The organism is Microthrixaceae bacterium (assembly GCA_023957975.1).
GTDB lineage: Bacteria > Actinomycetota > Acidimicrobiia > Acidimicrobiales > Microtrichaceae > JAMLGM01.
This window is the reverse complement of sequence record JAMLGM010000006.1, coordinates 115,344-223,179: the sequence shown is the minus strand read 5'-3', so window position 1 is coordinate 223,179 and position 107,836 is coordinate 115,344. Positions and strand designations below refer to the sequence as shown.

General features: G+C 66.7%; 98 protein-coding genes and 1 pseudogene (1 of these 99 running past the window's edge). 57 read left to right on the top strand and 42 right to left on the bottom strand.

All coding sequences use genetic code 11. From position 1 onward, the window contains the following. The 4 genes from M9952_10790 to M9952_10775 form a co-directional block, all read left to right on the top strand. Positions 1–282: hypothetical protein (locus M9952_10790; protein ID MCO5313403.1), on the top strand; the 282-nt coding region annotated here is incomplete at its 5' end. 304 nt (positions 283–586) lie between these two features. Next, positions 587–1,012, top strand: coding sequence for a VOC family protein (locus M9952_10785; GenBank protein MCO5313402.1), 426 nt, complete (start codon positions 587–589; stop codon positions 1,010–1,012). 434 nt (positions 1,013–1,446) lie between these two features. After that, entirely contained in the window at positions 1,447–2,232 is a 786-nt protein-coding gene (locus M9952_10780) for a hypothetical protein (protein MCO5313401.1), read from the top strand. 60 nt (positions 2,233–2,292) lie between these two features. Next, the gene (locus M9952_10775; protein ID MCO5313400.1) at positions 2,293–3,066 is read left to right on the top strand and encodes a M15 family metallopeptidase; all 774 of its coding nucleotides are present in this window, start codon (positions 2,293–2,295) and stop codon (positions 3,064–3,066) included. 52 nt (positions 3,067–3,118) lie between these two features. Here the strand turns inward: M9952_10775 and M9952_10770 are convergent, their stop codons facing one another. The 4 genes from M9952_10770 to M9952_10755 form a co-directional block, all read right to left on the bottom strand. Beyond that, entirely contained in the window at positions 3,119–3,595 is a 477-nt protein-coding gene (locus M9952_10770) for an SRPBCC domain-containing protein (protein MCO5313399.1), read from the bottom strand. Between the two features lie 240 nt (positions 3,596–3,835). Beyond that, on the bottom strand, positions 3,836–4,588 hold the full coding sequence (locus M9952_10765; protein ID MCO5313398.1) for a hypothetical protein: 753 nt from the start codon (positions 4,586–4,588) through the stop codon (positions 3,836–3,838). Between the two features lie 217 nt (positions 4,589–4,805). Next, positions 4,806–6,224 carry a neocarzinostatin apoprotein domain-containing protein gene (locus M9952_10760; protein MCO5313397.1) on the bottom strand — a complete coding sequence of 473 codons (1,419 nt, stop codon included), beginning with the start codon at positions 6,222–6,224 and terminating at the stop codon, positions 4,806–4,808. Between the two features lie 122 nt (positions 6,225–6,346). Then, a complete protein-coding gene (locus M9952_10755; GenBank protein ID MCO5313396.1) occupies positions 6,347–8,572 on the bottom strand; it encodes an alkaline phosphatase family protein in 2,226 nt (741 codons plus the stop codon). A gap of 245 nt (positions 8,573–8,817) precedes the next feature. Here M9952_10755 and M9952_10750 point away from each other — a divergent pair, with 245 nt between their 5' ends. Together M9952_10750 and nhaA are read left to right on the top strand one after the other, a co-directional pair. After that, complete coding sequence (locus M9952_10750; GenBank protein ID MCO5313395.1) at positions 8,818–9,204, top strand: zinc-binding dehydrogenase; 387 nt, start codon at positions 8,818–8,820, stop codon at positions 9,202–9,204. 216 nt (positions 9,205–9,420) lie between these two features. Further along, positions 9,421–10,776, top strand: coding sequence for a Na+/H+ antiporter NhaA (gene nhaA, locus M9952_10745; protein ID MCO5313394.1), 1,356 nt, complete (start codon positions 9,421–9,423; stop codon positions 10,774–10,776). 159 nt (positions 10,777–10,935) lie between these two features. Here nhaA and M9952_10740 read toward each other — a convergent pair whose 3' ends face one another. Then, positions 10,936–12,546: a hypothetical protein gene (locus M9952_10740; GenBank protein MCO5313393.1), complete on the bottom strand. Its 1,611-nt coding sequence runs from the start codon at positions 12,544–12,546 to the stop codon at positions 10,936–10,938. After that, positions 12,543–13,436 carry an ABC transporter ATP-binding protein gene (locus M9952_10735; GenBank protein ID MCO5313392.1) on the bottom strand — a complete coding sequence of 298 codons (894 nt, stop codon included), beginning with the start codon at positions 13,434–13,436 and terminating at the stop codon, positions 12,543–12,545. Before M9952_10735 ends, M9952_10740 begins: the two co-directional genes overlap by 4 nt. Positions 13,437–13,636: 200 nt before the next feature. Between M9952_10735 and M9952_10730 the strand changes: the two genes are divergently transcribed. The 3 genes from M9952_10730 to M9952_10720 are packed head-to-tail and all read left to right on the top strand — an operon-like array spanning position 13,637 to position 15,414. Next, positions 13,637–14,767, top strand: coding sequence for a sensor histidine kinase (locus M9952_10730; protein ID MCO5313391.1), 1,131 nt, complete (start codon positions 13,637–13,639; stop codon positions 14,765–14,767). Then, positions 14,764–15,240: a response regulator transcription factor gene (locus M9952_10725; GenBank protein MCO5313390.1), complete on the top strand. Its 477-nt coding sequence runs from the start codon at positions 14,764–14,766 to the stop codon at positions 15,238–15,240. Before M9952_10730 ends, M9952_10725 begins: the two co-directional genes overlap by 4 nt. Before the next feature lie 6 nt (positions 15,241–15,246). Further along, entirely contained in the window at positions 15,247–15,414 is a 168-nt protein-coding gene (locus tag M9952_10720) for a helix-turn-helix transcriptional regulator (GenBank protein MCO5313389.1), read from the top strand. 105 nt (positions 15,415–15,519) lie between these two features. Here M9952_10720 and M9952_10715 read toward each other — a convergent pair whose 3' ends face one another. Continuing rightward, entirely contained in the window at positions 15,520–15,756 is a 237-nt protein-coding gene (locus tag M9952_10715; protein ID MCO5313388.1) for an enoyl-CoA hydratase/isomerase family protein, read from the bottom strand. 90 nt (positions 15,757–15,846) lie between these two features. Here M9952_10715 and M9952_10710 point away from each other — a divergent pair, with 90 nt between their 5' ends. Next, entirely contained in the window at positions 15,847–16,377 is a 531-nt protein-coding gene (locus tag M9952_10710) for a hypothetical protein (protein ID MCO5313387.1), read from the top strand. Between the two features lie 86 nt (positions 16,378–16,463). Here the strand turns inward: M9952_10710 and M9952_10705 are convergent, their stop codons facing one another. Beyond that, a complete protein-coding gene (locus tag M9952_10705) occupies positions 16,464–17,429 on the bottom strand; it encodes a hypothetical protein (protein ID MCO5313386.1) in 966 nt (321 codons plus the stop codon). Between the two features lie 147 nt (positions 17,430–17,576). Between M9952_10705 and M9952_10700 the strand changes: the two genes are divergently transcribed. Next, positions 17,577–17,921, top strand: a complete 345-nt coding sequence (locus M9952_10700; protein MCO5313385.1) for a DUF1971 domain-containing protein — start codon at positions 17,577–17,579, stop codon at positions 17,919–17,921. A 210-nt stretch (positions 17,922–18,131) separates the two neighbouring features. Next, positions 18,132–18,599, top strand: coding sequence for a hypothetical protein (locus M9952_10695; GenBank protein MCO5313384.1), 468 nt, complete (start codon positions 18,132–18,134; stop codon positions 18,597–18,599). A gap of 28 nt (positions 18,600–18,627) precedes the next feature. On the opposite strand, the gene M9952_10690 is transcribed toward M9952_10695, so the two are convergent. Beyond that, on the bottom strand, positions 18,628–18,786 hold the full coding sequence (locus tag M9952_10690) for a hypothetical protein (protein ID MCO5313383.1): 159 nt from the start codon (positions 18,784–18,786) through the stop codon (positions 18,628–18,630). A gap of 143 nt (positions 18,787–18,929) precedes the next feature. On the opposite strand from M9952_10690, the gene M9952_10685 reads away from it, so the two are divergent. After that, positions 18,930–19,325 (top strand): family 20 glycosylhydrolase, encoded by a 396-nt coding sequence (locus M9952_10685; GenBank protein MCO5313382.1) that lies wholly within the window; start codon positions 18,930–18,932, stop codon positions 19,323–19,325. Between the two features lie 31 nt (positions 19,326–19,356). Here M9952_10685 and M9952_10680 read toward each other — a convergent pair whose 3' ends face one another. The 5 genes from M9952_10680 to M9952_10660 all read right to left on the bottom strand — a co-directional run bounded on the left by M9952_10680 (position 19,357) and on the right by M9952_10660 (position 24,803). Further along, entirely contained in the window at positions 19,357–19,881 is a 525-nt protein-coding gene (locus tag M9952_10680; GenBank protein ID MCO5313381.1) for a pyridoxamine 5'-phosphate oxidase family protein, read from the bottom strand. A gap of 86 nt (positions 19,882–19,967) precedes the next feature. Beyond that, a complete protein-coding gene (locus M9952_10675) occupies positions 19,968–21,329 on the bottom strand; it encodes a chloride channel protein (GenBank protein ID MCO5313380.1) in 1,362 nt (453 codons plus the stop codon). A 3-nt stretch (positions 21,330–21,332) separates the two neighbouring features. Further along, positions 21,333–22,811: a wax ester/triacylglycerol synthase family O-acyltransferase gene (locus M9952_10670; GenBank protein MCO5313379.1), complete on the bottom strand. Its 1,479-nt coding sequence runs from the start codon at positions 22,809–22,811 to the stop codon at positions 21,333–21,335. A 79-nt stretch (positions 22,812–22,890) separates the two neighbouring features. Continuing rightward, positions 22,891–23,283, bottom strand: coding sequence for a DUF779 domain-containing protein (locus tag M9952_10665; GenBank protein MCO5313378.1), 393 nt, complete (start codon positions 23,281–23,283; stop codon positions 22,891–22,893). 2 nt (positions 23,284–23,285) lie between these two features. Further along, positions 23,286–24,803 (bottom strand): aldehyde dehydrogenase family protein, encoded by a 1,518-nt coding sequence (locus tag M9952_10660; GenBank protein ID MCO5313377.1) that lies wholly within the window; start codon positions 24,801–24,803, stop codon positions 23,286–23,288. 129 nt (positions 24,804–24,932) lie between these two features. Between M9952_10660 and M9952_10655 the strand changes: the two genes are divergently transcribed. The 10 genes from M9952_10655 to M9952_10610 all read left to right on the top strand — a co-directional run bounded on the left by M9952_10655 (position 24,933) and on the right by M9952_10610 (position 36,373). Beyond that, positions 24,933–26,120, top strand: a complete 1,188-nt coding sequence (locus M9952_10655; GenBank protein ID MCO5313376.1) for a hypothetical protein — start codon at positions 24,933–24,935, stop codon at positions 26,118–26,120. Between the two features lie 105 nt (positions 26,121–26,225). Then, a complete protein-coding gene (locus M9952_10650) occupies positions 26,226–28,628 on the top strand; it encodes a LuxR C-terminal-related transcriptional regulator (GenBank protein ID MCO5313375.1) in 2,403 nt (800 codons plus the stop codon). Between the two features lie 161 nt (positions 28,629–28,789). Then, complete coding sequence (locus tag M9952_10645; protein MCO5313374.1) at positions 28,790–29,248, top strand: DUF6325 family protein; 459 nt, start codon at positions 28,790–28,792, stop codon at positions 29,246–29,248. Further along, positions 29,248–29,529, top strand: a complete 282-nt coding sequence (locus M9952_10640; protein ID MCO5313373.1) for an SHOCT domain-containing protein — start codon at positions 29,248–29,250, stop codon at positions 29,527–29,529. The genes M9952_10645 and M9952_10640 overlap by 1 nt, the downstream gene beginning before the upstream one ends. A gap of 50 nt (positions 29,530–29,579) precedes the next feature. Continuing rightward, positions 29,580–29,978 (top strand): phage holin family protein, encoded by a 399-nt coding sequence (locus tag M9952_10635; GenBank protein ID MCO5313372.1) that lies wholly within the window; start codon positions 29,580–29,582, stop codon positions 29,976–29,978. 238 nt (positions 29,979–30,216) lie between these two features. After that, positions 30,217–30,906 (top strand): succinate dehydrogenase cytochrome b subunit, encoded by a 690-nt coding sequence (locus tag M9952_10630; protein ID MCO5313371.1) that lies wholly within the window; start codon positions 30,217–30,219, stop codon positions 30,904–30,906. Position 30,907: 1 nt separating this feature from the next. After that, positions 30,908–32,860 carry a fumarate reductase/succinate dehydrogenase flavoprotein subunit gene (locus M9952_10625; protein MCO5313370.1) on the top strand — a complete coding sequence of 651 codons (1,953 nt, stop codon included), beginning with the start codon at positions 30,908–30,910 and terminating at the stop codon, positions 32,858–32,860. Continuing rightward, positions 32,857–33,606, top strand: coding sequence for a succinate dehydrogenase/fumarate reductase iron-sulfur subunit (locus M9952_10620; GenBank protein ID MCO5313369.1), 750 nt, complete (start codon positions 32,857–32,859; stop codon positions 33,604–33,606). The genes M9952_10625 and M9952_10620 overlap by 4 nt, the downstream gene beginning before the upstream one ends. A 103-nt stretch (positions 33,607–33,709) precedes the next feature. Then, positions 33,710–34,690, top strand: a complete 981-nt coding sequence (locus M9952_10615; protein ID MCO5313368.1) for an SDR family oxidoreductase — start codon at positions 33,710–33,712, stop codon at positions 34,688–34,690. Between the two features lie 87 nt (positions 34,691–34,777). Continuing rightward, positions 34,778–36,373, top strand: a complete 1,596-nt coding sequence (locus M9952_10610; GenBank protein ID MCO5313367.1) for a wax ester/triacylglycerol synthase family O-acyltransferase — start codon at positions 34,778–34,780, stop codon at positions 36,371–36,373. 30 nt (positions 36,374–36,403) lie between these two features. Here M9952_10610 and M9952_10605 read toward each other — a convergent pair whose 3' ends face one another. Further along, positions 36,404–37,627 carry a hypothetical protein gene (locus tag M9952_10605; protein ID MCO5313366.1) on the bottom strand — a complete coding sequence of 408 codons (1,224 nt, stop codon included), beginning with the start codon at positions 37,625–37,627 and terminating at the stop codon, positions 36,404–36,406. 222 nt (positions 37,628–37,849) lie between these two features. On the opposite strand from M9952_10605, the gene M9952_10600 reads away from it, so the two are divergent. Together M9952_10600 and M9952_10595 are read left to right on the top strand one after the other, a co-directional pair. Further along, a complete protein-coding gene (locus tag M9952_10600; GenBank protein ID MCO5313365.1) occupies positions 37,850–39,289 on the top strand; it encodes an ADP-ribosylglycohydrolase family protein in 1,440 nt (479 codons plus the stop codon). Between the two features lie 64 nt (positions 39,290–39,353). Further along, the gene (locus tag M9952_10595) at positions 39,354–40,463 is read left to right on the top strand and encodes a uroporphyrinogen-III synthase (protein ID MCO5313364.1); all 1,110 of its coding nucleotides are present in this window, start codon (positions 39,354–39,356) and stop codon (positions 40,461–40,463) included. A 4-nt stretch (positions 40,464–40,467) separates the two neighbouring features. Here M9952_10595 and M9952_10590 read toward each other — a convergent pair whose 3' ends face one another. Both M9952_10590 and M9952_10585 read right to left on the bottom strand, forming a co-directional pair. Then, positions 40,468–41,340: a formate/nitrite transporter family protein gene (locus M9952_10590; GenBank protein ID MCO5313363.1), complete on the bottom strand. Its 873-nt coding sequence runs from the start codon at positions 41,338–41,340 to the stop codon at positions 40,468–40,470. Positions 41,341–41,444: 104 nt separating this feature from the next. Continuing rightward, entirely contained in the window at positions 41,445–43,112 is a 1,668-nt protein-coding gene (locus M9952_10585; protein MCO5313362.1) for a nitrite/sulfite reductase, read from the bottom strand. A 153-nt stretch (positions 43,113–43,265) separates the two neighbouring features. Here M9952_10585 and M9952_10580 point away from each other — a divergent pair, with 153 nt between their 5' ends. After that, on the top strand, positions 43,266–44,543 hold the full coding sequence (locus tag M9952_10580; protein MCO5313361.1) for a chloride channel protein: 1,278 nt from the start codon (positions 43,266–43,268) through the stop codon (positions 44,541–44,543). Further along, on the top strand, positions 44,540–44,977 hold the full coding sequence (locus M9952_10575) for a MarR family transcriptional regulator (protein ID MCO5313360.1): 438 nt from the start codon (positions 44,540–44,542) through the stop codon (positions 44,975–44,977). The genes M9952_10580 and M9952_10575 overlap by 4 nt, the downstream gene beginning before the upstream one ends. Before the next feature lie 64 nt (positions 44,978–45,041). Here the strand turns inward: M9952_10575 and M9952_10570 are convergent, their stop codons facing one another. Both M9952_10570 and M9952_10565 read right to left on the bottom strand, forming a co-directional pair. Then, positions 45,042–48,209 carry a TraM recognition domain-containing protein gene (locus M9952_10570; GenBank protein ID MCO5313359.1) on the bottom strand — a complete coding sequence of 1,056 codons (3,168 nt, stop codon included), beginning with the start codon at positions 48,207–48,209 and terminating at the stop codon, positions 45,042–45,044. Positions 48,210–48,410: 201 nt separating this feature from the next. Beyond that, positions 48,411–50,045 carry a hypothetical protein gene (locus M9952_10565; protein ID MCO5313358.1) on the bottom strand — a complete coding sequence of 545 codons (1,635 nt, stop codon included), beginning with the start codon at positions 50,043–50,045 and terminating at the stop codon, positions 48,411–48,413. Positions 50,046–50,187: 142 nt separating this feature from the next. Between M9952_10565 and M9952_10560 the strand changes: the two genes are divergently transcribed. Further along, the gene (locus M9952_10560; protein ID MCO5313357.1) at positions 50,188–50,679 is read left to right on the top strand and encodes a CopD family protein; all 492 of its coding nucleotides are present in this window, start codon (positions 50,188–50,190) and stop codon (positions 50,677–50,679) included. A 16-nt stretch (positions 50,680–50,695) separates the two neighbouring features. On the opposite strand, the gene M9952_10555 is transcribed toward M9952_10560, so the two are convergent. Next, positions 50,696–51,637, bottom strand: a complete 942-nt coding sequence (locus M9952_10555; GenBank protein MCO5313356.1) for a CotH kinase family protein — start codon at positions 51,635–51,637, stop codon at positions 50,696–50,698. A gap of 2 nt (positions 51,638–51,639) precedes the next feature. Next, entirely contained in the window at positions 51,640–52,230 is a 591-nt protein-coding gene (locus M9952_10550; protein MCO5313355.1) for a hypothetical protein, read from the bottom strand. A gap of 257 nt (positions 52,231–52,487) precedes the next feature. Between M9952_10550 and M9952_10545 the strand changes: the two genes are divergently transcribed. Next, entirely contained in the window at positions 52,488–52,655 is a 168-nt protein-coding gene (locus M9952_10545; protein ID MCO5313354.1) for a hypothetical protein, read from the top strand. 66 nt (positions 52,656–52,721) lie between these two features. Continuing rightward, positions 52,722–53,462, top strand: a complete 741-nt coding sequence (locus tag M9952_10540) for a hypothetical protein (GenBank protein ID MCO5313353.1) — start codon at positions 52,722–52,724, stop codon at positions 53,460–53,462. A gap of 71 nt (positions 53,463–53,533) precedes the next feature. Here the strand turns inward: M9952_10540 and M9952_10535 are convergent, their stop codons facing one another. The 4 genes from M9952_10535 to M9952_10520 form a co-directional block, all read right to left on the bottom strand. Next, on the bottom strand, positions 53,534–54,748 hold the full coding sequence (locus M9952_10535; GenBank protein ID MCO5313352.1) for a sulfotransferase: 1,215 nt from the start codon (positions 54,746–54,748) through the stop codon (positions 53,534–53,536). A gap of 2 nt (positions 54,749–54,750) precedes the next feature. Further along, positions 54,751–56,430 carry a DUF1214 domain-containing protein gene (locus M9952_10530; GenBank protein MCO5313351.1) on the bottom strand — a complete coding sequence of 560 codons (1,680 nt, stop codon included), beginning with the start codon at positions 56,428–56,430 and terminating at the stop codon, positions 54,751–54,753. 56 nt (positions 56,431–56,486) lie between these two features. Beyond that, positions 56,487–57,932 (bottom strand): AarF/UbiB family protein, encoded by a 1,446-nt coding sequence (locus M9952_10525; protein ID MCO5313350.1) that lies wholly within the window; start codon positions 57,930–57,932, stop codon positions 56,487–56,489. Positions 57,933–58,052: 120 nt separating this feature from the next. Then, positions 58,053–58,349, bottom strand: coding sequence for a hypothetical protein (locus M9952_10520; GenBank protein MCO5313349.1), 297 nt, complete (start codon positions 58,347–58,349; stop codon positions 58,053–58,055). On the opposite strand from M9952_10520, the gene M9952_10515 reads away from it, so the two are divergent. Further along, positions 58,236–58,514: a hypothetical protein gene (locus M9952_10515; GenBank protein ID MCO5313348.1), complete on the top strand. Its 279-nt coding sequence runs from the start codon at positions 58,236–58,238 to the stop codon at positions 58,512–58,514. The genes M9952_10520 and M9952_10515 overlap by 114 nt on opposite strands. Positions 58,515–58,556: 42 nt before the next feature. Then, positions 58,557–58,937 (top strand): SDR family oxidoreductase, encoded by a 381-nt coding sequence (locus M9952_10510; protein MCO5313347.1) that lies wholly within the window; start codon positions 58,557–58,559, stop codon positions 58,935–58,937. An 84-nt stretch (positions 58,938–59,021) separates the two neighbouring features. Here M9952_10510 and M9952_10505 read toward each other — a convergent pair whose 3' ends face one another. Continuing rightward, the gene (locus tag M9952_10505) at positions 59,022–59,783 is read right to left on the bottom strand and encodes an EcsC family protein (protein MCO5313346.1); all 762 of its coding nucleotides are present in this window, start codon (positions 59,781–59,783) and stop codon (positions 59,022–59,024) included. A 503-nt stretch (positions 59,784–60,286) separates the two neighbouring features. On the opposite strand from M9952_10505, the gene M9952_10500 reads away from it, so the two are divergent. The 6 genes from M9952_10500 to M9952_10475 all read left to right on the top strand — a co-directional run bounded on the left by M9952_10500 (position 60,287) and on the right by M9952_10475 (position 67,455). After that, complete coding sequence (locus tag M9952_10500) at positions 60,287–60,529, top strand: hypothetical protein (GenBank protein MCO5313345.1); 243 nt, start codon at positions 60,287–60,289, stop codon at positions 60,527–60,529. After that, entirely contained in the window at positions 60,526–60,975 is a 450-nt protein-coding gene (locus M9952_10495; protein MCO5313344.1) for a type II toxin-antitoxin system VapC family toxin, read from the top strand. The genes M9952_10500 and M9952_10495 overlap by 4 nt, the downstream gene beginning before the upstream one ends. 143 nt (positions 60,976–61,118) lie before the next feature. Then, positions 61,119–62,150 carry a patatin-like phospholipase family protein gene (locus tag M9952_10490; protein MCO5313343.1) on the top strand — a complete coding sequence of 344 codons (1,032 nt, stop codon included), beginning with the start codon at positions 61,119–61,121 and terminating at the stop codon, positions 62,148–62,150. Positions 62,151–62,156: 6 nt separating this feature from the next. Continuing rightward, the gene (locus M9952_10485) at positions 62,157–62,861 is read left to right on the top strand and encodes a type 1 glutamine amidotransferase (protein MCO5313342.1); all 705 of its coding nucleotides are present in this window, start codon (positions 62,157–62,159) and stop codon (positions 62,859–62,861) included. Between the two features lie 59 nt (positions 62,862–62,920). After that, entirely contained in the window at positions 62,921–65,827 is a 2,907-nt protein-coding gene (locus M9952_10480; GenBank protein MCO5313341.1) for an alpha/beta fold hydrolase, read from the top strand. Between the two features lie 29 nt (positions 65,828–65,856). Beyond that, positions 65,857–67,455 (top strand): GMC family oxidoreductase N-terminal domain-containing protein, encoded by a 1,599-nt coding sequence (locus M9952_10475; GenBank protein ID MCO5313340.1) that lies wholly within the window; start codon positions 65,857–65,859, stop codon positions 67,453–67,455. Between the two features lie 5 nt (positions 67,456–67,460). On the opposite strand, the gene M9952_10470 is transcribed toward M9952_10475, so the two are convergent. The 4 genes from M9952_10470 to M9952_10455 form a co-directional block, all read right to left on the bottom strand. Next, positions 67,461–68,066 carry a TetR/AcrR family transcriptional regulator gene (locus tag M9952_10470; GenBank protein ID MCO5313339.1) on the bottom strand — a complete coding sequence of 202 codons (606 nt, stop codon included), beginning with the start codon at positions 68,064–68,066 and terminating at the stop codon, positions 67,461–67,463. Positions 68,067–68,076: 10 nt separating this feature from the next. Continuing rightward, a complete protein-coding gene (locus tag M9952_10465) occupies positions 68,077–68,814 on the bottom strand; it encodes an ABC transporter ATP-binding protein (protein ID MCO5313338.1) in 738 nt (245 codons plus the stop codon). Continuing rightward, entirely contained in the window at positions 68,811–69,902 is a 1,092-nt protein-coding gene (locus tag M9952_10460; GenBank protein MCO5313337.1) for an FtsX-like permease family protein, read from the bottom strand. Before M9952_10460 ends, M9952_10465 begins: the two co-directional genes overlap by 4 nt. 69 nt (positions 69,903–69,971) lie before the next feature. Continuing rightward, positions 69,972–71,441, bottom strand: a complete 1,470-nt coding sequence (locus M9952_10455) for an FAD-dependent oxidoreductase (protein ID MCO5313336.1) — start codon at positions 71,439–71,441, stop codon at positions 69,972–69,974. A gap of 95 nt (positions 71,442–71,536) precedes the next feature. Here M9952_10455 and M9952_10450 point away from each other — a divergent pair, with 95 nt between their 5' ends. Genes M9952_10450 through M9952_10440 form a run of 3 tightly spaced genes read left to right on the top strand, consistent with a single transcriptional unit; the run spans position 71,537 to position 74,782 of the window. Further along, the gene (locus M9952_10450) at positions 71,537–72,751 is read left to right on the top strand and encodes a cytochrome P450 (GenBank protein ID MCO5313335.1); all 1,215 of its coding nucleotides are present in this window, start codon (positions 71,537–71,539) and stop codon (positions 72,749–72,751) included. After that, positions 72,748–73,797, top strand: coding sequence for a glutathione S-transferase C-terminal domain-containing protein (locus tag M9952_10445; protein ID MCO5313334.1), 1,050 nt, complete (start codon positions 72,748–72,750; stop codon positions 73,795–73,797). The genes M9952_10450 and M9952_10445 overlap by 4 nt, the downstream gene beginning before the upstream one ends. 46 nt (positions 73,798–73,843) lie before the next feature. Further along, complete coding sequence (locus tag M9952_10440; GenBank protein MCO5313333.1) at positions 73,844–74,782, top strand: zinc-binding dehydrogenase; 939 nt, start codon at positions 73,844–73,846, stop codon at positions 74,780–74,782. Between the two features lie 26 nt (positions 74,783–74,808). On the opposite strand, the gene M9952_10435 is transcribed toward M9952_10440, so the two are convergent. From M9952_10435 to M9952_10425, 3 genes are read right to left on the bottom strand one after another with little or no spacing between them, the layout of a single operon-like run. Then, positions 74,809–77,490 (bottom strand): glycoside hydrolase family 31 protein, encoded by a 2,682-nt coding sequence (locus tag M9952_10435; GenBank protein ID MCO5313332.1) that lies wholly within the window; start codon positions 77,488–77,490, stop codon positions 74,809–74,811. Positions 77,491–77,496: 6 nt separating this feature from the next. Continuing rightward, positions 77,497–78,717 carry a cytochrome P450 gene (locus tag M9952_10430; protein ID MCO5313331.1) on the bottom strand — a complete coding sequence of 407 codons (1,221 nt, stop codon included), beginning with the start codon at positions 78,715–78,717 and terminating at the stop codon, positions 77,497–77,499. A gap of 2 nt (positions 78,718–78,719) precedes the next feature. Beyond that, positions 78,720–79,469 carry an SDR family oxidoreductase gene (locus M9952_10425; protein ID MCO5313330.1) on the bottom strand — a complete coding sequence of 250 codons (750 nt, stop codon included), beginning with the start codon at positions 79,467–79,469 and terminating at the stop codon, positions 78,720–78,722. A gap of 53 nt (positions 79,470–79,522) precedes the next feature. Here M9952_10425 and M9952_10420 point away from each other — a divergent pair, with 53 nt between their 5' ends. Further along, positions 79,523–80,140 (top strand): TetR family transcriptional regulator, encoded by a 618-nt coding sequence (locus M9952_10420; GenBank protein MCO5313329.1) that lies wholly within the window; start codon positions 79,523–79,525, stop codon positions 80,138–80,140. Between the two features lie 38 nt (positions 80,141–80,178). Here M9952_10420 and M9952_10415 read toward each other — a convergent pair whose 3' ends face one another. Both M9952_10415 and M9952_10410 read right to left on the bottom strand, forming a co-directional pair. Then, positions 80,179–81,564, bottom strand: a complete 1,386-nt coding sequence (locus M9952_10415) for a sulfatase-like hydrolase/transferase (protein MCO5313328.1) — start codon at positions 81,562–81,564, stop codon at positions 80,179–80,181. A 14-nt stretch (positions 81,565–81,578) separates the two neighbouring features. Continuing rightward, complete coding sequence (locus M9952_10410) at positions 81,579–83,564, bottom strand: hypothetical protein (protein MCO5313327.1); 1,986 nt, start codon at positions 83,562–83,564, stop codon at positions 81,579–81,581. 264 nt (positions 83,565–83,828) lie between these two features. Here M9952_10410 and M9952_10405 point away from each other — a divergent pair. Continuing rightward, a pseudogene (locus M9952_10405) lies at positions 83,829–84,122 on the top strand (PKD domain-containing protein). A 1,803-nt stretch (positions 84,123–85,925) separates the two neighbouring features. Continuing rightward, entirely contained in the window at positions 85,926–87,521 is a 1,596-nt protein-coding gene (locus M9952_10400) for an FAD-binding oxidoreductase (protein ID MCO5313326.1), read from the top strand. A 13-nt stretch (positions 87,522–87,534) separates the two neighbouring features. Here the strand turns inward: M9952_10400 and M9952_10395 are convergent, their stop codons facing one another. Then, positions 87,535–89,130, bottom strand: a complete 1,596-nt coding sequence (locus tag M9952_10395) for a hypothetical protein (GenBank protein MCO5313325.1) — start codon at positions 89,128–89,130, stop codon at positions 87,535–87,537. Positions 89,131–89,321: 191 nt separating this feature from the next. Here M9952_10395 and M9952_10390 point away from each other — a divergent pair, with 191 nt between their 5' ends. Beyond that, complete coding sequence (locus M9952_10390) at positions 89,322–91,013, top strand: HNH endonuclease (protein ID MCO5313324.1); 1,692 nt, start codon at positions 89,322–89,324, stop codon at positions 91,011–91,013. Between the two features lie 21 nt (positions 91,014–91,034). On the opposite strand, the gene M9952_10385 is transcribed toward M9952_10390, so the two are convergent. Together M9952_10385 and M9952_10380 are read right to left on the bottom strand one after the other, a co-directional pair. Further along, the gene (locus M9952_10385) at positions 91,035–92,465 is read right to left on the bottom strand and encodes an NAD(P)/FAD-dependent oxidoreductase (GenBank protein ID MCO5313323.1); all 1,431 of its coding nucleotides are present in this window, start codon (positions 92,463–92,465) and stop codon (positions 91,035–91,037) included. A gap of 10 nt (positions 92,466–92,475) precedes the next feature. Beyond that, positions 92,476–94,167: a DUF3556 domain-containing protein gene (locus M9952_10380; protein ID MCO5313322.1), complete on the bottom strand. Its 1,692-nt coding sequence runs from the start codon at positions 94,165–94,167 to the stop codon at positions 92,476–92,478. Between the two features lie 80 nt (positions 94,168–94,247). On the opposite strand from M9952_10380, the gene M9952_10375 reads away from it, so the two are divergent. The 3 genes from M9952_10375 (at position 94,248) to M9952_10365 (ending at position 97,309) form a co-directional block, all read left to right on the top strand. Next, complete coding sequence (locus tag M9952_10375; GenBank protein ID MCO5313321.1) at positions 94,248–94,919, top strand: hypothetical protein; 672 nt, start codon at positions 94,248–94,250, stop codon at positions 94,917–94,919. 47 nt (positions 94,920–94,966) lie between these two features. Continuing rightward, the gene (locus M9952_10370; GenBank protein MCO5313320.1) at positions 94,967–95,653 is read left to right on the top strand and encodes a YcnI family protein; all 687 of its coding nucleotides are present in this window, start codon (positions 94,967–94,969) and stop codon (positions 95,651–95,653) included. Between the two features lie 96 nt (positions 95,654–95,749). Further along, positions 95,750–97,309, top strand: coding sequence for a copper resistance protein CopC/CopD (locus M9952_10365; protein ID MCO5313319.1), 1,560 nt, complete (start codon positions 95,750–95,752; stop codon positions 97,307–97,309). On the opposite strand, the gene M9952_10360 is transcribed toward M9952_10365, so the two are convergent. After that, complete coding sequence (locus tag M9952_10360; GenBank protein MCO5313318.1) at positions 97,293–98,090, bottom strand: MBL fold metallo-hydrolase; 798 nt, start codon at positions 98,088–98,090, stop codon at positions 97,293–97,295. The two genes, M9952_10365 and M9952_10360, sit on opposite strands and share 17 nt — an antisense overlap. Before the next feature lie 105 nt (positions 98,091–98,195). Between M9952_10360 and M9952_10355 the strand changes: the two genes are divergently transcribed. Continuing rightward, on the top strand, positions 98,196–98,585 hold the full coding sequence (locus M9952_10355) for an SHOCT domain-containing protein (GenBank protein MCO5313317.1): 390 nt from the start codon (positions 98,196–98,198) through the stop codon (positions 98,583–98,585). Positions 98,586–98,587: 2 nt separating this feature from the next. On the opposite strand, the gene M9952_10350 is transcribed toward M9952_10355, so the two are convergent. Next, a complete protein-coding gene (locus M9952_10350) occupies positions 98,588–99,199 on the bottom strand; it encodes a TetR/AcrR family transcriptional regulator (GenBank protein MCO5313316.1) in 612 nt (203 codons plus the stop codon). Positions 99,200–99,274: 75 nt separating this feature from the next. Further along, complete coding sequence (locus M9952_10345) at positions 99,275–99,517, bottom strand: hypothetical protein (protein ID MCO5313315.1); 243 nt, start codon at positions 99,515–99,517, stop codon at positions 99,275–99,277. 1 nt (position 99,518) lies between these two features. Between M9952_10345 and M9952_10340 the strand changes: the two genes are divergently transcribed. The 8 genes from M9952_10340 (at position 99,519) to M9952_10305 (ending at position 106,465) form a co-directional block, all read left to right on the top strand. Then, positions 99,519–100,961, top strand: coding sequence for an alpha/beta hydrolase domain-containing protein (locus M9952_10340; protein MCO5313314.1), 1,443 nt, complete (start codon positions 99,519–99,521; stop codon positions 100,959–100,961). A 117-nt stretch (positions 100,962–101,078) separates the two neighbouring features. Further along, positions 101,079–101,540 carry a hypothetical protein gene (locus M9952_10335; GenBank protein MCO5313313.1) on the top strand — a complete coding sequence of 154 codons (462 nt, stop codon included), beginning with the start codon at positions 101,079–101,081 and terminating at the stop codon, positions 101,538–101,540. A 79-nt stretch (positions 101,541–101,619) separates the two neighbouring features. Continuing rightward, positions 101,620–101,880 (top strand): hypothetical protein, encoded by a 261-nt coding sequence (locus M9952_10330; protein MCO5313312.1) that lies wholly within the window; start codon positions 101,620–101,622, stop codon positions 101,878–101,880. Positions 101,881–102,105: 225 nt separating this feature from the next. Further along, positions 102,106–103,122, top strand: coding sequence for an acyl-CoA dehydrogenase family protein (locus tag M9952_10325; GenBank protein ID MCO5313311.1), 1,017 nt, complete (start codon positions 102,106–102,108; stop codon positions 103,120–103,122). A gap of 195 nt (positions 103,123–103,317) precedes the next feature. After that, positions 103,318–103,647, top strand: a complete 330-nt coding sequence (locus M9952_10320; GenBank protein ID MCO5313310.1) for a phosphotransferase — start codon at positions 103,318–103,320, stop codon at positions 103,645–103,647. Positions 103,648–103,699: 52 nt separating this feature from the next. After that, entirely contained in the window at positions 103,700–103,927 is a 228-nt protein-coding gene (locus M9952_10315) for a hypothetical protein (protein MCO5313309.1), read from the top strand. A gap of 78 nt (positions 103,928–104,005) precedes the next feature. Next, a complete protein-coding gene (locus M9952_10310) occupies positions 104,006–104,884 on the top strand; it encodes a dienelactone hydrolase family protein (protein ID MCO5313308.1) in 879 nt (292 codons plus the stop codon). 210 nt (positions 104,885–105,094) lie between these two features. Next, positions 105,095–106,465 (top strand): fibronectin type III domain-containing protein, encoded by a 1,371-nt coding sequence (locus M9952_10305; GenBank protein ID MCO5313307.1) that lies wholly within the window; start codon positions 105,095–105,097, stop codon positions 106,463–106,465. A gap of 50 nt (positions 106,466–106,515) precedes the next feature. Here the strand turns inward: M9952_10305 and M9952_10300 are convergent, their stop codons facing one another. Continuing rightward, positions 106,516–107,836, bottom strand: the 3' portion of a protein-coding gene (locus M9952_10300; GenBank protein MCO5313306.1) for a right-handed parallel beta-helix repeat-containing protein. 1,100 nt of this gene lie beyond the right edge of the window; 1,321 of the gene's 2,421 nt are visible here — the last part of the coding sequence; the start codon falls outside the window, past its right edge; the stop codon is at positions 106,516–106,518.

Below are 107,836 nucleotides of genomic sequence, written 5' to 3'. Positions count from 1 at the left end.
CTCGACCCCCGCAACGACCGCGAGGCCTTGGCGGTCGCCGCACACCCGATGTGGCCCGAGGGCTACCCCGTCGAGCTCGGCGGCCTGGGCCTCGCCGGCATCGGCGTCCCCGTGCTCGTCGTCAACGGCTCCAACGACCTCCCGTACGCCCGCACCGACGACGCCCTGGCCGCGGCGATCCCTGGTTCCCAGCTCGTCGAGATCCCCGACGCCGACCACCTCAGCGTTATGGCCGACCCTCGCTTCAAGGACGAGGTCCTCCGCTACTTTCAGGCGAGGTAGCGGGTCGACCATGGAGTCTCTCCCCAACGCGTGAGCTGGCGTTGCCGGTGCGGTGGAATGACCCGATGATCCGGGTTGGGCGGATGACCGCAACGAACACGGCTATGCGCTGCGCCAGCGCGATCCGCTCCGGAGGGTCTCATCGCATTGGAGCGAATTGAAACCCGCCCACCGCACGCGCCCCGCGTCTCAGTGCGCTGGGTCCGCTCCGACACCATGTTGTTCCGAGCCGGCATGCACAGCGTCGCGCGGGTCCGCTACACGGTGCGAGCGGGTTGACGACGGATGCGCGAGTATCGGCGGCATGAGCTTCAACCCCTACCTGTTCTTCTCTGGAGACTGCGCAGACGCGTTCGCCTTCTACTCCGAGGTCTTCGGAGTGGAAGCGCGGGTCATGACCAATGCCGATCTCCCCGATGATGCCGAGCCGATGCCTGGCGCCGAGCCGAGTCATGTGATGCACGCCGCGATCGAGCTCGGTGGGTCGTTCCTCATGGGATCGGACGACCCCTCGGGATCCGGCGGACCGAAGGCTGGGTTCTGCGTCTCCTACAGTGCACCGGACGTGGAGTCTGTGCACCGGGTCGTCGACGCGCTCGCCGCTGGTGGCGAGATATCCATGCCGGTGATCGAGACCTTCTGGGCGCCGGCGTTCGGGATGCTCACCGACCGATTCGGCGTGTCCTGGATGATCGACACCTTTCCTGTCGAGGGCGATCAGCCGGCTTGATCCTCAAGACATCTCTGGCGTCGCAGCGAATCGCCAGCGGGTGTGTGGATGTAGCGGTTCGTTGGGGTTTCGGCTCGTAGCGTTCTGTAGGTCGTTGGGAGGGCAGCACCCGACTTCCGCTTTTGACATTGGCTCTCGTGCGGTGTCTCAACGGCTTCGCCTATGCACTGGCCAAGGTCCGGAGTGAGTCGACTCGCCCCACTCGCCCCCTCGTCGACGGCGCCAAACCCTAGGGAACTAAGTTCGCGCCCGCAGCTACGTCGTGACTGCGCGATCGATCGAGAGCCCGTCCAGATGCCCGGTGCCCGCGAACTCCTCCAAACCAACGAACTTCGGTGGGCCGTCGTCTCCTCAGGTTCGCGGCGACTGGCAACGGACCCGTGAGGTCGCTCAACTCGCCGCTGGCCCTGACCGCGGGGTCATCGTCGGCTCTCGTGTACCCGGGCGACGGTGGACGCCTCGGCCAACTCGACTTTGGTGCCGGTCCGATTCTTCGGGACCGCGACTCTGGTCAGGACTGGAAAGGGTGGGGTTGCTATCCACTGGTGCCCTGGTCGAACAGGATCCCGGAGGGTCGGCTCCGCTACCGCGAGATCGACGTCGTCCTCGAGCCGAACCACTCCGATGGCAGCGCGATCCATGGACTCGGGGCAGATCGCCCCTGGGTCGTGATCGGTCAGTCGGATCGAAGCGCGACGTTGTCCGTGGTCTTGCGAACGGCGCCATACGACCTTCATGCTCGCCTGAGCTACGACCTCTGTCCTGACCGACTGCAACTACATCTCTCGGTGACCAACGTCGGACACAGCGTGGTCCCCGTCGGCCTCGGGTTCCACCCGTGGTTCCGTTCCGGCATGGTTCGCCTGCCTGCGACCCAACGACGGCCTGGCGAGCCGCTCCCTACCGGTCCGCCGATCGCTGTCGAGGGGGCCTACGACCTGCGCGGCGGGACCATCCCCGCAGCGATGGATGCGTGCTTCACCGGGCTGACCGACTCGTGGGCCGATGTTCCCGGTGCGCGCCTGCGATGGGACGATTCGGTTTCCCACGTGGTCGTGTACAGCGCAGAGCCAGGTTGGTTGTGCGTCGAACCGGTCACGATGGTCAACAACGGCATTGCGTTGGCCGACAGGGGAGAGGCTGGTCATGGCGTTGTCGCGCTTGAGCCCGGGTGCTCAATGGATCTGCGGGTGGACATCGAACGAGCGACGTCGGCGTAGCGCGGTCGCCGACACGGCGTGCGCGCGGCGATACGATCGCGACTTCGACAAGGAGGAACGATGCGTCGCCGAACCCTCGCTGTTTTGATGGCCTTTCTGACCGCGGCATCGGCGATGCTGAGCGCCTGCGACCTGCCCGAACAGGTGGCCGGGACGCCGTGTCAGACCGAGGGCGACCTGGCCAAAGACGCCACGCACGTACTTGCCTGCACGGCGGACCTTCGGTGGACGACGTTCATAACGCTCGAGCGTGCGGATCTCATCATGACCCGGCTCGCTGCCAACGAGCCGACACCGGCGAGTCCCGCTCCGGTCGAGGCGACCACCGGTTGTTCGATCTCGCGTCGTTATGCGGCCGATGCTGCGTCGCTGCCCATCGAGCAGCGCAAGCACCGGGCCATCATCACGGCGTTGGGGTCGACCCGCCGAGGGTGTGGCTGTTTGATCGCTCGGGAGTGGAGCATCGGTATGGAACCGGAGGCCGTCGCTTCCCTCCGAAACGCGATGGACCAGAAAGAGGCCTTGATGGTCGCGATGAACCCCGCGGCCTCGATCGAATCGCGCACCATCTTCGTGCGTGCTGCGTGGCGTTCAACCGCCGAGCAGACGTGTTTGCGACGCGCGCTGGGACGAACCGCCGAAGAGCCGGGCAAGTCGTTTCACGAGTTCGGCGTCGCGATCGACCTCGAGGACTGGGAGCCCCGGTACGGCGATTTCGACCGCAGGATCCTCCAGGCGAACGGGTGGTGCCGCACCTATCCGGCCGAGGGCTGGCATTACGAGTACCGGCCGCTGCTGGAGCAGTGGGGGCACGGTTCGCGCTGCATCGACTAGCGGTAGGCGCGTTATCGACCCGTCCGCGGTGAGGGAGCGCATCGCTGGGCGTTCAGTCGCCCAGCGTTTCCAGGACCTCGTCGAGTTGAGCGAAGGTTTCGTGAGTTGCGTCGGCCGCGCCCGTCCCGGCGGCGTCGAGCGCTTCCTTCGACGGGAACTGCTCGCTCATCACAAGCAGCGTCTTGTCGTCGTCGACCGGTTCGAACGTCACAGTGGTGACGGAGCCTTCCTCGGCGCCTTCTTCGTTGGTCCACACGATGCGTGACGGTGGTGTGACCTCAAGGTAGCGACCGAAGAAGTCCATGTTTCCTCCGAAATTCAGTCGGTAGGTCCCTCCGGTCCGAACGTCCATCTCGCAGTGGTGCAAGGTCATGGCCATCGACCGCGGCACCCACCAGAGGCGAAAGAGTTCGGGCGTCGACCACGCTTGGAACACCAGGTGCGGTGGGGCGTCGAACACGCGGGTGACGACGACCTCTGTGTCTGATGTGCGCTCGACGGTGGTGCGTCGCTCGGGTGTTGGTTCCACGGGTTCAACCTCGGGTGTTGTTGGCATCGTGCGTGTCCCTTTCTTTCATCTGTTCCAGAACGCGGTCCAGCGCGCTGAACCGTGCATCCCACAGCTCGTGGTACCGATCGATGAATCTCGCCACGTCGTCGCGGCGGCGAGACCCGACTCGGCAATACCTCACGCGGCCACCTTCTCGGTGGTGACGAGCCCGGCGTCTTCGAGGATGCCAACATGCTTGCGCATTCCCGTCAGCCAGCGTCAGCAGACGGATCCCTCGAGCAGGGCGATCTCGACGAAGGCCTCGCTCATCCCGTCGGTTTCGTGGTCGGTGACGAGTCTGGCCTGGCTGCCACGGGTGGAGGGATCCACGAAGACTCGCTCCAGGCCGGCGAGGCCCCAATCGGTGTGCCCGGGGGCCTGTGCCGTCGAGCACAGGATCGCCAGGCGGTGGGTCTGCGCCAGGCGCACAAGATTCTGCAGGATGAACCCGAACTCGCCGAGCAGTTCGGGCCGCTCGACGAGCAGGACCGACGGGTTCGTCGTTGCGGCGACGTGTCGGAGCCCGGCGATCGATGCGACCTCGGCGATGTGGAGTTCGCGCTCAGCGAGTTCGGCGATGGTCGAGGCGATCGCCTGCCAGTTCCTCACGGAGACGTGCCCCGTGTCGATCAGCGTTGCGGCGACCCCCGATGACCCCGCGAGCAGCCAACGAGTTGTGGCGAGGCGATTGAGTCCCGCAAGGACGGTGGCGGCCTGGGTGCGGCGCGCTGTGCTGTACAGCAACGCCTGCGCATGTGCGTCCATGGCGCAGTCGAGCAGCGTGACGGTGCCGACGCGAAGGCCACCGCGACACACTCGGTCAAGTGCCGTGATGCCGGTGCTGATTACCTGTGAGTCGTCGATGATGTCGACGAGCGGGGGATCGGAGTTGGCCTCGACGGCGTCGAGGAGCTCGTCGAGCGCATCGGAAATGGAAATGGCGCGCTCCGGTCGCCACGATGGGTCGGTCATGGGATCTGAGGCCTCGACAGGTTGGGTGACGGGGACCCAGAAGCGGTCGGCCCAGGAGCGGTCGGCCCAGAAGTGGTCGGCCCAAAGGCGAGCGAGTTGACCTGCGCTCCAAGCGCAAAGCGCGACCTGTTCGATTCCGACACGTGGGTTCCCTCCCGTGCAACCTCGCCAAACGCTATTCGACCAAGGCGGTGGCGTATCGGCAACGACGGTGCCCTCAGCCGGCGAAGGTAATCGGGAATCGTCGGAACGCGTCCTCGTCGAGCAGTCCGGAGTCGTTGACGAGGATGGTGCACGGGTTCTGGGCGTCGCAGGTGCCGCCGGCGAACGTGCCGGTGTGGATGGTGAGGTCGACGGTGCCGGCGCCGGTCGGGTTCGCGAGCAGCACGTGGCCCTCGGCGATACCGCAGGAGGCGGTGCCACCGCGGCCGTCGCCGACGCATTGGAGCACGTTGACGGTCTTGCCGGGCATGAAGCCGCTCCAGGTCACCGTGACCGCCTGGCCATCGCGCAGGTCGGTATCGGCCGAAACCGTGGCCTCACGGTTTGTGGCTGCGGTCGGGATCGTCTCCACGGTGACGGCTGCGGCATCGACGGGGGAGAAGTGCATGGTGGCGACGGGCGGCGATTGGTCTGACCCGAGCCGTTCGATGGCCGTGGGGTCGTCGCGCAGGTAGCCGTCGAGGAAGTCGATGGTGGCCTGGGCCGCTATGTCAAACGCTTCGTTCGTAGGTGCGAGCCAGTCCGAATGGTCGGCGGCCTCGAGGGTCAGCAGGGCCTTGGGGGTGCTCGCTTTGTTGAAGGTGTCGACGGTCTGGTTGTAGTCCACGAGTTGGTCGTGCACGCCGTGGACGAACATGGTGGGTGCCATGTCGTCGAAGTCGTAGGCGCCGTCGGCATAGGGCGACGGGGTGCCGGAAAGCACGATCGCCGTGTCGATGCGGCGGTCGCGACAACAGCTGTTGGCCACGACGCCGAGGGTCGTGATGGCCCCGTTGGAATGGCCCGCCGCGCCGATCCGACCCGCGTCGACCAGTCCTGCCAGGGGTGTGTCGGTGCGTTTGGCCGAGGCGAGCACCTCGTCGATCACGAAGCTCACATCGCCAGGTTGGTTCTGAACGTCGGCACCGTCGATCCCGCCGGGCGTGTCGCCACGGGTCAAGGGGAAGCGGGGGAGCGCGACGACATAGCCGGCGCTCGCCCACCGCTCGGCGAGTGGGGTCAGGTACTCCACGTTGCCCCCGAGCCCATGGCCGAGCACGACCAGAGGGAACGGTCCGCCGCGGTCGGCCGGCTCGGCGCCATCGGCGATCCCCCCATCAGAGCCAACGTTGGCTGGGTACAAGATGGTGGTCTCGACGGTGCGGTTGGGCTGCTCGGCGCGACCCGCGGCCCCCGATGTCGGCCGGGTGTCGTCGACGAATACCTCCTCGACCCGGCTGACGCCATAGGGGCGCTCCAAGGCCGACGGCGACGACGACGAGGATGTCGACGGGGCGGTCGTGGGGCTCGATGCGCCGGTGTCGTCGGCGTGCTGGTCTCCTGCGTTACTGCATCCGAGCATCGCTGCGCCGGCGGCAAACACGACAGTGACGGCGACGGCGAGGTGGCGCAGGGTTGGGTGGGGTGAAAGCATCACGAGGCCTGGTCCTTGGTGGGCACGTTGGCGACGATAGCTGCGTCGAGCCGCCTCGTTGGCCCGGCACTGCTCGAACTCAATCTGAACCCCTGAGTCGGCCCGGCAGTCTTGACACGGCATTAGCTCAGGTAGATGAGCCCTTCACCGAGGATGCGATGTTGTACCCCCGCTTCGGTGAGATCGTCCTCCCAGGGGCGCACAACTTCGGGGTCGCACTGTTCCATTCCGTGATCGGCGATGACGAAGAACGCGGTCCTTTCCAACACCCCTGCGCGCTCGACCGCGGTCACGATCTCTCCGACGCGCGCGTCGCTGTCGCGAACTGCAGCGCGTGCGAGTTCGCCGTGCGGGCCGCTCTCGTGGCCCGCAGCGTCGGTGACCGCCAAGCTGCACCAGCTCAACACCGGTAAATCGTTGCCGAGGCTGCGGTCCCAACCAGCGAGCGTGTCGAGCAGGCTGAGATGGTCGACCCGCGACATGAAGCCGTAGAAACCCGATGCCGCTGCCGCAGCGGGGTCGATGTGGGTGGTGTCGACCTCCTCGGGAAGCCCCGCTGCCCGACCGGTACGGAGGTTGTCGAAGGTCGCCAACGCGGAGCGAAGCGGTTCGAGCGCCTCGGAGTTGCGCCCGGTGGCGATCAGCCGCTCGCCAAAGCACAGGCGGGTACGTGCAAGCTCAAGGCTACGGTGCTGGCCCTCGAGACATTCGATCGCGACGAGGAAGTGATGGTCGAAGTTCTCCGGCCCCGCGGTGAGCGCACGGCATCGCTCGATCTGGCCGCCGTGCTGAAGCGACCGTTCGGCCTCGATGGCATCGACGAGGGGCATCACCTCGAGGGCCTCGTCGTTGCGGCCGAGGCGAACCAGTGCCTCGACGAGCTCGTAGGCAATCGGCCAGTGCTCGGCCATCGGGATTGCCACGTCACGAAACGCACGTAGCTGCTCGACCGCCAGGTCCAAGGAGCCGGACTGGAGCTCGTCGAGGATGGAGGCGAACCGTCGCGAGTGCAGCGTGGGGGTCGGCGAGTCGCACAGCGGCGGAGCGTCGATCTCGTCGGTGAGCGTGGCGACGGTTTCGCGGTCGCCGCGCAACGCCGCAACCGTGGCCAGTTGGCTGGTCGCCTGAGCGATCACATAGGGCACGTCGGCCGCCTGGCCGAGCTCAAGGCCGAGCGTGCACCAACGCCGCGTCGCCGGAAGGTCTCCCATCAGCAGGCTGGCCATACCGGCGGCCGTCGCCGTCCATGCTGCGGCGAGGATCCTTCCGTCGCGTACCGATTGTCGGTACATCGCCTTGGCGAACTCGAACGCCTCCTCGTGTCGGCCGGCGACGACGAGGCCCATCGTCACCGGGGTCGCCAAATCGACGGCGGCCCGAGCTTGCACCAACCGGCGACACTCGAACAGTTCGGCGTGACCGTTGGGGCCGAAATGGGCATTGACCGCGATGGCGATCGCCGGCATCAGGCCAAACGGGTGGTCGATGTCGAATCGCCCCTCTGCGAGGACCCAGGCGCGCCTCGCCAGCGACACGGCCGCCGCTTCGAGGACGATCGCCTCGGCTCTGACCTCGATCGGCCCCGTCCGTGCCCGGTTGATGTACACGGTCGGGTCGAGCCCGGCCATCGACGCGCTTCTCGCTGCGAGCAACCAGCGGTGTGGCGCCGAGCCGGTGTCGCCCGAGAGCTCCGCGGCCCGTGCCGCCGCCCGGACGGCCGCCGGGGAGTCCCCGACCGCCAGCGCACCCGCCGCCAATCCTTCCAGTTCGAGCGCGGTGGTCTCGTCGGCGCCACTGCACGCCTCGGCGCGAAGCCAAGTGCGGCGGGTTGGTTCTGTGACGACGAGGGAAAGGCCGCGGTTCGCTCGCCGGATGGAGAGCGGATCCGCGAGCTCGATCACCGCACTGGGCACCAGCGGGTGGGTGAACTCGAGTCGATCCCCACGGCGCGTCAACAGGCGTGCCCGCTCGAGGTCCGCCCAGTTCGGCTCGCCTGAACCGGTGGTTGCACACGCCGCTTCAACCTCACCCTGTCCGGGTTCGTTGCACAGCGCCGCCACCAGCAGAGCGAAGCGCGTTTCGTCCGACAAGGCCTCGATCTGTCCGCGGAACAGCCTGATCGTTGCGCTGCCGGTGGGGAGACGATCCGGCAGCTTCTCCATGCCTCGGCGTTGACCGTCGGTGAGGGTCCGTCCGACCTCGAGCAGCGTCAACGGGTTGCGCCCGCTTCGTCGGGCAACCTCGGCGGCCACGGCCGGAGACCAGTGGTGGAACGACGCGAGCAGTTCGACCGAATCGGTGGCCGTGAGTGGCCCGACCTCGACGATCTCGAACCCGCGGAGATCCACGCCCGCTCCGCCACCGTCGGCGACCCGAGGGCGAGTGCTCCGAGCAACGCTCCCTTCGCCCGGTCGCCAAGTCGCTCGATCTCTTCCCGGTGCGGTCGCAGCAAGCCAAGCAATGACCCGAACGGAAGGTCCTGTTCCCCGACGGTCCCGTCGCTTCGTAGGAGCGTGAACTCGGGGGTCGACGCGATCAGGTGTTCCAACAGCGCCGACTTGCCCGAACCTGCAGGACCTTCGAGTGCGATCACGTGGGCGCGACGGCCAACAGCCTTCTCCACGCCGAGGCGCAGCGACTCGAGTTCGGTGTCTCTGCCCACCAGGTGCATCGGCACCTCCTGTTCGGCTGCAGAGGCCTGCCGGCTCCCGTGATCGGCGCCGCGAGCGGCCCGGTGCCGCCGATCGACGTCAATGTGCTCAACGTCGGTGGATCGCTGTATCTGACTCGGCCGACGGTGATGCACCACATCGGCACCGCCGCTGAGTTGAATCGGCGTGCGGCCGAGGTCTTTGGCTGGATCGCATCGGGCAAGCTACGCGTCGATATCGGAGCCCGCTTCGCTATCGCCGATGTCGCCGACGCGTTCACCGCGTTGGAATCACGCGGCACCACCGGAAAGGTGGTCCTTCGACACTGAACCGCTGGTGGGCGTCCTGGCCTGGCGGGCGACGCAGCGCCGCAAGGCCCCTACGTGCGGGACGCCTCGACCCTGGTCGATCCGTCGTCGTGCCGCTCCGGTCGGGTCGTCCCGTGTTCGATCCGTGCCGGTGTTCAGTCCGTGCCGGTAAGCTGCCACCGGTTGTGTCGGGAAGCCTGGTCGACGTGGGTTCGTCGATTTTTGCAGGAGTTTCCGATGTCCATGCCGAAGATTGCGGGTACTCGCCCGTCGTTTCTCAACAGCGACCGGGTGTTGGCGAAGGCGGTGCGCCCCATCGTGCAGTTCTCCCGCATCGAGGCAGCCGGTGGGATCGTGCTGGTCGCCTCGGCGGCCGTCGCGCTCGTGTGGGCCAACTCGCCGTGGAGCGCTGGGTATGAAGCGTTGTGGTCGACCCCGGTTCGATTCGAGATCGGTACCTATGCGTTTCGCGAGGACCTTGGCCATGTGGTCAACGACCTGTTGATGGCGGTGTTCTTCTTCGTCGTCGGCATGGAGATCAAACGCGAACTCGTCACCGGCGAACTGCGCGACCGACGCGCCGTCGCGCTCCCGGCGATCGCCGCACTCGGTGGAATGGTGGTGCCCGCGACGATCTACCTGGCCGTCAACGCTGGCGGCGATGGAAGCGCCGGCTGGGGAATTCCGATGGCGACCGACATCGCGTTCGCACTCGGTATCGTCGCGTTGTTGGGTCGGCGCGTTCCGGGCACGGTCAAGGTGATGCTGCTCACACTCGCAATCGTCGACGACATCGGTGCAATCGTCGTGATCGCGGTGTTCTACACCGATCGAGTCGAATGGAACTTCGTCCTTGCCGCAGCGGGTTGCGCCGCTTTGCTGGCCGCGATGCACCGAGGTCGGGTCCTGTACATGCCGGTGATCGGCCTTGTCGGGCTGGTGTTGTGGGTGCTGGTCTACGAGTCCGGTATTCACGCCACCATCGCCGGAGTCGTCATGGGGCTGCTGACCCCCGCCCGTCCGGCACAACCCGCGTTGGAGACCGAACGGATCATCGACGTGCTCGAAGGCGACGACGACCTCGACGCCGAAGAGGTGCGGGCTGCCGCGTTCGCGATCCGAGATTCAGTCTCGGCATGTGACCGCTTGATCGAGGCGCTCCACCCGTGGACCAGTTATGTGATCGTGCCGATCTTCGCGTTGGCCAACGCCGGGATCGCCCTGTCCCGCGAATCGATCGGTTCGCCCTCGAGGGTGTTCGTCGGTGTGTTCGTCGCACTGGTTGCCGGCAAACTCATCGGCATTTCGGCGGCGAGTTGGCTCGCGGTGCGGTTCGGCCTCGCCCGGCTCCCCGCCGGAGCCACTTGGGGCCACGTCGTCGGAGTTGGCGCGCTCGGCGGCATCGGGTTCACCGTGTCGTTGTTCATCACCGGACTCGCTTTCGACGATCCGGGACTCGTCGTCGACGCCAAAGTCGGCGTGCTGCTGGCGTCGATCACGGCCGCCGGTGTCGGGGCCGCGATCTTCGCCAGCACGTCGTCAACAACTTCCCAGCCCCTTGTGTCCGAACCCCGCGTCAGGAGGGGGAACTAGTGCCCTGTCTGCGGACGTTTGCACGTTGCGATGGCCAGATGACTTCGCTCGCTGCATTTCGGACTCCTTGAATTGGGGCAAGACCAGTCCTGCGTCGCCGCGCCTTGCGAGCACCGCCCCCGGCTCGCCGCACCATCGCAAACGTTTCTTGCCACGGCACTAGGTCGAGACGATGTCGCGGCGGTTGATCCCGATGACTCCGATGATCCCGAAGGATCCGGCAACACCAGCGAGGACGGCCAACCCGGCGATGGACGGCGTCGATCCGGTCGCCGGGAAGCTTGGGGTGTGCCAGAACGGCGAGATCGCCGACATCCACTCGGGAAGCTTCAACACCTCACCGAGGAAGGTCGGAGCGATCGCGAAGGCAAGGAGCAACCAACCGAGCGCGGAGCGGGTCCACGCCCAGATCGCCAACGCGGTCGCCGGCATCACCAGCACCGCCGGCATCTGGCTCAGCGCAGTGAGGATCGACGCGGCCACGTGCGAGCCGTCGCCGTCGACAGCAGCGTAGGTTGCGCCGAAGCTCAGCCCGATTCCGATGCTGATCAACACGGTGGAGATGGCCGTGGCCGCGAGCGTCGCAGCGACCCATCGGGTCCGGGAGGTCGCGGTGGCGAGAACCACCTCGGCGAAGCCCTGGGACTCCCCAGATCGGAGTCGAAGCGCCGCAGCGGTAGCGAACACCGTGAGCAGGATCGCCAGGATCTGAAACGAGAACGTAGCGAAACCGTCGCTCAGATCCCCGGACCCCGACGAGGCCAGGAGGAATTCGGCGAGGTCGGGGTTGGACTCGAGCGACGCGGTGATATCGGTCGTGATGGCGCCGAACAGCGCGGCAGCCGCCGCGAGCCCAGCCAACCAGCCGACTGCGAGGCCGCGCTGCTCATGTATGGCCAGACCGATTGGCGTTCCGAGCGCGCCACGTGCGTGCGCTGGGCCCGGGCGTGGAGGTCGGAGTCCGGCGCCCAAGTCTCTTCGCGACGACAGCGTCGCCGTCAGAACGAAGCCGACCGTGGCCGCCGCAAGCAGAATGCCGAGCGGCCACCAACGCTCGTTCCCAAACGGTCTGACCTCCTGGGCCACGCGAAACGGTGTCAGCCAACCCCACCAGGAATCGCTCACCGCGGCGATGCCACGGATGATGAACATGGCGCCGATGAAGCTGCCGCCGAGGCCGAGAGCTCCACGGGCACTCGCAGCGATCTGTCCAGCGACCGCTGAACTTGCCGTGAACACGACGCCGGTCAACCCGAGCCCGGCGCCGAAACCGATCGACCCCGCGAGTGGCAGTCCACCGTTGACGAAAACGAGCGAGTTCAGCGCTCCGGTCACGAGCGAGGCGAGCACACTGACGGTGATCGCGGCAGATGGGATCGCCTGTGGCCCGACCGCGGTCGATCGCAACAGATCGGTGCGACCGGCTTCCTCGTCGCCTCGCGTGTGGCGCATCACGGTGAACAGGGCCATCAGCGACACCATGATCACCGAGATCACGGTCGCTTCACTCACTGTGATCCCGCCCAGGGTGTCGAGGGCGGCCTGTCGTCCCGACATCATTCGCGACGCTGGTGACGCGCCCATCGCCGACGAATAGCCGGCGATCGCCTCGGTCGTCGCGTACGACGACTTCACCGCGTTGACCAACACGAAGGTGACCAGCGTGTTGCTCAACACCCACGCCGGCAACCACCAACGGTCGCGCCGCAGTTGAAACGCGATCACACCGCCCACCCCGCCGAGGCTGCCGGTGTCGTTGATGCGGCTCATTGGACGACCTCTGTGTCGTAGTGGGCCAGAAACAGTTCCTCGAGAGTCGGTGGATGCGCGTTCAACGAGCTGACCCCAGCCTCGTACAGCGCTGCCAACGCGGCGCCGAGATGTTCGGAATCCACGCTGAAGGTGACTCGATCTCCGTTGACCTCCGGCGTGTGGATCCCGCAGAGCGCCCCCAGGTTCAGCGGCGAGTGAACCGTCGCGGACACGGTGGTCCGGCCCATGTGCTGAAGTTCGTCCAACGTCGCGGTTCGTACCATCCGACCGTCGCGGATGATGCCGATCCGGTCGCACAGCGTCTCGACCTCCGCGAGGATGTGGCTCGATAACAACACGGTTGCGCCACGACGGTTCGCTTCGATCACGCACTCCTGAAAGACGACTTCCATGAGCGGGTCGAGCCCCGAGGTCGGTTCGTCGAGCAGGTACAGGTCGGCATCCGCTGCGAATGCAGCGACCAGCGCGACCTTCTGACGATTGCCTTTTGAGTAGGTGCGCGCGCGTTTGGTCGGATCGAGTTGGAAGCGTTCGATCAGGGCGGAACGTGTGGCTGGGTTGTGACCGCCGCGCAACCGGCCGATCACGTCGATGATCTCGCCGCCGGTGAGCCCCGGCCACAGGGCGACATCGCCGGGCACGAAGGCGATTCTTCGGTGAAGGTCGGCGGCGTCGGCCCATGGATCGCCGCCGAGGAGTCGCGCCGTGCCGCTGTCGCTTCGCAAGAGGCCGAGCAGGACCCGCATCGCGGTTGACTTCCCGGCGCCGTTCGGACCGAGAAAGCCGTACACCTCGCCGGCCGGCACGACCAGGTCGAGTTGGTCGAGTGCTCGGACACCGCCGAAACACTTGGTGACCGAGGTCAATTCCAGTGCGTGGTCAGTCATGTGACTCCGTTCTGTCGGGTTCGTCGAAGCCGGGCAGTGCCGTGGGCGACCGCAGCCCGTCCTGGACACCGTCGCGTGGGAATCGGTTCGGCGAATCGGTCGGGAGGTCGAATTCCTCTCCGCCGTTCGGCCGCAAGTGGCTCGTACTTTCGGCTGATGCGAGGTTGCCGGTCGACCCCTACGCTGAGGTCGTGGTCGCCATGCCGTCTTCATTCCTGCACGAGTCGCGACCCGCCGATGCGCCACCCGTCGATCGGCTCGACCGGATCCTGGCGTACGGATTCGCGGTCGTGGTCCTCGTTGAGGGCGTGGTTCGACCGGATGTGGCTTGGCGGGTGTTCGTCACGGTGGCGGCGCTGGCACTGAGTCCGGCATTGCTGTTGCGGAGGCGATCGCCGCTCGTCTCGGTGGCGATCGGATTCGGCGTTGCCGGCGTGCTTTCGATACTCCAGTTGGCGACGCGATCCGATGAGCTCGGCCTCTACTCCATGATGGTGGTCCCGGTGCTGCTGTACTCCCTGGTGCGGTGGGGGTCGGGTCGTGAGGTCGTCGTCGGAACGGCGTTCGTGACCGTTGTGGTCGCGACTGGGATGTATGCCTCAGCCACCGGGTGGGCCGACGTCTTCGGTGGCATCGTCTTTCTGTTGTTGTTCGTCTGCCTCGGCGCGGTGTTTCGTTTCCGCTCCGCCTTATGGCAACGCCAGGAACTCGAGATTCGTAGCGAGGAGCGAGTGGCCCTGGCCCGTGAGCTGCATGACATCGTTGCGCACCACGTGTCGGCCATCGCCGTTCAGGCACAGGCCGGTGGAGCGGTCGCCGCGACGCAGCCGGACAAGGCTCACCAGGTGTTCTCGGCGATCGAGTCGGAGGCCTCCTCTGCCCTGGCCGAAATGAGGACGATGGTGCGGGTGCTGCGCGAGGGTGAAGGCGCCGACTTCTCCCCACAGCCGGGAGTCGCTGACCTGGCGGCGCTGGCGCGGCCCGACGCGACGCCGGCCATCGCGGTCTCGCTGGCTAGCTCGGTAGCGCAGCTCCCACCCCCTGTGGACGCAGCGATCTACCGGCTCGCTCAGGAGGCACTGACCAACGCCGTGCGGCATGGCACCGATGCGACCGCCGTCGAAATCGTCGTGTTCAGCGACCGCAACACCGTCAGGCTGAGCGTCGCCGACGATGGGCGGGCCGCTCACGGCGCAGCTTCGAGGCCAGGGTTCGGTCTGATCGGCATGGAGGAACGCGCCAAGCTGCTCGGCGGAACGCTTTCGGCGGGACCGGGGCCCGAAGGCGGCTGGTTGGTCGAGGCCGTGTTGCCGTTGGATGCACCGACATGACGATCCGCGTCGTGGTGGCCGATGATCAGGATCTGGTCCGGGCCGGATTGGTGATGATTCTGGGGGCACAACCCGACATCGAGGTCGTGGGCGAGGCAGCGGACGGCCTCAGCGCTGTCGACCTCGCCACCCGGCTGCGTCCCGATGTCCTGCTTGTCGATATCCGGATGCCCGGGCTCGACGGCGTCGAGGTGACACGCCGCCTCGCCGGGCCAGAGGTTGCGGACCCGATGGCGGTCGTCGTGATCACGACCTTCGACCTCGACGAGTACGTCCTCGGTGCGCTGCGCGCTGGCGCCCGAGGGTTCCTGCTGAAAGACGCCGGACCGGACCTACTCGTACAAGCTATCCGTGCGGCGGCCGTCGGCGACGCGCTGATCGCGCCCAACGTGACCCGCAGGTTGCTGGCGACCTTGGCCGATCGTGCGCCGCGGACACCGGTTCAGCCGATCGACCGGCTCACCGAACGCTAGGAGGAAGTGCTCGCACTCGTCGCGAACGGTCGGACCAACGCCGAGATCGCCGCCGAGCTTTTTGTCGGTCTGAGTACGGCCAAAACCCACGTCGCATCGTTGATGACCAAGATCGGCGCCCGCAACCGGGTGGAGATCGCGATGTGGGCCTACGACACCGGACGTGCCCGGTGACCGGGATTGAACCTCGTTCCCCGGGTGACAGCTCCCGGTTCTGTAGGTAATCGCGGTTGCTGGGGCAACCGCGATTACCTACAGAACGAGAAAAGGCGGCTCGGGCTATCGCGAGCGGGCCTCCGCTGCGTCGAAGGGCCGACAGGTCATGACCAACTCCTTCGCCGCGGCGGGACCGGAGAACGCTTCGAGGTCGGCGCCAGCGCTGAAATGGTCGCCTGCGCCGCTGATCACCACGGCTCGAACCTCCGAGACGCTGTCGAACCAACGGGCGACGGCCGCCAGCTCCCGGAGCAACGCGGTGGACAATTCGTTGCGTTTAGCCGGTCGGTTCAACAGCACGTAGCCGATGCGGTCCTCGACCCGGCGGCCTGCACGGTTGCCGACTGGAACGCGGCGACCTCACTCGATCTGTTGTCGTTTCACGACACGATGAATCACACCGCCAGGCCGGACGGCGCGATCTGCCTGGAGCGAGCGGCCGCCGACCGCCTGCCGAGCGTCGTCGCGTTGTCGAACCGCGGTGGGTCCGACGGATCGGTGCGCGAACTCGACGACGACGGCCTTCGATCCGACGACGCGGTGCCGTCGATGCGCCCGAGGCGTCTGTGGGCGATCGCCGATGCGTACCGAACGGTCTTCGATGCCTGGGGCGACGACGAGGTCGCGTTCAACCGTCCCTACCTGGGGGGTTATGAGACGACGACCGCCGGGCCGCTGTTTCGTGCGTTCGAGCCGCGGTGCGTCGTTCGCCGTCCCGGCCATGAACCACGACGTCTACGGCTCGGCGCGTTCCAGAACGAGTTCCGTCGCGAGTTCCTGCTCGGCGAACACGCCACGGCGCAGCTGATGCAACCCGGAACAGATTGGGTGGAGCCGCCCGAAGAGCGGGTCCAGTGGCTCGCCGAACGCTTACGCGACGCACATCAGCTCGTACGAACGGGTCGCATGGCGCGACGCTGACAGGGCTGCGTTCTCGTCCAAGCCACGGTTGGACACGAGCCGTGATTGGGTTCGTGCCGTGATGGGGTTCGTGCCGTGGTGGAGTGCTACCCGAGCGCTATCCAGGTATGGGTGTCGTCGAATGAAAACATCGGTTCGACCCGCAACATCAGGTCCGTCTCCTCGGCGCCGACGGCGAAGACCACGTTGCCGGTGGCGGTGGCCCCGACCATCAGTTCGGCGAGCTCATCGAGCGCCGGATCAGGCGCGACCGCGAACGTGTCCGAGCTGCTCCGTTCGACCCCGTCGGAACCGAACACGGCATAGTCGAGTTCGAGCCAAGGCGACTTGGGCTCGGAGTTCTCGCTGCTGGTGAGCGTGGCGGACAGGTTCACAATGATGTAGCGCTTGCCCGGCTCCGGCGGTTCATTGAACGTGTTGGCCTGTTCGACCAGGGCAGTCGCCCCGGGGCTGACGTCGGCCGAGTTCACCTTGATCCGCCAACCGTTGCCGAGGTCGACCTCCGACCCGATAGGCAACGCATCCTCTTGGGAACCCGCACCGCCGCCCGACGACCCCGGTTCGACAACGCTGCCGTCGGGGGTGATCACGGTGGCGTCGTTCTTGGACAGTTCTTCGTCGATGGCCGATGTCGTTGCCGAGATGAGGGCGAGACAACCTCCCACACCCAACAACACGACGAGTGCGAAGATGCCGAGGACCCACGGGAGCTTCGACTTCTTCTTGACGGTGACGTTGCCAGCGCCCCCGTACTGAGGTGCCTGCGGGTAGGCCGGGGGTTGGCCCGACCAAGGGGCTTGAGCGCCTGCCGGTCCGGCGGTCGGCGGTCCGGCGGTGGGCTGTCCGGTGCCCGGAGCCGGCGGCTGCTGCCCCCACGGGGCTTGGGGAGCGGCCGGCGGCGCCTCGAACGCGGCGCGCGTCGAAGGGTCGGGGGGCGACGAGAGGCCAATCGGAGGCGTTGCCGGTGCGGGGGGCGGCGTGGAGGGCTGAGGCGGGTACCACTTCAGGTCCGATGCCTGCCACCAGTCGGGGCCTTGCGGAAAGTCGCTCATCTCGCCATCCTGAGAGTCTTCGTGCGGCGGGGGGGAATCCGCCATGACGTCATCTTATCGGTGAGTTCGAGTTTCGATCGTGGCGTTTCGCTCCAGTAGATGAAGGCTTACGATCGGGTATTGACATCGCGTCGTGAGGAGCCTGCGATGAATCGTCCATCCATGCCCGAGGGCCTCGAGCACGTCCGAACCACGAACACCTTCGACAACGACACCGTGCCTGCCGGATTGCTACGGGCGCACCACGTGGCCGATGGGGTTTGGGGTCGGCTGGTGGTCCATACCGGCACGGTCATGTTCGTCTTCGACGACGATCCCGACCATCCCATCCTGACCGGCCCTGGCCAGGCGGTCGCGATTCCTCCCGCACGACAGCACCACCTCGAGCTCGACGAGCCAGCAACCTTCGCTGTGGAGTTCTATCGGTTGGCGAGTACGCCGACACCCGTGGAAGGCGCCGAGAGCACAGCGCTGAGCGGGGAACCGGGATGACGTCGACGACGCGGTCGGGGTGGCGAGCAGTTCGTCGGCGTCGGTGAGCGGCGGCATCTGAGCGCGTGCCGAGCGCCGAGCGCGCAGCGGTGGCAGGATCGCCACATGTTGCCAATCATTCCTGCCCCGGTACGTGCCGACGAAGGCATCGGCTCCTTCACGCTCCGCTCGGGGTAACGCATCGGCTGGACCGACGATCGCCTTGTGTCGGTGGCCGGAACCTTCGTCGAGGATCTCGCGGCTCGCGGCGGAATCCGCCTCGTCGAAGGTGGGGCGGATTCCCCGATCCTGCTGGAGCTGACCTCCGGCTTCGACGGATCCGACTCGCTGAATCCGACCCATGGAGTGAGCCCGATCGGCGCTACCGCGGACTCGGAGCGCTACCGACTCTGTGTGACGGCGGAAGGCGTGCACGTGCAGGGAACGACGCCGGAAGCAATCTGGCGTGGGCTCACCAGTCTTCGCCAACTGGTTGACGTCGGCGCGGGCGAATCGTCGGTCGACCTGCCGGCGGTCGAGATCGTCGACGGTCCTCGCTACGCGTGGCGAGGTCTCTCGCTCGACGTGGTACGGACCTGCTTCACCGTCGACGAGGTGAAGCTGGTGATCGACCGGGCGGGTTCTACACCCAGGCTGAGTTCCGGGATCTCGTCGAGTACGCCGCCCGCCGCTTTGTGACGATCGTGCCCGAGATCGATCTCCCGGGTCACTGCGCAGCGGTCTTGGCCGCATACCCAGAACTCGGCAGCGCGACCTCCGACTCTGAGGCCATGGCGGGGCCGATGCAGATCGTGTCGATGGACCCCGACCACGCGGCGACGCCGGGCTTCGTCGCCGACGTACTGGCCGAGGTGACCGCGCTCACTCCAGGTGACTACATCCATCTCGGGGCCGACGAAGCGTTCGGAATGGAACACGATAAGTACGTGCGATTCGTTAACGCCGCGCGCGACATCGCTGGTGCGAGCGGCAAGAAGACACTCGGCTGGCAGGAGTCGGCGCGTGCTCATGTCGCCGTTGATGCACGTGTATCTCGACCAGCCCATGGTCGAGCCCGGGCCTCAGGATCAGGAAGAACGTCGCCAGCGCGTCGGGCTTCGGCTCTATCCGGGCAACACGGTGCGCTCATCGCTGGACTGGGATCCGCTGACCCTCCGCGACGATGTGACCTCGGAGGAGCAGGTGGCAGGGGTCGAGGCCGCGATCTGGTGTGAGACGGTGATGTCGTTCGCCGACCTGCAGTTCGCACTTCAACCGCGACTCGCGGGACTCGCCGAACGTGGTTGGGTGCAGCGCGCCCCGGTCGATTGGGATGACTACTCCGCGCGGCTTGCTTGGAGGGCTCCAGTTTGGCGGGCAGCTTCATGGGAGTTCTTCCGTGCCGGTTCGGTCGATTGGCGTTGACGACCGCCGATGGCCGAACGCCCTGGCCCGGTCAGAACCGGAACCGCGTGAGACCTCCAGGCTCCTCGTCAAGCGCGGCGGTCGCTGAACGTGGGGTGATTCGATAGACGTGCCACGGCGGTGCGCCCTGGGAAGGCGCGTTGAACGCAGCGGTGATGCCAACACCGGTCGGATCGACTTCAGCGGGCCAGCCGCCAGCCGCCCAACCGTCGGTTGCCCGTCGCAGTTGGGCGGTGTCGGTGACCCGCGAAGCGATGCCTTCGACCACGACGTCCGCGCCGAGGATCGACACGGCAACCGAACAGCGTGGATCGCGCTCGATATTGCGGTGTTTGCGGGTTGTGCGGCCTGTTTGGAACCAGAACGTCTCGTCGAGCCAGAGCGCTCCGACCGCGGTGACATGCGGGCTGCCGTCGTCGTTGATGGTGGTGAGCCAGGTGGTGCGCGCATTGTGCGCCTCGGGTGACGGCGGTGACCCGTCGGCGAGTTTTCCGACGATGGCCTTCCAAGCGACCGGCGGTAGTCCTTCGTCCACACTCAGGTTGATCGTCTCCACGGCGACTCCTCTCGTCGACGCGAGGCTACGGCGAGGGTCATTGCTGAAGCTACGGGAATGTCAACGGCATGCGAAGTCGCCCGGCATCACTTCGACCGGATCGCGATGCGGTCGAGCGCCCACACCACCGCGACGCCAGCTGCCGCAGCCACACCGACGGTTGCGATGCAGGTCAGCGTGGCCGAATACGGTCCACCAACCCCGATCACCATCGCGATCGCGGTGAATCGCAGGCGGTACCCCCCGGCGATCCCCCCGGCGGCACCGGCGGCACCGGCGAGGTCCGAGGACCCTCCGATGAGCGGCACCAGTGCGCGACCGGTGAGGTCGCCCAACGCGAGGAATGGAACGAACACACCGCCGCAGCCGCCGGCGGTGATCGCAGCGACGGTGGCGACCGCCCGCAGGAGCACGACCAACAGCAGTGTCGTGCCGTTCGAGGTTGTCTGGTCGGCCCAAACCACGGCACCTCCACCCGGTCCCACCGCCGCCGTCGGTGCGGCGAGGTTCATGAGGAGAACCGCCGCGACGACGAGTACCGGAGCGCCCGTCAGGAACTTGATCCAGGGGCCGGGATTCCAGCCGCGGACGGCATAGATCGCCACCCCGGTGATCCCGGTCACGGCCCCGGCGGTGGCCCCGACGACGATCGCGGTGGCGAGGGCGTCACCGATGTCGCCGGGTGCAACATGTGGGACCGCCAGGCGGATGAAATCGAGTTTGAACGCGAGGTTGAACAGCCATCCGACCGTGGCTCCGGCGCCGGCCGCGAGCACGCGTTCGAACGTGATCGGGGTCTGTTTGCGGCGACCAAGTTCGAGCATGAACACCAGGCCGACGAGTGGCAGCCCCATCAGTGCGGCAACGCCGGCCGCCCCTCCACCCAGGCCGGCCGGACGCGCGATGCGTCGTGCCCACGGTCGCGAACCGAGGGCCGCACCGGCCGCGACGCCGAGGTGTGCGGCCGGTGCCTCGGTCCCCAGCGGCGCGCCCATACCGACCGACGTGATGATCGCTGCAGCGCGAATCGGTGCCAGGCGCCAAGGGAACCGTTCCTCCTTGCCCGAGGCGGTGACCACATCGGCGGTGAGGTCGGCGCGTGCGAGGTCGAAGGGAAACGACAGCCATGGCCGAAATCGGACCCGACGGGAAGTGGGTTCCGCTTCGAGGTGTTGGGTGGCGGTGCCGTGGGCGATCACCTGCAGGAGTACGACGGTCAGCGCAAGCCCCAACGTCGGGGCGGCGACCAGCACCCAGTTGTCCTGTCGAGACACCACGGCGAGAAGGCTCTTGACCGCATCGGTCAGCCCTGCGGCGACCGCGGCTCCGGCTAGACCCCCGATGGTTCCGCCGGCGAGGGCGATTCCAGACCGGCTCAGGATTGCGGCGGGTCGCCGACGATCAGATGGTTGTGAGCCGGATCGAGCCCGGCCGGATTGGGCGACCACGGTTCAACGAGATGCGTCACCGCGGGCGGCGCGACGGGGTGGAGAGGTCCTTCGAGTCGGCGGGGCCGAGCGGGCAACCTCCGATTCGGCCGCCGCCCTGAGCACTTCGATCCCCTCGATGATGCCCGCAACCAGACCGTCGATGTCCGGCGCGACATCGGGGCATGCGATCACCCCGATATCCAGGTTGCCCATGTTGGACAGCACCGTGATGTTCAACGCGGAACCCTCGATCAGGGGACCGAACGGGTAGGCACCGCGCAACCGAGCCCCGGCAACATAGAGCGGAAGTGGCGGTCCGGGCACGTTCGACACGACGAGATTATGGATCGGGGCAAGGCGATCAGCGAGCCCGGCCGAACTGTACATGCGACTGGCGAAACGGAACATCGCCGGAGGCGTGATCTCGGTGACGTCGCCGATGATGTCGGCGCTCAGCACCTCGTGAACCGCCTTGGCGTTGCTCGTGTCGTCGTTGACGGCCCGGAGTTGTTCGGTGGGGTCATCGAGATGCACCGGAAGCCGCACGAACATGTTCGACACCTGGTTGGCGGCGGCGCTGTCGGAGGCCTTTCCCCGCACCGAGACCGGCACGCTGGCGACAAGAGGTCGGCTCAGATGCTCGCCATGGTCGGCCAGATATGCCCGGAGTGCCTGGGTGCACGCAGCGAGCACCACATCGTTCACGGTGGTCTCGAACGTCGACTTCACGAACTTGAGGTCGTCGAGGGGCGCCGCACCGAAGGAGACGGATCGCCGAACGCTCAACGAGCGGTTGAAGAAGGTTCGTGGAGCGTCGAACGGACGGGCCATGGAATGGCGGTCGTCTCCGCGTGCGGTGACCTCGCGCACGACGTTTCCGATGGAACTCAGCGATCGTCCGAACGCTCGGACCCCGCGGAGCGGACTCGTCACCCTCGACGCCACCGCGCCGACGAACAGCTGCGCCTGGTTGGGCAGGCGTGTAGGTGCGTCGAGATCGAGTTCCTCCGTGTCGGGTGGCAGCGCTTCGAGATCGACGATCTGGGCCATGATGTCGGTTCCCGAAGCGCCGTCGACGGCGACGTGGTGAATCTTGGTGACGAGCGCGACCGAGCCGTCGGCGAACCCTTCGACCACGACCATTTCCCACAGCGGCTTGGAGTAATCGAGTCGCGCCGTTGCGAACTCGCCGACCCACGCCTGGAGGTCGCTGGTGGTCGCCGTTCCCCCGAGGTCGACCTGTCGCATGTGGTCGGTGGGATTGAAGTCGGGATCGTCGGCCCACACCGGATGGTCGAGCCCGAACGGTGACCTGAGCAGACGTTGGTGAAAGACCGGTATCTGCTGGAGCCGGTTGAGGACGTGGGTTCGGAATCCGTCGAAGGTGAATCCGCCAGGAACCGTCGACGGGTCGAGCACCAAGACGCCCGTGACGTGCATGTGCACGACGCGGTTCTCCATATACAAGAAGGCAGCGTCAGAGGCCGAGAGTCGTTCCACGTCCACAGTGTGCCACCCGTACCCGAACGACACCCGACCGATTCAACCGATTCGGCCGGAGACGTGCCCGGGGGCAGCGTCAGCCGGAATCCGGCGTCGACGCTCCGGTCGATACCGCTGCCAGGTCGGCCTCCTCGGCGTCGGTGAACAGCCGTGACCTGATCAGGAATCGCACCCCTTCGGGCGCCTCGAGCGAGAACCCGCCGCCGCGGCCAGCCACGACGTCGAGGGTGAGGTGGGTGTGTTTCCAGTATTCGAACTGCTCGGCGCTCATGTAGAACGGCGCGCCGCCCACCTCGCCCAACAACACGTCGGAATCGCCGACACGGAACTCGCCGAGGGGGAAACACATCGGGCTGCTGCCGTCGCAGCATCCGCCCGACTGGTGAAACATGAGCGGTCCGTTGATGGCGGTGAGGCGACCGATGAGTTCCAGTGCCTCGCCGGTCGCCTCAACCCTCGCCGTGGACATGGTCAGAAGAACCCGAGCTTGTCGGGGCTGTAGCTGACCAGGAGGTTCTTGGTCTGCTGGTAGTGGTCGAGCATCATCCGGTGGTTCTCCCGGCCGATCCCCGACGACTTGTAGCCACCGAACGCGGCGTGGGCCGGATACAGGTGATAGCAGTTCGTCCAAACGCGGCCCGCTTGAATGCCGCGGCCGAGCCGGTAGGCGGTGTTCATATCGCGGGTCCACACGCCGGCACCGAGGCCATAGAGCGTGTCGTTAGCGATGCTCAACGCCTCGGCCTCATCGCTGAAGGTGGTCACCGCGAGCACCGGACCGAAGATCTCCTCCTGGAAGATGCGCATCCCGTTGTGACCCTTGAAGATGGTGGGTTCGACGTAGTAGCCGCCCTCGTGGCCAGCGACCTCGCGCTGGTGGCCTCCGATGAGGACCTCGGCGCCTTCGGCGCGGCCGATGTCGAGGTAGCTCAGGATCTTTTCGAGCTGATCATTGCTCGCCTGCGCTCCGATCATCGTCGCCGGGTCGAGCGGATCACCAGCGACGATCGCCTTCACCCGCTCGAGTGCCCGCTCCATGAAGGCGTCGTAGATCGACTCCTGAATGAGCGCTCGCGACGGGCAGGTGCACACCTCGCCCTGGTTGAGGGCGAACATCGTGAAGCCCTCGAGGGCCTTGTCGAAGAACGCGTCATCGGCGTTCATCACGTCGGCCATGAAGATGTTGGGCGACTTGCCGCCGAGTTCGAGGGTCACCGGGTTCAGGTTCTCTGACGCGTACTGCATGATGAGCCGTCCGGTCGTCGTTTCGCCGGTGAATGCGACCTTCGCCACCCGCGGGCTCGACGCCAGTGGCTTGCCGGCCTCGACGCCGAAGCCGTTGACGACGTTGAGGACGCCGGGGGGCAACAGATCGCCGATCAACTCGACGAGATGCAGGATCGACATCGGCGTCTGCTCGGCCGGCTTCAGCACCACACAATTTCCGGCTGCGAGCGCCGGCGCCAGCTTCCAGGTGGCCATGAGGATCGGGAAGTTCCACGGGATGATCTGTGCGACCACGCCGAGCGGTTCCTTGAAGTGGTAGGCGACCGTGGTGTCGTCGAGTTGGGAGATGCCGCCCTCCTCGGCGCGCAGCACCCCGGCGAAATAGCGGAAATGGTCGATGGCGAGCGGCAGGTCGGCGGCAAGGGTCTCTCGAACCGGCTTGCCGTTTTCCCAGGTCTCGACGACGGCGAGTTCCTCGAGATGGTCCTCCATCTTCTGGGCGATGGCCAACAACGCTGCGGAACGTTCAGCCGGACTGGTCGCACCCCACGTCGCCCGTGCGCCGTGAGCGGCATCCAGTGCCGCCTCGACGTCGGCAGCGGTGCCCCGAGCTACCTCGCAGAAGACCTTGCCGTCGACCGGCGACGGGTTCTCGAAGTACAAGCCGTTCGCCGGAGGAACCCACGCTCCGCCGATGTAGTGCTCATAACGGCTCTTGAGCTTGATTGGGCTTGCTTCGCCCCCGGGCTGTGGAAACGCCATGTTGAAACCCCCTGTTCAGCGTGATCGCGCCCCCTGCGCGACCGCTTCGCACAGCATGGGCTTGGTAGGTTGGCAAAGGGTTGGTGCCGATGATCGGGGGTGAGGCATCGCCCGCTGTGAGGAGGAGCCATGGCGAGCGCAGAACTGTGGAGCCGGCGTCGGGAGATCGAATCGGCGCGCGCCGCCGGCCGAGCCATCGACCCGGTCATCGACGGGTCGTGGCAACGCTGCAAGCCGATGTTGCCGGCGAGCCGTGCACACGCACCGGTCGACGCGGAGCCGGACGAAGTCGGCGAACGGTGGGAGGCGTCGCCGATTCGCCGCAGCGGTATCGGGGTGGAGGCACAGCTCGCCTCGGCGGCGGAGGCGAGCGATCTCATCGCCGCGATCACCGATGAGGAGGGCCGGATCCTGTGGACCGCCGGGAGCACGCGGATGCGTGATCTTGCCGCAGCCGTGGGATTCGTCCCGGGTGGACGTTGGGACGAGGCATCGGCGGGCACCAACGCGCTCGGCCTGGCGCTGCTCACCGGCCGCCCGGCATCGGTGTTTTCCGCCGAGCACTGGTGTCAGTCTGTCCAGGACTGGGTGTGTTGGTCAGTGCCGGTGCGCGCCCCCGACGGTCGTCGCCTCGGCGTGTTGGACCTGTCGGGGAAGTGGGATCGGGCATCGCCGGTGGCGGCCCTTGCGGTGGCCTCGCTCGCTCGTCTCGTCGAGGAGCACCTGCCGTCAGGTGTTGTGGCGCCGGGCGCCGAGGACGGGTTGACGTTGCGTCTGTTGGGCCAGGCCGGTGCGACCTTTCGCGGGCAGGCCCTGGCGCTTTCTCCCCGGCAGTCGGAGTTGCTCGCGGCGCTCGCGCTCGAAGGCCCGTGCAGCCTCGACCGTCTGAGCGAGCTGGTGTATGGGGATCGCCAGGTACGCGCCGCGACCGTGAAGGCGGAGATCTCGCACCTGCGTCGTCTGCTCGGCGGCGGCATCGCCTCGCGCCCATATCGCCTGACCGTGCCGGTGCGTGTGGACGTGACGGAATTGCGGCAGATGCTGCGCGACGGCGACCTTCGCGGCGCGACCCTGACCTACGCCGGTCAGATGTTGCCCAACAGCGAGTCTCCGTTCGCGGTCGACCACCGTCATGTGGTGGATGTGATGTTGCGGGAGGCTCTGCTCTCGGCCGGCAGCGCGGACGAGTTGTTGCGGTTCGCCGAGGTCCACCGGTACGACGAGGCGGTGCTCGAGCGGGCGATGGCGGTTGCCGCGGCCCACCCCGCGGCGCGCCATGAGGCGGAGGCGAGACTCGACCTTGCCCGGCGCGGCTGACACGTTGCATCAACGTTCCACCGGTCGGCTGAGCGGTGATGCCGCGTGGCGCCGAGGCGTGATCGGCTCGCCGACGTCCGGGGTCGAGCGTGGGATCATGATGAGATGACCGATTGTGCAGCCGATCGTGCGACGGCCTGGACCGGACGAGGTGCGCTGCCTCGACCTGCGGTCGACCGCGCCGTCGACGGATCGGCGCCGTTCGTGGCCCTCGTCGGTCCCGCAGGGTTCGGCAAGACCGTTGCGCTGAACGCGATCGCGCAACGACACGACGGGTTGGCCGTCGTCAGCGCTCGCGTCGGACGAGCAGCACTCGGTGAGGCGCTGCAGGGCGGCATCGACCGAGGTCTGGTCCTGCTCGACGACGCACACCTGTTGGAACCCGAGCGGTCGTGTGACTTGGTCCGCCTCGTCGAACGGGTCGTCGCCCAAGGTGGCCGGCTGGTGCTCGCGTCGCGAACGACGCCGCCACTGCCGCTGCGTCGGTGGCAGGTCGAGGGCACCGCAGAGGTGGTGTCCGCATCCGGGCTGGCATTCGACCACGCGACCCTCTCCGGCCTGTTCGAGGTCGACGTCGTCGAGATCGATCGGATCATGGGAGCGACACACGGTTGGCCCTCCGCTGTCGCCCTGCTCGCCCAACGCATGAACGAGATGCCCTTCGAGGCGGCGCTGCGGGTGATGCATCCACAGCACGTGTCCTACGTGGCCGAGGAGGTGCTCGGCGTGCTCGACGACGACGAACGCGACCTGCTGAGGACGCTCGCCGTCCTCGACCACCTGGACGGAGAGGTGGTGGGCCGAGTACTCGGCGACCGCCGCGGGCTCAAGGTGTTGTGGGATATCGCCGATCGTACGCAGCTGTTCGAGTCGGTGTCGCCCGGACAATTGGGATGGCGCGGCGATGTCCGCGCGGCGCTGATGCACGAGCTGCTCATCGAACGCCCGGAGTCGGTTTGCGGACTTCACCTCACCGCTGCCGAAGCGCTCGGCATGCAACGCCGACACGTAGCGGCCCGGTTGCGGCACCTCATTCAGGCCGAGGCATGGGACCTCGGGTTGGACCTACTGGTCGCCCACTGGCGGGAGATGTTGGACCCCGACCAGTTCGACGTTCTTGCCGACGCGGCCGCGGAGATGCCGCCCGACACCGTCGCGTCGGACCCCGTCCTTCAGCTCGGCACCGGCGCGGTGCTCCTCGTGGCGGGCCATACCGCGACCGCCAAGCTCTACTTCGACGAGGCGACCGCTCATGGCGGCCCCGAAGTCGCGGCCACCGTGGCAGCGTTGCTCGCCCACGGCACCTGGTGGTCGACGCCTCCGAGCCATGCGCTCGACCACCTCGACGAGGTGGCGCGGTTCTTCGACGGCGAGGCGCACCGGGAGTTGCTCAGCATTCCTGGATTCGAGGCCATCACCGCCGGACGCTCGATCCTGCCGGTGTCGCGTGCCCGCGCCCTGGCGTTGGTCGATGACGTCGGGCAGGCCAACGAACAGCTTCGCTTCCTCGACTCCGTGACCGCATCGGATCCCGTCGCGTCGTCGGTGAGCGCGTGGGCCACCAGGGCCTGGGTCGCGGCCCTCGCTGGGGAGTTGGCCGATGCCGCCACGGCGTGCACGATGGCCTTTTCATTGGCTCGCGATGGAGGGTGGTTGGGAAACGCCGGGCTCGCGCCTGCCCATCTCGCGCGGGCACTCATCGTGTCGCGTTCCGGTACGTCTGTCGACACCTGGCACGATCTCGCCAGCGCGGCGGAATTGGCGCTTCGCGTCAAGGCCTGGGGCCTCCTGCGCACGACCCGCGCCGTCGCTGCGATGTGCGGTCACCTCGGACGTCCGCTCCTGGAGTCGGAACCCGAGGTTGTGGTCCCCGTTCCGCTAGCCGACCGGATCATCGCCGCATGGCAGGCGGTCGGTGCTCAGCGCAGCGGCGACCACAGGACTGCCGCCTCGCTCCTGGCCGTCACAGCCCCCAGCGAGATGGCGCTGTGCCAATGGGTCGAGGCCTCCGTCGCCGTGCACGGCGTCGCCCACACCGCGGGGCTCGTTTCCGCCATTGCCCCGCCCCAAACGCCTGCGGCCGGCGTCGATCGACTCCTTGTCGACGCGTCGCTCACCACCGACCCGGTGCTGCGCGCCGAACTGATCCGGGACGCAGCGGAGTTGGGCCGGTCGCACGGGTTGTACGGTTTGTTGCGCAACTATCCGGGAGCGGTTCTCGACCTGATCGAATCGACGAGGGACGAGGGGTATCTCGAACGGGTGCTCACGCACGACACCGCAGGAGTCGCTGTCGTTCCCGACGTGGCACTGTCGGAGCGCGAACTGCAGATCCTGAGATTTCTCGATGGGCCGCTGTCGATCAACGAGGTCGGTGCGCAGGTGTACCTGTCCGGTCACACGGTGAAGTGGTACATCAGCCGCATCTATCGAAAGCTGCACGTTCACAGTCGGAGCGAGGCGGTCGAACGCGCGAGGACCCTCGGGCTTTTCGACACCGCGCGTTAGGACCCCTGCGACGTCCGGAACGGGACGGTCTGGAGGATCCGGAAAACCACCCGGGTGGAATCGAAGACCACCCGCGAGCGTCCACAGGGGGTCGCCGGTCGGTGGTAGTCCATTCCACACCGCTCCCTGAGGAGCGTTTAGGTCGCTTGGAAAGGGTCGCGATGACAGTTGACAGCGCTTTGGATGGAGGCTTGGGACCCCTCGACATCCTCATAATCGGCTTTCCGGACGGCAAACCCGATCCGGTCGGTTTCGATCGGTTGGCTGCCCTTGTCGACGCCGGAACGATTCGGATCCTCGACCTCGAGTTCGTTCTACGTGACGAGGGAGTGGCCTACCTCGCCAAGTCGACCGATCTACCGCCGGTCGACGGCTTCGATGCCGACTTCTGGGCGGGGGCGAGTTCCCACCTGCTCGACCGCGACGATCTCGATCATCTCGCCGCCGACTTGGAAGAGGGAGAACTGGGGCTCGTCGTGCTGATCGAGCAGAGCTGGATGCTCGGATTGATCGATGAATGGGTTGGTAACGGCGCGCATCTCATCGCGGATGACGGCCTTCCGTCCCGGGATCTCGTCGACGCACTCGACGCCGCGGAACGACGCGAAGGGAGCGACTGATGGGGCTGATCAAAACCGCCACGCGGGTTGCGGTCGCCAGCAGCGTTCACGGACGGGTTCAACGCCGCCAGCAGGAGCGATGGGCGGCCCAGCCCCCTCAGCCGCCAGCTGCTCCACCGATGCCCGCCCCTCATGTGGCACCTGCGCCGCCGGCACCTGCACCGCCGGCGGTCGATCTGCAACAGCAGGTCGATTTGTTGCGCCAGCTCGGCGAACTTCGCGACGCGGGCATCATCGACGAGGCCGAGTTTGCTGCGAAGAAAGCCAAGATCCTCGGCTGACAACAGCGGTATCGTTCGGCGAACCGCCCGACGTATGAAAGAGGCCCGCCATGGTCCGACTCCTTGCGACTGCTGTCGTCGCCTTCTTATCCAACGCCGTCGGTCTGATCGTGGCGGCGCTGATTCTTGACGATGTCCGTCTCGGGACGTTGGGATTCGTCATCGCTGCGCTCATCTTCACCGGCGTGTCGGTGCTGACCGAACCGCTCCTGCGTCAGGCCGCGATGAAGCGAGCTCCTGCGTTGCTCGGCAGCACCGCGCTCTTGACGGTGCTCGTCAGCCTCATCGTCACCGCGATCATCAGCGACAGCCTCTCCATCAACGGTCTCGTCACCTGGGTGCTTGCCACCATCGTCGTGTGGCTCATCTCGTTTGTAGGACGGCTCGTGTTCCCCCTGTTGGTGTTCAAGAAGACGCTGTCGGCAGCGAGGTCGTCGCGCTCGGCATGATGCAGCGGTTGGCGCTCACCGCGTCGCTGATCTCGGCCGGCGTCGCGTGAAGCGTCGTTGCCTCATCGGCGGTTGCCACCAGGTCCTCGGTTGAGGTCGGTCGGCTTGCCCGGTCGGGTGCGCTGAGCGCGATCGGGCCCAAAGACCCTGCACCGCAACGCACCCTCGGGTCATCATGGGTTCCATGATGACCCGCCACCCAACGGGGGTCGCCCGTCGGTCGGCGACAAATCCCAGCGTGACGAGTGCCAGCTTGAAGGTCGCGATGGCGGTGTCGGGATCCGTGCTCGTGGCCTTCGTGTTCGTGCACATGGTGGGCAACCTCAAGGTCTTTCTGGGTCGCGACGAACTCAACCACTACGCCGCCTTCCTGCGCGAGTTCGGGGTGCCGCTCATGCCGCACGGGTGGTTCCTCTGGATCGTGCGAGTGCTGCTCACGGTCTGCGTGGTCACCCACATGGCCAGCGCTGCGGTGCTCACCTCGCGGGCGCGCGCCGCCGGCCGCAACCGGACGACTCGTGGCCATCAGGTGAGCTGGTGGCGGTCGTTCACCTCCCGAACGATGGCCGTGAGCGGGGTGGTCATCGCCGCGTTCGTCGGGTTCCATCTTCTCGATCTCACGTTGGGGGTGACCGCGGCCGACGGATTTCGCCACCCCGCCACCGTCGATGGCGCCACCGCCTACTTCGCCTACGAGAACCTCGTCGGAAGCTTCCAACGGCCAGCGGCCGCGGCGCTGTACGTCTTGGCCATGTTGGTGCTGGGAGCGCATCTTTCGCACGGGTCGTGGTCGGTCATCCACGATCTTGGCGTGACCGGTGCCCGGGCTCGGCGAACTGCGTTGATCGTGCTCAGCGTTGTGGCCGCTGCGGTGGTGGTCGGCAACGTCTCGATCCCGCTTGCGGTCCAGGCGGGGTGGGTGAGCTGACATGGGCGAGCCGCTGACGCTGGACGACTTGTGTGATGTCGGCGCCGACATCGACGGCAACGCTCCTACCGGGGCCGATCCTGCTGCGCTGTGGGCCGAACGCAAACTCTCGTACCGTCTCGTCGGCCCGCTCAACCGTCGACGCTTCCGAGTGGTGGTCGTCGGCACCGGCCTCGCGGGCGGCGCCGCGGCAGCCGCGCTTGGCGAGCTCGGCTATCAGGTGGAGTGTCTCACCTATCACGACGCTCCTCGGCGGGCGCACTCGGTCGCGGCGCAGGGTGGCATCAACGCTGCACGTTCACGCAAGGTCGACAACGACTCGGTCGCCCGAATGGTGATCGATACGGTCAAAGGCGGCGACTTTCGTGGACGCGAAGCCGACTGCTACCGGCTCGCCGAGGAATCGTTGCGGGTGATCGACCATCTCGATGCCATCGGGGCCCCGTTCGCCCGCGAGTACGGCGGGGCGCTTCGAACGCGCTCGTTCGGGGGAGTGCAGGTCAGCCGCACCTATTACACGCGCGGCCAGACCGGCCAACAGCTGCAGGTCGCCGTAACCCAGGCGCTGCTGCGCCAGGTCGCGGCCGGGACGGTGAAGCTGTCGACCCGCCACGAGATGCTCGACCTGATCGTGGAGGACGGCCGTGCGCAGGGCGTCGTCGCCCGCGACCTCGTGACGGGTGAACTCAAGGCGATCACGGGACACGCGGTGATTCTGTGCACCGGCGGCTACGGCAACGTGTTCTTCCAGTCGACGCTCGCAAAGAGTTCCAACGCCACCGCGGCATGGCGGGCACACCGGCGCGGCGCCTACTTCGCGTCGCCGAGTTTCGTTCAGTTCCACCCCACGGCGCTGCCCGTGAACGCCCCGTGGCAGGCGAAGACCACGCTGATGAGCGAGTCGCTACGAAACGACGGTCGCGTGTGGGTTCCGCTTCGGGCCGGCGACGACCGGCCGGCCAACGAGATTCCCGAGTCCGAACGTGACTACTACCTCGAACGTAAATACCCGAGCTACGGAAACCTCGCGCCGCGCGATATCTCGTCGCGGTCGGCACGAGAGCAGATCGATGCCGGACATGGCGTCGGCCCGCTGCGCAACAGCGTGTATCTCGACTTTCGCGACTCGCTCGAACGCCTCGGTCGCGACGTCATCGCGGAGCGTTACGGCAATCTGTTTCAGCTCTATCGCGAGGCGACCGGGGAGGACCCGTTTGTCGTACCGATGCGGATCGCACCCGGTGCTCACTTCACGATGGGAGGGTTGTGGTGCGACTACGACCAACGCACCTCGGTGCCGGGGCTGTTCGTCGGAGGAGAAGCAGCGAACAACTACCACGGCGCGAATCGGCTCGGCGCCAACTCGCTGCTGTCCGCCTCGGTGGACGGCTGGTTCACCCTTCCGTACTCGGTTCCGGACTACCTCGCCGGGCTCCTCGGCACCGCGCCGCTGGATCCTGCCGGCCCGAGTGCGAGCGCCGCGATCGCCGAGGTCGAAGCCGGTATCGAGCGGCTCTGCCGTATCGGCGGCACCCGGCCGGCATCGGTGTTTCACCGTCAACTCGGCGAACTTCTCTACCGGCACTGCGGCGTCACCCGAAGCGCGGAGTCGCTCGTCGTCGGCATCGAAGCCATTCGTGCCCTTCGGGCGGAGTTCTGGCGAGACCTCGCGGTCGTCGGCGGTGCGGCGGAGTTCAATCAGGAACTCGAACGCGCCGGCAGAGTCGCCGATTACCTCGAGCTCGCCGAGCTGATGTGCATCGACGCGCTCGATCGCGACGAGTCCTGTGGCGCGCATTTCCGCACCGAACACCAGAGCGCCGATGGTGAAGCCGTTCGAAACGACGAGGACTATGCGTTCGTGTCGGCCTGGGAGTACGCGGATCGGCCGATTCGGCACCGCGAACCCCTTCGGTTCGAACACGTCGGTGTGCAGACGAGGAGTTACGCGTGAGACTGAACCTGCGCGTCTGGCGTCAGCACGACGCACACAGCCCCGGCGAGTTCACCGTCTACGAGGTCGACGATGCGTCGCCCGACATGAGCCTGCTCGAACTTCTCGACCACCTCAACGAACGTCTCGTTACCCAGGGGACGGCCCCGATCGCCTTCGATTCCGACTGCCGTGAGGGTATCTGCGGGGCGTGTGGGATCACGGTGGATGGCCGCGCCCACGGCCCGGTCCCGAACGTGGCGAGTTGCCACCAGCATCTGCGCAGCTTCACCGACGGTGCGACCGTGACCCTCGAACCGTTCCGCACCGGGGCCTTTCCTGTCGTGCGCGACCTCGCCGTCGACCGATCGGCGCTGGACCGGCTCATCGAGGCGGGCGGCTTCGTGAGCGTCGACGCGGGCACCGCAGCCGACGCGGACGGTGCCCCCACGCCTCACCTCATCGCCGAGGAGGCGCTCGACATGGCGGCGTGTATCGGATGCGGGGCGTGCGTTGCCGCATGTCCGAACGGTTCCGCCCATTTGTTCGCGGGCGCCAAGCTCGCCCACCTTGCCCTCGTGTCTCGGGGACGGGCCGAACGTGGCCGACGGGCCCGCCGAATCGTCGACCGGCTCGATTCCGAGTTCGGTCCGTGCTCCACCCACGGCGAATGTGCCGAGGTGTGCCCGGCGTCGATCCCGATGACCGCGGTTGCGACCGTCAACCGCGAGCGCCTTCGGGCGGCATTGCGGCGAGGCGACGACTGACCGGTGTCGTCGGCCGTCGAGTTCGACGGTGGCGGGCACTGCGCGTGGGCCGTATACGTTCGGGTGTTCGGACCAGGTCGGATCGTGACGGAGGTGCAGGGAGATGAAGACACTCGTGATCGGGGCGACCGGATTCATCGGTTCTGCCATCACCCGGCATCTCGTCGACGAAGGTGGCGAGGTCCGTATCGCGGTGCGTCCCAACAGCGACACCCGGGGGTTGGACGACCTCGACGTGGAGCGCGTCGGTGCCGATCTTCGCGACATCGATTCGCTTCGGGCGGCGCTTCGCGGATGCGATCGGCTCTTCCTGACCGCCGCATTGTTCTCGCATTGGGCGCGCGACGTCGACGCCTTCTACGAGGTGAACGTCACCGGCACCCGTCACGCGCTGCAAGCTGCGCTGGAAGCCGATGTGTCGAAGATCGTCTACACGAGCACCAACAACGCCATCGGGGCCTACGGGCCGAACCCGGTCGATGAGGAGGTCGTGTTCAACTACTGGGACACCGGCGACCACTATTCGATCTCGAAGTACCTCGGCGAGGTCGAAGCGACCCGCTTCGCAGCGCGAGGGCTTCCGGTGGTGATCGTCAACCCGACCCTCGTCGTCGGCCCTGGCGACCGGCGGCCGACCTCGTCGGGACAGCTCGTGTTGGAGGTGGCCGGCGGAAAGCTCCCCGTCTACACGCAGGGCTGGGTGAACGTGGTGGACGTCGACGACGTGGCGGCGGGACATCTCCTGGCCGCCGAACGGGGCCGGGTCGGCGAGCGGTACCTGCTTGGAGGCACCAACCTCACCGTCAAGGAGTACTTCGGGTTGATCGCCGAGGCGGCCGGGCGCCGACCCCCTCGGGTGCGGCTTCCCTACCGGACTGCCGTAGCGTTGGCCCACGGGTTCGAAGCGGTGTCGCGGTTCACGAAGCGGCACCCGACGGCCACGGTGTCGGAGGTGAAGATCGGCCGGCTCGGCGAGTGGTACAACAGTGACAAGGCTCAACGGGAGCTCGACTTCACCGCCCGTCCCGCCGCCGAGGCCATTCAACGATCGGTCACCTGGTTCAAAGACGAGGGCTACCTCTGAGCGTCCGCTACCTACGGTCCGACGAGCCCGCGGCTTTGGTGACCAGAGTCAGTAGCGCCGAGCGCCAAGACGCGTTATAGAAGGCGGATGCGCAAGATGAGCGGCCAGGACGCGGCATTCCTGTACGGCGAAACCTCCAACTGGCATTTCCACGTGAACGGCCTGATGATCGTCGACGCGGCGAGCGCTCCTGACGGCTGGACCTTCGAACGGTTCCGGGAGCTGCTGATCTCACGACTGCCCGAGGTGCCCCAGTTGCGCTGGAGGTACGTCAATGTACCGTTCGGTCTCGACCGTCCGAGCTGGGTGGAAGCCCACGACATCGACCCCGACTATCACATCCGCCGCGTGGCGTTGCCGAGCCCCGGAGGAGAGCGCGAACTCAACGCGACGGTCGGGCGAATCATCTCCTACAAGCTCGATCGCACCCGGCCGTTGTGGGAGGCGTGGTGCATCGAGGGGCTCGAAGGCGGGCGCGTCGCGATCCTGCACAAGATGCACCACGCGATCATCGACGGGGTGTCCGGGGCCGGTCTCGCCGACGTGTTGTTGGACCTCGAGCCGACGCCGCGTGTTTCCCCGGTCGAGGTGCACGACGAGATCGAGGCCGAGCGGGTGCCGGGTCCGATGGAGATGCTCGTGCGGGGAGTCGCCAACTCGGTGGTCCGCACTCCGTTTCGGACACTGCGCTTCGCCCAACAGACCGCTTTGCAGTTCGCGTCCGCGGTTCCGGTTCTGCGCGGTGAGAACCCGGTCAGCCTGCCGCTGACCGCACCGCGCTCGGTTTTCAACAGCGACCCGACCCCACGTCGTGAGTTCGCGGCGACCCGAGTTGAGTTCGAGCGTGTGCGGGCGGTGAAGGACGCCTACGGGGTCAAGGTGAACGACGTGGTGCTGGCGTTGGTGTCGGGGGCGATGCGCAGCTACCTCATCGAGCGGGGAGAGCTGCCCGGTTCCTCACTGATCGCATCCTGTCCGGTTTCGCTGAGGGCCGATTCCAAGGATGGCCCTGTCGGCAACCACGTCGGCAACATGTTCGCCAGCCTCGCGACCGACATCGAGGATCCGGCGGAGCGGCTCGGTCGGATCCACCAGTCGACGATGTCGGCCAAGGAGATGCAAAAGGCGCTCGCAGCGCATCAGATCATGGGCCTGACCGAAACCACCCCTCCGGGCCTGATCGCGTTGGCAGCCCGGATGTACACCAGTGTGGGGCTCGCATCGCATACACCTCCCGCCGCGTCGGTCGTCGTCTCGAACGTCCCGGGACCACCGATTCCGCTGTACCTCGCGGGTGGCCGACTCGAGGCGCTCTATCCGATGGGCCCGCTGCTGATGGGGATGAGCCTGAACGTGACGGCGCTGTCGATTATGGGCAGCATCGATTTCGGCTTCATGAGTTGTCCAGATGTCGTACCTCACCTTCGGACGATGGCCGAGGCCGTGCCGGCGGCGTTGGACGAACTCGAAGCGGCGGCACCGCGCAAGCGCAGCACGTCGACGACGAAACAGGCGCCGGCACCGAAGGCCGCGGCCAAAAAGGCGCCAGCCAAGAAGGCGCCAGCCAAAAAGACGCCGGCACCGAAGGTCGCGGCCAAGAAGGTGCCGGCCAAGAAGGTGCCAGCCAAGAAGTCTGCTGCCCCAAAGGCCCCAGCGAAGAAGACCGCGTCGACTCCTGGCTGAAGCGAGGCGGCCCCGATCGGCAGTGGTCGTTCAGGCGGCCGGCACGGGTACGGAGGTGACCGCGGACTCGATGATGGAACCGAGTTCCGGTGAGGTCATGTGTGAGACGTGGCCGCGGTCAAGCCACACGACGTTGTCGGTTCCCCAGTGCTCGGCGAGTGACGCCGCCTGGTTGAGCGGGTCGAGGAGGCGATCGTGGATGCCGGCGAGCACGTAGAGACGCTCGCTTGGAGTCTGCGGGGTGAACGACAACGGCGACACGACCGAGTGGAGCCGCCGCGAGGCCTCGTGCAACGCTGCGAACGCCTCGCTGTAGCGCATCAGATGCGGGGTCTGGCGGCGGAACACCTCGGGAAAATCGACCGCCGGAACGAGGCCGACGACTGCGCCGAGGGGTTCTTCCAGGCCGGCGACAAGAGCGGCGGTGTAGCCCCCGAGCGACAGGCCCGTGAGTGAGACGCTGCTGGGTTCCTGTTCGGCGACCCACGCCAAGGCACAGCGAACGTCGTAGGCCGACTGGGCGAGGCCATGGATGTTGTCCATGACGTCGAGGGTGGGAAATCCCGTTCCGAGCGCGTCGGGCGCGCGACGCGAGGCATGGAGCGGCAACAGCGGCATGAGGACGTTGCAGCCGAGTTCGTAGTGCAGGCGGCGGGCTCGAAACACGATCTGGTCGACGAGCAGACGTCCCTGTTCGGTGCCGTGGACGAGCACCGCCCAATGGCGTGGCTTGTCGTCGGGGTAGCGGAGCATCCACGCCGACGCCCGGTGATTTCGCTCGTACGAACTCCAACGTTGCGCACCCGGCTGGCCGACCACGGGTTCCCAGCCACTGGTCCAGCGAAGCTGCTGCCAACGCATTCCCAGCGATTCCCAGCGTTGCACCGGCGTCACGGTGGCGTCGTTCGGGACCACCGGCGCACGGTGGTAGGACGCAGGGTTCTCTAGCCATCCCTCGTGTTCGAACGAGATCAGCGCGTCGGCAACCTCTGCGGAAATCCGCTCCCACGCGTCGACCGTCGGGGGGTTGCGAGTGAGTTTGAAACCGGCGAGGACCAGCTCATCCGCGAGCACCGCTGCCACTCCACCGAGCGACGGCGACGGTGCCGGCAGGCTCGCGCGGTTGTGCCAGGATTGGCGGCGCAGATAGTGGGAGGGGGCGAAGTAGGCGCCGGTGCGCCACAGTGCAGCAGGCAGGGCGAGAAGCTTCAAGCCGCTCTGCGGATGGGTCTGCTCGACTCGACGGTTCGTCATGTGCAGCTCCTTGGTCGGGCCCGCCGGCAAGCGACGCGACCCCATCGGTTTAACTGAGTCGCAGTCGGCGGTTCAACCTCCGAGCTGCTGGCTGGCTCAAACCTCCCGTCCCGCCGTCGCGAGCTTTCTGCACAAAGTTCGGGCCCGACCGCCCCGGCGCAGTCCGGAGTCCTGGCGGAAATTGCTCGGCACAGGCGGCAGGGGCTCTGGCACGATCGGGCGATGATGACTTCGCGGGAACGATCAACAGGTGCGCTGCTGGGATTGGCGCTCGGCGACGCCGTGGGAACGACGTTGGAGTTTCGTTCTCCCGGGACGTTCGAACCGATCGACGACCTCATCGGAGGTGGACCGTTCGGACTGAAGCCAGGGGAATGGACTGACGACACGACGATGGCGATGTGTCTCGGCGAGTCGATCCTCGATACCGGCGAGCTCGACCTCGCCGATCAATTGCGCCGCTACCTGTTGTGGCGCGATGAGGGTTACTGGTCGGTCAAAGACCGCTGTTTCGATATCGGCAATGCCACCTCCGCAGCGCTCGCCCGCTTCGCTCGCGACGGGTCGGTCGTCGACGCCGTCATCGATGAGGAGGCGGCGGCGAACGGGTCGCTCATGCGGCTGGCCCCGGTGCCGATCCGTTGGCACCAAGACGTCGGACTCGCGGCGGAGAAGTCGGCCGAGTCCAGCCGGACGACCCACCCTGCGCGCCGACCGGTGGATGCGTGTCGGGTCTACGGAGCGATGACCGCCGCGCTCATCGGTGGCGCCGCCCCAGACGAGGTGTTGTCGCCTGAGTTCTGGCAATGGGGCGAACTCGACCCCCAGATCGAGGCGGTCGTTCGCGGGTCGTGGAGGACGAAATCCGATTCGGAGATTCGCGGCACCGGGTTCGTGGTCGACGCACTCGAAGCGGCGTTATGGGCGGTTGGTGGGGCGAACAGCTTCGCCGACGCGGTGCTGCGAGCGGCCAACCTGGGTGACGACGCCGATACGACCGCGGCAATCGCCGGACAGCTTGCCGGCGCTATCTGGGGCGAGGCGGAGATGCCGACGCAGTGGTTGGCGAAGCTGGCCCAACGCGACCGAATTCGTGCCGTGGCCGCTCGACTTCACGATCAGGCCGTCGGCGCCACCGCCGCACAACCATGGCCGTTTGATCAGTTCGTCCACGGCTACTGGATCGAGCCCGGACGGGTTCTGGCGGGCGAATACCCGGGCGACCCCTCTGCCGGAAAGGCCGACGCAAAGGTCAACCTGTTGGTCGACAACGGTGTTCGAACGTTCGTGAACCTGACGAACGAACACGACCCCCTTGCGCCCTACGACCACTACGTCGCGCTGGCCGGATCCCGCCGAAACCTCGACCTCCGGGTCGTGTCGCACGGGATCCCCGACATGGGGGTTCGCCCGGCCGAGGGCTACGACGAGATCATCGAGACCATTCGCGCGGAGTCCGAGCGGGGTGTGGTGTATGTCCACTGCTGGGGCGGGATCGGACGAACGGCGACCGTCGCCGGTTGCCTGCTCGTCGACGGCGGGATGTCGCCGACGGAAGCGCTCGACTTCATCAGGGCTCAACGGTCGGTGACACGAAAGGCTCACCGTGAGGCGCCTCAGACCCCGGCTCAGCGGCGGGTGATCGAGCGACGGGCCCGGTAGCAGAACCTGTCGCTGGAGTCGGCCGGGAAACCGTGCCGAAACATTGCCCGGTTAGCGTCCCGGCATGGTCGATCCGCTCACCGGTTTCGTGGTCGCCATCACCGGGCACCGGCGATGGGAGGAACAACACGAGATGCTGGCTCGGCGCGGTGCCACGGTGCTGCACGGCCCGGTGATGCACACAAGCCTGCTCGATGACGTCGACGCCACGGTCGCTGCGACGCGAGCTGCGCTCGATCGACGTCCCGACCTGTTGGTGCTCACGACCGGTTTGGGGACGCGATCGTGGTTCGCTGCGTGCGAAAGTGCCCGACTCGACGAGGCGTTGCTCGCGTGGTGCGGCGACGCAACCGTGATCGCACGCGGGCCCAAGGCGCGCTCGGCCGCGCTCGGATGCGGCATCGAAGTCGACTGGCACGCTGCTTCGGAGACCGGCGCCGAGGTACTCGAACACCTGCTCGGCCTCGGTGTGGCCGACCGCAACATCGTGGTGCAACGCGACGGTGGCGAGCCGCTGTTGGCCGACGAACTGACGAAGGCGGGCGCGAACGTCGTCGACATTCCCGTCTATCAATGGACGCCGCCCCACGACCCCGCGCCGGCATTGCGCCTGATCGACGCGGTGCTCGACGACCGCGTCGACGCCGTCACGTTCACCTGCAGCTATGCGGTTCAATCCACCCTCCGGCTCGCAACCGATCCGGGTGAGTTCGTGGCGGCACTCGGCCGTCGAGCCCGCGCCGTCGCCGTCGGCCCGGTCACTGCGCAGGCGCTGCGCGACGCTGGGGTGACCCGCGTGGTCGAACCTCGTCGCGCCCGACTGGGGGCGATGGTGCAGGCGCTGATCACCGAGGTGTCGGGCACCGCCGTGCGGTTGTCGGTGGGCGAGGACAGCGTCGAGTTGCGGGGCAACGCACTCGTCGAGAGTTCCGGTGCGGTCCGCCTTCTCACCCCACGCGAGCGTCAACTCCTCATGCGACTGTTGAGCGCCGCACCCGGCGTGTTGACGAAGGAGGAACTCGCCGGCGACGGGGTCGACCCGCACGCGGTGGAAGCCGCCATCGGGCGGCTTCGCAGCAAGCTGGGTGTGTTGCGATCGGGCATCGTGTCGGTGCCGCGTCGGGGGTATCGCTCGACCCTGACGTCGTTGGCAGCGTCGAGCGAGAACCTGTGACCGTTCAGCCGACGGCGGGAACCTGTGCGGCGCCGATGAGGTCGTCGGCCCGTTCGGCGCCTGCAACGAGATCGGTCGTCACCGACGCGCTCTCGGCGGTGGCAGGGGCTGGCACCCGGGATCCGGCGAGCCACGCATAGCCGAGCCCGATCACCAGGCCGCCGCCGACGACGTTGCCGGGAACGGTCCACGCAAGGTTGCGGACCAGCGCACCCCACGAGGTCGATCCCTCGAACACCCCGAGGCCGAAGATCGTCATGTTGGCGATCGAGTGCTCGAACCCGGAACCGATGAAGGCCAGCAGGGCGAACCACAAACAGGCGATCTTCGCGCCGTCGGTGGTGGCCCGAGTCGCCATCCACAAAGCGAGGCAGACCAGCGCGTTGCACAACACCGCCCGCCAGAACAACGGGGGCCCGCTCGCCGAGTCTTTGGCGGCCGTGACCGCGGCGATGAGGTTCGCGCCCGGTCCGGTGAGGGTGCCGCCGCCGTGCACGGCCGCGGCGAGGGCGATCGATCCGATCAGGTTCCCCACGAGCGACAGCCCCCACACCCGTGCGACATCGGCGGGACCGACGAGTCGTCGCCACCATCCCTGCAACATCACCATGGCATTTCCCGTGAAGAGTTCCGCGCCGGCGAACACGACGAGAACGAGCGCGACGCCAAAGACCGAACCCTGCACGAGCTTGGCGATGCCCGAACCCTCGGCCACGAGCGGGGCGCTCACCGCGACCATCAACACGACGGCGAACCCGACGAAGGCTCCGGCGAAAACGGAGGAGAGAAGGTAGCGAGGCCACTGACGTGCCGCGGTGGCTTTGGTGATCGCGGCAGCGGTGTGGTCATCGATGGCCTGGGGGATGGCGTTGGGCATGATCGCTCCTGGGGCTTCCTGTCCGGGGGGTTGAACGATTCGAAGGTGGGTGAGGGTTGAAGGTACTGGAGGCTGGGGTGGGGTCGTCGGGCTCGCGGCGGCGCTCAGGGGAGACTGACCGCAGTGGTGGTGAGGTCGGGTTCGATCGTTGCGGTGTTCACCTCCTCAGGCCCGGGTGCCCATCGGTCCTCGAGCACGGCGGCGATTTGAAGTGAGAAGGCATCGAGGCCCAGGCGACGTACGGTGCGACCGAGCGATTCGTTCGGGTGGCGCAGGGCCTCCCAGGTTCCGACGATGGCGTCGAGTGCGGTGGGGAGGTCGCGTTCGGCCACGCGCCCGACCACTTCACCGATGAGATGGTCGTCGAGCACCGCTCCGACAAATACCTGGTAGCCGTCGCTGGTGCGCCCGTTCACACGCACTTTCGATCCGGCGAGTCCGATGTCGCTCACCTGGTGTTGGGCACAGGAGTTCGGGCAGCCGGAAATAAACACCGAGAGTGCTGAATTGCGGCGCAACGATGCGCTGGTCGACAGCAGCTTGCCCAACCCGGGGGAGTCGGTGATGCCCAGTGCGCACACAGTCGCCCCGGTGCAGGCGCGGATTTGGGCATTCGGCGCCTCGCCGAGCAGGAACAGGCCGCGCTGGGCGATGGCGTTTCGGATGGCGGCGACTCCCGCCAGGCTCACGTTTCGAAGTGCGATGTTCTGGTCTCGGGTGAAGGTGAGGTGGCCATCCGCGTAGGTGTCGGCGAGGTCGCAGAGCAGTCGAAACTCCGAGGAGTTCGTGTCGCCGAGGGGCAAGTCGATGGTGACGGTGGCCAGCCCTGCGCTGCGCTGAGGGCGTACGCCGATGCTCCAACCTCCGGGAGGCGTCTCGGCCAGAATCACGGTCGTGGCCTCGTCGGAAAGCACTTCGACGGGTGGGACCGTGGGTTGTGGTCGCAGCTGTGCTTCACGGAACGCTTCGAGGTAGGCGCCGCGGAATCCATCGACTCCGAGGCGTTCGACCACGAACTTCATCCGCCCTTTGGCCGGGGTGTCGAAGTCGCCGTGGGCAACGTAGAGATCGACGATCGCATCGATGGCTGCCGGAAGCTGTCGTCGAGGCACGAAGGGCGCCAACATCACGCCGAGACTCGGGGCCTTGCCGAGGCTGCCGCCCGCCCAGATTTCGTATCCCGCCTCGCCGTCGCGCACGATCGACACGAGACCGACGTCGTTGACGAGCGCATCGTGGCGGCATCGTGGCGAGCCGCCTAGGGAGATGTTGATGCGCCCCGGGAGGGTCACGTTCAGGGTCGCCGAGCGTGCGACGAGGGTGTCGGAGATCAACCGGGCATCGGGGAAGCAGTCGAAGGGTTCGTCGAGGCCGACCCCAGCGTCTTCTGAACACATGACGTTGCGCACGGTGTGGCCGCAAGCGGAGCGGGTGGAGAGTCCGGCGCGGGCGAGTTCGTCCAGGACGTCGGGCACCCGTCGGTCCTCGACCCAGTGCAGTTCGCAACTCTGGCGGGTCGTGAGGTGCAACCAGTCCTCGGCGTGACGGTTCGCGATGCGAGCCAGCGCCCGGGCATGGGTGGTCGGCAGTACCCCGCCGGCGATGCGGACCCGCACCATGAACACGCCGTCTTGAAGCTGGGTGCACGCCCCGTAGGTCTTGAGGGCGAAGCGGTCCTCTGCGGTGAGCCACGAATCGCCCTCGGCCCGAAGGCGTTCGAGGTCGACCGGAAGGCCGGCACGCTTTGCTGCGGGGATGTTGATCGAAGCCATGCGATGACCGTACGGAGGCGATGTTTCGCAACCGTTCTCCCGGCGTGACGGTTCCCTCACCGTGCCGCATCGCCGCCTGTGAGGAGTTGGGGGAGCGATCTGGTCCCCATCGGAGTTCGCTCCAACTAATACATCGTGATACGATCTAATCCCGTGCTAAGTACCGTACGATTCAGTCATCCGGCCCGCGAGGTCATCCTCGGGGTCTTCACCCGTCGACGACTCGCCGGGCTCGTCGTGGCGGCAGGCCTCGTTGGTGGACTCATCGGAGCCGCCTACCTCTTCGTGCTCGAGCTGGTCTCCGAACGGCTGTTGCCCGAGCACTGGAGCGCGGCCGGGCACCTGGGCGTGATGATCGTCGTCGGCGTGGTGGTGACGGGGTTGATTCGGCTGCTCGGTCCGCCGAGCGACGTCGAACTACTGGTCGACAACATCCACGTTTCGGGAGGCGCCGAAGGAGTGCGAAGCCTCCGATCGCTCATCCCCGTGTCGTTGATCTGCGTCGGAGCAGGCGGTCCGCTTGGCCCAGAAGCACCACTGGTCACCGCGACCGGAACGATGGCGTCCTGGATGGGTGGCCGGGCGGGGCTCGATCGGGAGCCGTTGCGCGTGTTGTCCATCACCGGCATGGCGGCCGGGTTCACGGTGCTGTTCGGCGCTCCACTCGGTGCGGCCGTATTCGCCCTCGAGATCCTGCATCGTCGCGGCCTGGAGTATTACGAGGCGCTCTTGCCGGCCTCGGTTGGGTCGTTGTCGGGCTATGCCGTGTCGATCGTGTTGTCGGGGGCCGGCCTCGAACCGATCTGGTCATTTCCCAGCCCCGAGCGACTCGTGTCGGGCGACCTGGCCATCGCGGTCGCTGCCGGCGTCGTCGGAGCGCTCATCGGGTACCTGTTCACCTACCTGACGGTGGCGATGCGGCGATTGGCGGCGTGGGTGGCGCCGGGAGCGCGTCCCGTGGTGGGTGCCGTGGTGTTGTCCGGGCTGGCGGCACTGTCGCCGTATGCGCTCACCAACGGCGAGGTCCAGATGCAACACCTCAGCGCCACGACCGTCACCGTCGGGGCGCTACTGGTGGGGGCGGCGGCGAAGCTCGTGGCGAGCGCGGTTGCGATGGCCACCGGATGGCGTGGCGGGTTCATCATCCCGCTGTTCTTCGTCGGGTTCTGTTTGGGACGTGCGCTCGATGGCCACCTTCCGTTCGGAAACTCCTGGGTCCTCGTGGCGGCGCTGATGGTGGCCGCCAACGTCGCCGTCACGAAGACGCCCATCGGCTCGACCCTCGTGGTCACCGAGATGGCCGGCATGGTGCTGTTGCCGACCGTACTGATCGCAGCGATCGTGGCGCTGTTGTTGTCCTCGCCGGTTTCACTGATTGAATCTCAGCAGCGACGCTTCGATCCGTCGAAGCCGGGGGAGGGCGACACATGACCAATCGCAACTCGCGCGACGATGGCCTGCGCGACGAGGAGTACCGGGCGTTGGCGCGGTTTCGCCATGCGCTTCGCACCTTCGAATCGTTCTCGAGCAATGCCGCGAAGACCCTCGGGCTTTCGCCGGCACAACACCAGTTGCTGCTCGCCATTCGCGGCCATGAGGCCCCACCCCCGTCGATCTCCGATATCGCCGAACGCCTGCTCATCCGGGTTCACTCGGCGACCGAGCTCGTGGCCCGGGCCGATGCGAACGGGCTCGTGCGCCGTCTCACCGACCCCGCCGATGGGCGACGCATCATTCTCGAACTCACCGACCAGGGCGAGCGGGTGCTCGCGGCGCTGTCGGTGGTGCATCGCGACGAACTGCGCCGGTTCCGCCAGGAGATGAACGACGTGCTCGGAGAGCTCGAACCGGCCAGCGGCATCTGACCTCGGGCGACCGACCACCGGCGACCGACGTCGGCATCGGGCGAACTTCCTGCCGGGGCTGACATCACGTGTCGCTTCCGGCAGGAGGTTCGCGTTCGTCTGGCGCCGGCGGGAGGATGCTCCACGAGATCAACGTGGCCTGCGATTCGGCAATGGCCTGGCAGTACAACGGGTCGTCTTGGGCCCGGGCCTGTTGTGCGGAATACACCGACGAGTCGGGGGTGATCAGCACCGCTGCGTTCCGGCCGGGATGAATGACCTGTCCGACGTTTTCGACGTCGCTCGGCTCGTGATCGTCGTCGAGATCGAAACCTGAACGGTTCCGGTTGACGAAGCCCGCAGGCCTCGACGTGCCGCGCCCCAGCAGCGGGGTCACCCAGTTGAGCAGCGCCGTGCTGGCGACGCCGGGAAACAACACGCGGTTGCCGGTTGCGGTGAGAAACAGATCTCCCGACGCACCCCAACGTGCGTGCGCCTGACTCAAATCCTGGAGACACACGATGGCCGACACGCCGCGGCCCGGCCCCTCGCCGATGAGACGCGGCAGGGTGCTGAGCGCACACACGTGGGCGATCTCGTCGCCACCGAGCAGACACGACGGTCCGCTCCAGCCGTTGTCGGCGAGTGTGGTTCGTGCACGGATCAGCCAGCTGAGGAAGATCTCGATCAGCAGCCCGAGCTGCGCGGTGTCGGTGGGGTCGAGGCACAACAGCACCGTGCCGTTGGGTTCGATCCAGTCGGCGAACGGATCGAACCGGTGCCCGTGCGTCGCCAGGCGTGCCGCGTCGCCGGTCGAGAATGGAGCGAGGAGCGCCGTGACGGTTGCCAGCACGCTGTCGCGGGTTCGCGAATCGGTCTCGACGATCGCACGCACCTGCGCAGCCTCCGGTTCGTGACCGTGATCGGTGAGGATTTCGATCGGTCGGTCGAGCCGATCGGCGACGTTCCACGACAGCACATCGGCGATGCCGCCAGAGTCGAGATTCGCGGCGAACAACAGCGGCCCGAGCAGGCTCTGGGCGTAGGAGATCCAGAAGTCGGCGGCCGTCAACGAGTTCCGGTCGGTGCCTTCGGCGATTTGCCAGGCGATTCGCCTCGCCTCGGCATAGGAGGTGCACAACTGCACGACGTCGAAGCGGATGCGACGGGCCGATGGGTGTGGATCGGCGACCTTGTTGGCCGGGTCGAAGAGACAGATCGGACCTCGCTCGGCCCGGATGGTCACATAGGACTGCTCCCACTCACCCGTCTTCGTTGTCGTCGCCACGACGGGGCCGGTGTATCCGGACAGGACCGTGTTGAGCGTGCTCGACTTGCCGCATCCCGGCGGTCCGATGAATACCGTGAAGCCGTCGCGGCGGTGCGCCATCACGTGTCGGCCTCGCCGTTTCACGATCGGCCCGATCCGGTCGCCGCTTCGAAGTTGCAGCAGGTCCGCTGCCCGCAGCGGCTGAGCGAGGTACTGAATTGCACGGATCACGTCGGGTTCGAGCGAGCACTGGTGCAGCGCCGCCGCGGTCGCCAGCACCGCTGCCAGGGGTGCGCGGTCGGAGCTCGCAGAGTAGGCAGTGCGCGCCATCAGCGTTCCGGATGAGATCGAGTCGATCGCCAGATCGACCAGTTGAAGCGGATAGCTCGCGTCGTCGACATCAAGCGAGCCGAGATGCACCGCGATCGTCTTGAGACGCTCGGACGGTGCCGCATCGTCCAGACCGAGCGCAGTGTCGATCGTTGCTTCGAACCCGGGATGGCGAACTCCCAACATCGGCTGCAACGCCGAGCCCATCTGTTGGCGTACCTGATGCGGTTGGTCTCGGCCCCAGGCCCCGACGGCGTCGGACAACGCTCGGAGTCGATGCTGTTCGGCGATCGCCGAGCTGATCACCACCTCATCGACGTGGCCAACGATGGCCTCGGGTCCCGCCTGCGAGGCCAGCGACGTGAGCCGTCCGAACGCGGCGGGCCCGGCGATCAGCAGACGCAACGCCGCGGCCGCGAGGTCGTTGACGGAGAGGTCGTTCGCTGTGACGTCGTCGTTCGACTTGAGCAGCGAAACGTCGTCACGGCGAATCAGCATCTCCAGGTGAGGTGCGGCCACCTCGCGCCACGTCGTCGAGTTGGGGCTGAGCGACGTGCCGCGTGGGCGAGGGGGCGCGGCGTCCGGGACAGCCTCCGGCGCGGCGGCGACGTCTCCGCCGTCGTCGATCGCGAGGCGGTGATCGGCAGTTCGCTCGTTCGAGGATCGCTTCACCAGACGCGGGGCGACCTGGTGCTTCAGCCACCGTTCGGGTCGCACGAAATCGACCGATATCGGATCCGCGCCGGCTCCGTCCGGTACGACAAGTCCGGAGTCGAGGGCATCGTCGACCCCCCAGTCGAGCAGTGTCGCTACGGCCCACACCATGTGTTCGAGCATGCGCGGGGAGAATTGCGACACGGGCACGTCGCACACGGCGATGAGATACCGGCGCTTACCCCGTGGCGCTGGAACGGTAGCGACACGCACGACCTCAACCTCGGAATTCAACAGGTCGATATGGCGCCGCAGCGGCCGGGAATCGGCCGCTCCTGGGATCGTGCCGAAGGTGCCGTGGACCCGTACGAAGCTGATTCCATCCGATTCGACGAGTCGCACCCAAGCGAGGTTGTTCCCGTTGGCGAGCGCGAGTCCCGATTCGGAACCGAAGGCCCCCGGACCGTCCGACATCCAGCCGATCGCGTAGTCGCCGGTCGGCGATCGGGCTGAGCTGGGAATACCGGCTGCGGCGATGACGTCGTTGGCCAACCTTCGGGCACGGGACCGGGCCCGTGGGGAACGATCGCTCGGCGAGACCCTCGCCGCGAACGACGCCGTGGCGGCTTCATCGAACCACGGGGTCGCCCCCGCGGCCCGCAGCGCCTCGGCGTGCAACTGCAACATGTGGGTCGCAGCGATCGTCGTCGTGGCTTCGGTATAGAAGTCGGCGATGTCGCAAACGACGGCCGCCTGTTCCCGATTGACGGCGATTCGCGCCATGGTCGGCGTCGCCGAATGGAGTCGATCGAGCGTGCTGGAGTCCAACTCGACCGGTCGGCGGTCAGCGCCACCACCCAGTTCGACGAGCGGATAGACCAGGCGCCCGGGGCGTTGGCCTCGGATGGTTGCCGCCGCAACGAGTTCGAAGGGGTCGCCGACGTCGTCGTCGGCCTCGCCATCGACCGGGACGGGCTCGACCCGATTTGCGAGTGTCACCACTCGTCGAACGAAAGCTCGAACCGGTCGTTCGATCGTCGCGTCCGGCCGATCGCCAAAATGTGTCATCGGAGTCCTCCCAGCGGTTCTGGCACCTGCAGGTGCGGACTCCAGCGTGGGCCCGACCGACACGACCGAACCACGGGATCAACTCAGCAGTTTGTCGCTATCGCCGGTGTTATCAGCACCGAGCCGAGACATCTATCGGGCTAACGGAACGCCGCTGGGCGTAACTTGAGCCGCGTCGGTCCCTGGGACCCCGTTGGTTCGGAACCTCGACGGTGGCGGCGGCGCGAGTTCGTGGCGGTCTCCCCAAATCACCGAACGTGGCACCCAGCGCAACGGGCTGTCGTCGGGTCGGAGCGGAGCGTTGTAATCGACCGCCTGCTTGCCCAGTACCGCCTGTTTGCCCAGGACCACCACCATCTGATGTCGGTCGAGCGTGTTGCCGCACCGGCGGTACTGATCGAGCACCCATGGCCATTCACGGCAGAGCCACGCGGTCGACTCGGCAGTCGCCATCGCCGTGAAACCCGCAACCACCCAGTGCACCCGGACGACGCCGTGAGCGTTCACCGGTACGCGGGCGATGATCGCGTGGTCGAGGCATTCGGTGTCGTCGGTGATGCGGCGAAACGGCACCTGCGGCGCGTCGTCGGACGTGATGGTGAGTTCCTGCCACCGTGCGTCCGAGGCGACGTCGTCGGTCATGCGGATTTCGAGCGTGTCGGTCTCGCCGTCGTTGCTGGAGGTAAAGAGGTTGCTCGCGTCTGCGACCGCATGGGTGTAGGGCGAGAACCCGGCCCCCACGCCGAACCCGCTGAAGCCCTGAATGCTCGAGGCTCGCCGAGCCACGCCCTGGTGTTGTAGCGAGGGAAAGGCCACGGTAACGCCGCGGCTGGCCAACAAGGCGGTGACCGCGATCAGCGCGGCCACGTCGTCTTCGGCATGCCACCAGTGCACGCCGGTTGGTTGAATCCCCCGACGCTCGAATTCCGACGGGAGATCAGGGGACAACAGCGGCAGGAAGCCGCGAAAATCGCGTCGTCCGGCGAAGAGTTCGACGGTGTTCGACGTTTCGAGCCCGAACAGCGCCCGAAACTCCTCATCGCTCGGGGTTGCCCGGAACATCCCGGTGTCGATCCGGTGCAACAGATCCGCGACGACCGGGTGCTCGCCCACGGCGAGGTGGTCGTGCTCCTTGAGCCACCGTCGGGCCGCGCCCTCGGTGCCGCGAAGCGACTCGGATCGATACCAGGCCTCCAGCATCGTGGTGGTCAGTTGGGCGTACGCGTGCAAGAGGTCCATCAACCAGATGCGGTTGTTGCCTCGGATGTCGGAAGCCCTCGTGATCTGCGGAGCGAGGAGGCTGGCCAACTCGTCCGCCAATGCCTGGGTTTGGCTCGACGTCTGAGGCGTTGCGACGGTGGAGGCGAGGGCGACGAGCCGGTGAGCGTCGGTGGTGACCCTCGAATCATCGGGACGGTGGGCGACGGTGGCGAGGCGGGCGAGATCGATCCGCTCGCCGTGGCCGAGGGCACCGATTCCCGAGTTGGCCACGATCCGCCGCCAGTCCTCACGACGAGGGGTTGCCTCGGCAAGCGATCGTTTGCCCGCCAGCTCCATTGTCGCGTTCGGGCAGCGCGTGAGGCGCTGAAACGCTAGGGCGGGGTCACCAGGATTCCCGGCGCCGGGGTCGTCGAACCGGGCAACGGGCGTGCTCAGCGCGTCAACCAGCGTCGCAAGATGAATGGAGTTCGCGTGTTCTCGGGCCGGTCCTTGCCGCAGTGGAACTCCGTCCAACGTCGCCGAATACGACAAAACGCTCAGCCTCATGGCCGACCCTCCGAGTTATCGCCAGCGGCCATCGCCGCCATCCCAGTCGATGAGACCGTATCGCCCAGACGGCGCGCCGTGAGGTCGCGCGGAGTCGAAAGAAAGGCGCCCATGCCGGTTCCCTATTTAATACAGTGAGTGCTTGAAATATTCGTGCCGATCGGGGGTTCTCGAAATGGCCAGCTACTACATCGCGTTGAGTCTGCATATTCTCGGTGCGACGATCTGGGCCGGCGGGCATCTGGTGCTTGCCGTGGCCGTCCTTCCGGATGCGCTCCGCCAGCAGCGCGCATCGATCGTCACCGAGTTCGAAAGCCGCTTCGAGCGCATCGGGCTGCCCTCGTTGGCGCTGCAGATTCTCACCGGACTCTGGCTTGCCGAGCATCTGCTCGGAGGTCCGGGGAACTGGTTCGCCGGCGACGCGGTCGCACGTACGGTGCAAGTCAAGCTCGCGTTGCTCGCCATCACCGTCGGGTTGGCCGTTCACGCCCGGTTCCGGGTCATCCCAAATCTCAGCGACGACACCCTGCCGACCCTGGCCTGGCACATTCGCGTCGTCACGATCGCTGCGGTGCTGTTCGTCCTCGCCGGTGCGAGCATCCGCTTCGGCGGCTATCCGGTCTTCGATCGCTGACGCCGGCGACCGTAGCTCAGCCGAGTCGGCCGCTCATCCAGTTGATCCTGTCGGTCAACCAATTCACGAGGAACGCGTCCTTATCGTTCGAGGTGACGGTGCGCTTCCATCTGCCGGCGTCCATGAGGCGTGCGGTGGAAATCGGCTCGGCCGTTTCTGGAATCTGCGCGACGACGGTTTCGAGTGCTGGCCGGAGTTCGGCGAAGCGAGCGGCGGTCTGTGCGCGCAGCGCCGGATCCTCGAACAGGCGCGGGATCCACTTGCCGAAGACCGGCAGGTTGATCCACCAACCGGTCGCTGGCCAGCCGGGCGAGTGCTCGTTCTTTGTGCCCATGGACAAATCGAAGTCCCAGACGGGTCCGAACGTGAGCTTCCCGTTCCTGGGTTTGGTCAAAAACGTGCTGGCCCACGCCGCATCCTGCTGTCGGGTCAGCTCGGCGATGATGTACCAGTCGATGAAGGCGTCGACGTCGAGGTAGGAGCGAAAGCCGGTGACGGGATCGGCGAACGTCGGGCTGAGGGTCGCGGCCTCGAACGCATTGAAGTAGGAGCGGATGTACGCGGCCTGTTCGTGGGCGGGTGGGTCCGGCTCCTTGATCGCAACCTTGACGCCCTCTCCCGACACGAAGCCGGGCTCAACCGCGGTATCGAGGCGGAAGTCGAATTCCAACATGTAGCCCCCGGTCAGCGCCTCGCCGGAGTTGTCCGTCGGACCCATCTCGTCGAGTTCAACGCGACCGGAGTCGACCTCCACCTGCTCGCCGAGCATGTAGAGGCCGTCATAGCGGCCGTTCAAGATGACTTCTACGTAGCGGTACGTCGGGGTGAATGAAAGGTCGGTCTGTCGACTCAGGTCGAATGCCAACTCGGTGCGCAGGTGACTGGGGTCGTAGAAGTTGGCCAACAGGATCCAATCCCGGTTGGTGGTCATCCCCATCAGGCTCGATTTCGTCGACAGCTTCAGTCGGTAGGGCTTCTTCGGGGCGCCCCACGTCGAGTTGCCGCTCCTCGAATCTGGGTGGTTCCGGAGTACGCGGCATCGCCCGACCCATTGGGGTCGATAGTCATCGAGGCATTGACGTACAACTCGCGGCCGATCGCTACTTCATGTTCAGTATTGATCCGCACCACGGGCAGCGTCATGTCGGCGAAGAAGAACGAAGTACCACTCGACGATTCACCGGCCGATCCGTCGGTATCGAGGTAGCGCACCCGTGCCCAGTAGTGCCGGTTCGGCGTCAGGCCCATCGTGGCGACCACCTCCGGTACTTCGGTGGTCTCGGAGGTTGACGTCGACGTTTCCGACGGCCGCCACTGCCACTCGTAGCCGGTGGCGTTCGGTTCATCGATCCCCCACGTCAAGGTGACCGATTCGTCGCCATGGTACGCGCGAGGCGCTGGCGGTGACGTGTCTCCGGGCCCCGGGTCTGACGGGGTTCCGCCGCCGGAGTTGGGGGCACATGCGGCGGTGATTGCCGCGATGATTCCGATTGCGAGCCGGCGAACCCGCCGGCGCTTCGAATCGCTTCGGGTTTGGGTCGTTTCCGTCATGGCACGGCCCCACAGTGCTCGCAGTTGTTTGGAATCAATGTGTGAGACCAGACGTCGGTTTCTCGTCGATATCGGAGGTGATATATCTCGCGTTTCGCAACCTAGCTATGCGCGTTGGGTTGCGCCAGGGAAATATCTAAGACAGCCGCCTTAAAGTGGTAAATAGAGATGAGACGGAAGCCTTATATCGCTTGAATATGTCCCGGATTTGGACGTGTTGGAAGAGTCTGGTCGGGCCGCAGCGGTACGCTGGGCGGGTGACACTTCGAATCGGGGTATGGGGACCGGGCCACGTGGGGCGGGCCGTCATTCGGGCACTTCAGGAGGACCCTCGGTTCGATCTGGAGATCGTGAAGGCGCGCCGAGACAAGCAGCGGTCGTTTTCCGATGTGGCCATCACCACCTCGAAGGACGAGGTGATCTGACTCGGGCTGGATTGTGTCGTCGTCACCCCGTCAGCAGCGGCGGTCTTCAAGGGACTCGACGACGACGTGATCGACCTGCTCGAGTCCGGCACCAATGTCGTTGCAACCGCCGCCTACCACAACCCGTGGATGCAGAACTGGGCGTCGGGTGGCCGGGCATCGGCTCGGCGGCTGCTCGAGGCGTGCAAGGCCGGTGCCGCGACGCTGCACGGCACGGGAGTTCACCCCTCCTACATGGTCGAGCGACTGGTGCTGACCATGTGCCAACCACTCGACAGCGTGAGCCACATCCGGTTCGTCGAGGCCGCCAACTTCCAGGGCGCCCCCGGCGACATGTGGGGTGGGCTCGGTGCGATGGGCTTCGGGGTCGACATCGACGAGATCGGTCCTCAACATCCGGTGGCCGCAGGAGGCGATCTCTACTACGGCGATGTCATCGGCAACGAGACGATTCGGCGCGGCACAGCGGGAGCGGTCCACCTCGTGCACCGCGGCTATCTCGGAGACCACCATTTCTTCACCAACGAAGAGTGCTGGTACCTGCGCGACGCGGTGACGTTTCGGGGGGACGATCTCCCCTTTGGCGGATTCACCACCTCCGCCTCCTACACGATCGAGATCACCGGCGAACCGGCGAATCTGCGTTCACAACTCGAGTTTCAGCCGACACTCAAGGGGCGCGACGCGATCACCAACGGATCGGTACGCGCCGTTCTCGCCGCCATCCCGGCCGTATGTGCCGCGGAGCCAGGCATTCTTGTGGACGACTCGGCCCCCAGCTACCGGTTGATCTCCGCCGACGACTGACCTCCACCGACGACTGAGCCCCGCCGACATCTGAGGTCCTGCGCGAGGGAGGCCTGCGCGACCGAGGCCCGTCAGCGGGCGAACTCGGCGAACCGTTCACGTAGCTCCGCGGGGTTGAGCCCGAAGTCCTCGGGGGAGTAGCGGTGCGTTCCCTGTGCATGTCGGGGGTGTGCCGCGTTGAAGTCGGCGACGAAAGCCTCCAGGTCGGCCGGGGGTTCCCGATCGGCCGCGGCGTACACCCGATCGAGGGTGCCCGCAGGGTCGGAGACGAGATCGCCGTAGTCGACGTCAAGCATCGTGATGGTGCTGGCCAAGGCGCTGGTGCGCAACTCGTGCGCCCGGCGCATCCACAGCTCGGTCTGATCGCTCTGAAACCGTCCGACGTCTCGGGGGTCGACGTCATCGCTGTAGGTGGAACGGAACACCGCGAACAGGCTGGCTCCCGACGCGATCGTCTCGACGATGTCGCGATGCAGAATCACCACGACCGCGCCGGGAAACGCCTGAGCGAGCGCACCGAGCTCCGCGAGGTGTGGGGGAGCCTTCAGCACCCAGCGGCGATCGTCGCCGTCGCCGAGCACGCCCAGCACCGACGCGTAGTCCCGATAGGACGGACCCAGGTCCTGGCCCGCAAGCCACTCGGAGTACGACTCGAGCCGGGTGGTCGCCGAGAGTGACCAGCTTCGAAGGTCGGCTCCCATAGCGAGCCCGCATTCCTCGGGCAGCCGCGCCCCGGAATCGTGAATCGCTCGTAGCGTGGGGTTGAGGACATGCAACATGTCGTGGGCTGCGGCGCTGGCATCGATGCGCCGCTCGCGTTCCTCGCCGCTGAGGCTCGCCATCGACATCGGTTCGGCGAGTTCGGCTGGCAGCGGCGCGCGCAAGTGGGGATCGGAGGCCAGGAGCCGAAACAGAAACGTCGTTCCGCTGCGCCACCCGCCGGTGATGAAGATCGGTGGCGTCGGCGGGCGATCGGCGACGTTCGGGTTGGCTTCGCGAAAGCGCGAGAGCGCCACCCCGGAGCGAAGACGCGAGACGGCGGTGCGCGCTGCCATCGCCATTCCGAACGCGTTGAGCCGTCCATCCTCGCTCGCCGATTCCACGTAGCGTTCGAGGCCCTCTCGCCAGCCGGCGGCGAACCGTTCGGTGTCGCCATCTCGGCGGGCTGCGACGCTCGCGAGGTGATCGGCGTCGAGCAGATACCGATCCGGACGCGCCAGGCGGCCCTGGTCGGCAGCGGCGATCGCAGCGCTCGCGGCGGCGGTTCGTTCGGGCGGTTGCCACATGGTCAACGCTCCCTCAGGTGTTCGATCGGGCACCGTCGAAGGTGCGGTAGCGGCGGCTCGACGGCGGGTTGCAGGAACCGCATGACGAACAGCCCGAACGAGCGGCCCTCGGTGTCGAGCCAATCGCCGGAGCCGTCGGGGTCGTCACCGGCGAGGATGAATCGGTAGGCGCCGTCGCTCAGGGTGGCGGTGGCGCCGGTGTAGGACACGGTGCGCGCCCGGTAGTCGAGTGAGTTGAGGAACCGGTCGTACAACATCACGTTCCAGTAGCGACACGGCGGTGGTGTGCCCTCGATCACGAGCGCCTCGCCTGGCTCGAGTTGCCACGAGCCGCGAAGGTAGTGAATGCCGGGTTCGGTGAACGCCGCGCCGCCGGCCATCTCGGTCCAGTGGCGCACGGTGTTCGGTGCGTTGAAGTCATCGCTGGTGGCGGCCGCCCAGATGGCGGGAAACGCCGCCAGTCTTTCGCCGAGGCGGGTGAGTTTGGTGCCGAATCGTTCGCTGTCGAGCGACCTTGCGGGCGGCGGAGGGGAATCGAGGGGATCGATGAGACACCAGCCGTGTGTCTCGTTGGCAACGTCGCGGTGGAATTGTCGGACCCACACTGCGTTCGCGCGAGGCGGCAAGGCGAGCCAGTCGGTGCCGTCGCCCGGGTCCTCGCTGGACATGGTGATGGTGAACGCACCGTCGTCGGCGAGTCGGATCGTGTCGGAGTCGAGGCGTGCGCCGGCCGATGCGTCGAGGGTCCCCGACGAGGAGTAGGCCGTCACCGACATGTACACCGCATCGGCGATATTGCCGGTGATCCGGTAGCGGCGGTCGTCGCGGACGTCGGCCACCCAGTAACGAAAGTCAGGATTGTCCATGAACATCTTCTCGCGCCATCCGTTGAAGGCGACGAGTTCGGGGCGATCGCGGTCGACCTCGAAGCGCCCGAGCTGATTGGTCAAGCCGCGCAGCAGTGCTCGAAACGCGTCCGATTGGTCGTCGGCCTCACCGGTTTCGGCGAGGTTCGCCACCTGGTCGCCGGCCGAGCGCAGCCCGTCGACCAGTGCGGTCCAGCCTCGGTGGTGTTCGGCCGGTTGGGCGGGTTCGGCCGGTTGGGCTGGGCCTGCGAGCGCGTCGGCCAGCGCGTCGAACTGATCGAGGAGGCGTTCGGTGGGGTAGCGGTCCGGATCGGCGAGTCGGAGTCTGACTAGTTCGTCCGCGGCGGCCTGCAGCATGCGCGCGGTCAGATCGGCATCGGCGTCACCGATTCGTCGTTCGACCATTCCGGCGAGCTGTGTTCGCAGCAGCGCTCTGCCCGTTGCGAGGTTGTCGCTCAGGCTGCGCGGCCCGACGTTCGGGGCGATGAAAAACATTCGCCACGTCGCCGGGTCGGCGTCGACCGCGTCGAGCACATGGGCCATTGAGTCGCGCAGCGTTCGCGCCCCGGTGGCCGTTCCCGTCGTGTCGATGGCTGCCGCCGCCCGCAGTGTCGAGCGTTCGACGAGCGCCTCGAGCATGCCCTCGAGGCCGCCGAACTGTTGGTAGAGCACCGTGCGGGTGACATCACACGCCGCCGCGATGGCGTCGATGGACACGGCCGGGAAGCCCTCGGCGTCGACCACGGCGGCGCATGCGTCGAGGAGTTGGTCGCGGCGTGCTTCAGCGCTGAGCCGACGTCGTGGGGTCGCTGCCATGGCGACACGCTAGAGACCCCACCCGTATCTTTCAATATGTAAGTTGAGCGGTTCGGTCAGATGGGCATCGCGACCCCGAGGTCGGCGGCCTTCTTGGCAGCTTCCTCGGGGAACACGTTCTTGATGATGAACGGGTCAGAGGTGATGGAGTAATCCGCCGCCAGGTGTTTGGTGTAGCGGTCGATGTAGAGCAACTGCTTGGCGATCAGCACCAGCTCGCGGGGTACCGATGCGTTGTAGGTCTTGAGCATCTTCACCGACTCGGTCACCAGCGCCCCGATGTCGACGCCGCCAAAGCCGTCGGCCAGCATCGTTCCCAAGACGTTGGTCAGGAACATCGACAGCTGAGTGTCGTCGCTGAATTCCGCCGGGATGGCGCCAACACGGCGGTACGACTCCACCACCCGGCTGAAATCGAGGTCGATGGCGCAGGTGTAGAACAGGTCCTTCATGAGGTCCTGCCACTCGCCGGACAACTCGCCCATGATCCCGAAATCCAGGAAACAACCCCGGCCGTCGTCGAGCACCCAGATGTTGCCGGCGTGCATGTCGCCGTGAAACGGGCCGTGGATCATCGCCGCTTCGGCCCACACCTTCGCGCCGCGGCGCACGACGAGTTGCAGATCGAGCCCCCGTTCGGCGAGTTCGTCGAAACGGTCCATCGGCATGCCGGAGACCCGTTCCATGCAAATGGTGCGACGGCCGCAGAAGTCCCAGTACACCTCGGGTGCGGTGATCATCGTGTTGTCGCCGAAGGCCCAGATGTTGGAACGGAACCGATCCTGCTGCCACCCCTCGCGCACCGGGTTGAGCTCCTGGAACGTCACCGAATGGAGGTCTTCGATGATCGCGACGGCGCCGCTCGCCTTACCCCAGGGGGTCTTTTCGAACAGCCAAGCGACTCGGGCCGCGTTGCGGAGGTCGCCCGCCATCTGCTCGCGGATACCGGGGCGCTGAACCTTGACGACGGCCTCGCGGCCGTCGTGGAGCGTCACCGCGTGGACCTGGCCAATCGACGCTGCGGACAGTGGCTCGTCGACGAACGCCGCGAACACGCTTTCGATCGGATGCCCGAGGTCCTCGGCGATCGTCGCCCTCGCGACCTCGGCGGGAAACGTCGGCACCTGGTCGAGGCACCGACGTGCGGCGGCGACCAACTGGTCGGGAAACAGCGCACCGGAGGACGCGATGATCTGTCCGAGTTTCACAAACGTCGGCCCGAGGCGGATGAATCCGTCGATCAGGCCGTTGCAGGCCGCATCGATGAGGCCGGCGACGGGCTCGGTGGACGGGGTGCGACCGAGCTTGACGCTGACGGTTCGGCCGACGATGCGCAATCCGCGCCGCGCGAGCGCGTTCAGCGTGGACGTGGCGATGACGAAGAACACGACGATGAGGCGCGCCACGTCGCCGAGGCGGAACTCGTGAAGCGGCGGCGCGTCGACCTCCAACATGTCGGGGGTCGGCCCGTTGCTGAGTGGGCCGCGAATCGAATCGTTCATGGTGGTCGCCTCTCAGTGCGTCGACTCGGCGACCACCGGTGTCGCGGCGGTCGTGCGAGAGAGACTCTATCTGTGGGCGTCGCTGAGGTCAGGAGGCAAACCGCGACGACCGTCCGCCCGTCAGGGTTGAGCGTCGACGCGATGTTTGTCGACCCCGGCGCTCGTGGCGCCCGCGCGTCCGGTAGGAATGTGGCCAACGGCGCGGCGATCCGAGGAAGGGGTGACATGGGCGATCGAGGCAGCGGACGCGGACAACTCGCGGGCAGGACGGTGTTGGTGACCGGTGGGAACGGCGGCATCGGCTTGGCGCTGGCGACAGGGTGCGCTGCGGCCGGTGCCGACATCGTGTTGTGGGGCCGCAACGACACCAAGAACCACGCTGCGGTCGACACGCTGCGAGCGCTTGGGTGGATGCATGGTCCTTCCTCTGCGACGTCGCAGATGAGGACGTCACCGAGCGGACGTTCGCGGCGTCGGTCGAGGCCGCGGGTGGCCGTATCGACGCCGTGTTCGCCAATGCCGGAACGACCGGAATCGGCGGCCAGTTCACCGATATGGACTTCAGCGAGTGGCGTCGCGTGATGGCGACGAACCTCGACGGCACGTTCCTGACCCTGCGCGCCGGTGCGCGCCACCTGGTCGAACCGGCGGCAACGGCGCGCTGGTGGCGGTGTCGTCGACCTCAGCGATGCACGGCGCCGGTGGCAACGAGGCGTACGGCACCTCGAGACCGCCTTGGTCGGACTGGTGCGCGCCCTGGCCGTGTCGCTCGGTCACCACCAGATCCGCGTGAATGCCCTCCTGCCGGGCTGGACGAAGACAGAGTTGGCGGGGCCCGCCTATGACCACGAGCGGTTCCGCAACGGGATGATCCGTCGCACGCCACTCAGCCGTTGGGCTGAACCGAGCGAAATGAGCGCGGCGGCGGTGTTCCTGTGCGACCCGGCGACCAGCTTCCACACCGGCGACGCGCTCGTCATCGACGGCGGCTACACCGTCTTTTGATTTTCGAGCAGCGACGCCACGCCTCACCGAAGAGGCCTCCGAGCTGGTTCCGGTTTGTTGGTATTCGCGGCGGCGCGAATGGTTCTAAGAGTCATCTCGATCGTGGTCAGTCGGGTCCAGCGTCTCTGCATTCGCTTCGAGGCAGGCTTCGTCGACACCGCCGTTGAGAAGCGTGTCAATGTCGGGAGGCGCCGTTGATACATCAAGGTCATATTTCTCGATGAGGAACCGCTCGCGATATGCGAAGGAAGCCGCGGTACCGACCTTCCGCATCAGCGCGTAGTTGAACGTGGCCCCGAGCCCAATGCCGGCGATCGGAAGTGCCTGAGCGAGCTTCTTCTTAGTCAGGGTGGCGCTGAGTTTCGTAAACAGGCCCTGAACTAGCTTGACGATGAACTCCTCACCGAGCTCCTTCCAACCAGCGCGTCGGGCGACCATCATCGCCACTTGCCGGACTTGGATCATCGCTGTTTGCTTTGCGGCACTCTCACCCACGATGCCGAGGCTGATGACAGCGAGTAGCACCGCCTTCTCCTCTTCTTCGCGTGCGTCGTAGCCGTAGTATCCGGCGTAATGGGTAGCGACCCTCGCTGCCAGGGCGATGGTAGCCACGACGTCGCCTGCCAGCGCGCTCCCGACGGCCATGGCGCCTGGAGCGGCGCCGACTCCCGCTGTGCCGACGATCGCTGCCGATCCCCCACCAGCCACGAAACCCGAACCAGCGCCGGTGACTGCAGAGGCGGCCGCGTACCGCAGGTTCAGTCGAGGGCAGGCCTCATCGATGACCTTGAGGTCAAGATTGCGCAGGTCGGAAAGTTCGTGGACATCGGCACCAGTGCGGCGCACGGCCTCGAGGATTCGTTCACGTCGCAACGACGACGCGACGGCGTCAGTGATGGCCTAATTCCTTCGCTTTATCACGAACTGTTTCGGGGACACGACTTGGCTTGGCATCTGCAGTCTGCCACCGCTGTATCGACTCCCAAGCCTGGCGTTCATAGGGACTGAGCTCGCTCAAGTCCAAGACGTACGTCAACTCACCCACTCTTGATCCTCCGAGCTGACTCGGGCTTCGCGGCCCTGCGGACTGTACCCGGCTCTTCGTGGCACGATCACTGTTTGCTCCATTTTCGCCAGAGAACCGCGCCAACTGCTGATGCTCGTCGGCGACGCCAACTTCGAGTCGTCCACGTCAACTACGTGCGCAAGATCACCGGCGTCATGCGCTCGAGCTGTCGACCACGGGGGTTCGGCAGCTGCGAAGCGGCAGGGGCCGAGATCGGCGGTGTCGAATCGAGCCGTGCATCTCTGGTGCGGCTTAGCTGCATCACTGATGCTATAATGAACCCATGAGGACTACGGTGCGGCTTGATCCAGAGGTGGTGGCGGCGGCCGAGCAGCTGCGTCGCGAGCGCAACATCGGCCTTGGTGAGGCCGTCAACGAACTCGCCCGTGCGGGATTGGCGCGAGAGCTGCCGCCCACCAAATTCCAGCAACGTACCGCCAGCGTGGGGTTGCGCATCGACGTCACCGACATCGCCGACGCTCTCGAACTCCTTGATGAAGTCGTCGCCGACGGGTCCGAGCGGTGATCGTCGACGCCAATGTCCTGATCTACGCCGTTGACGAACAGTCACATTTCCACGAGGTTGCTCGCTCGTGGCTCGAAGACGCGTTGAACGGCAACGAGCGTGTCGGGTTGCCATGGGTGTCGTTGATGGCGTTTCAGCGGATCATGACTCATCCCCGTGTGAGTGCGAACCCGTTGAGCCCCAGGGATGCGTGGGGGTTCGTCTCGGACTGGCTCGACATCGCGCAGGTGTGGGTGCCCGCTGCTGGTCAGCGCCATCGCGACATCCTCAAGCGTTTGCTGATCGACGGCGATCTGCGAGCGAACCTCGTGACCGATGCACATCTCGCCGCACTCGCCATCGAGCACGGGACCAGCATCTGCTCGTTCGACAGCGACTTTGCCCGGTTTGGCGGGCTCCGCTGGATCAATCCAACAGATCTGGCTGGTGGCTTTGGACGGTCATGAGCGCTGTGACTGTCTCCGCTGCACTGGTTTGGGTACCCGGGGGGTGCGGTGTGAAACGCGGTCGCTCGATCGACCTCATGAATCGCGGGTTTGAGCCGAAAGGCAGGGTTGCATTTCGTAGCCCATGGGCTCAACGTCCCCCCATGAAGTGCTCGCTGAATCTTGGAGCCTTCACCTCTTCGGGGTGGGGGCGACCGCACCTCACCCGAGAACCCGAGGCAGGGTCGGACGCACCGGAGGCGGCGCCGGAGCCGTCGGCCAAGCGCGTGCTCGTGCTCAGCGGCGGCGGGATCTTCGGAGCCGCCCAAGCGGGAATGCTGCAGTCGCTCGCGGAGCATTCGACGTGGAGGCCCGACGTCATCGTGGGGACCTCGGCCGGAGCGCTCAACGGCAGTTGGGTCGCCCACGACTTCACCGCTGACGCGACCAAGGCACTGAGCGACATCTGGTCGCACTTCGATTCCCGTGGAGTGTTCCCCCAGGGCGTGCTGTCGCAGGCGCTCAACCTGGTGCGGCGGCGCCCCTCCGTGCAGGACGGGGCGAAGCTCCGATCGCTCATCTCGGACCTGTGCCCGATCGAACGGCTTGAGGACCTGAGGATCCCGCTGCACGTGTCGGCGACGAACATCCTCACCGGACTACCGCACTGGTTTGATGCGGGCTTTGCCCGCGACGTGCTGTATGCGTCGGCCGCACTCCCGGCGATCGTTCCGCCGGCGGTCATCGACGGAATGAGTTTCGTCGACGGAGGAGTGGTGGCAAACCTTCCGGTGCAACGCGCGGCTGAGCTCGGAGGCGATTCGATCCTGTGCCTCGACGTCTCCGCGGCGGGCAACGACTCGGTTCCTCGAACCGCGCTGGGCATGCTGACCCGCAGCTTCTCGATCGCCCTGAACGCGGCGACCGACGCCATCGTCGACGCAGCGTCGATCGATCGTCAGCTCTGGCGGGTCCGGCCGACGATCGATCCGTCGCTCAACACCAGCGACTGGCGCGCCTGTTCCCGGCTGGTCGAGGCTGGGGCAGAGTCGATGAAGGTGTGGCTCGACCACAACGCAGAGCAACTTGAACCGGTCTCCGAGCCCAGCCCGGCCGCGGCCTCCGGCCCGGTGATCGATCTGCGGCGCCACGAACATCCCGTGTTCCAGCGCTTCGCGAGGCGGGCCGTAAGCTGACGTTCCATGCGCGCCGTGGTCATCCAACATCTCGACGTGGAGGGCCCCGCGCACATCGCCACCGCACTCGACGCGGCCGGTGTCGAGGTCGACGTGATTCGGGCCGATCTCGGCCAACGCATCCCTGAGGACCTCGATGGCATCGACGGGCTCGTCGTGATGGGTGGTCCGATGTCGGCTCGTTCCGACGACGGATTCCCGACCCGCGGCGCCGAGATCGCGTTGCTGCGCCAGGCGCTCGATCGTGAGGTGCCGACCCTCGGCGTGTGTTTGGGCGCCCAACTGCTGGCCGCCGCTGCGGGAGCCCGAGTGATCGCCGGCCATGGCCTCGAGGTCGGCTGGGGCGCCGTCGAGGTGCTTGAATGCGCCGTCGACGACGACCTCTTCTTCGGTCTCGACGGGCATCTCGATGTGCTGCACTGGCACGGCGAGACCTACTCGCTGCCCGCGGGGGCGATCCACCTTGCCCGATCGCAAGCGTATGAACAGCAGGCCTTTCGGGTCGGCCGTTGTACCTGGGGTCTGCAGTTCCACCTCGAGGTCGGCGTGGACGAGGCGACCCGATTCATCGACTCGTTCCCCGACGAGGCCGACGCTGCGCTCGGCGGTCGGCACGGGGTGCGTGAAGGCTGTGGCCCGGCCGTCGAGGCGTTGGCCCCGGTGCGCGACCTCGTCGTGGCACGCTTCGCCGCGCTCGTGGCGAGACGGTGAACGACCGCCGTTGAGCCGCCCAGCGCCGACGCGTTTCCCGTATCAATCCAAGCCTCGTTATGGCAGGATTCGAATCCTTGGAACTCTCCTCTCGAACACTGTCTGCGACGACCGAGCGGCTGGCGGCGATGGCGCGAAACGCGCTCGAGGTGGCGCGCTTCGGCGGGCTCGACACCGGTGAGGAATCGTCGGCGTACACCGTCGTGCACGAAACCCCGCTCTATCGCCTCCGCCGCTACCACGCGGATCGCGACTCCGGCCCAAAGGCGAAACCACGGCCGTCGGTCGTGCTCGTGCCTCCGATGATGCTGTCGGCCGACGTGTTCGATGTGAGCCCGGTGACGAGCGCGGTTTCGCTCCTGGCCGGTGACGGAATCGACCCCTGGGTGATCGACTTCGGCGCTCCGGAACACGAGCAGGGTGGCATGCAGCGCACCCTCACCGATCATGTGCTTGCCATCTCCGACGCCGTCGAGTTCCTGAACGGGTACCTCGGTGCCGAGGTTCATCTCGGCGGCTATTCCCAGGGCGGCATGTTCTGTTATCAGGCGACGGCGTATCGCAGGTCGGAGGGGATCGCCAGCATCGTCACGTTCGGAAGCCCGGTCGACCTGCATGGGATGATCCCGTTCGGCATCCCAGATGAGGTGGCACTACGAGTGCTGGAATTCGTGGGTGACAACGTGTTGTCCCGCACAGCGCTGCCGGCGTGGGCGAGTCGCACCGGGTTTCGCCTCCTCGACCCGGTCAAGGCCGTGCGCCAACGCCTCGACTTCGTTCGCCAACTCCACGACCGCGACGCGCTGTTGCCGCGGGAAGGCCAGCGGCGGTTTCTGCAACAGGAAGGGTGGGTTGCCTGGCCGGGTCCGGCCTTGGCGGAACTGCTGAGCCAGTTTGTGGCCCACAACCGGATGCTTGCCGGCGGGTTCGTGATCGACGGCCATACCGTCACCCTCGCGGACGTGACGTGCCCGCTGATGTGCTTCATCGGCACGAACGACGAAATCGCTTCGCCGTCGGTCGTTCGTGCGATCCGGCAGGCCGCCCCGCTCGCCGAGATCTATGAACATGAGCTTGTGGCCGGTCATTTCGGCCTCGTCGTGGGGTCGCTCGCGATGAAGACGACCTGGCCGACGACCGCCGAATGGTTGCATTGGCGTCAAGGAACGGGCGCGAAGCCAGCCACGATCATCCCGTTGGACGACGACCGCACCACCGAGGGGAACTCGGTGCGCGCGGCATCGTTCGTCGGCGACGTCGCCCAGGGGATGACGACCGCCGCGACCCTCGGGCTCGAAACGGGACGATTCGTGGTGCGCAACGCGGGGATGAGTGCGATCGGCCTACGTGAACTCGTCAGCGAGGCGGCCCAGCAGCTTCCTCGACTGGCCCGCCTTGAACGGGTGCGGCCCTCGACTCGGATCTCGCTCGGTCTCCTGCTCGACGAACAGGCCTCGAGTTCCCCCGAGGGCACGGTCTTTCTGTTCGAAGGGCGCAGCGTCAGCTATGCGGATGCCAAACGTCGTATCGACAACGTGGTGAGCGGCCTGATCTCCCTCGGCGTTCGCCAGGGGGAACACGTCGGGGTGTTGATGGCAACCCGGCCTTCGGCGCTCATCGTCGTGGCTGCGCTCAACCGGATCGGCGCGATCGGTGTGCTGCTTCGCCCCGCGGGCGACGTCGCCGCAGAAATCGGTCTCGGCGGGGTCAACAAGGTGGTGGCCGACCCCGAACACGCAGCGCGGGTCGCCGGACTGGCCGAGGTGGCCACCTTCGTTCTCGGCGGCGGTGGCGCTCCGCGCGACCTCGGTCTCGACGTGGTCGACATGGAGCGGATCGATCCCGATGCGGTCGCCGTCCCCGCGTGGTACCGGCCGAACCCTGGGCTGGCCCGAGACCTGGCGTTCATCGTGTTCACCGGCGAAGGCAGCCGCACGAAAGCCAAGTGGCTCACCAACGGCCGCTGGGCGCTCTCGGCGTTCGGAACGGCGACGGCGGCATCGCTCGGCCCCGCCGACACGGTCTATGGGGTGACGCCCGTGCATCATCCCGCCGGTCTACTCACGGCCATCGGCGGAGCGGTCGCCGGTGGCGCCCGACTGGCGATGACGACCCATTTCGACCCGGCGACCTTCTGGGACGAGGTTCGCCGTTACGGCGTGACGGTGGTCTCCTACACGTGGACCCAGGTTCACGACCTCGTCGAGGCCCCGGAACATCCGCTTGAACGCGGCCATTCGGTGCGGCTGTTCGTCGGCTCGGGAATGCCGGTCGGGTTGTGGCGTCGGGTCACGAGCCGTTTTGCTCCCGCAGGGGTGCTCGAGTTCTACGGGTCCACCGAAGGCGAGGCGGTGTTGGTGAACCTGTCCGGGGCCAAGGTCGGCTGCAAGGGACGCCAACTGCCCGGCAGCGCCAAGATCAGCCTCGCGGCCTATGACCAGGAGGCGGGTCGGTTGGTCCTCGGAGAGGACGGGTTCGCCCTGCGATGCCCTCGCGGTGAGGTGGGGATGTTGTTGGTCGCGACCGAACGCAACACGGCGATCACGACCACTCCGTTGCGCGGTGTGTTCTCCAGCGGCGACTCGTGGCTGATGACCGGAGACCTGTTCCGACGCGACGACGACGGAGACTTCTGGTTTGTGGGCGACGGATCCGCCCCGATCGAAGACTCGCTGTACGGGGTCGCGGGCGTCGACCTGTGCGTCGCCTACCGGGTCGGCGACGACTCGGTGGCGGCGGTGACCATGCGCCCGGGGACGCGGTTGTGCGCAGACGCGCTCGCCGGGGTCGAGGTGTCCTATGTGCGTGTGGTCGACGGGATTCCTCACACCGACTGGTGGCGTCTGCAGGCCAACAAGCTCCGCGATCAGGGAATCGTGACCTCGACCCGTCGCCGTCCGGTGTTCGCCCGCCAACCCGATGGCACCTTCGTCGAATACACCCGGGAGCGCGCCGCGAGCGCCTGATCGACGTCGGTGTTGAGGTGGTTCGCTCCGTGGACGAGTTCGACTATGTGGTCGTGGGTGGAGGTTCGGCGGGCTGCGTCGTAGCCGGCCGCCTCAGCGAGGATCCGACGGTGCGGGTGTGTCTACTCGAGGCCGGCGGGGAGGGCCGCGACGTTTTGATCCGGGCCCCTCTCGGGTTCGCAGCGGCCATGCCTCGGGGCATCAACAGCTGGAACTATTCGACGGTGCCCCAACCTGGGTTCAACGGGCGGCGCGGGTTCCAACCGCGCGGCAAGGCACTCGGTGGGTCCTCCACGATCAACGCGATGATCTACGCCCGCGGGCACCGCAGCGACTACGACGAGTGGCTTGCCCTCGGCAACCCGGGTTGGGGCTACGACGACGTCCTCGAGTACTTCAAGAAATCCGAGTGCAACGCCATCCACCGGGACTCGCCATTCCACGGCACCGATGGCCCGCTCCACGTGACGAATCTGCGCAGCCCGAGCCCCCTCAACGACGTCTTCCTCGAGGCATGCCAGGCCCACGGAATCCCGTTCAACCCCGACCTGAACGGCGCCGACCATCACGGCTGCTACCACGTGCAGGTCACCCAGAAGGACGGCGAACGCCACAGCACCGCGGCCGCGTTCATCCACCCGAACCTCGACCGCCCCAACCTCGATGTGCGCACGGGAGCGCACATCTCCCGGGTGCGCTTCGACCAACGACGCGCGACCGCGGTCGACTACGAGCGCGGCGGACGGCGCGAATCGGTCCGGGCTCGCCGCGAGATCATCATGTCGGCTGGGGCGTTCGGAACCCCGCAGATCCTGATGGCGTCGGGAATCGGCCCCGGCGCTCACCTGCAGGAACTCGGCATCTCGACGATCCTCGACCTCCCCGGAGTCGGACAGAACCTTCAGGATCACATCTCGGCGTTACTCATCTATCGGGCCAAGATCCCCGACCACACCGTGGGGATCTCCCCGGTCGGCGTGGCACGCCTGCTCAAGGGAATGTGGGACTGGCGCTGCCATCGACGCGGCGTGATCACGAGTTGCGCAGCCGAGTCGGGGGTCTATTACCGCACCAGCCCCGACGTTGAGGTCTCCGACATGGAGATGGAACTCATCGTCGGCATCGGCGACGACCACGGCCGCAAGCTCCATCTCGGCCACGGCTATTCGGCCCACCTGCTGTTGGCTCGCCCCAAGAGTGTCGGCGAGGTTCGCCTCGCCAGCCCCGACACCCGCGTGGATCCGCTGATCGACCCCCGTTATTTCAGCCACCCGTACGACATGGAGACGCTGATCAAGGGCACCCAGATCGCGCTCGACATCATGAACAGCGCGCCGTTCGATCCCTACCGTGGCGAGATGTTGATTCGCTATGACCGCAACGATCCGCACCAGATCGAGCAGACCCTGCGCCAACACGCCGATACCGAATACCACGTGTGTGGAACCGCGAAGATGGGCCCGGACAGCGACGCGATGGCGGTGGTCGACGCGTCGCTTCGGGTCCGCGGCATCGAGGGGCTGCGAATCGCGGATGCGTCGGTGATGCCCCGGGTCCCGAGCAACAACATCAATGCGCCGGTGATCATGATCGGTGAGAAGTGCGCCGACATGATCAGAACCGGCTAGCTGGATCACGCGTCGTCGTTGTCCAGCGGGGCGATGATGGCCGCGACGGCGGCGTCGAGGCGCCGTCGTACCTGCGGGTTCACCCCGTGGGCCTGTTCGGCCCTCGCCGCGCTGAGCAGTAGTCCGGCGAGCAGATCGACCGTGCCGTCGATCTGCTCCGGCGGTGTTCCGACCGCTTGAAGGACCTCGCCGACGGTTCCCATCATCGTGCGGTGCAACGAGCTGATCTCGGCTCGGGTCTGCGCATCGAGGTTCGGGATGGCCTCCATGAGCGGAGCGACGAGTTGGTGTTCGGGGCTGTTGGCCCATTCGAGGAACGCGTGTCCCCACCGTTGCAGTCGCATCACGGGATCGTCGTCACCAGCGGTCACCGCGCTCCACGCACTGGTGATGTCCGGTACCGCTCGCCGATACCACTCGACGAGGAGGTGGGTCTTGTCGGGGACATATCGATACAGCGAGCTGCGGGCCAGGCCGACCTTCGCGGCGACGTCTCCGAGGCTGACCTCGGCGAAGCCGCGGGTGGTGAACAACTCGACGGCGGCGTCGAGCACCGCAGCGCGCTGCTGGTCGACGTGTTCGGCGATGGTGTCGGCTTTGATCCGTGGCACGATGCAAGCCTCACACAGTGCGGGCGAATTCGTGGAGGCGGCCTCCCTCGAGGCGCAGATGCCGGTCGGCGTGTGCGAGCGCTGCGGTGTCGTGGGCCACGATGATGGTGGCGATGCCATTCGCGGCCGCCGCACCGGCGAGAAGCTCAGCCACCACCGCAGCGCGCTCGGGGTCGAGCGAGGCGGTCGGCTCATCGGCGATGAGGACGCTCGGGGAGGCCATGAGCGCTCGGGCGATGCCCACCCGCTGACGTTCACCGCCCGACAGCTGCGAGGGCAGTTGGTTGGCTCGATCCGCCAGGTCGACCGCAGCGAGTGTCTCGAGCGCGCGTGCTCGCATGGTCGAGGGTTTCTCGCCTCGGATGTGGCCGACGAGTTCGAGTTGTTCCACCGCGGTGAGGGATGGCAACAGGTTGGCCGACTGATAGACGAACGCCAGGTGGTCGCGACGTACGACGGTGCGTTGGCGCTCCGAGAGCGCCGAGGTGGGGATTCCGGCGACGGTCACCTCGCCGGAATCGGGACGGCGCAGCAGGCCGGCGATCGTCAACAGGGTGGACTTACCGGCACCGGACTCGCCGGAGATCACCACGATCTCGCCCGGCGAGACGCTCAGGTCCAGGTCGTCGAGCACGACGCGCACGTCGGGACCATCCGGGTAGGCGACTCGCGCCTTCGACACGACGAGCGCGCTTGGCGCGTTGCCGGGGTGGGAGGTCGCGGGTTCAGTGTTCGAGGAGAGGCTCATGATTCGACTCCGAGGGCGATGGCCGGTTCGATTTGGGTGATTCGGCGGAAGGCGACGAGGCTGCCGAGAACTCCGGCGACCACGAGCGATCCGGCGACGGTGGCGATCGCCGCCAGGTTGAGTTCCACGGGGGCGCCGCTGCCGCCGACCAGGGCGATCAGGGCGGCGCCGACGAGCACCCCGGCGGCGGTGGCGAGGGCGACGAGGATCGTCATCTGGCCGATGCCGTCTCGTAGCACGTAGGCGTTGCTGGCTCCCATCGCCTTGAGCAACCCAATCTGGCGGGTCCGCTGTACGGTGAGCACGGTGAAGAACGCCCCGATGACCAGCGCGGAAATGACGAGCAGGAACGAGCGGATCAGGCTCATCGTTGTCGTCTCGGCGGTGAAGCCGGGGGATCCGGCGTAAGCGGCTGACTTGGTGATGACCTCGACTCCGGCCGCCTTGGCGGCCGCGTCGATGTCGGCCTGGTCGCCGCCCTTGAGCGCGACCGCCGAGAACCGGCCCTTGGCGCTGTCTCCGAACTGAACGCGCTGCCACGTCTCGAGCGAGGTGAACGCGATCGGTGCGTGTCCGTAGGTGCCGGCGAAGGTGAATCCCAACACGGGGAGTTCGATGTCGGATCCGACGAGGGTGTAGCGATCGCCAACCTTGACGCCTTCATCGGCCAGTTCGCTGCCCAGGATGAGGCCGGGCTCGCCGTGCAGCGCATCGCTGGCGTCGTTGCGTGTGACCAGGAAGCTTTCGGGGGCGATGCCGAAGAGGGCGAGGTCGAGGCTCAGCCCGCCGTTATTCGCCGCCGCGTTGACGAAGCTGGCCCCGAGCGGCGTCACCTCGACCCCGTCGAGCTGTTCGAACGGCTCGAGTACCTCGGGTTGCAGCGCGGAGCGGCTGAAGGTTGCCTGGGCGCCTTCTTGGAGCGCGAGCCGATCGAGCGGCAACGCACGCAGCCCCGAGATGCCGTCGGTGACCAGGCCGGTGGCCAGTCCCGACAGCACCGTTGACAGAACCGCTACCAGCGCGATGACCGCGCCCAGCAGCGCGAATCGGCGACTCCCGCGCCGTAGGTCACGTAGTGCGAGAAACATCACATCTCCATCTTGTCGACATCATGTCAGCATCTTAGCGACATGATGTCGACAAGTTGTCGGCAAGCTTCATTTCAGGTTGAGAACCTCTCGGGTTGAAAACATCTCGGCAACGGCGCGCCGGCCGAAAAACGTGCCCTCGCCGAGGGAGATGCCCGAGCAGTAGTGGGCGAGCGCCAGGCTCGATGCGGCGCGGCCGGCGGCGAACAATCCGTCGATGGGGGAACCGTCGGGGCGAACGACTCGAGCGTGTTCGTCGATCCGGGTGCCGCCGAGGGGAAACCCGGCATAGAGAATGGTCGCGACCCGCAGGTCGATCGCCCCGAACGGCGCCGTGTCGAGCGGCACGAGCCACTCGGCGGCCTTGTGGAACTGCGGGTCCTGCCCGCGAGCGGCCGCCTCGTTGTAGGCCGCCATCGTTGCGGCGAGCTTTTCGGGCGGCAACCCGATCTCGCGAGCCAACTCCTCCCAGGTCTCACACACGTTCTCGGCGCGCATGCCAACCCGGTTGACCACGTAGTTGGGTTCGTCGGTGAGCAGCCACGCAACCCCGTCCTGGTCGCGCAAGATGGCCTGGCCGACATGTCCGAAATAGGTGTCCTCGTTGATGAAGCGTTCGCCCTCACCGTTGACGATCACCCCGCGAACCACCGAGCGCGGTGGGGTCACCGGAACGGCGACCTCCATCGTCGACATTCCCTCGATCTCGGCGCCGAGCCCGAGTGTGGTTCGCAGCGCCCACCCGTCGTCGCCGTCGGTGCCGAGTCGCCACGCGATGTCGAGCAGCTTCGGCGCATATTTCGCGAGCAGCGCCTCGTTGTAGGCCCAGCCGCCGCAGGCGAGTACCACGCCGCTGTTCGCCCGGATGGCGCGAACCGTGCCATCGGCGCGCACCGTGGCCCCGACGACCCGGCCCCCGTCCACGACGAGCCGTTCCGCGCGCTGATCGGTCAGCACGGTGGCCGCCGTGCGTTCGAGCGCCTCGCGGAGACGTTCCACCAGGAACCAACCGGCAGCGTTCGGCGTTGCGGGGACGTGGCCGCGCGCCACCGGTCGATGATGTTGGCGATACGGGCTGGCGTCCTCGCCTCCGCTGTAGATCAGGCCCTCGGTGCCGGGCGGCTCCATGCCGGGCTCGTCCCAGAATGCGGGCTCGAACGGGACCCCGTGGGCGACCAACCAGTCGTGGTGTTCGACGCCGCCCTCGCAGTACGCGACCAGGCGCGGATCGTCGATGTCGCGGCCGAGCGCCTCGGCCAGGAACGCGCGCATCTCCTCGGCGGTGTCGCTCAGGCCGGCCTCGACCTGGGTCGAGGTACCGCCGCCGAGGTAGAGGATTCCGCCCGCACTCGCCGAGGTTCCGCCACCGCCGCTTCGGTCGAGGGCGATGACCGACGCCCCGGCCTCGGCCGCAGCGATCGAGGTCGCCAGCCCCGCAGCGCCGAGGCCGATGACGAGCACGTCGCATTCCTCGGCCCACCCGTCGGACAACTCCGACACGTCGAGTGGTTGGATCGGGTCTACATCTGCATCAGTCACGTCGCGCTTCTAGGACAGGGGGTCACGCGGTGCAAGTCCGAACAGTGCCGGCCGACGCGCTCGACAGGGTCGGCCGAACCGCACAGGATGTGGCGATGTTCGATGGCACCGACGAGCAGCCGACGTTCCTTCCGCGATCGGGCGAGTCCTGGCGTTCACCGTGGGAGATGTACGCCCGGCTCCGCGATCGCGACCCTGCCCACCACGTCGTCGGTGGCGATTACTGGGTCTTGTCGCGATTCGACGACGTGATGAACGCCGCCCGAGACACGACGACGTTCTCCTCGGCCGAGGGGCTGACCTTCACCTACGGCGAACGGGACAAGGTCGGCCTCGACCAGGTTCGTCCGATGGTCATGATGGACCCGCCGGAGCACACGGCGTTTCGTCGTCTGGTCGGCCGAGGGTTCACCCCGCGCCACGTGGCCGCGATCGAGCCGGAGGTGCGCCGATTCGTGGTGGAGCGGATCGAGCGCCTGAGAACAACGGGCACCGGCGATGTGGTGGAGGAGTTGTTCAAACCGCTTCCGAGTCTCGTCGTCGCCTCCTACCTGGGCGTGCCCGATGCGGACCGGGACCGCTTCGACGCCTGGACCGATGCGATCGTCGCCGCGAACTCGAACGGCAACCCGCTCGACGCCGGCGAAGCGGTGGGAGGCCTGTTCACCTACTTCAGCGAGCTCATCGAGACCAGGCGACGCCGGCCGGGCGACGACACCATTTCGGCGTTGGTCGCCACGGGCGCCGCTGAGGTTCCGATGCTGCAGGTGCTCGGCTTTGCGTTCACCATGGTCACCGGCGGCAACGACACCACGACGGGACTGTTGGGAACCGCGGCGGAACTCTTCACGAAGCATCCCGACCAGCGCGCTCGTGTCATCGCCGATCCCTCGTTGGTCGAGCCGGCCATCGAGGAGCTCCTGCGGCTGTCGGCCCCGGTTCAGGGACTCGCCCGAACCACGACCCGGCCGGTGGAGCTGCACGGTCGGACGATCCCCGCGGCCAAGAAGGTGATGCTGTTGTACGGGTCGGCCAACCGTGACCCTCGCGAGTTCGGGCCGACCGCGGAGGCCTTCGACGTCGGCCGGTCCATCAAGCGGATCATGACGTTCTCCTATGGGGCTCATCACTGCCTTGGCGCTGCGGCGGCCCGGCTGCAGGCGCGGGTCGTGCTCGAGGAGCTGTTGGCGCGGTGCCCGAACTTCGCAGTCGACAGCGATGCCAGCGAGTTCGCCGCAGGTCACTTCGTGCGGCGATACAAGTCGCTTCCCTTCGTCGCCGAAGCGTCGGTAGGTAGGGTGCGTGCATGAGCGACGACGCGACCACGCCATCGAATTCACGTCCGGGGTCGGTGCAACGGGGCCTTGCCGATGAGACCGGCGAATTCGTCCGCGACACCGCCTACATCGAAGACCGCATCACCCGCGACGGGCGCGACGGCTGGCCCGTCGAGGCGGGACGATACCGCCTCGTCGTCGCTCGGGCGTGTCCGTGGGCGAACCGGGCGATCATCGTGCGGCGCCTGCTCGGACTCGAAAGCGTCTTGAGCATGGGCATCGCCGGCCCCACCCACGACGAACGCAGCTGGCAATTCGACCTCGATCCCGACGGGCTCGATCCGGTTCTGGGCATCGAGCGCCTCAAGGAGGCGTTCGAGAAACGCTTTCCCGGTTATCCCAAGGGGATCACCGTTCCCGCGATCGTCGACATCCCCTCGGGGCAGGTCGTGACCAACAACTACCCGCAGATCACCCTCGACCTGTCGAGCGAATGGACCGAGTTTCATCGCGAGGGCGCGCCGGACCTGTACCCGGAACCGCTGCGTGACGAGATGGATGAGGTCATGGAACTCGTCTACCGCGACGTGAACAACGGGGTCTATGCCGCCGGGTTTGCTCGCAGCCAGGAATCCTACGAGCGGGCCTATCGACGGCTGTTCGACCGGCTCGACTGGCTGAGCGAACGCCTCGCCACCCGACGATTTCTGATGGGGGACACCATCACCGAGGCGGACGTTCGGTTGTTCACGACGCTCGCCCGCTTCGACCCCGTCTATCACGGACATTTCAAATGCAATCGATCGAAGTTGAGCGAGATGCCCGTGTTGTGGGCCTACGCCCGCGATCTCTTCCAGACTCCCGGGTTCGGCGACACCACCGACTTCCAGCAGATCAAGGAGCACTATTACGTGGTGCACACCTCGATCAACCCGACCCAGATCGTCCCGCTCGGCCCTGATCTCGCGAACTGGATGACCCCGCATGGACGTGAGCAACTGGGCGGCCGACCCTTCGGCGACGGCACCCCACCCGGTCCGCCGTTGCCGTCGGAGCGGGTGACCGCTGCGATCGGCTGAACGGCCGACATCCACACGCCCCAACGGCCCGGGAGGTCAACGAAATATGTATGCGGTCACGATCGTCGACGGCGCGCTGGAATGGCGCGAACACCCCGACCCGGTTCCGGGGACCGGTGAGGTGCTGGTCCGGGTGCGAGCAGCGGGGCTCAACAGCGCGGATCGGCTGCAGTTGAAGGGCTTCTACCCTGCGCCACCGGGTTCGCCCGCCGACATCCCGGGCCTGGAGCTGGCCGGTGAGGTTGCGGCGCTCGGGCCGGGCGCCGAGCGGTTCTCCGTGGGGGAACGGGTGATGGCCGTCGTCGGCGGTGGCGCCCAGGCGGAGCTGTGCGTGGTTCATGAACGCCACCTGTTGGCGGTGCCCGATGGGGTCGACTGGAGTGCGGCCGGCGGCTTTGCGGAGGCGTTCACTACGGCGCACGACGCCCTGTTCACCCAGGCGTCGCTGTCGGTCGGCGAGCGGTTGTGCGTGCACGGCGCCGCCGGAGGGGTGGGGATCGCAGCCGTTCAACTCGGTGTGGCCGCCGGCGCGCATGTCGTCGCAACGGTGCGCGACGAGCGCCTGCGCGACCGGGTCGCCGCATTCGGAGCGGAAGCGGTCGCGCCCGATGGGTTCGGCGCCCACGGCCCCTTCGACGTGATCCTCGAGCTGATCGGTGGCCCGAACATGGCCGAGAACCTGCGGTCGCTCGCCACCGGCGGCCGGGTCTCGGTCATCGGAGTCGGTGGTGGTCCGAAGGTCGAGGTGAGCCTGCTGGATCTGATGGCGGCACGCGGGCGAATCCACGGCTCGACGCTGCGGGCGCGCAGCCTGGAGGACAAGGCTGCAGCGGCCCGGGCCGTCGAACGCCACGTGCTCGGTCTGTTCGCAGCGGGAACGGTGAAGGTGCCCGTCGAGGCGACCTTTGCGATGGCCGATGCCGTCGCCGCGTACGACCGGTTCGACGCCGGGGCGAAGTTTGGCAAGATCGTGCTGCTCACCTGAGTCGGCGGTCGGGCGGCGCCCGGCGATCAGACCTGCGTTCGTGTCGTGTCGAGCAAGCGGCGCGCGGCGTCGAGGATGTCGGTCGACCGCGGTGGCTGTTTCGGGGTCAACGCCTGGTAGCCGCGCCAGGTCGCGGTCGCACCGACGAGCACGTCGTCGAGGCCGTCGAGGTGCTCGCGGACCGCTTGAAGCTCGGCCTCGGCGCGGGAAGGGTCGCGCTGAATGCGGTCGAGGGATTGGGCAACCGTGACGATGCGTCGGTTGTCCTCGCCGAGCAGCGCCCGGGTGGATTCGCTGATCGTCTCGAGTCGGCGGGCCAGACCCGGATACCCGTCGAGCAGGGCCTCGACCGCGTGGCGCGTGCTGCTGGCCCGTTTGATGGTGACGGTGGCCCCGTTGCGCAGATCGACGCGCGGCAGCGACACGACCACCGCGGCGGCCGTCGCGTCGTAGTGCCAGTGGCCGTCGCAGCGCCGAGCGGACCAGGGGATCTCGACGTCGTCGACGTAGACCGCGCGGGGTGGGGCCTCGCCCACCGCAACGACCTCGACCGGTCGAACCCGTTGCCAACCGCGGTAGGTGCCCTGGGCCGCTTCGACGGTGATGCGCCGCAGGCGTGCGCCGACCGAGTGGCGAAGTGTGGCCACCACCGATTGGCCCCGCTCGTACCCGGTGGAGATGCCGTCGTCTTCGTACAGGTCGTAGGCGGCCGTCGTTCCTTCGTCGGCCGGATACGTCGTGATGACCAGGTTCGGGTACGACGCCGTATCGAGGCGTCGCACCTCGCGTTGGCCGGGAATGATGGCCCCCGCTCGCACAAACACCGGAATCTCGTTCAACAGATATCGGCGCTCGTGGTGGCCGGCGCTCAGTCGTGCGCCGTGCGCGACGTCGAACCATTCGCCCTCGGGAAGCCACACGTCGACGGCCGCCATGGAGTCCTCCGACAGGGGGCTCGTCACCGGAGCGACGATCATCTCGCCTCCGAACCAGTACTGACCCGTCGCCTCGTAAGCGGCGGGAACGTCTGGATGGTGGTGATACATGGGGCGAACCAGCGACAAGGCGCTCTCGACGCCACGTCGGGCCTCGCCGTAGAGGTACGGCACGAGTTCGTAGCGTTGACGGATCGCCGCGATCATGACGTCGCGGTACGGGTTCGGATACTCCCAGATCCGGCGCTCCTGGTGGGCGTCGAGGGTGCCGTGGGTTCGAAGGATCGGCGAGTACGCGCCGAACTGGAGCCATCGGGTGTACATCTCCGGCTCCGACGTCGACCCGAAATGCCCGCCGATGTCGTGGCTCCAGTACCCGTACAACACGTTGGCCGCGGTCGCGGTGAACTCGGGCTGGTAGGCGAGGGAATCCCACGTCGCGTACGTGTCGCCGGAGAACCCGATCGGGTGGCGGCCGGCACCGAGTCCGCCCCAGCGGCTGAAGATCATGGGGCGACGGTTCGGTCGACGACGCTCCTGGTCGTCCCAGTGCAGGAAATTCAGCCAGGCGAGTGGGTCGAGCCCGACCACTGCGGTGTCGGTTCCTTGTTGCCAGTCCATCCACCACACGTCGACGCCGCGTTCTTCCTCGGGGTGGTGCAGCACGCGAAAATAGGCGTCGACGAAACGCGGGTCGGTGATGTCGAAGGGGATCCGCTCGGTCGTGGCGGGGTCGAGGTCGAGTGCCTCGCACATCTCGACGAACGCGTCCTCGTGGGCGCCGACGCCGTCGGCGGGGTGGAGGTTGAGCGCCACCCGCAGGCCGCGTTCGTGCAACCGATCGAGGGTTTCGCTGGGGTCCGGGAACAGGTCGTGGTCCCACGAATATCCCGTCCACCCCGCGCGATGCCAGTCCATGTCGATCACCAACACGTCGGTGGGGATGTCGTGGCGATCGAGTTCATCGACGAGCCGCAGCAACTCCCGGTCGGTGTAGGGGAAGTACCGGCTGTACCAATAGCCGAAGGCGAAGCGCGGTGGAAGCGGTTGGCTTCCGACAAGCCGCGCCGCGTCTCGCAACGCACGTTCGTGGTCGTTGCCGTAGCCGAACAGGTAGAGGTCCCGGTCCGCACTGGGGGAGGCGTCCTCAGCCTCGTGCGGCGACGACCTCGGGATGGCGACCGGTCGTCGTCGGCGGCCGTTGCGACCGGTCGGAGTTTCGATCAGGGCGCTGCCGCTGTCGTCGACCACCACCCAGCCGTCGCGTGACAACAACCCAGGGTTGAGTTCCTGGCGATCCCACTCCTGAATCATGCCGGTGGCCGGATCGAATCCGACGGCCCGCGGTGTCGACGTGCCGTCCCAGCCGTCGAGGGTACGAACCGTTCCGCCGAGGTTGCCGGGCGCAGCCTTGCCGTACCTCCACGACACCTCGCCGGACTCGGTGCGGATCGTGGCGCGCAGGGTCCGCGACGTGAACGGTCTGGTGACGTTGGTGCACGTCACCCGCACCGCGCCGGTGTCTATGTTCAGCCTGTCGGCGTCGATCGTGACCTCGAACGGGGTCGGGTCGAATCGACGGTTGACCACCGACACGGTGGCCCGGTCCTCGAACGAAGCATCCGCGCTGTACTCGATTCGAACGAGGCGCTCGGTCAGGACGGTGACGCGAACGCTGCCAGCGACGACCATCTGCTCGGCGAGCGCGGCGGGGGAGGTGGCCGGCGGAGTGGCCGGCGGAGTGCTCGGTGGGGCGTTCGGTGGACGGCGCATGTACGGCTAGGGAATGAGGACCGGCATCGTTTCCCATCCTCGCACGGTCGAGGTGGGAAACAGGCGCGTCGCTTCGGTATCGACCTCCCAGGTGGGGAAGCGGTTCAGCATCTCGTCGAGGGCGACGCGACCTTCGAGCCGAGCCAGGCTCGCGCCGAGGCAATAGTGCAGTCCGTACCCGAACGTGAGGTGGGTGATGTCATTGCGGCCGATGTCGAAGGTGTCGGGGTCGCGGTAGCGGCGCGGGTCTCGATTGGCGGCCGCGAGCGACAGCAGAATCGGGCTTCCCGCCGGCACCGTGGTGCCGTAGTAGTCGATGTCGCTGGTGACATAGCGGGCGATCGCATGGCCGGTGGGTTCGAAGCGCAGGGTTTCGTCGATCACCCTCGACAGGAGCGACCGGTCCTCGTGGACCGCGCGCCGCTGGTCGGGGTGGTCGGCGAGCACCTTGATGAGCCAGCCGATGAGGCGACCGGTGGTCTCGTTGCCGGCCCCGGCGAGCACCGCGGTGTAGGTCGACACCTCCTGGCGGGTGAGGCGTCGGGTCTCGCCGTTGTCGTCCTCGAACTCGGCGTTCAACAACACGGTCATGAGGTCGTCGGAGGGGTGGTCGGCACGCCAGTCGATGTAGTCCTCGAACATCGACCCGCTCGCGATTTCCTCCTCGCGGATCTCCATCGGTTTGCCGGGGCGCGTGCGCAGGTTGCGGTCGGTCTTGTCGCGCACCGCCTCCTGGTCCTGTTCGGGGATCCCGACCAACATGCTGATGACCTTCATCGGCAGGGTCCGAGCCAACTCCTCGACGATGTCAAAGCGGGGCTCGCCGACGAGCGGGTCGAGGCATGCGACGCAGTATCGGCGCACCTGATCTTCGAGTTCAGCCATGCGTCGCGGGGTGAAGATCCGCGACATGAGCTTGCGATGCATCGTGTGCGCCGGCGGGTCCTCGAACATGATGACGCCACCGGGAAGGTCGTATCCGGCGCGGATGATGTCGAGGATGTCCGAGCGTGCGCTGCTGAACGCCTTCCAGTTGACCAGCGCCTTTTCGACATCGTCATGGCGGGTGAGCATCCAGAACCCGTACCGGTCGTTGTGGTAGATCGGCGCCTCCTCGCGGAGCCGCTCGTAGACCGGATACGGGTCGGCGTTGATCGCGACGTCGTAGGGGTCGTAGTAGAGATCGGAGTCGGGTGCCCGGAGGGTGGGCGTCGCGGCCGCGTCCATGGTCAGCTCGGCAACATGGCGGTGCTGCCACCGTCGATGGCGATGACCGCGCCGGTGATGTAGGTCGCCCGGTCGGACGCGAGGAACGACGCGAGTTCGCCGACCTCCTCCGGTTGACCGGGACGCTTGAGCGCAATGGACCCGACGAGTTGCGGGAACCGTTCGAAGGCACCCTTGCCGCCGGACATGGCGGTCTCGACGAACCCGGGGCAGATCGTGTTGGCGCGGATCCCTTCGGCTCCGTACTCGATGGCCGCGGCCTTCGTGATGGCGATGACGCCGGCCTTCGACGCCGAATATGCCGCGGTGGGGAGGCGGGATCCGTTGAGTCCGCCGGTCGAGGACCAGTTGAGGATCGCTCCGCCGCCGGTCGGCAGCATCGCTCGGATGCCGTGTTTGGTGCCCAGCATCACCCCGGTGAGGTTGACCGAGATGAACCGGTCGAATTCCTCGACGCTCAGATCCGCGAGTGGCGCGGCCCCGGCGATTCCGGCGACGTTCAGCACAGCATCGACCTTGCCGAACGCGTCGAGCGCCGTGCTGAACATGGCCTCGACATCGCGCTCGTTTGAAACGTCGACCCGGAGTGGGACGACCGCGTCGCCGAGCGCTGCGGCGGTGTCGTCCTGCGCGCCGCTGACGTCGGCGGCCAGCACCCGAGCCCCCTCTCGCACGAATACTTCCGCTGCCGCTCGGCCCATGCCGGAACCGGCGCCGGTGATGACTGCAACCTTGCCCTGGAGTTCTGCCATGCCGCAGAATGTTCGAGTTTTAACGACCGTTACAAGTAGTTGGGGGGCCGGACATGGCGAACACACGTCGGGCACGCCCCGCCACCACCGAGAAGCGCCAGCGGATCCTCGACTCGACCGAGGAGATCATCCTCGAGCGCGGTTACGCCGCGGTGACCTCTCGCAGCGTGGCGGAGCGGGTCGGAATTCAGCCCCCGCATCTGCACTACTACTTCAAGACCATCGACGATCTCTTCGTCGCGGTCCTGCACCGACGCAGCCACGGTGCGGTCGAGCGGATGAGTGCCGCACTGGAATCCTCCGAACCCCTGCGGGCCTGGTGGGCGCTGGCCTCGGATCGTCGCGGCACGGCGCTGCTCGTCGAACTGCTCGCCGCCGCCAATCACCGCGCCGCATTGAGGGCCGAGATGGCGGAGATGGCCAAAAACATCCGTCGACTTCAGATGGAGCGTCTCGAGGTCCTGTTGGAGGAGTACGGCATCGACCCGAAACGGTTCACCCCCGCGTTGGTCGCGGCCACGATGCAGGGGCTGGCCTTCGCCGTGGTGGCGGACGAGGCGGCCGGCTACGACACGTGCCATGAACAGGCGGCCTCCGACATGGACCGGTTGGTCAGCGCGCTCGAACTGCGGCGTGGCGGTGGTGCTGGGGGCAGGCGCGAGACGAGTTGAGCCAAACTGAGCCGACCTGCGTTTTCGCCGCCTGGCACTCAGACCTCGATGGCGGGGCGAACCTCTTCGACCTCGAGAATCCGCTCGGTGAGTCGCTGTGCCAGCGTGTCGCGCAGCCCCGCATGTTCGGGCTCCCGAATGAGGTTGTGTCGCTGGTGGGGGTCGGCGACGTTGTCGTAGAGATGCGTCGCCACGTAACGCTCCGCAGCAGCCCGAAGGTGGCCGGCCAGCGGATTGCGGGTGCGCGAGGCCGCCGCGAACGTGTGCGTTCGAGTCCGCAGCGCACGACCGATCTGCGATTCGCTGATCTGGATGAGTGCGTCCTCGGGCCCGCCCGCGGCCGGGTCGCCATCGCCGACGTTCTGGAGGGGTCGCCCGTCGAGGCCGGGATCCTCGCCCCCGCCGGCGACGACGAGCGTCGGTACGAGGTCAAGGTGGGTGACGAGATCATTGCGCCGGGTTCCCCCGCGGAATCCGGGTCCGGCAATCACAAGCGGCACTCGAATCGAAGCATCGTGAGGGCTGCGTTTGTACTCGAGGTTGCGAGTGCGAAAGTGGCTGCCGTGATCGCTCGTGAACACGACGATCGTGTCATCGAGGTGCCCCGCGGCCTCCAGCGTGTCGAGGAGTCGGCCGAGGTTGGCGTCGATGCTGGCACAACACGCCAGGTACTGCGCGTAGTTCCAACGCCAGTCGCCCCGCCATGGCGACAGGTCGCCGGGGCGATCGAAGTCGTGGAATCGCCGCGCCCAGCCCGGGGGTCCGATCGATCGGAATCGATTGTTCTGGTGGTGTGGCTCGAGGTAGGACACAAACAACAGAAACGGGCGGGACGGGTCGAAGTGCTTGATCGCGTCGATGGCTAGATCCGTGAGCGCGTCGACCCGGTACCCGCGGAGGTCCACCCGATCGCCCGACTCGTCGAAGACGTGTCCTGCGTTGGCGCCGGAGGTGTGTTCGAGAGCGTCGGCAGCCTTCCACACGTCGTGGTATCCGCCACGTCGGTCGGGCGGTATGGGTCTGCGTTCGAAACGCGCCGCGGCGCGATCAGTCGGCAGATTGCGGCCGCGATTGGAGGCGAGATGCCACTTGCCGACGTAACCGCACTGATACCCGAGGGCGTGCATCCTGTCGGAGAGGGTGTCGACGCCGGGCGGCAACGCAATTCCGTTGCGCCAACAACCCGTACGGGTGGGGTAGAGGCCGGTCTGGATTGCTGATCTGGCCGGGCCACACACCGGCTGGATGGTGAACGCTTGGTCGAAGGCCACACCTATCGTCGCCAACTCGTCGAGCCGAGGCGTGACGTCCAGGCGCTGCCCGAACACGCCGCACGAGTCCGGGCGCTGTTGGTCGGACAAAACGAACAACAGGTTCGGATGCGTCACCGCTCGTTGGGGTGACGCATCCGAACCTGTTGCCATGGCCGGGTTGCGGCTCAGTTGTAGACGGGACAGCCCACGATGCCCGGCATCACGAGGGTCGCGATCGGCCGTGCGAGGAAGCTGCCGCCGGTGAGCTGAACCTTCGAGCAGCCGCCGCCGCCATTCATGTAGAAGTCGGCCTCCAGATAGGTGGGGATGCCGAGGATGGAGATGTAGAAGCCCGCCCGGGTGGCCTTCATCCCTGCCGTTTGCGACAGCGTCATTCGGGCCGAGGCCACGGTGATCGAGGCGATGCTGAACTTGCCCGATCCGCTCAGCGACCAGGTCGGCTCGGTGAGCGACGAGCTGAACGTGCCCTTGAAGCTGATGCCCAACGGGAAGTTCGTCGTGGTGATCGAACCCTGGCCGTTGAGGGTCACGCGCTCGGGGCTGGCGACGACCGAGCCGCTGAAGTTAGCGAAGCCCCAGCTGTCGAGCTGCAGCGAGCCGGTGAGGTTGCCGTCGAGGCTGAGGAGTGCGCCGTTGGGGCCGAACGCCGCCGCGAGCGAACCGCTCAGGTTGGCCTGGGTGCCGACCTTGAGGCCGCCGGAGAACGACAGCTCGAGTGGGCTGCCGTAGGAGGAGCGAATCTTGAAGTTCGCCCCGGTCAACGTGGCGTCGCCGAGGTTGACCGTACCGGTCACGGCGGCGTCGAGGTGAACCGTCTCGGCGATGCCGTCGGTAATGATGATGGCGCCCTGGAGGCGGGCCGCGAAGCCGGCGTTGACGAGATCGGCATCGACCTCAAGGGTGGTGGTGGCCCCGGTGCTCTCGACCACGGCCGAGCCGTGGGCCTTCAGGTCGCCGACCTGGAAGTTGCCCTCGACGACGGCCCGGACCTGCCCTCCGATGATCTCGGTGGACATCGAGCCCGACACCGACACGGTCTGACCGTTCTGCAGGGTTCCGGAGTACTCACCCGCTCCTTCGGCGATGAGATACGGAACGTAGGCGGTGACGCCGTCCCACACGATCGACCCGTTCATCCGGATGCTGTTCGGACCCTGTGCGATATCGATCAGGCCGACGAGTGTCGCCTTGTTCGGTGCCAGCGTGAGTGACCCGCTGGCCTGGTTGACCACCATGTCGCCGAGGATGCCGCTACCGGTGAACGAGACGGAGGTCTCGTTGGCGTTGCCCAGCAGATGGACCTCGCCGGTCAGGTCGACCTGGCTTCCACCGGCCTGGAGGCCCTTCAAACGTGCGGCGATATCCGCCTTGGCGGAAACGAGCGCACCGGTGCGATCGAAGTCGACCGCGACGTTTCCGGAGACCGATGAGGGCCCCACCTTGATGGTGCCGGCGACGGCCGCTTGCACACCGGTGGTGGGCGAAGCGTTGAAACTCACCGTGGCGCCGGTGACGCTGATGTCGCCGATTTTGACCGACGTGGCCGAGGCGCTGAGTGCGAGGGACGGAACCCCGCCCGACATTCGAAGTGTTCCGCTGAAGGTGACCGGGGTGGTCGTGATCCCCGGGATGGTGAGAGCGCTGGAGGAGAGATTGACCGACCAGTTGTCGAGGTTGGACACCGTGCCGATGAACCCGATCGTGGAGGTCGTCCCCGACAGGCGCACCGCAACGTTGCCGGTGATCGAAATGCCGTGCTGGCCGATGGAGGCGGACAGTGCGGTGAGCTTGACGTTGTCGAGCACCGGCTTGCCGGCGCCGATCTCGTCGCCGGTGACCGCGGCGACCTTCTCGGTCGAGTCGCTGCCCTGTTCGACCGGAACCTCGGTGCCTTCGGCGAGAACCGCCCCGTCGAGGTTGACCCGCGCGTTGGAATCGGTACATGCCTGACCGGTGACCTCGGCCTCCGCGGCGAACGCCACGACGTCGGGCTTCACTAGCAGCGCCTCGTCGGCGGTCGGTGCCTTCACCACGGCGCCGTTCCAGACCTCACAGAACTGTTCGGCGGTGTTGTTCCCGTTCCCATTGCCGCCGGAGGGCGAACTCGGCGCACAACCGGCGGTCAGGCCAGCCAGCAACGCGAAGGCCACGGTAAGGCCCGACGTTTGAAACGCTCTGCCCCGCCGACGCTCGGTTGGACGTGGTGATCGAAAATGCATGGTGCTTCCCTCTGGTCCACCTGCTGTTTGTGCCGCTCGTCACATGCAGCTGAAGAAACGTTATCCGAACCCGGAGTCGGATGACACATCCCATCGGAATAAGTTTAGGAAACCTTGACAAGGTGGGGCGGCAGTTGCTAAGCAACACCGTGGTCGCCGTGTGCGCGGCGGCACATGGGATAGGGGCGAACACGAATGTCCATACGTCGAATTCTTGTTCCTGCCGTAGCGGCAGGGGCACTGGTTATTTCGGGCTGTACACCCAGCACCGGGAGCGGGGGTGGCACGACCACCTCGATCGCCCCGTCGGGGAACCCGGTAGCGATTGCGAGCGCATCGCCCACCGTCGGCGACGCTCCGCTGACGGTCCATTTCGACTCGGCAGGCTCGGTGCTCGGCGCCGGCGACAATGTCACCTACTCCTGGGACTTCGGCGACGGCAGCACTACGGAAAGCGGCGCCTCGGCGGTGCACCTGTACGAGAACGTCGGCACCTACCAGGCCAAGCTGACGATCACGACCACGCTCGGGTCCTCGACCTCTCCGGCGATCACCATCACGGCGAACGCCGACCCCCAGCCCAAGTTCTACGTGAAGGCGACCGGGAGCACCGGTGCGAACTGTGGGCCGAAGCTGGACCCGTGTGCCTCGCTGGTGCAAGCCGTGGCCAACGCTCAGAGCGCTGGGATCTCGAACATCCGAGTGGCCGGAGGCTCCTACACCGGAACCGTCACGGTCCCCTCCGGAATGGAGATCAGCGGTGGATGGCTTCAGGACTTCAGCGACTTCGGCGCGAATGAAATCACCATCGTCTACGGCACGGCGACCTCGCCGGCCCTCGTGTTCAACGGCGTCAACAACGCCAAGGTCACCGGTGTCAACGCCCAGGGCGTGGCTCGTTCGAGCGGCGACGCCGTGGGTGTCGTCATCTCGGGCGGCTCCACCAGTGTCGTGCTCGGCGACGTCAACGCTCCGCGCACTCAGGTGACGGGCGGTACCGGCCCGAACGCGACCGGTGTCCTCATCACCGGCGGCTCGAACGCCAGCGTCGTGAACACCAAGGTCAACAGCGGCACGCCCACCGGCGCCGGCTCGAGCGCCTACGGCGTGCGGGTCATCGGCCTGTCGGTCGCGAATGTGACGCTGTCCGACATCACGGCTCAGCCGGGTATCGCTGGAACGAGCGCATCGGCGGGTACGCCGGCTCAGGCCACCTCGGGTGGTCACGGTGGCAACGGCGGCGACGCGGGAGTTCTTGTGCCCGGCACGGCTGGCTCGGGAGGCGGTGGCACGACCCACGCCGGTGGCGCGGGCGGAAAGGGTGGTCACTACGCCTCTCCGGGTGACCATGGTGTTGCCGGGGCCGGGCCCGCTGGCGGTAGCGGTGGCACGCGTGGCTGCGGGGCGGTTGGCAACTGTGGAGTCTCCGCAACGGGCGGTGGCGCGGGCGGTGCCGGTGCAGCCGGAACCGCCGGAGCGGCCGGGTCCAACGCGCTGGTCGCGTCCGACCTCTACGCCCCGACCCACGGCACGGCCGGTACCAACGGCGCCCCGGGAAGCGGCGGCGGTGGTGGCGGCGGCGGCAGGGCCCAAAGCGCCGATGGCGGCGGTGGTGCCGGTGGTGGCGCCGGTGGCAATGGCGGCGTCGCTGGCACCCAGGGCGGGACCTCCGGCGGCGGCTCCTTCGGGGTCTATGCCAGTGGGGCCACGGTGAACCTCAATTCGGTCATCGTCACCTCGTCGGCCGGCGGTGCGGGCGGCAGTGGTCAGGCCGCCGGGCGCGGTGGCAACGGTGGCAACGGAGCCACCGGTGGCGCGAAGCAGTGGGGCACCAATGCCGGTGGTGGCGGTGGTGGCGGTGGTGGCGGCGCCGGCGGCGGTGGCGGTGGGGCCGGTGGCGGCGCCGGTGGCCCGTCGATCGCGGTGCTTCACGTCGGAGTCGGCACGCTCAACCACACGGGCAGCAGCTACACGCGTCCCGCCATTCCCGCTTCAGGAGGCGCCGGTGGCGCCTTCGCAGCGCCGGCCTCTGGCGGTATCGCCCTCCACAACGGCCAGAGCGCCGCGACCGGCAACATCGGCCCGGCCGGCGCCAATGGTGCGAACGGTCAGCTGTTCCGCATTTGGGACAACGGTACGACCACGAGCTGATCATCGATCGGCATCACCGATGCTCTGAGCGAGGGGGCTACCCATTGGGCGGCCCCCTCGTCGCGTGTACAGGGGGAGTGCTGACCGCGCCACACACCTGGTGGCTGCGATACCGTCGGCGGTCGAACAGGGGGAGACGATATGACGGAACGGACAAGGTCCTGGTGGGGGTGGGGTTGGGCTGATGAGGCTCTCACCGATGAACAGTGCAGCGCGTATGGCGCGCTCATCGCCGGGTTGGCACCGCGGCCGCATCCGATTCCGGACCTGAGTTCGCTGGACGTTCGGCCGTCACGCCTTCGTTCGCCGGCCTCGCTGGGTGGCGTGGTCTCGAACCAGCTGGCCGATCGGGTGAGCCACACGTACGGCAAGGCGTACCGCGACGTCGTTCGCAGTCTCGCCGGGCAGTTCGACCATCCGCCGGATCTGGTCGCCTACCCCCGAAACGAGGCCGATGTCGTCGCAGTGCTCGACTGGGCGTCGGAATCCGACATCGTCGTCATCCCGTTCGGCGGCGGGAGTTCGGTCGTCGGCGGTGTCGAGTTCCGTGGAGCCGACCACGATGACGATCGTCGGGTGGTCTCACTCGACATGTCGCGCCTGAACCGGGTTCTGGAGATCGACGAGGTCAGCCGGGCCGCTCGGATCCAGGCGGGAGCGTTGGGTCCCGAACTCGAGAACCAACTCCGACCGCACGGCTACACGTTGCGCCACTTCCCGCAGAGCTTCGAATTCTCCACGCTCGGCGGCTGGTTGGCGACGCGCGCCGGTGGCCACTACGCCACCTTGCACACCCACATCGATGACTTCGTCGAGTCGATTCGAGCGGTGACCCCGGTGGGCGTCACCGAGTCGTGGCGGTTGCCAGGCTCGGGGGCCGGCCCGTCTCCCGACCGTGTCCTGCTCGGTTCGGAAGGGACCCTGGGGGTCATCACCGAGGCGTGGATGCGGATTCAGTCGCGGCCCGCCTTTCGGCGCTCGACCTCGGTCGCGTTTGCCGACGGCTCCTCGGCCATGAGCGCAGTGCGCTGGATCGCCCAGTCGGGGCTGAACCCGGCCAACTGCCGGTTGCTCGATCCGGGCGAGGCGGCGTTGTCGGGGGCGTCGGCCAAGGGGGAGTGGGTGCTGGTGCTCGGCGTCGAATCCGCATATTTCCCCGTCGACGAAACGATGGGGAACCTCGTCGAGATCGCGCGGTCACATGGGGGCGTCGTGGCCGAAGCCCCCGGCGGTGATGGGCACGTCTCTGACCGCGACGGGGCCGCGGAGGCCTGGCGTTCGGCCTTCCTGCGCATGCCGTACCTGCGCGACGCGATGTCTCGCATGGGCGCCATCGTGGAGACGTTCGAGACCGCCACGACGTGGGATCGTGTCGAGGCGTTGTATCTCGCGGTCAACGATGAGCTCGGCGAGGCGATTCGTTCGATCACCGGTTCACCGGGGCTGATCAACTGTCGTTTCACCCACGTCTACCCCGACGGTGCGGCGCCGTATTTCACGGTGATCGCCGCTGGCCGCCGAGGTTCGGAAGTCGCCATGTGGGATGAGATCAAGTCCGCCTCGATGGAGATCCTGCATCGCCATCGAGCGACGGTCACCCACCACCACGCGGTCGGCCGCGACCACCGGCCCGGCTATGACCGGCAGGTCCCATGGCTGTTCGCGTCGGCGCTGCGCTCCGTGAAGGAGACGTTCGACCCCGAAGGGATCATGAACCCTGGAGTCCTGATCGGATAACGGCGGGCCGTCGTCACCCGCAGGCGTCGACCTTGGCGTCGGGGTCGACGATGAACGCCACACTGGCAGGCGCAACCTCGACGGCATCGGTCGTCTTGTTCGCTGCGATCGATGGTGGGGTGCCGTCGTCGTTCGCCTCGAGTTCGGTTCCATTCAGCCGGATGGTGGAACCCTCAAGGGAGTCACCACTCAGCACGTAGGCCTCGGCGGAACCGCTGCTGGTCGTGATGGTTCGCGCCGCTGTCGGCGACGCGTTGACCACCGCATAGGTCACGCCGCGTCCATCCAGGCTGCACCGGGCATAGGTCGTGACGTCCTCGACGACATCGGCGGTATCGGCGGTGTCGGTCGCCAGAACCTCGGGTCCCATGAGGCGCGCCCAGATGACCGCGGCCCAGTAATTCGGCCTCGGCACCAGACCGTCCTCGTCGAGGAGGCCGTAGTCGCTCGCCGCCAGAGTGTTGTGAAACACGATGTCGCCGTCGCCGCTCGACAACCGCCCCAACGTGTCGACGTAGCGAATCACATCGCGGTATTGCGTGGCCCAGCGGTCGCCTCCGCACGCGGCCTGAGCGGTCTCGGTGATCCACATCGGGGCGCCGGGCACGAGCCGGTCCCGCATCGCCTCGTAGTAGTCGCGCGCCTCGTCGACCCGCGACAAGAATTCCGAGGTGAGGGCGATGTCTGGACTCTCGGTCGAACCGCAGCGCTCGGACACCTTCGGGTAGAAGTGGTAGCTCACCACGTCGAGCGCGGAAGCCGATACCGACACGAGGTCCTCGCCAGCGATCGACGGGCTGATGAGCAGCGGTTCGACGTCGGCGGTCATGCCGGGTCCGGCGACGATGACATCGGGCGCGATCTCGTCGAGCATCTCGATGAAGATCTTGTGGTCTTCCCCGTAGTCGGCGGCCGTGTAGCCAGCTGGCATTCCGACCGGAAGACCCGCCTCGTTGAAGAGTTCGAGGGCGTCGATGGTGATCCCATGGTCGGCGCTGAACTTCAGCAGCGCCCGGGCGCGGTCATCGTTCCAGCGCCCGTCGGCGTCGCGCGCCCCGGTGTTGGACGGAAACGAGGTCAGGATCTTTCCGTCGACGGCCTTGGCGAACTCGCCGACCCCGATCCACTGGTCGGGGGTGAGCACGGCGTTGTAGCCCTCGGGGGCGACACCGCCGGTTGTGTCCTCGGCGTCGAAATAGGTCGAGTTCGCCCAGGAACCGCTGACCCGGATGTACACGGGGCCGAGTTCGCGCGCCAGATTGCGCAGGCGTTCGGACCCGAGATCGATCGGCTCTCGGACGACCTTGGCCGAGCCGGCGTCATATGGCGGCCAGAACTCTCCGCCGGTCACCTCCACCATTTCGATGTTGTAGGAAGCGAACCGGGGGTCGACCGTGGCGATCAACGTACCGTCGGTTGCGAGCGTGATGTCGGCGGTGGTGCCGCCCCCTCCGGCCTCAGACCGGGATCCGGTCGTGGAGGTGACATTCGTGTCGTCGGCCCGGTCGCTGCTGTTGTCACTGCAGGCGATGCCCGTGGCGGCTAGGGCGGCAGCCGTCGCGACGGCGAGCAACGTGGTGGCGGAACGGTGTCGATGCGAGCGGCTCACGGGCTGAAGATAGCGGAGCGCTCTGCGGCGATGTCTCGTAAAGCGCGCGTCTTAACTCTGGCGCTGGCGTGGGTGGCGGCGTCGCGCCGGCGTGAGCGCGCTCCGAGGGGTGCTCGGAGGTGCCGAACATTTGTTCTGGAATATTGGGCTTTCGGCTTGCAAACCGAACTGCCGTTCGATACCATGAACACATGTTCGAGCACGACAGGGCATCCCAACACACCAACAACGGTGACAGCGGCGGTGACGGTTGGGGTCTGCTCGACACCGCAACCACCACCGGCAACACCCTCGCCACACAACTCGAACAACTCCTCGACCACGTCCAAACCGGCATCGACACCCTCAACACCACCCCAGGCGACACAACACCGTTCAACGGCTCAAGCGGTGGTCAACGCGAACACATCGCCCGCGAACTGTCCCTCACCGCAGCCCGCCTCAACCACCTCGCCCAACGCCTCCACGTCGCCACCGTCAAAATCGCTCAACACGAAAACGTCCACCTCCACGACCGCATCCCCACCATGAGCCACTGGCTCGCACTACACCACGGCATCGCCCGCCGCGACGCCAACCGGCTCCTACGCGCCACCACCACCATCGAACGATTCGAACAAATCGCCACCGCCTACAACAACGGCACCATCACCCTCGGCCACCTCGACGCCATCTCCAAAATCATCCCCACCCGCTACACCCACCAACAAACCCTCGACGCCATCGAAGCCATCCGCAACGTCGAACAACTCCTCATCGACACCGCCACCCACACCAGCATCAACCGATTCGAACAATTCTGCGACAACGTCCGCGACCGCCTCGACCAAGACGGCCCCAGCGACCCCAACACCGAACCATCCCACATCACCCTGTCCAAAACATTCAACGGACGCTGGCACCTCCACGGCAACCTCACCCCCGACGACGGCGCACTCCTCGCCACCATCCTCCACGACCTCATCAACCGCCAAACCCACACCACCACCAACGAAACCAACGAAACCGACAGCGACAGCTGCAGCGACAGCGGCAGCGGCAGCGGCAGCGCACCCACAGGCGCCAGCCCACCCACCGAACCGGAGCCCGCCGAGCCCGGTGAGCCCGGACCTGAACCCGGACCTGAACCCGGGCCTGAGCCGGCGGAGCCTGACCCCGCCGAGCCCGGTGAGCCCGGACCTGAACCCGGACCTGAACCCGGGCCTGAGCCGGCGGAGCCTGACCCCGCCGAGCCCGAACCCGAACCCGAGCCGGCGGAACCTGCCGAGCCTGAACGCGGGCCCACCATGGCCCAACGCAGAGCCAACGCCCTACGCGACGCCCTCATCACCGCAGCAGGCGCCACCAAACCCGGCCGCGTCGGCACCTACCTCCACATCGACCTCGACAAACTCAACCGCGCCCACGAAGGCCTCACCGCACTGTTCACCCAACACCACGGCCAACCCGACATCTCCGGACCCACCCACACCGAAACCAACCTCGACATCACCGACCAAACCCTCTGGGCCCTGCTCGCCAACGCAGACATCACCCCCACCTTCACCCGCAACGGCACACCCCTGTCCTACGGACACACCCGCCGCCTCGCCCCCGACATCTTGCGACGCGTCCTAGCCCACCGCGACCGCGGCTGCCGCTTCCCCGGATGCGAACGCCCCACCATCGGCTCCGACCTGCACCACCTCACCCACCACAGCAACGGCGGAACCACCGACCCCGACAACCTCACCCACCTATGCCGCTACCACCACACCCGACACCACACCGGCCACGCCACCATCACCGGCAACCCCAACCAACCACTCCAAGCCACCCGACCCGACAACACCACCATCACCAACACCCCCCGCCACAAAGAGCCGCCCCAACCTCCGGGCTGACACCCCAACCCCTGGGCTGAGTCAGCGTGCTTCGCCGAGCAGGCGCAGCGCTCGGGTGGCAGCGTGATAGCCGTTCATCCCGTGAACTCCGGCGCCGGGCGGTGTGGACGCGGAACACAGGAACACTCCGGGCGCCCCGGTCGAGTACGGGTCGCGGGCGAGGCGAGGGCGAGCGAGTAGTTGCATCGGGTCGTTCGATCCTCCGACGATGTCTCCGTCGACAAGGTTGGGGTTGTCGCGCTGCAGGTCGGCGGGTCGCTGCACCGAGGTGGCCACGATGCGCTCGCGGAATCCGGGAGCGAACCGCTCAATCTGGTCGATGATGATCGACTCTCCGTCGCCGCTCCAGCCGGCGGGAACATGGGAGTAGGCGTAGATCGGCACGAGATCGTCGTGTGCACGCCCGGGATCTGCGACGTGTTGCTGGCCGACCAGGACGAACGGTCGCTGAGACATGTCGCCCCGAACCGTCGCCGCCTCGCCGGACGCGATGTCTGCCGCGGAACCTCCGAGGTGAACGAAGCCGGCGCTTCCTACCTTCTCCGCGGTCCACGGGACACCGTTGCGTACGGCAAAGTCGACCTTGAAGGCAGCCGGACCGTGACGAAAGCGCCGCAAGGCGCGCTGGCGCCGTGTGGGAAGCCGGTCTCCGAGGAGTTCGACCGCTGCACCGGGAGCGACATCGAGGATGACGACCCGGCTCGACGGCAACTCCTCGAGCGACCGCACGTGCATTCCGGTGGTGACGGTGCCTCCGTGAGATTCCAACAGTGACGCCAGCGCGGCGGTGATCGCCGCGGATCCGCCCCTCGGAACCGGCCAACCGTGTGCGTGCCCGGCGAGGGTCAACATCACCCCGACCGAGGAGGACAAGGGCCGGTCGAGCCGGTGGTACAGATGCGCGGCATTACCCATCCACAGCGCCCGCGCCCGCTCGGTGCGGAACCTTCGCCCGATCGCGGTGGCCGGCATCGCGGCGCGCAGGCCGAAGCGGGCCATCGACACCGGGTGATCGGGCCAGCGCAGGATGGGCCCCATGATGTCGCCGGTGAGCGCATCGAAGGTCGACAGCAACGGCCCGAACACCGAGCGCCATCGGGGCCCGTCCTCGCCGAGCCCGTCACAGGTTCGATCGAAGTCGCGGTAGGCGAACGCTGCGGTGCCGTCGTCGAGCGGGTGGGCGAGATCGACGTCGGCCCAGACCCACTCGAGGCCGTGTTGCTCGAGTGGCAGCGCCGACAGAAATGGCGACGCCACACCGAACGGGTGCGAGGCCGAACAGAGGTCGTGGACGAGGCCGGGCACGGTCAGTTCGCCGGACCGAGCACCGCCGCCGATCGTGTCGGCAGCCTCGAAGACCGCGACGCTGTATCCCGCACGGGCGATCGCGACCGCCGCGGCAAGCCCGTTCGGCCCGGCCCCGACGACGACGGCGTCGAGTTGATCCCTCATGTCGGCCGGCTCATGTTGGCTGGGCGACCTGGTCGGGGTGCAGCGGCAGGTCGTCGTCGGTCGGTTGGCGCACGATCATGTCGGCGACGTTCACGTGTCCGGTCTCGATCAACCCGGTCGCGGCGTCGATCAGCCGGTACCGCTGGGTTCCCCGGTGAAACGGCTGCGACTCGACAATCACGACGCGCACATCTCCGGGTCGGAAGTCGCAGCGCCGCTGCAACGCGTCGATGAGTCGTTCGTCGTGAAGGTGGCCGTCGCCGAAGTTCCACCCGAGCACGGTCCCGGCGACCAGTTCGCCATCGAGCACCAGATAGTCCTCGTGGTCGGGGCCGCAAGCCCGCGGCACCAGCGCCCACAACGCACGTCCGTGGGTGTGAAAGCCGCGGAACGCGTATCCCATGAAGAGTGGGATCGCCGCTTCCTCGGCACTGCCGTAGACCCTTTCGAGTTGTTGGTGGGGCAGCATCGTCGCCTTGGTCACCCCGCGGTCGAGGCGTTCGAGCGAGTCGCCGCGGAAACACCACACGGTGGCGGCCCAGTTGCCGGCGTAATACCGCATCGACAGCAGAAACGAGACCCTGGCCGGAACGAGGTTCCCGTACACGACCAACCCGATCAACGCGGCCGTGAGCACGAGGATCCACCACGGCTGGCTCAGTGTTGCGAGTTCGACACCGGGGTGGGCGAGGAACAGGAAAACGACTCCCCAGATCATGAACACGTTCCATTCGAGCGGGACTCCCATCGGAAAGCTCGAAATGATGCCGAGGTGGAAAACGATCATCACGATCGCCGCGACGGTCGTGATGGTCCCGCCGCCGCTGAACATCAACACCGCCGGGGCCACAAACTCGATGACCGTCGCACCGTGAGCCAGTGTCGCGGCGAACCCGCTGGGTCGCAGATCCTCCGGGAAGCTGCGATACAGGCGTCGTTTGACGCCACCGAATCGCCACATCGGGCTGTTCGACTGCATCGCCGCCATGACGAAAGGGAAGTGGCGGTTCAGTTTCGATGCGGCCGCTCCGCACCAGATCGCCAACATGACGAATTTCGCTCCGGTGACCTGGTCGGTGGTGGCGAACAGGAAGGTGACCGCAATCGAGCCGTAGACCTCGCCGCGCGCCGCGAGAAAGATCACCTGATCCCGAAGTCCCACCACGGCCAACAGCCCCACGACGACCGCGACCTCCCAGCGGGTCAACGCCCCGATCAAGGCGACGACGATCGATGCGAGCAGCGCCGCGTACAACGCGGCATCGACGACGCTTCGAGTGTCGCCGCCGGTGCCGGGAATCCGGCCTCGAAACGGTGGCAGCCGGATCGTGCCCGGGCGAAGCCAGTACAGCGCCGAACCCATGGGTGGGAGGAAACGGAGATTGAGGGGGCCAAAGCCGCAGCCGAGGCCGAGCACCTCGAACAACATCGTCCAGAGGGCGAACTTGTAGAACGCCTCCGGGCGCTGCCACCACGAACTGGGTTCGAACCAGCCGTCGATGCCGGGAGTTGTCATGATGAACGCCCACCCGACGGCGACGAACACGATCATCTTCACCAGGTACATGACCAGGACCACGTCGGGGGAGCCGAAGCCGTACTCCGCGAAGTGCCGGGTCATCGGCGCGATGCGCTCCTGGCGACTCTGGTGATCCCACACGTCGTGGTCGACGACGGGAAGGTTCGGTTGGAGAAACCCCATCGTTCGCACGCCCCCTGCAGTGACCAGCGGTCGAAGCCGACCGGGACATCAGGGTAGTGCTTGGCAGTAGCATCCGGCCGATGCGGCATCGGCGTGCGCAGGCGTCCCACGCGCTGGTGGTGGGGTTGTTGGGGACGCTGAGCATGCTCGCGGCCCACTGCGGCGGCTATCAGCTGGTGTACCTCCTCGAGTCCCCGGCGGCTCCCGACACGATGGCCATGTCGGTTCACCCGGGCCACGGACACCACGCGGCGATGAGTCCACCCGTGGTCGACGCTCACAGCGGCCATGCACACGTCGTGCCGGTGGCCTCGGGGGCCTTCTTGGCGCTCCTCGTCGTGTTGGTCTGCCTCGGGGCGCTGGCAACTCGACGAATCCGGGTTCCTCCGCCGTCGGCCTCGGCGTTGTTTGCGGTTCAGGTCGGGTTGTTGGTCTCGATGGAGGGCGTGGAACGACACATCGCCGGGGTGGACCCGGTCGCCATGGTCGCCGATCGTCGGGTCCTCCTCGCGATCGCCCTGCAGTTGCCGGCAGCGTTGCTGGTGGCCCGCCTGGGCCGAAAGGTCGTCGAGGTCGCGGCGGTGGTCGCGGCAGTTGTCGCTGCGGCGTTCGGCCGGGTTCCGCGTCGGGTCCGTGTCGCGGCTGCGATACCCGAACGGGTTGCAGCACGCCCGGTGCGTCTTCAATCGGCACAACGCGGCTGGCCACCCTCGCTTCGCGGGCCTCCTCGAAATCGACCTGTCCCGATCTGACATCCGATTTCACTCGCAGTTCCCACGAGCCAGGAGGCTCGCAACACATGACCACAAATATCTTCAAACCCGCCGCGTTCGCTGGCGCGTCCATCGCCGCGCTCTTCGCACTGACGCCGGTGGCATCCGCACACGTCACCCCCGTTCCGTCGACCGCACCCGCTGGCGGGTACGCAACGATCGAGTTGCAGATTCCCCACGGCTGCGACGGCGCTGCGACCGAACGGGTCGAGGTGCAACTCAACGACGAGATCAGCTCGGTGAAGGCCGAGTCCATTGCCGGATGGACGGTCTCCTACGAGCGGGCTCCTCTCGACGAGCCGATCGACCTGCACGGTGAGCAGGTCGACGAGTACGTCTCGGTCGTGTCCTGGACGGCCGAGGGCGACCCGCTGCCCGACGACGAGTACCAACGCTTCGGTATCTCCATGAAGGTCCCCGAACACGCTGGCGACGACCTGTTGTTGCCGACGGTGCAGTACTGCGTCGGCGGCGGAACATCGTCGTGGCTCGAGGCCGACCCCGAGGCCGAGCACCCGGCCCCGATGGTGAAACTCGTCGCAGCCGACGGTACCGACGGCCACGACGACGCGCCGTCGGAGGACAGCGCCGACAGCGCCGACAACGCCGAGGCCGAGTCAAGTAGCGACGCCGTCGCCCGCGTCCTCGGCGTGGTGGCGATCGCACTCGCAGCGGTCGGGGCGGGCCTCGCCCTTCGCAAACGCCCGGCCTGATCGCCGAGTTGGGGGGCACGTCGGCCAGGTCGCCGGCGTGACCCCTTACCCCACCCGATCCGACCTTGCGTCTCGATCAGAAACGTGCCCCACGTCATGACCTTTCACCGGACCATCTCAGTTTCGAAGGCGACAGCGGTCGTGGTCGCCGTCCTGCTGTCGTTCGTCGCCGTCACCCCCGCGGCCGGAGCCCACGCTGCGCTCGTGACGACCGATCCGCCCAACGGTGCGCACCTCGATACGCCAATCGACGAGGTGGTGTTCACGTTCAACGAGTCCGTTCAGGCCCGCTCGTTCGTCCTGGTCGACGCCGATGGGAACCGCACCGAACTTGCGCCGTCGGGGGGCGACGTAATGCGGGCGCCCGTCGACACCAGCGAAGGGGGATGGTTCGCGCTGTCGTGGAGTGTCGTGTCGGCCGACGGCCATTCGATCGGTGGTGCGATCACGTTCCGAGTCGGGGCCGGTGACGACGCGACGCCCGACGATCTCGCCTCACTGACCGATGGCGGCACGGGCCCGACCGGACCGTGGGAGATGCTGCGCGTGCTCGGCCGCAGCCTCGCCATTCTCGGAGCGATCGTCGCCATCGGCACCGCGTTTCTTCGGCGCTGGGCATTGGGCCCGGATCTCGACGGCGCTCTCGCACCGGTGCGCACCTTGGCTGCGGCCGCCGCGATCCTGTCGGTTCTCGGCTCGGCGACGGCCTTCGGAGCCGCGGTCGGTGGCGACTCGGTGATCTGGCCGGGAAGCGCCGCCGACCTGGTGATCGGTGTCGGCGCGCTGTCCACCCTGGCCTGGTCGGCGCGGCGCCGCGAGGACAGCACGATGGCTGGCATCGTCGCGATCGTCGGCCTGTTCTCGCTTGCGCTGATCGGCCTGAGCGGCCACGTCGCCGCCGATGGGCGCCCGCTGGCGCGGATGGCGCTCGCCGCCCACCTCGTCGCGGCGACGGTCTGGTTGGGTGCGACTCCTGCGCTCGCCCTGGCGTTGCGCTCGGGGGCCGGGTGGCGTGTTCTGCGCCGGTTCTCGACGACGGCGACCGCCACGATCGGGGTCGTTGTTGTGGCCGGTGGCGTCGTCACCTGGTCGCTGTCGGACGGCTGGGCCTCGTTGACCTCCACGGCGTGGGGACGTCTGTTGATCATCAAGGCCCTCCTGGTCGGCCTGGCGCTGGCGCTGGGTGCGGGCAATCGTCGTCGGGTCCGCAACGAACGGGACCTTCGCGGCACAGGCCGTCTCGTGGCGTTCGAGGCGCTCGTGTTGGTGGCGGTGTTGATCGTCACCGCCGGTTTGGCACGCAGTTCGCCGCGGTACGACGACGGTCCAGATCGTTCCGCCCGATCGGTTTCGGTGGCGATGGGAGACCTCACCGCACGGGTCGAGATCGGCGAGGAGATCGATGCCAGTCGTGAAATCCGGGTCACGTTCGTCGACGCCGGAAACGTGGTGGTGGACGTGGCCGAACCGACCCTCGAGCTGTCCGCCGAGGACCTCGGCGTCGCTGCGATCCCCCAGGACCTTGAAGCGGTCGATACCGGCAGATATCGAACCGTCACCGCCGACCTTCGCCTCCGTGGCGCCTGGACGGTTCACCTGAGTGCGAAGCCCGACCGGTTTCGAATCGAGGACGGCGAAGTCACGTTGGATCTGTAGCGACCTCGGGGTTCATCGTCCCGCCGGGTTCCAACAGGTGAACCCGCCCGCTGAGGCCGGCCTCGGTGAGGTTCGAGGCGAAGGTCTCCACGGGGCGGGTGAGCCACTGCGGCGGACCCGCCCGAAGCGCAAGCGGGCTGTAGGTGCCCCAGTGGATCGGCACGACGGTGGCATCGCCGAGGAGGCGCACGGCATCCACCGCGCTGTGGGCGTCGAGGTGCCCGGGCCCGACCGTGCGTCCCCAGCCGCCGATGGGCACGAGCGAAACATCGGCGTTCAGGTGCGCCATCTCGTCGAACAGGTCGGTGTCTCCGGCGAAGTAGACCGACGTGTCGGCCCCGCGGACGACAAAGCCGACCGCCTCCGCTCGCACGCGGCGGTGTGGACCTCGCGAGTGGGAATGCACCGCCTTGACCGTCTCGACGGTCACCGAGGCGAACCGGTGGGTGTGGCCCACCCGGGTTTCGGTGACGGAGATCCGTTCGTCGCTCGGCAACAGTCGTCGCGCGCCGTGGGGCACCACGACCGACAGTGGACGCTCGCGGCCGTGCAGCAGCAGGCGCAGCGAGGCCATGTGCAGGTGGTCCATGTGGATGTGGGAGATGAGCACGACGTCGGGGGCGAGGCCATCGGTCTCGACCTGATGGTGGCGCCGTAGGTGGGCGAGCCTCGGTGTGAGTGCCGGGTCGGTGAGGATGCGGACCCCGTCGAGTTCGATCAGCGTCGTCGCATGCCCGACCCAGGTGATCTCGGGGCGCGGGGGCGCGAACGGCGACGACATGAACCCGACGCTATCAACGGTGTTGACTTCACGTTGATCGCGGAGTTGACTTGGCCCGCGTTCGGGGCCGAGGCGGCACGACGCGGTGCCGACAGGAGGCCGAAAATGATGCTCGCTGAAATTGGTCTGGGCGATCTGTTGTGGACCACGATCGTGGTGTTCTTCATGATCAGCTACTTCATGTTGCTGTTCGCCGTGTTGAGCGATGTGTTTCGCGACCGTGAACTCGGTGGGGTGTCGAAAGCGATCTGGATCGTGCTGTTGTTGGCGTTTCCGCTGGTGACGGCGCTGGTGTATCTCATCTCCCGTGGCGACGGGATGGCCCGACGTAGCGCGAAGGCTGCCACGGACGCAGAGTCGGAGTTCGCCGAGTACGTTCAGTCCGTATCGGGTAGGTCTCCGGCGGGCGAGATCGCACGGGCCAAGGAACTCCTCGATGCCGGCGTCATCGACCAGGCGGAGTTCGCCCGTCTCAAGGCGAAGGCGTTGGGCTGATCTCAGCCCTGAGCGACGAGGTGCTCGATGTTGTCGAGCACATTGGCGATCGCCAGGTCGTACACCTCGCGAATCGTCACCGCCATGAGCGGCACTGCATAGTGCAACACGTGCGGGAACCGCGTGGGGTCGGGGACGAGATGCTCCGACACCCACGCCTTCGTCGGCTCCGGATCCGGGTCTTCGCCCGCGAGTCGGAAGGCCGCCTGGTTCGCAGCGAGCGACAACGCGACACCTGAGAACACGGCGTAGGCACGGACCACCGCGTCGCCGGTCAACCCCGACCGTTCGATCGCGTCGAGGATGAGTTCGATCAGTCCGTACTCGCCCGGGCCGCCGGTGGAGCGTTGGGCGACCTCAACCATGACCGCCGGGTGAGCGTCGACCATGCGAAACACCAGATCTGCGCCGGCCTCGAGGCCGCGGCGCCATGGCAACGACGGGTCGATCTGTGCCACGACGCCTTCCCACAGGCGGTCGACCGTCGCGTTGATGAGTTCCTTCTTATTGGCGAAATAGCGATACAGCGAGGCGGGGTCGATCTCGAGTTCGGCGGCGATGGTCCGGTAGCTCAGCGCGTTGCGGTCGGTCGAACGCGAGAGGCGAACCGTCACGTCGAGAATCTGCTCGCGATCCAGAGGTTGGATTCGGCCCACGGTGTCCCTTCCCGCACGGTGATTCCCCGCGAATCAGCGGAGTCGGGTGTTGATGCTGCGGCCCATCGTATCGCCGGTTTCGGGACCGGCGTGGTCCGCACCTGCTAGGTTCGCCCGCGCTATGGGGGACTCGAAAAGACTCAAACGCTCCGTGTTCACCGGGGCGGTGGCATCGATCGCGATGCTGTCGCTGCTGGGCGCGGGATGCTCTTCGTCGTCGGACTCGTCGAACGGCGAAGGCTCGGCAAGCGGCGATTCGGAACGGACGACGACCACGATGTCAAGCGCACCCTTCAACCCACATTCGCCCGACGAGGTCAGCCTGGTCGCCGGCGGCCCCGCCGACATCGCGGTGCCTCAACCGGCGGCGGCGCTGCCCGAGGGCTACCTGATGGAGGAGTACTTCGTCGGCGGCACCGCGACCAGTTTTTCGGCCATCGACATGTCCGAGGACGGCCGGTGGGTCGCCGAGCCCGACGCCGAGGCCCCCTATCGGACTCGGGTGATCGTGCGGCGACCGCTCGATCCGGCGGCGTTCAGCGGCACCGTGGTGGTCGAGTGGTTCAACGTCAGCGCCATCGAGGCTGCACCCGACTGGACCTATCTTGCGACAGAAATCGCCCGGGAAGGTCACGCATACATCGGCGTGAGTGCGCAGCGTCAGGGCATTGAGGGCGGCGAGACCATTCTGTCGGTCGAGGTCGACGATCAACAGGCGGCAGCGGCGGGAGTCGACGCCGACCCCAGCGGTATCAAGAACACCGATCCTGAACGCTACGGAACCCTTGCCCACCCGGGTGACGCCTACTCCTTCGACATGTTCAGCCAGGTCGGCCGGGTGGCTCAGGCCTCGCCGCAGTCGCTTCTCGGCGACCTGGTCCCCACCCAGGTGATCGCCGCGGGGGAGTCTCAGTCGGCGATGTTCATGTCGACCCTGGTCAACGCAGTGCATCCGCTGAGCCCCGTGTTCGACGGCTTTCTCATCCACAGCCGAGCCTCGTTGGCGGCCCCGCTCGACGGCGATTACGCGTTCGTGCGTGAGTTGCGCGAAGGCGGGCAAGGGTCGCAGTTCCGCACGACCATTCGCGATGATCTTGACGTTCCGGTGTTGCTGTTCGTGACCGAAACCGACCTGACCGCACTGCGCTATTCCGAGGTTCGCCAGCCCGACAGCGCCCGGATCCGGACCTGGGAGGTCGCCGGCACGGCACATGCCGATGCTCACCTGTTGCGCGCGTTGCTCGGAGGCCCTCGCGACCCGGGCATCGGTGCGATCCTCGGGTGTGGGCCGATCAACACGGGTCCCCACATGGAAGTGCTGACGGCCGGGTTCCACCACCTCGTGGCGTGGACCGCCGGCGGCGAGGCTCCCCCGACCGGTGCCTTGCTCGAACTGGAGCCGGGCGATGAGGTGGCGTTGGCTCGCGACCCCCGGGGTAACGCACTCGGCGGCGTGCGCAATCCGCTGATCGACGTGCCGATCGCCCGGATCGACGGCGACCCCGTGGCCACCGAGGGCGGGTCCGATGAGCTGTGCTCGTTGTTCGGAAGCACCGAACCGTTTGATCAGGCGACGCTGCTCGAGCTGTACGGATCGGCGGACGAGTACGTGCGGCGGTTCCGGGAATCGGCCGCCGTCGCGGTGGGGTCCGGCTTCTTGTTGCAGTCCGAGGCCGACGCGCTCATCGAGGAGGCCGAGGCCAACCGCTCGCTGTTCTGACCGCGGTGACCGGCCGCGGCGACCCCTGCGACCGCGGCGAGCCGATGGGGACGTTGTGCCCCTTGTCCGCCAAATCTGCCGGGAGGAGACTCGGGTGATACCGATCTTGTGGGGGCCATGATGATGTCGACTACCACCCGTTCGAATCGAACCGCTCGCATCTCGTTGGTGGCGGTGGTGCTCGTCGTCGGCGCGCTCATGGCCGGATGCGTGGTGACCCCGCCGGCGAACCAGACGTCACGTGCGTGCGTTCCCTCGGGGGCGCTTTTGCCGGGCCAGGCGGTGATCGCCATCTCCTCGGCATCGGAAGGGTCGTCGCTTCGGGTGCTGAGCGGCGGGTATTTCCCTGGCGAGTTCTCCGACTTTCGAGAAGCGGAGCGTTCATTCGACAACCTCTCGGCCGGGCAGAAGCTGACCCTGGACGGTGCGTTCGCCCCGGATCCGGGCAAGTGCATCGAGGTCGAGGTGACGGGCGCGGTGTCGTATCAGGTGACGTTCATTCCAGCTCCGTTGCCGAACCAAATCATGTATCTCCTGTTCGGCGACACCCTTCGAGGCGGTGTGATCTACGGCCTGTGACCGCGGTGGCGGCCCAGCGACTCCCCGCTCGCCGAATCAGTGACCCGCCTGCGCAGTGATGTCGCGCAGGCGATCGCCGATGTCTTCGATCGCCGCATCGTCCAAGTCGGCAAAGGGGTGCACTCCGATGTTGAGTGCGACCGCGCCGTGTCGGGCGCGACCACCGGTCCTGCTCGTTCGCGACGAGAACCTGTGCCGCTTGGCGCAGGGCGGAGGACATGCGCTCGATGCTGTAACCCCGCTTCGGAGTCTCTGCGAGGATGCGTTCGTAGCGTGCGTTGAGGTCGGAGTCTTCGTCGCCGCCGTGTTCGATCCAGGCCCGCTGGTCTTCCTCGGTTGACCAGGCGGCAAAGGCAGGTCCGAACGGGGCGACGAAGGGGGCGGCGGTGAGCGGAGTGAGTCGCTCGTCGCGGTCGTTGGCCGTACCGAAGAACGTCGGCACCACCATGGTGCCGACGCGTTCGGAGACCGAGACGGTGTAGGTCAACTCGATGCTCAGCCGCAACGCTGCGTCGCGGGCGCGTTGCGCCAGCGGTCGGGCGGTGTCGAGGCGCCGAAGCAGCAGGTGCGCGACCGGGGGCTGTGGGCGTGCCACCTGGGGCCAGACCTGGGCGGCCAAGGATATGGACAGGTGAAGTTGGCGCTGATGAACGAAATCATCGGCCGGTCGAGTTGGGCGCCGATCGTGTTCGGGACCCAGGCTCCCGACACCGGTAATGCCGAAATCCTGGCGCACTACGGCACCGATGAGCAGAAGCGGCGTTACCTGGAACCGCTACTCAACGGTGAGGTCTTCTCTTGTTATTCGATGACCGAACCGGGCGGGGGAGCAGATCCGACCCTGTTCACGACCCGTGCGGTTCGCGACGGCGACGAATGGGTCATCAACGGCCGCAAGTGGTTTTCGTCCAATGCCAAGACGGCGTCATTCCTCATCGTCATGGCCGTGACCGACCCCGACGTGAGCGCGTACCAGGGCATGTCGATGTTTCTGGTCCCAGCCGAGACCCCGGGGGTCAATATCGTGCGCAACACCGGCCTCGGTACTGAACCCCTCGACGAAGGCACCCACGCCTACATCCACTACGAGGACGTGCGCGTGCCCGCAGGTGCCGTGCTGGGCGGCGAAGGGCAGGCTTTCGTCATCGCCCAGACCCGCCTGGGAGGCGGACGAATTCACCACGCGATGCGCACGGTGGGCCAATGCAACAAGGCGCTGGAGATGATGTGCGAACGGGCCCTGAGCCGCGAGGTCGCTGGAGGGTTGTTGGCCGACAAGCAGTTCGTGCAGGGCTACATTGCCGACACCTACGCACAGCTTCTGCAGTTCCGGCTGATGGTGCTGCACGTGGCGCTCGGGGTGTCGAACGAGATGCCCTTGGCATCGGTGTTGCTCGCGGGTCCGGTGATGGGACTCGCGGACGGACCGACCGAGGTCCACAAGGTGACGGTGGCGCGTCAGGTGCTGCGCGACCGTCGACCTGCGGAGGGCGAGTGGCCATCCCAACACATCCCGACTCGCCTCGCCGAGGTCAGGGCTACGTACGCCGAGATTCTGGAGCACGAGGTGGGTAACTCATGAGCGAGCAGACATCCGAAACGCTCGACCGCGACCGGTTCGGCGCATGGTGTGACGAGCGGGGCCTCGGCACTGCCGGAGCTCCGATCGAACTGACCGAAGTGTCGGGCGGAATCCAGAACGTCATCTACGAAGTGCGGCGCGACGGTCTGCACGCTGCGCTGCGCATCCCGCCGCCCAAGGCTCCCGACGCTCGTGATGAGGGCATCAAACGCGAGTGGCGAATCATCGAGGCATTGGACGGCACCGAGTTGGCCCGAACCGTTCCACAGCGACCCGACGAAGCGACCCGAACTGGCGTACCAACTCGTCGAGGGCGTTGCGCTGATGGGGGCCGTCGACTGGGAGGCGCGCGGCCTGGGCGATCTCGGTCGACCAGACGGATACCACGACCGTCAGGTCGAGCGCTGGTTGCGCTTCTTCGATCGGGTCAAGACCCGTGAGGTCCCCGGGTTGGCTGAGGCGACGAGGTGGCTGCAGGAGCACAAGCCGATCGACTTCGTGCCCGGCATCATGCACGGCGACTAAAAGTGGACACCTCCTCGAGGAGGCGAAGAGCTACTACGTCGATCTGTCGGGGATGCCCGGAGCATCACGGCTGATCGAGCATTACGCCGAGGTGTCGGGGCGTCAGGTCGACGACATGGACTATTACACGGTGCTCGCCCGCTGGAAGCTCGCCATCGTGTTGGAACAAAGCGTGAAATACGGCGGTGACAGTCCGGCGGCCAAGGCGTTGGGTCCGTACGTGTTGAACCTCATGAAGAGTGCTGCCGACCTGGCCGAGACCTCGGACTATCGGGGGTAGTCAAGTTCAATCGGTCATCGCGAGACAGTCGGGCTGATATGTCTTACGGTTGCGGGGAATGATGAAACGAGGGGGGAGATGATGAACGTTGGTCTGATCGCGCGGCTCGGGGCGGGGTTGCGCCGACGCAGGCTCGCCGCGCTGCTGGGCGCCGGCCTGCTCACCACGTCGGCGGCAGCGTGTTCGCCTGCCGCCGTGCCGGCGAGTTCGAGGTGCTCCACCGACGCGATCACGCTCTCGTGCCCGTATCGCACGGCGACCTTGACCGCCGCTGGTGAGGCCCGTCAGATCCTGTGGCAGGTTCCTCGTGGCGATGCTCCCGAGGGCGGCTGGCCGACCGTCATCATGTTCCAGGGGTCGGTGGCCACCCCGGCGCTCACCTGGACGGCGTCGCCGGCGGAGCCATTCGGTGCGTACTCGCAGACCCAGGTCGTACAGCGCCTGCTCGACAACGGCTATGCCGTGTTGACCCCGGCGACGCATCTGGCGGGGGTCACCTTCTGGGACACAAACAATCCGCTGGTGCCCGACTATCTGAGCTCGAATGACCATGCCCTCATGTTGCGGCTGTTCGATGCCCTCGACTCCGGTATGTTCGGCGATGCGTCGACCGAGCGGATGTACGCGACCGGGATCTCGAGTGGCGGCTACATGACGAGTCGGATGGCGGTGTCGTATCCCGGCCGCTTCAAGGCGCTGGCGGTGGCGGCAGGCTCGTATGCGACGTGTCTCGGACCGCTCTGCGATGTCGGGCCGATTCGCGATGACCACCCGCCGACGCTGTTCCTCCACGGGGGGCTCGACCCGGTGGTGCCGTTGGCGACGATGGATGCGTATCGCGACATGCTCCGCCAGAAGGGGATCGAGACTCGTCGTGTCGTCGACCCGACGGCTTTGCATCGCTGGATCAGTTCCTCACCGGCCGAAGTGCTCGCCTGGTTCGACAAGCACCCGTAGCCCGACAGTCGTGCCGGCGACCGCCGGCAGTGTCGTCCGGTTACGGGTGCCGCACGGTGGTTGCCGCGCGCTTTGTGTGGGGAGTCCTGCACCGAGGGTGGTGCCATGTGTGGGTAGTTGTGCCCGTTGGCCGGGGCGGGGGTTGCGTGAGGGGGCAGTGGGTGTCAGGGTGGCGGCGTCGGGTTGAATTGTTGAATGGACGATCGTGTGATGTCGCGTAGTTTGCGGTTGCTGGGTGCCGGTGTAGTAGTGGCATTGGTTGGTGGGTTTGGTGTGGCGGGTGCCGTCGAGTCGATTGCGGAGAGCGAGTCGGTGGCCTCGCATGAGTCCGGTGGGCCGGTGAGTCGCGACGTGACGGCGCCGTCGCCGGTGACGGGTCTGGGCTTCGAGGTGCTCGACGGCGGCGACGTGCGATTGACGTGGGACGCGGCAACCGACGAAGGCGCGAACGCGTCAGGAATGTCGGGCTACCTGATCCACCGCGACTGGGTGTTCATCCGATGGGTCCCCGCCAACACATTGAACTTCACCGACACCAACCTCGCGCCCGGGTGGTACCGCTACGAAGTACGCGCGGTCGACCGCGCCAACAACTTCAGTTCTCCAGCAGTGCTGAAAGGTGTGGTGAACCACGCACCCGACACGACCCCACCCCCGGTTCCCGAAGCGGTATCGGGAACGGTCGACCCACCCACGGGTCGCGTACGGATCGAATGGATGCCGGTCGCCGATGTGGGCACGAGCGGAAGCCCAGCCGTCGGACTGTCGGGATACCTCATCCACCGCAACGACGACGACCACTACCTCGGATGGGTGCCGGCAGGCACGACCGTGTTCGAGGAAACAGTCCAACTCGGCGCAACACCGACCTATCTGGTCCGCTCCATCGACCGAGCCGGCAACTACGGCCAACCACTCAGCATCACCACCGCTGCCGACGATGAGCCGACCGTGGACGAACCGGCAGCGACGTTCCCGATCACGGACCTTCGAGCAGTGAAGTTCGAACAGGACGCGTCTTCCCAGTGGTTCTCGGTGAAATGGGATCGTCACGGGGATAGCGACCCGAACAAGCCTGTGACCGTATCGCTGTCAACTGATCACCCGGCGATGGGTGATCAACGGGTGTTTACTGTCGAGGAACACGTCGGCGCGATGACACCAGCGATCCCACTTGGTGCTGTTGTCACGTACCAGGTCAGTGTCTACTACGACGGAGTGAAGTACCCGTGGGGCGACCTCGTGTTGGACGCAACGCGGCCATACGAACGTCCTACGGATTTCGAGAGGCAGGTTGTGCCGGTTCGCGACCTACGCGCCACGCGGGTTGCGCCGGACAAATTCGAGTTGACCTGGAGTCTGGATGCTGCCGTCGACCCGGACCTTGTTCGTGGGTTTGAGGTCCGAGTTCCCGGAGCTAGCAACGGCAATGGGCAGTATCTGTCTGAAACCCGGTCAGTGTTGTTGACTGTGCCTACCGGGTCCATTGTTCAGGCCCGTGTTACTGTCTTCCACCTTTGGGACGAGGATGGCCAAAGTGCAGAAGTCGAGTTAGACACGTCGACTCCATTCCGACCTTGATACCCACTGTGTGGCTCGGTCGTGTGCCGCACAGTTGCGATAGATCGCTATCACGGCGCGTACCGGGCTCCAAAGGAGGTTGAAGTATCGGTGATGCCCATTGCAGTTTGGGCTTGGGCACTGAGCGCTTGCGTCCCGCTCCATCCTCCGGGAGTCCATCCAAGCACGGGCCGGAAGTTGCCATTGGCTGCGTCAGTGAACTGGCTCGCCCAACCGCCACTCGGTGTTGCAGTGCGTGTCGACCAGCCGGACTCGGAACTCGATGCGGTTGAGTAGTCTCCAGCATCCGATCGGTCGAATCCGTCCCATCGGTAGCGTTGAGTGTTCGTGGCGGCGACGTGCAGGAAGGCATTGTTGCCGCTGCCCGCAACCCATGCAGAATTGGGCGTCGCGGTGTACAGACTGTGGTCCATGACGTTGATCTGTGTCTTGTTGTAGTAACTGCCGCCGGTGCGGCTGCTCTCGGCAATCACGTTTGCGGTCATCGTGACGCGTGGTGCGCCACTGGTGGTTGGGAACAACCCCGATGGTGGCGGATCGGCAGAACGATAGTCATCAACTATGAGAATGTTGGCGGACTGGTTGTCGGCGATGGTGTTGCGGTGGATCGCAACGGGGCCGAGGCTCCGGGCCGCGTAGTCTCGGGACCCGGCAATCTTGATACCTGCCGCTTTCACCTCGCTTGACAGGTTCGTTGCCGAGCCGTTGCCGGTGATCGTGTTGGACTCGATTCGAGCACCGACAGATATCTCGTAGAAGATGCCGCTGCCGTAGTTGTCCGAAATGTCGCTGCCGTAGATGTTGAAATTGACACAGTAGAGATCACACCATAGGCCGTGTCCACGGTTCCCGGAGAATGAGGAGTTTCGAATACTCGTGTCTGTCACGGCAACCAGCTTGGCCCCGGCGAGGATACAGTTGGAGCTGCAGCTATTCCACGAATAGCCGACCACATTATTTTGGTCAACCCGGACGTAGTTCAGCTCTATTTCTCCATCCGTACTGACATCACTCTTTTTGCCTCCGATCTGGAGGCCGAGTGCGCCGTTCTTAACCGCTGTAACCCGGTCCATCCTCAATACGGGGTCAGGTGTAGGTGACGATCTGTTGAAATTGATACCAGTTCCTGAGCTGTCGCGGACGATGATGTCGACCAGCGTCACGTCATCTCCGTAAAGTTGAACTGCACCGGCGATATTCGAGAGGATGGGACCTTGATGCTCGAAGACTAAGCCTTCAAGTGCGACACCTTCCGTATATGAATCAACGAGTATTCCATACTCGCGCGTGGTCCATTCGACACTTGATGCTGTGCCGGCGACGATATTCGGGTTTTCAGTCCAGATTTTCTTCGCGGTTCGATCATAGAAG

Excerpts from the sequence above, each read along its gene's own strand:
- M9952_10430 (MCO5313331.1), bottom strand. The coding sequence starts at position 78,717 with ATGGACGCGGCCGCGACGCCCACCCTCCGGGCACCCGACTCCGATCTC.
- M9952_10380 (MCO5313322.1), bottom strand. The coding sequence starts at position 94,167 with ATGGGGTTTCTCCAACCGAACCTTCCCGTCGTCGACCACGACGTGTGG.
- M9952_10650 (MCO5313375.1), top strand. The coding sequence starts at position 26,226 with ATGACCGATTGTGCAGCCGATCGTGCGACGGCCTGGACCGGACGAGGT.
- M9952_10740 (MCO5313393.1), bottom strand. The coding sequence starts at position 12,546 with ATGAGCCGCATCAACGACACCGGCAGCCTCGGCGGGGTGGGCGGTGTG.
- M9952_10355 (MCO5313317.1), top strand. The coding sequence starts at position 98,196 with ATGATGCTCGCTGAAATTGGTCTGGGCGATCTGTTGTGGACCACGATC.
- M9952_10370 (MCO5313320.1), top strand. The coding sequence starts at position 94,967 with ATGACCACAAATATCTTCAAACCCGCCGCGTTCGCTGGCGCGTCCATC.
- M9952_10725 (MCO5313390.1), top strand. The coding sequence starts at position 14,764 with ATGACGATCCGCGTCGTGGTGGCCGATGATCAGGATCTGGTCCGGGCC.
- M9952_10365 (MCO5313319.1), top strand. The coding sequence starts at position 95,750 with ATGACCTTTCACCGGACCATCTCAGTTTCGAAGGCGACAGCGGTCGTG.
- M9952_10595 (MCO5313364.1), top strand. The coding sequence starts at position 39,354 with ATGGTCGATCCGCTCACCGGTTTCGTGGTCGCCATCACCGGGCACCGG.
- M9952_10760 (MCO5313397.1), bottom strand. The coding sequence starts at position 6,224 with ATGCTTTCACCCCACCCAACCCTGCGCCACCTCGCCGTCGCCGTCACT.
- M9952_10500 (MCO5313345.1), top strand. The coding sequence starts at position 60,287 with ATGAGGACTACGGTGCGGCTTGATCCAGAGGTGGTGGCGGCGGCCGAG.
- M9952_10530 (MCO5313351.1), bottom strand. The coding sequence starts at position 56,430 with ATGGCAGCGACCCCACGACGTCGGCTCAGCGCTGAAGCACGCCGCGAC.
- M9952_10315 (MCO5313309.1), top strand. The coding sequence starts at position 103,700 with ATGCCCGGAGCATCACGGCTGATCGAGCATTACGCCGAGGTGTCGGGG.
- M9952_10710 (MCO5313387.1), top strand. The coding sequence starts at position 15,847 with ATGAATCACACCGCCAGGCCGGACGGCGCGATCTGCCTGGAGCGAGCG.
- M9952_10520 (MCO5313349.1), bottom strand. The coding sequence starts at position 58,349 with ATGCATCCACCCAAGCGCTCGCAGCGTGTCGACCGCAGCGTGGTTCTT.
- M9952_10310 (MCO5313308.1), top strand. The coding sequence starts at position 104,006 with ATGATGAACGTTGGTCTGATCGCGCGGCTCGGGGCGGGGTTGCGCCGA.
- M9952_10525 (MCO5313350.1), bottom strand. The coding sequence starts at position 57,932 with ATGAACGATTCGATTCGCGGCCCACTCAGCAACGGGCCGACCCCCGAC.
- M9952_10490 (MCO5313343.1), top strand. The coding sequence starts at position 61,119 with ATGAAGTGCTCGCTGAATCTTGGAGCCTTCACCTCTTCGGGGTGGGGG.
- M9952_10625 (MCO5313370.1), top strand. The coding sequence starts at position 30,908 with ATGGGCGAGCCGCTGACGCTGGACGACTTGTGTGATGTCGGCGCCGAC.
- M9952_10775 (MCO5313400.1), top strand. The coding sequence starts at position 2,293 with ATGCGTCGCCGAACCCTCGCTGTTTTGATGGCCTTTCTGACCGCGGCA.
- M9952_10700 (MCO5313385.1), top strand. The coding sequence starts at position 17,577 with ATGAATCGTCCATCCATGCCCGAGGGCCTCGAGCACGTCCGAACCACG.
- M9952_10425 (MCO5313330.1), bottom strand. The coding sequence starts at position 79,469 with ATGGCAGAACTCCAGGGCAAGGTTGCAGTCATCACCGGCGCCGGTTCC.
- M9952_10615 (MCO5313368.1), top strand. The coding sequence starts at position 33,710 with ATGAAGACACTCGTGATCGGGGCGACCGGATTCATCGGTTCTGCCATC.
- M9952_10735 (MCO5313392.1), bottom strand. The coding sequence starts at position 13,436 with ATGACTGACCACGCACTGGAATTGACCTCGGTCACCAAGTGTTTCGGC.
- M9952_10585 (MCO5313362.1), bottom strand. The coding sequence starts at position 43,112 with ATGGCTTCGATCAACATCCCCGCAGCAAAGCGTGCCGGCCTTCCGGTC.
- M9952_10610 (MCO5313367.1), top strand. The coding sequence starts at position 34,778 with ATGCGCAAGATGAGCGGCCAGGACGCGGCATTCCTGTACGGCGAAACC.
- M9952_10360 (MCO5313318.1), bottom strand. The coding sequence starts at position 98,090 with ATGTCGTCGCCGTTCGCGCCCCCGCGCCCCGAGATCACCTGGGTCGGG.
- nhaA (MCO5313394.1), top strand. The coding sequence starts at position 9,421 with ATGTCCATGCCGAAGATTGCGGGTACTCGCCCGTCGTTTCTCAACAGC.
- M9952_10375 (MCO5313321.1), top strand. The coding sequence starts at position 94,248 with ATGCGGCATCGGCGTGCGCAGGCGTCCCACGCGCTGGTGGTGGGGTTG.
- M9952_10460 (MCO5313337.1), bottom strand. The coding sequence starts at position 69,902 with ATGTTTCTCGCACTACGTGACCTACGGCGCGGGAGTCGCCGATTCGCG.
- M9952_10440 (MCO5313333.1), top strand. The coding sequence starts at position 73,844 with ATGTATGCGGTCACGATCGTCGACGGCGCGCTGGAATGGCGCGAACAC.
- M9952_10320 (MCO5313310.1), top strand. The coding sequence starts at position 103,318 with ATGAGGGCATCAAACGCGAGTGGCGAATCATCGAGGCATTGGACGGCA.
- M9952_10420 (MCO5313329.1), top strand. The coding sequence starts at position 79,523 with ATGGCGAACACACGTCGGGCACGCCCCGCCACCACCGAGAAGCGCCAG.
- M9952_10640 (MCO5313373.1), top strand. The coding sequence starts at position 29,248 with ATGGGGCTGATCAAAACCGCCACGCGGGTTGCGGTCGCCAGCAGCGTT.
- M9952_10480 (MCO5313341.1), top strand. The coding sequence starts at position 62,921 with ATGGCAGGATTCGAATCCTTGGAACTCTCCTCTCGAACACTGTCTGCG.
- M9952_10415 (MCO5313328.1), bottom strand. The coding sequence starts at position 81,564 with ATGGCAACAGGTTCGGATGCGTCACCCCAACGAGCGGTGACGCATCCG.
- M9952_10635 (MCO5313372.1), top strand. The coding sequence starts at position 29,580 with ATGGTCCGACTCCTTGCGACTGCTGTCGTCGCCTTCTTATCCAACGCC.
- M9952_10655 (MCO5313376.1), top strand. The coding sequence starts at position 24,933 with ATGGCGAGCGCAGAACTGTGGAGCCGGCGTCGGGAGATCGAATCGGCG.
- M9952_10600 (MCO5313365.1), top strand. The coding sequence starts at position 37,850 with ATGATGACTTCGCGGGAACGATCAACAGGTGCGCTGCTGGGATTGGCG.
- M9952_10590 (MCO5313363.1), bottom strand. The coding sequence starts at position 41,340 with ATGCCCAACGCCATCCCCCAGGCCATCGATGACCACACCGCTGCCGCG.
- M9952_10435 (MCO5313332.1), bottom strand. The coding sequence starts at position 77,490 with ATGCGCCGTCCACCGAACGCCCCACCGAGCACTCCGCCGGCCACTCCG.
- M9952_10645 (MCO5313374.1), top strand. The coding sequence starts at position 28,790 with ATGACAGTTGACAGCGCTTTGGATGGAGGCTTGGGACCCCTCGACATC.
- M9952_10390 (MCO5313324.1), top strand. The coding sequence starts at position 89,322 with ATGTTCGAGCACGACAGGGCATCCCAACACACCAACAACGGTGACAGC.
- M9952_10660 (MCO5313377.1), bottom strand. The coding sequence starts at position 24,803 with ATGGCGTTTCCACAGCCCGGGGGCGAAGCAAGCCCAATCAAGCTCAAG.
- M9952_10605 (MCO5313366.1), bottom strand. The coding sequence starts at position 37,627 with ATGACGAACCGTCGAGTCGAGCAGACCCATCCGCAGAGCGGCTTGAAG.
- M9952_10445 (MCO5313334.1), top strand. The coding sequence starts at position 72,748 with ATGAGCGACGACGCGACCACGCCATCGAATTCACGTCCGGGGTCGGTG.
- M9952_10665 (MCO5313378.1), bottom strand. The coding sequence starts at position 23,283 with ATGTCCACGGCGAGGGTTGAGGCGACCGGCGAGGCACTGGAACTCATC.
- M9952_10765 (MCO5313398.1), bottom strand. The coding sequence starts at position 4,588 with ATGACCGACCCATCGTGGCGACCGGAGCGCGCCATTTCCATTTCCGAT.
- M9952_10465 (MCO5313338.1), bottom strand. The coding sequence starts at position 68,814 with ATGAGCCTCTCCTCGAACACTGAACCCGCGACCTCCCACCCCGGCAAC.
- M9952_10335 (MCO5313313.1), top strand. The coding sequence starts at position 101,079 with ATGATGATGTCGACTACCACCCGTTCGAATCGAACCGCTCGCATCTCG.
- M9952_10400 (MCO5313326.1), top strand. The coding sequence starts at position 85,926 with ATGACGGAACGGACAAGGTCCTGGTGGGGGTGGGGTTGGGCTGATGAG.
- M9952_10330 (MCO5313312.1), top strand. The coding sequence starts at position 101,620 with ATGTCTTCGATCGCCGCATCGTCCAAGTCGGCAAAGGGGTGCACTCCG.
- M9952_10385 (MCO5313323.1), bottom strand. The coding sequence starts at position 92,465 with ATGAGGGATCAACTCGACGCCGTCGTCGTCGGGGCCGGGCCGAACGGG.
- M9952_10685 (MCO5313382.1), top strand. The coding sequence starts at position 18,930 with ATGTCGCCGTTGATGCACGTGTATCTCGACCAGCCCATGGTCGAGCCC.
- M9952_10340 (MCO5313314.1), top strand. The coding sequence starts at position 99,519 with ATGTCAAGCGCACCCTTCAACCCACATTCGCCCGACGAGGTCAGCCTG.
- M9952_10535 (MCO5313352.1), bottom strand. The coding sequence starts at position 54,748 with ATGTGGCAACCGCCCGAACGAACCGCCGCCGCGAGCGCTGCGATCGCC.
- M9952_10550 (MCO5313355.1), bottom strand. The coding sequence starts at position 52,230 with ATGACGGAAACGACCCAAACCCGAAGCGATTCGAAGCGCCGGCGGGTT.
- M9952_10305 (MCO5313307.1), top strand. The coding sequence starts at position 105,095 with ATGTCGCGTAGTTTGCGGTTGCTGGGTGCCGGTGTAGTAGTGGCATTG.
- M9952_10785 (MCO5313402.1), top strand. The coding sequence starts at position 587 with ATGAGCTTCAACCCCTACCTGTTCTTCTCTGGAGACTGCGCAGACGCG.
- M9952_10705 (MCO5313386.1), bottom strand. The coding sequence starts at position 17,429 with ATGAGCGACTTTCCGCAAGGCCCCGACTGGTGGCAGGCATCGGACCTG.
- M9952_10575 (MCO5313360.1), top strand. The coding sequence starts at position 44,540 with ATGACCAATCGCAACTCGCGCGACGATGGCCTGCGCGACGAGGAGTAC.
- M9952_10485 (MCO5313342.1), top strand. The coding sequence starts at position 62,157 with ATGCGCGCCGTGGTCATCCAACATCTCGACGTGGAGGGCCCCGCGCAC.
- M9952_10565 (MCO5313358.1), bottom strand. The coding sequence starts at position 50,045 with ATGAGGCTGAGCGTTTTGTCGTATTCGGCGACGTTGGACGGAGTTCCA.
- M9952_10730 (MCO5313391.1), top strand. The coding sequence starts at position 13,637 with ATGCCGTCTTCATTCCTGCACGAGTCGCGACCCGCCGATGCGCCACCC.
- M9952_10450 (MCO5313335.1), top strand. The coding sequence starts at position 71,537 with ATGTTCGATGGCACCGACGAGCAGCCGACGTTCCTTCCGCGATCGGGC.